The following is a 115,343-nucleotide window of genomic DNA, read 5'->3' as shown; positions in this document are numbered from 1 at the left end:
ATCCGGGTGCAGTGCTCGGGCCGCCTCGGCGGTGCGGAGATGTCGCGCTCGGAGTTCTACCGCGAGGGGCGGGTGCCGCTGCACACGCTGCGCGCCGACATCGACTACGGCCTGTACGAGGCGAAGACCACCTTCGGCCGCATCGGCGTGAAGGTGTGGATCTACAAGGGCGACATCGTCGGTGGCAAGCGTGAGGTCACCGCGACCGCCGCGCCGTCCGGCGAGCGTCGCGAGCGTCGTGAGCGGCCGAGCCGTCCCCGCCGTTCGGGCTCGCAGGGCACCACGGCGACCAGCACCGAGGCCGGGCGTTCGGGTGCCGCCACCGCGGTGGCCGACGCTCCGGCAGAGACCCAGGAGGGCTGACCCATGCTGATGCCTCGCAAGGTCAAGCACCGCAAGCAGCATCACCCCGGCCGTTCCGGTATGGCCAAGGGCGGCACCTCGGTGTCGTTCGGCGAGTTCGGCATTCAGGCGTTGGAGCCGGGCTACGTCACCAACCGGCAGATCGAGTCGGCGCGTATCGCGATGACCCGCCACATCCGCCGTGGCGGCAAGATCTGGATCAACATCTACCCGGATCGGCCGCTCACCAAGAAGCCCGCCGAGACCCGTATGGGTTCGGGTAAGGGTTCGCCGGAGTGGTGGATCGCGAACGTCAAGCCCGGTCGCGTGATGTTCGAAATGTCGTACCCGAACGAGGAGACCGCGCGCGAGGCCCTGCGCCGCGCGATGCACAAGCTCCCGATGAAGTGCAGGATCGTGACGAGGGAGGAGCAGTTCTGATGGCTACCGGAACTCCGGCCGCAGACCTGCGCGAGCTCACCGAGGAGGAGCTCGTCGCCCGCCTGCGTGAATCGAAGGAAGAGCTGTTCAACCTGCGCTTCCAGATGGCGACGGGCCAGTTGCAGAACAACCGTCGCCTGCGTGTGGTCCGTCACGAGATCGCCCGTATCTACACGGTCATGCGTGAGCGCGAGCTCGGCCTGGCCTCGGCCCCGGCGGACAAGGGAGACGCGGCATGAGTGATGCCAAGGGTCCGGCCAAGACGCCGGCCAAGGAAATCGAGCGCGGCAGCCGCAAGGTGCGGATCGGCTACGTGGTCTCGGACAAGATGAACAAGACCATCGTGGTCGAGCTCGAGGACCGGGTGAAGCACCCGCTCTACGGCAAGATCATCCGCACCACCTCCAAGGTGAAGGCCCACGACGAGAACGAGATCGCCGGCGTCGGCGACCGCGTCCAACTCATGGAGACCCGCCCCCTGTCCGCCACCAAGCGCTGGCGACTGGTGGAGGTCCTGGAGAAGGCCAAGTAGGCAGTTCTCCGAGGCTCGAAACACGAAGGCCCGCTTCCCTTTCGGGGGAGCGGGCCTTCGTCGTCGAGCTGCCGGTCGTCGCTCAGTTCAGAGCCTTGTCGATCAGGTCGTGGGTCAGTTCGCCATTCGCCAGCATGTCCATCGGCGTCCTTCCGCCCAAATCAGAGTTGGCGGACGCCCACCATTCACCCGTTTCCCAAGGGTGTCCCTTGGCATCCAATGCCTCATTGGCGTAGGCGGCCAGTTCGATTATCCTTCCCTCGGTCCTGTCCAGCTGGAAGGTGGGGAATCGATAAGTATTCCCAACTGGGAATCCTAAAAGTCGGCCCCGCGCGCGATGGTAGCGGACCGCGCTGCTGCGTCGTTTCGCCGTGGCGCTGGGATCGATGATCAGTCCGACCTCCGCAGTATTCAGATATTCGAACCGAGAAAGAATTTCTCGCTTTTCGGGTGATAAAGGGTTTTCGGAAGGAATATACGACGCCGACCACAGTGCCTGTTCCGACCATCCCGGTGGACATCCCATGCGACTGGGCGGCTGGCCGACGCGCTCCAGACCCTCGGTGATCAGGTCCACCGTGTCGGTTCGCCACGTCGACCGCGGGTCGAGTCGGGCTACCAGGTACGCAAGGACGGCCAGCGATGCGTATATGCGCGCGCGAGAACGAGCTCCGCTCGCGTGGGCGAGATCGCCGATTCCATCCAGGCGACCGAGCTGTTTCTCGATATTCCTGTTCCACAGACGTGCGTGGTGAGCGCACGTATTGCGTATCGAATTGAGGTGTGCGACCCACGATACCAATGCGGCGCCATCGCCTTCGAGCCTGTCGGTCCAGATACCGAAGTCGGAGGCAATCGAATTCCGTTGAGGCTGCTTCAATCCCGCCAATAGAACCGAGATATTACCGAAGGTGAGAATTTCCGTGAGTGCCCAGATCGGCAGCGGCAGACCGTACTTCGCCTTGAAGTGCCTCACGAAGTCTTCGTTCGAACGTTTCTCCTCGGCGAGCACAATGCGAGTCCATTCCGCGTGCTTGCTGTCCAACCATTGGGCTCGGCTCGAAACCGGGTTTCGCTCGTCCATGAGAGTGAAGCTGGGATCGAGTGCGGACGGATCGAGGTGAGCGAAGGCATGACTCGCTCCGAGGACGTGTCCGAGTCGCATCCGCAAGGCGACCTCGACCCGTTCGATTCCGTCGAGAACGTGCAGGCGTAGCCGTCGATCGAACTCGTAGAGTTCGACCACGCGGTCCAGGGTCGTACCTCGAACGAAATCCTCGCCGATCTCGGGCCTTTCCGGTCGTTCGGCGCCCGCCGGTTCGTCGACCCGGCGACGGTAGATGTACCAGTAGCCACTCAGGCGGTAGTAGCTGATTCGCCCCAGGGTCCGCATTGCCGCATCCTCGTCGGCGATCACCATGCCGCGCTCGCGGAGCAGCGTGACCTGCTCCGCTAGTGTCTTGAACGGCTTGTCGTACGTTGTCGTGCGAGGCGTATCGGTGAAACCGGTGCGCGCGCCGAGTGGAGAGTTGCTCATCGATACCCTTTGCTACGATGAGAAGACATGGCCGATCGTCCACTCCCGCTCCAGGGAGGGGCGATCGGTTCTCTTGTTGGTGAGGTTCAGGTTCGCGGGTTGGCCGACGAGGAACTCTCCCTCAGTTCACGAAGCGTCTTGCCCGATCGAACGTGAACCCAGTTGTGCCAGCCGTCGACTTCAGTTCCCACCAGCGTTTTGAGAGCGGGCGAGGGTGCGCTGTAGACGCCTTCGGACGTTTGCAGCATCCCTTCCGAGGTCACGATGGCAGTGAAGACCTGTCCCTTTCGTACGCGTTCGTGACGGAGTTCGTCGCCCGCCTCCAGCAGCCCTGCCGCCAGCAAAGGGGCAAGGCGTCCGGTTCTCGACTTCGACAGTTTGAAGGTTTCCGGGCGTGCTGGGGGGTCCCCGAGCAGTAACCGCCGCAGTACATCGTTGGGTTGCTCGAAGCCCTGTCGGTGCTGCACGAGGGCATCGAAGACCTCCTCGTCCACGCTGATCTGGTGCTCCACCTGCCCATCTCCTTCACTGGGGGAATCTTGCTCTTGAAGACTACAACGTTCTCGAAGTAAAAGCGAACACCGGCGAGTCGAGCGACGCCGACTGGCGGGTCGCCCCCTCGATTCGCTACCGTAGGCGGGCTATGAATGGGGCAGTGACGGCTTCTCCCGCGGCCTGGCGGGTGGATGATGGGGCGGCGGTTTCGTTTCGGGACGCGACGGTGGCGTGGGCGTTGGCCGCGCACGGGGTGCTCGTCGAAACCGCAAAGGGTTACGGGCATTTCGTGACCATCAACGATCTCGGCGCGCAGGTGCAGGAGATGTCGGGGGTGCGGACCGGGGCGCCTACGCGGACATGGGTGGACGCCGTGTTGCGGAAGGTCGCGCGGCGGTGCCATGCGGCGGGGGAGCCGCCGTTGACGGCATTGTGCGTGCGGCCCAATCACACCGTCACCGATAGTTATCGGTATGTGCTCGAGTTGGCGGGGCTGCCGGTGCCGGAGGACATCGAACTGCATGCCGCGTACGCGCGGTGGCAGTGCTATGCGGCACACGGGACCGATGTGCCCGTTGGGGTTCCGCCGCTGACGCCCAAGGTCGCGGCCAAGCGTGGGTTGAGCGTCGAGCGCGCGGAGCCGAAGGCCGAACCGGCTCGGGCGCGGATGTGCGGTGAGTGTTTCGTGCAGCTGCCCGCTAGCGGAATCTGCGGGTTCTGCAACCCATCTCGGTAGGCCCTTCGCTTCGCTCAGGGACAAGAGGTGGTTGCTCAGGGCCAAGAGGTGGTTCCCCTGGGCCAAGAAGTAGCTGCTCTGGGACAAAGGGATCGTCCGCTAGACTGCGCCGAGTTCTTTCCGAGTTGTGCGCTTTCTGAATACCTGTGACCCCGATACGAAACGGATGGCGATGGTATGGCGGATGAAACAGTGCTCGTGACCGGTGGGACCGGCTTTCTGGCCACCCGGTGTATCGCCCAGGCGCTCGGCGCGGGGTATCGCGTGCGGACGACCGCGCGGGACAATGCTGCGGCGCAACGGATTCGGGAACAGGTGGGGGCCGCGGGGGCCGCCGACCCGTACGCGGTCGAGGTCGTTCCGGCCGATCTGACCGGGGACGGGGGCTGGGCCGAGGCCGTCGACGGGTGCGACTACGTCCTGCACGTCGCCTCGCCGGTGCCCGCGGGCCAGGTGGCCGACGAGAACGAGGTGCTCGTCCCCGCGCGCGACGGCACCCTGCGTGTGCTGCGCGCGGCCCGCGCCGCCGGGGTCCGCCGCGTCGTGGTCACCTCCTCCTTCGGCGCCATCGCCTACGGCCATCCGGACACGAAACGCCCCTTCACCGAGGAGCAGTGGACGAATACCGACGAGCCGGCGCTCGCCCCGTTCGTCCGGTCCAAGACCCTCGCCGAGCGCGCCGCCTGGGATTTCGTCGCCCGCGAGGGCGGTCTCGAACTGTCGGTGATCAATCCGGTCGGCATCTTCGGACCCGTTCTGGGACCGCGCTTTTCGACGACCATCCCGCTCATCCTGAAACTGCTCGACGGCACCGCGCCCGCCCTGCTGCCGCTCACCTTCGCCGTGGTCGACGTGCGCGACGTCGCCGATCTGCACCTGCGTGCCATGACCCATCCGGCCGCCGCGGGCGAACGCTTCATCGCCGCCGCGGGGGACGTCATCGCCATGCCCGATATCGCCGCGCTGCTGCGCGACCGGCTCGGCCCCGACGCCGACCGCGTCCCCACCAAACAGCTGCCGCTGTGGATGGTCAAGGCCGCTGCCAAGATGGTCCCCGGCATGGCCGAACTCGGTCCGAACCTGGGCCGGGTCCGCCGCGCGAGCAATGTCAAGGCACGCGAAACCCTCGGCTGGACACCGCGTTCCACCGAGGACACCCTGCTCGACACCGCCCGCAGCCTGTTCGCCCACGACCTGGTGCACGCCGCCGCGGTCGCCCGATAATTCCGTGGCGCGCCGACGGCGCACCTGTCAGGCTCGATGGAATGCGGTCGTACCGAGAGGTTTTGAGCGCCGCGGCGGTGCGCAACGTGCTGCTGCTGGGCGTGCTCGTGCGCATCCCGTTCTTCGCCGCCACCGTCCTGCTGGCCCTGCACGTCGTGCAGACACTGCACGGCTCCTACGCGCAGGCGGGCGCGCTCGCCACGGTCGTGACCCTGTGCACGGCCGCGAGCGGTCCGTGGCGGGGACGGATGCTGGATCGCCTGGGCCTGCGCCGTACCCTCGCGCCCTCGCTCGTCGTCGGCGCGGTCTGCTGGTCGATCGCCCCGTTCGTCTCCTATGTCCCGTTGCTCGTATTGGCCGCCGCGGCAGGGCTTTTCGACATCCCCGTCTTCGGGGTGGTGCGGCAGGCCGTGATCGCGGCGACCACCGAACGCACCCGGCAGGCCGCGCTGGCCCTGGAGTCGGTGTCGGTGGAGGCGGCGTTCATGATCGGGCCCGTCATCAGCGTCGCGGCGACCACGGTCGGCTCGACCGGGACGGTGCTGTTCGGCGTGGAGTGGTCGATGATTCTCGCGGGCGCGCTGATGTGGTGGTGGAATCCGCCGCTGCGCGGCGAATCCGGCGACGGATCGTCGGTGGTGCTCCGGCGGCACTGGTTCCGCGTCGAATTCGTCGCCGTCTGCCTGGGCGCGACCGCGGCGGTGGCCGTGCTCGCCGCCGCCGAACTCACCTTCGTCTCCGCGATCCGGGAATTCGGGGCGCAGCGGTGGCTGGGCGTGGTGATGGCGGTGTGGGGATTCGGTTCGCTGGTGGGCGGTTTGGTGTACGGCGCGATGCGGCGGTCGATCTCGACGTTCCTGCTGCTGGCCGGGCTCGGCGCGGTGACGCTGCCGATGGCCCTCGCGAACGGTCCGTTCCCGCTGGCCGTCGCCGGGCTGGTGGCCGGACTGCTGTGCGCCCCAACGATTACCGCCTCCGTCGACCAGCTCAGCCGGATCGTGCCCGAGGGCGGGCGCGGCGAGGCGATCGGATGGCACGGGGCGGCGATGACGCTGGGCACCGGCATCGGCAGCAGCATGGCCGGGTTGGCGATCGACGCCGGGGGTTCGGCGGCGGGATTCGGGGCGGCGGGCGTGCTCGGCCTCGGCGCGGGCGCCGGATTGGCGATGGTGGCGGGTCTGGGCGCGCGGCCGTCGGCGCGGGAGTACGCTCCGGTGCGCTGAATTTCGCCAGGCGTTTTGTTTCGTGTGAGAATTTCGCCGGTCGGGAGTCCGAACTTTCGGCGCGTCGAATGCGCATACCGGTAGCACGATGCGACCCGGTGGAATACGCTTCGCGCGGAGAAACCGCCTATTGGAGGGATATTGACCACCACCCCGAGCACGCTGGAGCGCGGCGACGGGGGAACCGATGGCCGGCGACCGGTGCCCCTGACACAGCTCATCCACCTCATGTCCGAGTACGAGCGGCTGGGCGCACATCGGCAGACGTTCCAGCCCGCTCCCATCAGCAACGACACGGTCGTGCGCGGCTGTGCGCTGGTGGCGGGCGGGCTGCTCGTCGTAGGCGTCATCTGCGCGACGGCGGGCTCCCTCGTCGGCAGTGCGGCGGTCGCCGTGCTGGCCCTGGTGCCGCTGTCGGCCCTCGGCCTGCGCGGCCAGCACAACAGACGCCGCCGCGGCGCCCGGCTGGACCTGTTCGACCACGGCATGACCGTGTACTTCTCGGGCCAGGAGATCGTCGCGTTCCGTTGGGAGACCGTCCAGATCCGGCAGCTGGTGATCCCCTTCCGCCCCGCCGACGCCGCGGCCACCGATTATTCGTTCACCGTCACCGGACCGGGCGGGGCGCACGCCGAATTCGACGAACAGCTGTTCGCGAACGCGCGGGAATGGGGTCCGCACATCCAATCGGCCGTCACCGCAACGCAATTGCCGCGCGTGGTCGCCGTCATCGACGCGGGCCGCACAGTCGATTTCGGGGATATCACGGTGAGCCTGGACGACATCGCTTACCAGGGCGTCGCCTACGCGTGGGAACGGGTGCAGACCATCGACGCCCGCGACGGCATGGTCCGTCTCAAATGCGACGGCCACTGGATCTCGCTGGCCCCGGTCGGCACGATCCCCAACTTCTACATCTTCAACGAGGTCGCCGAACGTCTGCGGATGGCCGCCGCCACCGACCGGATCGCCCTCGAGCCCGCCCCGGCCGAGGCCGACCAGGACACCGACGAGGACGAGAACCTCAGCGCCTGAGGCGTTTTGGACAACCGCGGGAGGACCCGATGGCCGACGTCAGCGACGAGATGATGCGCACGCGGATCGCGCAGGCCGCGCCGTACACCCTCGTGCTGCTGCGGAAGGCGCCGGATTTCGATGCGCAACAGGCGTTTCCGATCATCTGGGAGCACGGCCGCCGCAATATGTCGCTGCAACTGGATGGCATCATGCCGATCATCTGCCCGATCCGCGACGATTCGTCCATGGCCGGGGCGGCGATCCTGACCGTCGGCCTCGACCGCGCCCGCGAACTCCTGGACGCCGACCCGGGCGTGCGGGCGGGCATCTTCACCTACGAACTGCACGCCTGCACCAGCTTTCCCGGCTCGGTCCTCCCGCCGCCCGCGACCCCGGAACCCGAGTTCCCGCGCTGACTCAGGGTGGGCCGCTAACTCACCCCCACGGGCGCTTCGAGGGTGGCGGCGATGGCGTCCGCGAGTTCGGTGCCCTTGATCTCGAAGTGGCGGGCGAAGTAGGTGAGGTGCTCGCCGTGTTCGTGGAAGTGGTGGGGGGTGAGCACGGCCGAGAACACCGGGACATCGGTGTCGAGTTGGACGCGCATGAGCGCGTCCACGACCGTCGAGGCGACGAAGTCGTGGCGGTAGATGCCGCCGTCGACCACCAGGGCGCAGCCGGCGAGGGCGGCGTACCGCCCGCTGGTCGCCAATCGCTTGATCCGCAACGGGATTTCGAAGGCGCCGGGCACCTCGATCACCTCGACCTCGGGGTAGCCGTGCTCGGCGAGCCGGGCCTGGGCGGCGGCGACGGCCTTGTCGACGATGTCGGCGTGCCAGCGCGCGGCGACGAGGGCGATGCGGTGGGACGTGGGTGACATAGTTCCTCCATGTTCGCGGTGTCACCCAGGGCAACGCGAACGCCGAGCGGCCGCGCACGACCGCCCCGGTCCCGCGTTCTCTTCCATCCGGACTGTGACCGTCGGCTCCGGATTCGCACCGGAATCTGCTCGACCCACGACCTCGCGGCCGTGGCGCTCGCGGGCTCGGACACCCGGACCTGCCCGAATGCCATCACCGCCGGTGGGGAATTCCACCCCGCCCTGAGAACGTGTACGCAGCGGACCTTAACAACGCCCGCGGCCGACAGGCAATGAATTCGCGCACCCGCGAGCGAAATCACCGTCACACGAAGGCGACGGTGATCACCTTCCCGGTGCCCGACAGCACGCCCGCGCCGAGGCAGCCGCCGATCATCTCCGGCGTCAGCACGTTGTAGTCCGCCACGATCCGCACCCGGCGTCCGGCCCCCAGCCCGTCGATGACGTCCAGTTCGCCGACGGTCGGCTGCACGATCCCCACCGGCCACTCCCCGCGCACGGTACTGGTCTCCCCGTCCGACCAGTAGATGGTGAACGTCAGCGGACCCTCCGCGGGCCGCAGGCAACTCGACACCGACTCGTGCACCCCCGCCACCGTGGCCCCGCCGATCCCGTCGAGCCCCACGCAGTCCCGCAGCACCCCCGCCGTGGTGAAGGTGACCTGTCGCGGAATCATATTGATCGGCTGGTCCACCGCCCAGGTGAGATCGCCGTTGCCGCACCCGCTGCCCCCGCTCGGCTCCGCCTGCGCCACACCGCCGAACGGCGCGACGGCGAGTACGCAAAACACCACTCCGGCACAGATTTTCGCCCGCGTGAACATGCGAATCCTCCCTCACGGCCCTCGGACGAAAGCCTAGCGGTCGAGCCGAGGATTATCGAAAACCGCTGCGGCGCAATGTCTTGCTAGCAATGGCAAGGTCGTGCCAGGACTGGCGGTGGCCCGTGTCACGCCCGCACAGGATTAGCGTCGTGCCCGCCGGTTATCCAGGGGACGAGTTCTAGGAGGTCGTCATGCCCATCAATTTCCGTCAACGTAAATCCTTCGGGCCGCTGAAGTTCAACTTCACGCGGTCGGGTCTGTCCTCGTGGGGCATCAAGATCGGGCCGTGGTCGTGGAATTCGCGCAGCCGGAAGAACAGCGTCGATCTGCCGGGGCCGTTGAGCTGGCGGCAGCGCTGAATCCGGCGGCCTTGACCTGAACTTCGGTTCAGGTAGCAGGCTGGCCGCATGACAACGTTCAGCACCGCCGTCGGTTCCTGGGTCGAGCGGGAAGCCCATCCGCTGCGCACGCTCGACCCGGCGGCGGCGCTCACCGATCTGGAACCGTTCGGCGAGATGGTGGGGGAGGCGAGCGTGGTGGCGCTCGGCGCCGCGACGCGGGATACGCGCGAGTTGTCCGCCGTGGCGCATCGGCTCGTCCGATATCTGGTGGAGCGCAAGGGTTTCCGTGCCGTCGTCTTCGAGGGCGACGACGCCGTCAGCGCCGCGGCCGACGCGTATGTGCGCGACGGGAGCGGCGACCCGCGCGCCTTGCTGGCGCACGCGCGGAGCTTCTGGCGCACGGAGGAGCTTCTCGAGGTCCTCGTCCGGCTGCGGGACCACAATCGGCGACATCCGGCGGATCCCGTGCGGATCGCCCACCCGGAGCCCGATCGGTACGTCGGGCCGGGGACGGGCGGGCTTGAGGAGATCGAACGGATGTTGGCGGACAACGTCATCCGGTGGCACGAGAACACCGGGGACAAGATCGTCTACTGGGGTGGGACGGCGCACACGGCCGCCGCGGCGGCGCGCACCGTACGTTTCGCGGGTCGGTGGGTGACGCACCGCAACGCGGGCGGGTATCTGCGGCGGCATTTCGGGCCGGGCTACCTCTCGGTGGGGCTCACCTTCGACCACGGGACCTCCATGGCCTACGAATTCCCCTCGCCGCCAGCGGATTTCGCCGAAGCCGCGCTCGGCGGGGCCGACGCCTTCCTGCTGGATCTGCGCGCGGCCGGCGACGACGTGCGGCCCTGGCTGGATCGACCGGCGAAGACCCGGCTCATCGGTCCCGAATACGATCCGGCCGACGACGCCGCGTACCACCTGTCCGGCGGCACGGTCGCCGAATGGTTCGACGTGGTCGTGCACAACCAACTGGTAACGCCCGCGCGACTTCTCGGTTCCTGAGGTCGTTCGATCCTTACCATTGGGGACGCTGAGCAAGACATCTGTGTGGTTCCACCCGATCCGGGTCCCGTCGACCCGGCCTGCCGCGGAGGTGTGTCATGTCGGTTCCCGATTTTCTCGCAGCGAAGATCAGCCACGGATTCGATCATCTGGATGTGGACGGCGACGGTCGGCTGACCGAGCACGACCACGTCCTCTACGGCCGGCGCGCCGCCGCCGGGCTGGGGCATCCGCCCGGCTCCGACGCCGAACGCAGCATCATCGATGCGTACGTGGCGATCTGGCGCGACCTGCACCTGCCCCACATTCCCGACGGCGGCACCGCGATCACCAAGGAGCAGTTCGTCACCTCCACCCGCGGCCTCGCCGACGACCCGGCCGCCGCCGACGCCACCGTGGGCGCCCTGGCCGACGCCTTCCTCGCCATCGCCGACACCGATGCCGACGGCACCGTGGACCCCGCCGAATTCCTGGCCTTCCAACGCGGCCACTTCCCCAACCTCAGCGAAGCCGAGATCCACGAGGCGTTCACCCACCTCGACACCGACGGGGACGGCCGCCTGTCCCCGGAGGAGTTCCGCCGAGCGGTGATCGACTACTGGTCCAACCCCGACCCCGACGCCCCGGGCAATTGGTGGATGGGGCGCCCGAATTTCGGGCTGGGCTGAACGGCCGCCGGGCGGCGAATCTCGCGGGCGCGCTGGAGGATTGGCGCGCCTGCGTCGAAAGATGCTATCCGGAAGAATCTTTGGTTGACTCGACCGGGTGAAGATCAAATATCTCGCCGGATCGGCGCTTTTCGCCGCGGCACTCACCATGGCGGGCGGCGCGGTCGCGGGCGCGGCTCCCGCGCAGGCCGTGGACGACGACACCGTGTACTTCAGCTACGCCGGTTCGAACTGTTCGATACACGCCAATGGCGATGTGGGGTGCGATATCCCCGGTGGCACCAATTTGTACGGGATCCAGGTGAACGACCTCGCGATCGATCTGCCGTTCCTGCCCGCGCACCCCACGTTCGGCCTCACCGGCCCTCACGGAATCGCTGGCAGCCCACAGATTTCGGGCACCCTCACCAATGGCGGGGCCAGTTGCACCGGCGGCGGTCGGGGCGCGTTGTACTGCACCTCGAAGGGGCACAGCTTCAGCTTCGGCTGGTCGGGAACCACCGTCAGCTGACGGCTCGCGCTCGCGGCATCACTGGCCGGTGCCGATCAGGCGGGTGGCCGCGTCGCGGATCACTGGCCGGTGCCGATCAAGCGAGCCGCCGCGTCACGGATTACCGGCCGGTGCCGATCAGACGGGCCGCCGCGTCGCGGATCACCGCCGCGGCCTGGGAGTGGGTGCTGATCTCGGGCACCTGCACCAGCCACCAGGTCGCTCCGGCGGCGCGGTACTCCTCCGGGTCGCGGTCGGCGGTGCCCGCGACCGCGACCTCGAAACCGTCGAGGCCGCTACGGAATTCGCCGATGATGTCGAGCATCGCGGCCAGATCGGCGGGTGACGCCTCCGGGCAGCACCCGTCGAATCGGGCCGCCCGCCGCAGCGGCGCGCGGTGCAGCGACTGCGTCGCCACCCAGATCGGAATGCGCGGAACCTGTACCGGGCGGGGCAGGAAACTCAACCCGTCCACCCGGAAGTGCGGACCGCGGTGCTCGACCACCCCGCCCTGCCACAGGGCGGTGATCACCTCGAGGCTCTCGTCGAGCAGCCGCGCCCGCGCCCGCGGGTCGGCCTCCTCGCCCAGCGCGGTGAGCTCACCGCCGTTGTTCGACCCCAACCCGACGCCGAGCACGAAGCGTCCCCCACCGAGTTGGTCCAGGGCCACGGATTGCCGTGCCACCTCGTGCGGCCGCCGCCGCGACAACGGCGTCACGCGCGGCCCGAACCGCACCGTGCGGGTCGCGGCCGCGATCGCCGCCGAGGCGATCCACGCATCGCACACCGGCAACCCCGGATGCTGCGGCCGGACCACGTGGTCCCAGACGAAGACCCCGTCGAAACCCGCCGACTCGGCCGTGGCCGCGAGATCGGCCAGCACCCGCGGATCGGCCAGTTCCCCGAACGGCGGCAGATACACCCCTAGGCGCATCGGCCCAGCGTAGAGCGCCGACCGGCGTCGAATCGGCCGACACTCCGGTACCTGGCGGCACGCTCGGCCGAACCCGTTGCGGGCGAGACGGATTCGTCCGGATTTCGACATCGTCGGCGCGGCGGCGGGGAGGATGGGGGCTGTGCCCGATATCTCCGCGGCGACCGACGAGGTCGAACCCTCCGAGCGGGAGGGCTATTGGCATCACGTCCTCGGTGACACCTTCGCGCCGGTGAACCTGGAGGGCTGGGATCTTTCCCCGGACCCGATGGCGCGGCTGACGGGGACGGTCCGCGGCCGGATGCTGTTCGCCGAGCTGACCGCGAGCCCGCACATCCATCGGCGGACGCGGCGGTGCATCCGGCGATCGGACGCGGCGTACTTCCAGATCGCCGTCCTGACCGAGGGTGCCGCGTCCCTGGAGCAGGACGGTCGGATCGCCGAGCTGACGCCGGGCGATTTCGTCGTCTACGAGAACTCGCGGCCGTTCACCTGGACGTTCTCCCGCCCGTGGTCGGTATCTGTGCTGTCGGTGCCCTCGGAGGTGGTACCGCTCGGCGAGGCCGAGCGCCGCGGCGTCAGCGGGCGGGTGCTGTCCGGGCGGCACGGATTGTCCGGAGTGGTCGGCAGATTCGTGCTCGACCTCGTCCGGCACGGTGCCGACGTGCCGGAGTCCCGGTCCGAGGAGATCCTGGCCCGCACCACCGATCTGGCGGTGTGCCTGCTCGCCGAACCCGGCGAGGTCCGGCACGCCGACGCCGCGCAGCGGAGTCTGACGACGCGCGTCAAAGCCCATATCGAGCAACATCTTTCGGACCCGGCGTTGTCGCCCAACGACATCGCCGCGGCGGCGCACATCTCGACGCGATACCTGCACAAGCTGTTCCAGGCGGAGAACGAGTCGGTCGCGCTGTACATTCGCCGTCGCCGTCTGACGCGGGTGCGCGCCGAACTGCTCGAACGCCGGTGGGCGCACCTGAGCATCGCGACGCTCGCGCATCGCAACGGCTTCGGCGATATCAGCGGATTCCATCGGGTCTTCCGCGCGACCTACGGAATCAGCCCCGGCGAACTGCGGCGCGGGCACGCCCGCCGCCCGGAAGGCGATGATGCGCTCTCGTCCCCATCGAGTGCGCGGACGTCCGCGCCGGAACCACCCCTGATCACCGACGATGTGACCGGCAGTTCCGGGTGCGCGAATCCCGCCGCCCTGCCGACGAGGAGGTTGCCATGAGCAAACCGACGATCGTGCTCGTCCACGGTGGCTTCGTGGACGGCGCCGGGTGGCGCGGCGTCTACGACGAACTCACCCGCGACGGCTTCAACGTGCGCGTGGTCCAGAACGCCACCACATCCCTCGCCGACGACGCCGCGACCACCCGTCGGATCCTCGACGGCGTCGACGGCGACGCGGTCCTCGTCGGACACTCCTACGGCGGCGCGGTCATCACCGAATCCGGCACCCACCCCAAGGTCGGTGCCCTGGTGTACATCACCGCCTTCGCCCCCGACAAGGACGAATCGGTGAACAGCCTCCTCGCCACCTTCCCGCAGGACGGCCCGCAGCCCCCGATCCTGCCGCCCGTCGACGGCTACCTGTTCCTGGACCGAACCAAGTTCCACGACTCCTTCGCGGGTGACCTCACCGCGCAGGACGCCGCGTTCCTGGCCGACGCCCAGGTCCCGTGGGGCCTCGACGCGCTCGGCGGAGCGATCACCGACCCCGCCTGGCGCGGCAAGCCCAGCTGGTACCTGCACGTCACCGAGGACAGGATGATCCCGCCCGCCGCCCAACTGTCGATGACCGAACGCATCGGCGCCACCATCACCGAAACCCCCGGCAGCCACGCCATCTACGTCTCCCGCCCGGACGTCGTCGCGAACCTTATCCGCACCGCCGCCGCCGCGGTCTGATCGCGGCCGCGCCCCGCCGGGTCGCTCGCTCAGCCCGAAATGGCGTACGGGCGGCGGATTTTGCGGGCCGCGTCGAGGATGCCGAGGATTCGCGAGCCGGGGAGGCCGATGTTGGCGCCGATGGCTACGGGGGTCCAGGATTCGTCGGCGAGGGTGAGGATTTCGGCGAGCTGTTCGACGGGGAGTTTGGACAGGCCGCGTTCGGAGATCTCGCGGGCCACGGCCCATACCTCCACGTCGTCGATTTCGGCGGCGTAGTCGGTGTCGTCCTCGGTCGGAGGTTCGGGGTCGATCTCGTCGTCGGGGTTCACGGCGACGGGGGCGGGGGCCGCGACGGGGTAGGCGCGGCGGGGCGAGGGCGGGTCGAGGGGGGCGTCGTCGAGGACGAGCTGGGTTGCACGGTCGATCGCCTCGTGGGTGCGGGACCTGCCCGTCTCGGGTTCCGGGGCGGGGAGGGGGCGCCGGGTGTAAGGATGTTCGGCCCCGGCTGTTCGCTTACTCGTGGGTCGATTCTCCTTGGGCGCCCGGTCTTTTCCCGTGCTGCCCGGAGGGGGTGTCGTATCGTTCTCGTCCGGCCGGTCCGAATCGTCGCGCTCGGAAATCTGTTCGGCCGCAGCGTGATTCGGTGCCACGTCCCCGCCCGGCTCGGTACCGAGGGGGTACAGCACCGGGTGCCCGTTGTGCGAGCCGTTTCTCGCGGGAGCCGGGTCTTGGCCGTTCGGAATTCGGTGGCCGTTGCGGACGACGGGCTCGCTCGGCTCCGACGGGTGCGTATGACCGTTACGGCCGTGCGACGCGGCCGAATTCGGCTCCGCCCCGGCGACCGCCGTCCGAATCTCGGTATGCGCGTGACCGTTCCGCCCCGTCGTCTCGGTGGCTTCCCGATGCTCCGGGTTGTACTCGACCACGGGCTCGGGCGCGCGATACCGCCCCGAGAAGACGTCCGCGTACCCCTCCCCGAGCTCGCGGCCGCCGGTGGCGTATCCCGACGTGAGGGCGAGCCCGGCCGAGCCGAATCCGTCCGCCACATCCGCCCGTTCACTGGTGACGACCGTCGACTCCGCGTCCCGATCCTCGAGGGGCACCGCGTCGATCAACTGCGCGTACCGTGCCGACACCCACGCGTGCAGCCAGATCACCACGCCCACCATCACGGGAGCGACGGCGGCCTCCGCGGCACGAGCGGGTGCATGCGAGACCAGATGCGGCCCCGCGTTCAACGCGATGGTGACGCCGAGCAGGGCCGCCTCCAAGAAAACCACCTTGCCCCGGGCGATTTCGCGTCCCCAGCGGGCGGCCGTCGTGGCCACGACCATGATGGTGATGATCGGGATCGAGATCATCGCCTCGAAGCCGTAGCTGAGCCAGTACAGCGGGTCGCGCATATCGCCGCTGGGCACGAGGTTGTGCTGCACGTTCACCCCGGCCCACAGCATCCCGAGCACGACCACGCCGATCAGGGCGCGCGAGGACCACTCGGCGCGGCGATACAGCTGGGCCAGACGCGCGTCCGGGCTCGACACGCGACGGCGGGCCGCCAGCGCGCGACGATGCCAGCGCAGGTCGGCGTCCTCGGCGCGGCGGACCGACAGCGCGACGCGCCGGTCCCGCTTCTCGGCGGTCAGCTCGGCCGCGACGGCCCGGCGGCGCTGGCGGCGGCGCTGGGCCCGAATCCATTCGGCCAGTTCGCGTTCCGCGGCGAGTTCCGCCTCGGACAGCTCGTCGAACAGCGCGGGGTCGCTCTGCAGCGGCAGTTTGCCGCGCGCGGTCGCCACGCGCTGCGCCAACGCCGCGATCTCGGAAGTGCCGGACTCGTCTTTCATGGCCTCGCTCCGCTCGGCGGGGTGGTGTGCGTTTCCGCGTGGTGCAATGCCTGAGGGCGATCACTCGAACGTATGTGTGATCGAGGTGAGAGTAATCCGTGACCTGTCCGTGGTCAATGCTCGATCCGAACACCAGTTCGGTGACGCGCCCGAAAACGCCCCGCTACCGGCGACTTTCGGGATCAGCGAAATGCGACATGCCACGCCAGCGCGGCGGCCACCGCGCCGGCGCCGTTGAGCGACCAGTGCAGCGCGATCGGCGCGAGCAGACTGCCGCTGCGACGCCGCAACCAGGTGAACACGGCCCCCGCCGCGGCCGTCGCGACCACGGCGAGGCCGATGCCCGCGACCTGCCCGGCCACCCCGCCGCCGAGAATGCCGCTCAATCCGCGATTGCCGCTGGTCAAACCGAGCGACGAGGCGATGTGCCAGAGCCCGAAAAGCAGTGAACCAGCGGCGAATACGCCCCGCACCCCCGACGCGCGGTCGAGCGCGCCGTGCAACACGCCGCGAAACGCCAATTCCTCCGGAATGGCGGTCTGCAACGGAATGACGATCATCGAGGCGACCAGCGCGCCCGACACCGTGGCATATCGATCGGCCAGAAAGAACGGCCGCGTGATCGGCAGCAGCGCGCCGATACCGACGGCCGCCAGCACGATGCCGACCGAGCCGAGCGCGTACACCGTCCCGCGCCGCCAGTGCCGTGGCGAGAGTCCGAGTTCGGCCCAGCCGAGTCCGCGTCGCCGCATCAGAGCCACCAGCGCGATCGCCGCGAGCGGAACGGTGACGACGTTCGCCCACGCCGAGGTGAAGTGCGCGATCAGATTCGTCCCGGCCAGCACGACGACAACGACGGCCACGTCGAGCCAGGCGTGCAGGCGTCGGGGCGGGTCGGCGTTATCGGTTCGAGACATCGCGGCAAGTCTACGTTCATCCGCTCGGGGCGCCGCGGGCATGTCCGGCCGAATTACCCCTTGCTCTATATGTATACGTCTACGTATAGTCGGCGCAGGGCGCGACGGCCGTCGAGCCCGACGCGCGGACCCGGGTGCGTCACAGGAGTCAATCCGCGAATGGAGAAGTCATGACCACCGAATCGGAACCCGCGAACGTGCTCGAGGACGCGTTGCGCGAGATCGTCGTCAAGGACGGCCCCAACGGCCTGCGCGGCAAACGCTTCACGGGCCGCTTCCTGGCCCGCACGCGCGACTGCACCAAGGTCGGGATCGAGAGTCACGAGGTCTACCGCAGCCGCACCGGCAAGTTCGTCGTGCAGCGCCACATGGCGGAATGGGCCGAGTTCCCGAACCGCAAAATTGTTGTGGCGGACCTGGGTTCGAGCTGGAAGAATTGGCGCAACTTGTTCGGCCTCGGGCCCGAGGAGCCGGACTGGGGGGACTACTCCGTCGAGATCGTCGACTCGATCGACGAACTGCGCGAGCACATCCCGGCGAAACTGCATCGCCGGGTCGTCGCCGCGGTGGAGACCCCGTACACCGAGGATCTGAACATCTGACACCCGGTCGACGGGAAAGGAACTTTCGACATGTTCGCACGGTTGGGCCGCTTGGTCGTCCGCCATCCGTGGAAGACCATCGGTCTGTGGGTGCTGATCGTCATCGCCGTGGTCGCCACGGCGCCGAAGCTCACCTCCACCACCGACCAATCCGACTTCCTGCCTTCGCATTACGAGTCGATCCAGGCGGCGCAGCTCCAGGAGAAGGCGTTCCCGCAGGTGTCCGCGCCCGCGGCGATCATCGTCTTCGAACGGTCCGACGGCGCGCCGCTCACCGACGCCGACGCCGCGACCGTCGCGGCCGTCACCACCCAGTTGAGCGATGCCCACCTGGCCGACGTCACCGCGATCCAGGCGACGCCGCCGTCGGAGAACCGCCTGATCCAGATCGCCGCGGTGCAGATGACGAAGGTCACCAGCGCCGGGGACACGCGCCAGGCCGACGCGGTCAAGGCGTTGCGAAAAGCCTTGCACCCCAAGGTCGACGGCACCGATCTGAAGGCGGGCATCACCGGTCAGGCCGCACAGGGTCTCGACGCGCAGGAGTCCTCGACCAAGGGTCTGGCCATCATCGGCATCGCCACGATCGTGCTGATCCTGGCCCTGCTCCTGGTGATCTTCCGCAGCCCGGTCATCGCGCTGTTGCCGATCGTCGTGATCGGCGCGGTCACGGGTGTGGTCAACGGCCTGATCGGTTGGGTCAGCAAGGGTTTCGATCTGAAGATCGACAGTTCGGTCAGCTCGATCCTCGTCGTCGTGCTCTACGGCGTCGGTACCGATTACATACTGTTCCTGATGTTCCGCTATCGAGAACGGTTGCGGGCGGGCGAGGATCCGAAGACGGCCATGGTGTCGGCGGTGAGCCGGGTCGGCGAGGCCATCACCTCGGCGGCGGGCGCGGTGATCATCGCCTTCATGGCGCTGATCCTGTCCACGCTCGGCATGTTCCGCTCGCTGGGTCCGGCGCTGGCGATCGCGGTCGCGGTGGCGTTGCTGGCGGGGCTGACGCTGGTTCCGGCGATCGTATCGCTGTTGGGCACCAAGGTGTTCTGGCCGTCGAAGGCGTGGAAGTCCGAGCCGAAGGGGGCGCGGTTCGGCGCCGTCGGCGGCGCGCTCGGACGGCGTCCGGCGGTCTTCGCGGGAGTGTCGGGCCTGCTGCTGATCGCCTTCGGCGCCATCGCGATCGGCTTCAATCCGACCTTCGATCTCACCTCCGGATCGACCTCCGACGCGTCGGAATCGGTGGTGTACAGCAAGGATCTGCTCAAGGGCCTGCCCGCGGGCGTCACCCAGCCCTCCGATGTGCTGCTGAAATCGCCCGGTCCGCTGACCGACGAACAGCTGACGGCCTATCGCAACGCCCTGCGCGTCGACGGCGTCGGGCAGGTCGCCGATCCCGTTGTGTCCGTGGACAAGACGGTCGCCGACTTCAAGGTCACCCTGGCGTCGGCGCCGGAATCCGACGCCGCCCTCGCCACCGTGCGGGGTCCGCTGCGGGACGCGGCGCACGCGGCGGCGCCACCGGGCAGCACGGCCGTCGTGGGTGGTCTGACGTCGGTGTTCGTCGACTTCCAGGCCGCCATGAATCACGACTACGCCGTCGTGTTCCCCGTGGCGGCGATCCTGATCATGATCGTGCTGGCGCTGTTGCTGCGCAGCCTGGTCGCACCGTGGTACCTCATGTTCTCGGTGTTCCTGGGCTTCGCCGCGACGCTGGGCGCGGCGGTGCTGGTGTTCCAGCATCTCCAGGGCCAGACCGGGCTGATCTTCACGCTTCCGTTGATCATGTACCTGTTCGTGGTCGCGCTCGGCACCGACTACAACATCCTCATGGTGGCGCGGTTGCGGGAGGAGGCCCGCGAGGGCAACGAACCCCGGCAGGCGGCGGCGCTGGCCGTCCGGCACACCGGTCCGACCATCGCGGCGGCCGGTGTCATCCTGGCGGGCACCTTCGCCTCCATGATGCTCGCGGGCAATACGGTGTTGTCGCAGATGGGATTCGCCATCTCGGTCGGCATCGCGATCGCCGCGTTCGTCATGGCGATGTTCTTCACCCCGGCGCTGACCGCGCTGATCGGACACATCGCCTGGTGGCCCGGCCACGGTGACGCGGTACGGGAACCCAAGGAGGACACCGACATTCGGCCCTCGGTCGAAGTCTGACGATCCCTCACCCGGACCGGCCCGCGGCCCAGCCCCGCGGGTCGGTCCACGCCTGCAAGGTGCGGGTGGTCCGGAAGCGACGGGGTTCGCGCGTGATCGGATCGGTGAATTCCATTGCGGTCGCGAGCAATTGGAGCGGCCGGGTGAAGTCGTCGACCGGGCGGTCGGTGATCTCGGGATAGAAGTCGTCCCCCAGAATCGGGATGCCGAGCCCGTTCATGTGCAGGCGCAGTTGATGGGTGCGCCCGGTCTCCGGCACCAGCCGATAACGCCCGAGGCCGTCGCGGTGCTCGAGCAGTTCGACCCGCGTCTCGGCGTTGGGTTCGCCGTCCACCTCGAACGCGCGAAGGATGTTGCGCTCCTTGACGATTCGGCTGCGGATCGTGCGCGGAAGGGTGAGTTCCGGGTCGTAGCGCGCGATCGCCTCGTACTCCTTGTGCACCCGCCGCTTGTGGAACAGGGTCTGGTACGCGCCCCGGCGGGCCGGATCGATGACGAACAGCACGAGTCCGGCCGTGGCCCGGTCGAGCCGGTGTGCGGGGATCAGATCGGGCAGATCCAGCTCGCGGCGCAACCGCACCAGCGCGGTTTGGAGAATGTGCTGTCCGCGCGGGATCGTCGACAGGAAGTGCGGCTTGTCGACCACCAGCAACGCGTCGTCTCGATGGACGATCGTGATCTCGAAGGGCACCTCGGTCTCGACGGGCAGATCCCGGTGGAACCAGACCGCCCCACCGGGCACATACGCCGCGTCGGGCGCGATCGGCCCGTCCAGATCGACGATCGCGCCCTCGGCCAGCAGCTGATCGATCCGTTCGGCGGGCACCCGCGGCAGCCGTTCCACCAGATGGTCGCGAATGGTCACCCACGCGCCGTCCTCGGGAAGCCGGAGCCGCGCGGGATCCAATCCGTGCCGCTTACCCAACGGCGGCCGCTGCCTGCGTCTCATCGCCTACGACAGTAGCTGGCGGGTAACACGATCCGGCTACCGGTCGTTTCAGAAGCCGCGCACCCGATCGGGGACGATCCGGATCAAGGTCGAGTAGTCACCGTAGAAGCCCTCGGGAGTATACTTCAGCCGGTCCATGTTCTCGCGGTATTTGCTTGTGTACGAATCGATTTCGTCGGCGGTGGCCCCGCTCGGATCGATCCGCGCCGCACCCGTCAGCACGACGATGTCACCGCCGTCGGGGCCGCTGTTCAAGTTCAGGGCGACCCGCGGGTTCGCCGCGATATTGCGCAGCTTCGCCTGGTCCGGACGGCTGAACACCAGCAGTTCGCCGCCGTGCCACAGGAACCACACCGGGTTGGGCTGCGGCGTCCCGCTCGGCCCCACGGTGGTCAGCCACCCCAGCGCCTCCTTCCCGAGGCGCTCCACGACACGCCCCCCGAACTCGGTTCCCTCGTCGATGACCGCCGAACCCGTCATATCGCCTCCTCGATAGCAGAACGCCGTCGCGTCCGACAACACCCTTGCCGCCCAGTCCATTCCGCCTCGTGCACGCGTCCCGACTCGAACGCCGGTTAGCCTGGGTCCGTGAACCGCACACAGTCGCCTTTCGGGTCGTGGCCGACCCCGGTCACCTCCGAACTCGTCGTCGCCGCGGCGGTGCGATTGGGGGAGGTGCGGGTCGACGGGGACGACGTCTACTGGTCGGAGGGGCGGCCCGACGAGGGCGGGCGCACCCAGATCGTGCGGCGGGAACCGGACGGAACGCTGACCGATCTGCTGCCGGAGGGCATGGACGCGCGGACGGCGGTACACGAGTACGGCGGCGCGGCGTGGTGGGTTCGCGACGGCGTGGTCTGGTTCGCGAACTGGGCCGATCAGCGACTGTATCGGCTGGCGCCCGGGGGCGCGCCGGAGGCGATGACCCCGGCGCCCGCCGCGCCGCGCGGCGATCGGTACGGCGACGGTGAGGTCGTCCCGGACGGCACCGGCGTCGTGGCCGTGCGGGAGCACCATCCCGTCGGCGGGCGCGGGGCGATCGATGTGCGCAACGAGATCGTCCGGCTGGCGGCGGACGGTGTGCCCGAGGTGCTGGTGAGCGGCCCGGACTTCGTCGTCGCGCCGCGGGTGAGCCCGGACGGGCGCGCGCTCGCGGTGGTGTCGTGGGATCACCCGGCCATGCCGTGGGACGACACCGTGCTGCGGGTGCGTGACCTCGCCAGCGGCGTCGACACGATCGTCGCGGGCGGGCCGGGGGAGTCGGTGCAGGAACCGCGCTGGCAGGACGACGGCTCGCTGCTGTTCCTGTCCGATCGGAACGGGTGGTGGAATCTCTACCGCTGGACGCCGGGCGGCGAGGTCACCCCGGTGATCGAGATGAACGCCGAGATCGGCACGCCCGCTTGGCAATTGGGTTCGGCGCGGTACGCCGTGCTCGGCGACGGGGGCATCGTGTTCGCGCGCTGGCGCGACGGCTACGACGGACTCGGACTGCGCGCTCCGGACGGCTCGGTGACGGATCTGGAGGTGCCGTTCTCCGCGATCGCCGCCGTCGCGCGGGTCGCGGCCGCCGCCGTCGTGGTGGTGGCCGCCACCCCGACCGCCGAACCCGGGGTGTATCGCGTCGAAATCGCCGACGGCACACCGCGTATCGAGGTGCTGCGCCCGCCGCGTGACCTCGGCCTCGACGCCGCGTCCATCTCGGTCCCCGAGCCGATCTCCTTCCCGTCGGTCGACGGCTCCGGCACGCCGCGGACCGCGCACGCCCTGTTCTATCCGCCCGCGAGCGGAGACTTCGACGGCCCGGACGGCGAACTCCCCCCGCTGCTGGTCATGATCCACGGCGGCCCGACCGCGCTCGCGATCCCCGCCCTGTCACCGCAGACCCAGTACTGGACCAGCCGGGGTTTCGCCGTCGTCGACGTCAACTACGGCGGTTCCACCGGCTACGGCCGCGCCTACCGCGAACTGCTCACGGGCACTTGGGGAATCGTGGACGTGGCCGACTGCCTCGCCGCCGCCCGCTGGCTCGGCGACCAGGGCCGCGTCGATCCGCGCCGCCTCGCCATCCGCGGCGGCTCCGCGGGCGGTTACACGACCCTGGCCGCCCTGGCCCGCCCCGACACCGTATTCGCCGCGGGCGCGGATCATTTCGGCGTCGCCGACCTCGAGGCCCTCGCCGCCGACACCCATAAATTCGAGAGCCGATACCTCGACGGCCTCATCGGCGAATACCCCGCCCGGCGGGACGTCTACCGCGAACGTTCCCCCATCCATCGCGTCGACCAACTCCGCAGGCCCCTGATCGTCCTCCAGGGCAGCGAGGACGCCGTGGTCCCGCCCAACCAGTCCGAGATGATCGTGGCAGCCCTGCGCGAACGCCGAATCCCGGTCGCGTACCTCGTCTTCGACGGCGAACAACACGGCTTCCGCCGCGCCGAGAACATCCGCCGCGCCCTCGACGCCGAATTGAGCTTCTACAGCCAGGTCTTCGGTTTCCCGCTGCCCCCGGAGGAAGGCATCGAGCCGATCACCGTCGAGAACCTGGGCTAGCCGGAACGCACCCGCCCCGCACCACCGGTACGTGGTGAGCACCACCCCGATCTCCCATACCCCTCGGCTGGCCCCGCCGAGCGATATAAGGTAAGCCTATGCAAACGTAGGTAACGCTTACTCGTAGGGATCGGAGCTCCCAGTGGACACACTTCTCGTGGTCGGGGCCGGGCCGAAGGCCATGGCGGTCGCGGCGAAGGCGCGGGTCCTTCGGGAGATGGGGCTTTCCGCGCCGCGGGTGATCGTGGTGGAAAGCCATGCCGTGGGCGGCAATTGGCTGCCCAGTGGGGGCTGGACCGATGGGCAGCATCGGCTGGGGACCAGCCCGGAGAAGGATGTGGGGTTCCCGTACCGGTCCACCTGGGCGCGCGGCCGCAATCGCGAGATCGATGCCGCGATGACGGCCTACAGCTGGACCTCGTTCCTCGTCGAGAACGGCACCTACGCCGAATGGGTGGACCGCGGCCGACCCAGCCCGCGCCATCACGTCTGGGCGCGCTACCTGCAATGGGTCGCGGCCGGATCCGGCGCGGAGATCGTCTCCGGCTCCGTGCGCCGCATCCGTCCCGCGACCGACGGCTGGCTGGTCACGGTCGACGAATCCGGCGGCGGCACCGCCGAAATCGACGCCGACGCCCTGATGATCACCGGTCCCGGCGACAGCCGCCGCGCCCTCGCCGACCACCCCAGGGTGCTCAGCATCGCCGACTTCTGGGACCTCGCGGGCAAGCGCGGCCTGCCCGCCTCCTCGCGCGCGGCGGTCATCGGCGGCGGCGAGACCGCCGGTTCGGCCCTGGACGAACTGGTCCGCCACGATGTGCTCACCGTCTCGGTCATCTCCCCGAACGCCACCATCTACACCCGCGGCGAAAGTTATTTCGAGAACGCCCTGTTCAGCGATCCGACCGCGTGGGCGGGCCTGAGCATCGACGAACGCCGCGAGGTCATCCGGCGCGCCGACCGCGGCGTGTTCTCGGTGCGCGTGCAGGAAAGCCTGATGAGCGACAATCGCGTCCACCACCTGCGCGGCCGCGTCATCCGCGTCGCCGGTCACGGCGACGGCGTCGCGCTCACCCTGCGAAACCTGCCGCGCCCGGACCACATTCACACCTTCGACCTGGTCGTCGACGCCACCGGCGGGCAGCCGCTGTGGTTCCTGGAGCTGTTCGACTCCGACGCCGCCGATCTGCTCGAACTCGCCGTGGGCGGTCCGCTCACCCAACAGCGCGTGGAGACGGCCATCGGCTACGACCTCGCCGTCACCGGTCTCGACGCCAAGCTCTACCTGCCCAACCTCGCCGCACTGTCCCAGGGTCCCGGCTTCCCGAACCTCAGCTGCCTGGGCGAACTCTCCGATCGCGTCCTCGCGCCCGCACCGGTCCGCGGCGCGCGTTCGCGGGGGAGGTCTGTTCTGGACGGGCGAAGATAGGTTAGGCTCAGCTTAGTTAACGGGAGGTTCAATGCGTATCGTGTCGTTCGGCTATCAGACCTGGGGTCGTGAAACCCTGCGGGCCCTCATCGATTCGGAACACGAGGTGGTGCTCGCCGTCACCCATCCGACCAGCGCCCAGTCCTACAAGGCGATCTGGAACGACTCGGTCGAGGAGCTGGCGCGCGAGCACGGAATCCCGGTCCACCTCACCGAGCGCGCCGACGCCGAGACCATCGATCTGGTCAAGCGGGCCGAGCCCGACCTCATCGTGGTCAACAGCTGGTACACGTGGATGCCCGCCGAGCTGTACAACCTGCCGCCGCACGGCACGCTGAACCTGCACGATTCGCTGCTGCCGAAGTTCACCGGCTTCTCCCCGGTGCTGTGGGCCCTGATCAGCGGTGAATCCGAGATCGGCCTCACCGTCCACCGCATGGACGACGGCCTGGACACCGGCGACATCCTGGTGCAGCGCAAGCTGCCGGTGCCGCCGGGCGCCACCGGCACCGAATTGGTCGAGGCCGCCATGGAACTCATCCCGGGCGCGCTCGGGGAGGCGTTGCACGCCCTGGACACCGGTACCGCCCGGTGGCGTCCGCAGAACAAGGCCGAGCGCACCTACTTCCACAAGCGCTCCGACCGCGACAGCCGCATCGACTGGTCCTGGCCCGCAACGGATCTGGAACGTTTCGTGCGCGCGCTGTCCGCGCCGTACCCGCGCGCGTTCACCTACTACCGCGGCGAACGCGTCGAGGTGCTCGAGGCCGCGGTGTCGGAGGCCCGCTACGGCGGCACGCCCGGTCGGGTGATCGTGCAGGAGGGCGGCGGCGCGGTCGTCTGCGGCCCGGACGCGTTCCGCGGCGGCAATCACGGACTGGTGATCCGGCGCGTGCGCATCGCGGCCGGAGACGAGCGTCCGGCTGCCGAATTCTTCGCTCGCGGTGGCTATCTCACCGACGCGCCCGAGTGATCCGTCCGTATCGCAGGAGTTCTTCGTCATGCCAGCACCACTCGGCTGGGTCCGGCAGTTCCACAAGCCGGCGTCCGCCGACCTTCCGCCCCTTCTGATCTGCCCACACGCCGGGACCGGCGCCTCGGCCTACCGCACGTTCTCCAAGGCGTTCAGCGCGCACTTCGACGTCGTGATCTTCCAGTATCCCGGACGCCAGGACCGCGCCCGCGAGGCCGCGTGCGCGACGATCCCCGAGATCGCCCGGGGCGCGTTCGCCGATTTCGTTGCCTCCGACCATCATTCGGGCCGTCCGCTGACCGTCTTCGGGCACAGCATGGGCGCGATGGTCGGTTTCGAACTGGTTCGCGCCGCCGAGGCCGCCGATGTGCCGGTACGGCTGCTGGCCGCCTCCGCCGCGGTCGCCCCGGGCCGCGCCGCCGAATTGCCGCCGCATCCGACCGAGGACGAGCAAATTCTCGACCATCTCGGTTCGCTGGAGGGCACCGGTGCGGAGGTGATGGCCAGCCGGGAGGTGATGCGGATGGCGCTGCCGGTGGTCAAGGCCGACTACCGCGCCTTCGACGCCTACAGCTGCCCGCCGGATGTCACGGTGCGTGCCGCGATCCACGTGCTCGGTGGCAGCGAGGACACCTTCGTCACCCCGCGCGATCTGTACGCCTGGGACCGGCACAGCGAGCAGGACGTGGAGGTGACCCTCTTCGACGGCGGCCACTTCTACCTCGACGACAATATCGCCGGAATCGTGGAACTGCTCGCCCCCCAAACGAATTCGGTCCGATGACCGACCACGACGATCCGATCGTGGTGTCGGGCATGGCGATCGAGGCGCCGGGCGGTATCGAAACGCCCGGCCAGTTCTGGGCGGCGCTGGCCGAGGGCCGCGAACTGATCGGCCCGTTCCCGCGCGACCGCGAGTGGCCGATCGAGCGGCTGCTGACGCTGCACAAGCTCGACGGATGGAGCCGGGTCCACGACGCGGGCGGATTCCTGTACGGCGCAACGGAATTCGATCCGCAGTTCTTCGGCGTCACCCCGCGCGAGGCGATCGCGATGGATCCGCAGCAGCGCGTAGCCATGCGGGTCGCCTGGCGGGCGGTCGAGCACGCCGGGCTCAACCCGGGCGCGCTCGACGGCGCGGAGGCGGGCTGCTTCATGGGCGTATCGATCACCGAATACGGGCCGAGCAGCGCCGCGGTCACCGAACACAGCGGCTACCGCGCCACGGGCACGGCGCTGGGCGCGGTGGCGGGCCGCATCTCGCACGGCCTCGGGCTGGTCGGGCCGTCGCTCAGCGTCGATACCGCCTGCGCCTCGGCGCTCTCGGCGATTCACCTGGCCGCCACCGCGATTCGCACCGGCGAATGCGAGTGGGCGCTCGCGGGCGGCGTGTGCGTCATGGGTTCGCCCGCCGCGTTCTTCGAATTCGCCAAGAACAACGCCCTCGCCACCGACGGCCACTGCCGCGCCTACGCCGCCGACGCCACCGGCACCCTGTGGGGTGAGGGCGCGGGCGTGGTCGTGCTGGAACGGGAATCGCGGGCGCGGGATCAGGGCCGCCGGATCTACGGCCGCCTCCTGGCGACCGGTGTCAACCACAATGGCAAGGGCGCCCCGCTGGCGGTGCCGAGCGCGGGCGCGCAACAACGGCTCATCGAGAGAACCCTTGCCGCCGCGGGCATTTCGGCCGATCGGGTGGGGGTCATCGAGGGCCACGGCACCGGCACCCCGGTCGGCGATCCGCTGGAACTGACCGCGCTGAGCCGGGTGTACGGCGCGCCGGAGCGTGAGCGCGGGCCGCTGCTGGGTTCGGTGAAATCCAACGCGGGCCACGCCCAGGCCGCGTCCGGGGCGTTGGGCCTGATCAAGGTGCTGCTGGCGGGCGCGCACGGTCAGGTGCCGCCGAGCCTGTTCGCCGACAACCCGACCGACGCGGTCGACTGGGACGGCACCAGCCTGCGGTTGGCGACCGAACTGACCGCGTGGGATCCGGCCGACGGCGTGCGCTACGGCGCGGTCTCCTCGTTCGGCGTCGCGGGCACCAACGCGCACGCCGTCGTCGCCATGCCCGTCCTGAAGGAGCGGTATGTCTGAGCGGTACGGCGGATATCGCCTCCCGGACAATACGATTCCGGTGCTGGTGTCCTCGGACACCGATGCCGGACTGCGCGCCGAGGCCGCGCGGATCTCGGGCTATCTCCGCGACCACGACCGGGTGACGCCGGAACGCGTGGCGGACATGCTGTTCCGCACCCGGCTCGCGCGCCGCCGCCGCGCCTTGGCGATGGTCGAGACGCGGGCGGAACTGCTGGCCGCGCTGGACGCGATCGCGGCGGGGGAGGAGCATCCGGCCGTCGTGGCGGGAACGGCCACCGCGCGCCGCGTCGGCTTCGTCTTCCCCGGTCAGGGCAGTCAACGGCCGGGCATGGGCGCGCTGTATCACCAACTGTCCCAGGCGTATCGGGACGAGGTGGACGCGTGCGCCGCCCTGCACGAGGAGCAGTTCGGGCACCGGCAGCCGCTGGCCTATCTGCTCGGCGAGGAGGGCGGCTACGCCGACACCGTGTGGGAGGTGCAGCCCGCGCTCATGTTCCACATGGCGGGGCTGGCCAGAATGTGGCAGGCCGCGGGCGTGCGCCCGGCGGCGACGATCGGACACAGTCAGGGCGAGCTGGCCGCCGGGCACATCGCGGGCATCATGTCCCGCGCCGACGCGGTGTACGTGGTGACCCAGCGCGCGCTCAATGTCGAAAAGCTCGCTCCGCGTGGCTATTCCATGGCCGTGCTCGGCATGGATCGCGAGGACTGCGAGGCCCTGCTGGCCCGCCATCGCGGCTGGGCCGAACTGTCGGTGATCAACTCGCCGCACATCCTGGCCATTGCCGGGGATCGGGAGACGATCACCGATATCGTCGCCACGAGCGCCGCGCGCGGGCTGTTCGCCAAGGAGATCAAGGTCGCCTATCCGGCGCACACCTCCCTGGTCTACGAGGTGATGGGCTCGCTGTCCGACCAGTTGGGTCTGCGGATGGCCGGGCGCACGTTCGACCCGGGTGACATCCCCTGCTACGGCGCGGCCCTGGGCGGGCGCATCACGCCCGACCTGGACCACGAGAGTTATTGGTATCTCAACCTGCGCAATCGGGTTCGCTTCGATCGCGCGGTCGTCGCCGCGGGCGTCGACGGGGTGGACACCTTCGTCGAGGTCGCCGAGCATCCCACGCTGCAACTGGCGGTGCAGGAGAATCTGACGCTGGTCCCGCCGGATCCGGCGGCGCCGCCGCGCGATTTCCGCGTGCTGGGCACCTCGCTGCGCACGGCGACGAGCCTGCGCGAATTCACCCGGAATCTCGCCGCGGTCGCGGTGGCGGACCTCGGCTACGACTGGCGGGCACTGCGTGTCGAGGGTCCGGTGCCGCTGCCGCTGCCCGACTTTCCGCACACGGTCATGGCCGCGCGGCGGCTCTGGGCCGCCGCCGAACCGCCTGCCGCACAACCTGTTCCGGCCGCGGACCGCCCCCTGCCGCTGCGGCTGGCGGAGACCTGGACGCGACTGGAACGCCGCTCGTTGGTGCCCCCGCGCGATCTGCTCGTCGTCGACCACACCGGCACCCGCGCCGACCTCGCCGCCGCGGTGTGCGCGGCCGCCCACGACCACGGCGGTTCCGCCCGGCTGTACACCGCGCGCGCTTCGGTCACCGGCGACGCCGCTGATTCGTCCCGGCCCCGCGCCGAGGGATCCGGTGCCCTTGGCGGCGATGCCGGTTCGTCCCGGTCGCACTCGGGAGGCGGCTACGACGCCGTGGTGGTATTGCTGCCGGAGTCGCCCGAGATGGACGGCCCGGCGGCGGTCGAGGAGCTCGCCGGATTCTTCGGCGATCCCACCTGGCTGCCCGATCTCACGGGTGTGCGTGAATGCTGGCTGGTGACCACGGGCGGGGAGGCGGCCACCGACGACGATCCCGCCCCGCATCCGTTCCAGGGCGCGGTGTCGGCCGGATTCCGTTGTCTGGCAACCGAACACCTCGGCGTCTCGTTCCGGCACATCGATCTGCCCGCGGGCGCCGACCCGGATATCGCCGCGGCCCTGGTGCGCGCGCTGCACATCAAGGCGGAACCGCAGCTGGCCCTGCGCGGCGGCGGCGTGTACGCCAAGCGCCTCGATGTCGACACGACCCCGCACCCGGCGCCCGCCGCGCGGAATCTCGACCACGTCGTGATCATCGGCGGCACCGGCACTCTGGGCACGACCTTCTGCGAGCACTACGCCCGCGCGGGGGCGCGACGGATCACGCTGCTCAGCCGCTCCGGTGAGACCGAACCGGTGACCTCGCGGCTGCGCGGCATCCGCGCCGACGCCCCGGCCGCCGAGATCGTCGTCACCGCCTGCGATGTCACCGACCCGGCCGCGGTCGCGGCGGTGACCGAGCTGCCCGCGAGCCTGATCGTGCACGCCGCGGTGAACTATGTGCGGGCCGAACTGGCCGACGTCACCGCCGAGAACACCCGGGAGATGGCCGGTTCCAAGATCTACGGCACCGACGTCGTGCTGCGCGCACTGCCGCGCACCGAGGACTGCCGGGTGATCCTGTGCTCCTCGGCCGCCGCGACCTTCGGCGGGCGCGGGCAGGTGCTGTACGCGAGCGTGAACCGCATGCTCGACGTGCTGGCCCGGCGGCTGCGCGCGCAGGGTGTCGACGCGGTGGCCGTGCAGTGGGGGCTGTGGGATCTGCCCGGCCCGCTGCACGCGGTCGGGGTGGGGCCGGTGGAGGCCGCCGGGGTGGTCGCCATGGCCGCGGCGGACGCGCTGACCGTCGGCCTGACCGAGCACGCGGACCGGCCGGGAGCGGCGAACCGCCTCGTCGCCGCCGCCGACTGGTCGGATGTGCGCGCCATGATGTCGGCGCTCGGCTTCCATCCGCTGCTGGAACGCGTCCGCGCCGCCAATGACACGGAAACCGTTGCGGCCGAACCAGTTCCGGAACAGGTCGCGTCGCCGCCCGCCGACGCGCCGTTGTCCGAGCGGGTGCGCCGGGAGCTGGGCAAGGTGATCGGCGCCGACGGCCTGGACGGGCTGGACGGCACCGTGCCGCTGGTGGCGCTGGGCCTGGATTCGTTGCAGGCGTTGGACTTCCGCAAGCGGGTGCGGGCCGAGCTGAACCGGGAGCTGCCCGTGGCGGCGATCCTGGGGGGCGCGTCGCTCGACGACGTCGTCCGGCTGATGGCGACCGAGCGGGCGTGAGCATGAGAGATTCAGGGAGCGAGACCACGATGACCGACAAGTCCGTCCTCGACCGACGCCGCGAGCTGTTACGGCGGCGCCTGGCCGAAAGCGGCGTCGCCGCAGCGGATTCCGCGCCCGCGCCGGCGCGCGGCCACGTCGGCGAGCGCCTGCCGCTGTCGGCGGGGCAGCGGCGGCTGTGGTTCCTCCAAGCCCGCGACCCGCAGGACACGGCGCTCAATATCTGCGTCGCCTACCGGCTGACGGGGGCCCTGGATCCGGAACGCCTGCGCCGCGCCGTGGGAACCGTGGTCGCCCGCCACGAGATCCTGCGCACCACCTACGGCCTGGGCGAGGACGGCGAGCCGTATCAACTCGCGCACGCCGACCTCGCCCCGGGCTGGCACACCCAGGACCTGCGCGACCTGCCCGACACCAGCCGGGCGCTGCGGTTGGAGGTGCTGGCGCGCCGCGAGTTCGGCCGCCCGTTCGATCTCGCGACGGAATCCCCGCTGCGAATCCTGTTGGCGCGCACCGGTTCCGACGAGTACGCGCTGGTGCTGGTCGTACACCACATCTGCTGGGACGACGACTCGTGGGGCGTGTTCTTCCGCGACCTGAACACCGCCTACGGCGACGGTGAACTGCCCACTGCGCGTGCGCAATTCGCCGACGTGGACGACATCACCGGCACCGAGGAGGATCTCGACTACTGGCGGCACACGCTGCGGCCGCTGCCGGAACCGCTGGAACTGCCCGGCCGCACGGCCGCGACGGCCGACAAGACCGCCGACCACCATCTGCGCCCGCTGCCCGCCGACCTGGTGGAACGGGTCGAGGAATTCGCGCGCGAGCGGTCGGCGACCCCGTTCATGGTGCTGCTCGCCGCCTGGGAGGCGGTGATCCACCGCTACACCGGCGCCACCGACTTCCTGGTGTCGGTGCCGATCACCGTGCGCCGCACCGCGATCGCGGCCGACGCCATCGGCTACTTCGGCAACACCCTGTTGGTGCGCGCCACCCCGCTGCCCGCCGACAGCTTCGCCGCGCTGGTAGACCGCGTGCGGGAGACCGCGCTGGGCGCGTTCGCCCACGACGGCGTCGGCGTCGATCGCGTGGTGCGGGCGGCGAATCCGGCCCGGCACGACGGCCGCGACGGCCTCGAACAGCTGGTCCGGCTCGGCTTCGGTGTTCGCAAATCCGCCGACGGGTTCGCGCTGCCCGGCGTCGAATCGACACCGCTGGCGCTGCGCAGCCCGGTCGCGCAGGTGCCGCTGGGACTGACCGTCGCCCTGGAAACCGCCGGGGCGCATCTGGATATCGAATACCGCACCGGCGCGCTCGACGCCGACCTGGTCGAACAGCTCGCCGACCACTATGTGCGACTGCTGGACAGCGCGCTGGCACGACCGGATCGCCGCCTCGGCGACATCGATATGCTCGGCGCGCAGGGCCGCGCCCGGGTACTCGCGCTGTCGCACGGGGAGCGGGTGCCGTCCACCCCGACGACCATGGTCGCGCTGTTCGAGGGGCGGGTCGCCGCGCATCCGGACGCCGTCGCGGTCGTGGCACCCGACACCGATCTGGAGCTGACCTACCGCGCGCTCGACGAACGCGCGAATCGGTTGGCGCACCGGCTGATCCGCGCGGGCGTCGGCGCCGAGGACATCGTCGGGCTGCGGCTGTCGAACTCCGTGGAGTTCGTGGTGGCGGTGCTGGCGGTGCTCAAGTCCGGCGGCGCGTATCTGCCGATCGACCCCGCCTACCCGGCCGACCGCATCGACCACCTGATCGCCGACGCGCAACCGCGGCTGGTGCTCGGGCGCGCCGAACTGGCCGCGGCCGAGGAGTCCGCCGCCGCGCTGCCCGCGCACGCCCCCACCGACGCGGACCGGTCGCGCCCGCTGCGGCCGGGGAATCTGGCCTATGTCATCTACACCTCCGGTTCCACGGGCACGCCCAAGGGTGTGCCGGTGGCGCACCACGCGATCGCCGAACATCTGGAGGGTTTCGCGGCGCAGTGGGGGATGACCGCGGCGGACCGGCTGCTGCAATCGTCGTCGGTGAGTTTCGACGCGTCGCTGCTGGACATCTTCGTCACCTTCACCGTGGGCGCGCGGCTGGTCGTGCCCAAACCCGATGCGTTCCGCGACATTCCGTACGTCGCCGACGTGATCACCCGGTGCGGGGTGACCGTGCTGCACATGGTGCCGTCCATGCTGAGCACGTTCCTGCTGCTGCCGGAGGTCGATCAGTGGCGCGCGCTGCGGCACGTGCCGGTCGGCGGCGAGGCGCTGCCCGGCGAGATCGCCGACAAGTTCGCGGGCGTGTTCGACGCCGAGTTGCGCAACCACTACGGACCCACCGAGGCCGTGGTGTGCGCGACCCACATGACCGTGACCGGACCGCAGGGCACCCGGATCGTGCCGATCGGCGTGCCCAACCGCAATGTGTCCGCCTACCTGCTGGATCGGGTGCTGCAACCGGTGCCCGACGGTGTGGTCGGCGAGATCTACCTGGGCGGCGCGCAACTCGCGCGCGGGTATCTCGGACGGCCGGGTCCGACCGCGGAACGGTTCGTCGCCGACCCCTTCGCGGGACCCGACGACATCGGTGCCCGCCTGTATCGGACCGGTGACCTCGCGCGGCGCAACGCGGCCGGGGAGATCGAATTCGTCGGGCGCGCCGACGAACAGGTCAAGGTGCGGGGCTACCGCATCGAACCGGGCGAGGTCGAGGCCGCGATAGCCGCGTACCCCGGTGTGGGGCACTGCGTGGTGGTCGCGGTGCGCGACGACGCGGTGGGCGCGATGCTGGCCGCGTACGTCGTGCCCGAGGCCGGGCGGGGCGTGGACCTCGAGCGGGTGCGCGCGCACGCCGCTGCGACACTGCCCGAGTACATGGTGCCGTCGGCGTTCGCCGTCATCGACGAGATCCCGCTCACCGTGCACGGCAAGCTCGACCGCCGGGCCCTGCCGGAACCGGAGCGCACGGTCGCCCACCGGTACCGGGAACCGGCCACCGCCACGGAGATCCGGCTCGCGCGGCTGTTCGGCGAACTCTTCGGCCGCGACCGGATCGGCGCGGACGACTCGTTCTTCGAACTGGGCGGTCACTCGCTGCTGGCGACCCGGCTCATCGTGCTCATCGCCGCCGAGTTCGGGGTACGGCTGGATGTGCGCGCGCCGTTCGACACCCCGACCGTCGCGGGACTGGCCGCGCTCATCGAGGCGGCCCCGGCCACCGCCGCCGCGACCCCGCCCGCGCTCACCAGACGCGAACGGCCGCAACGTATTCCGTTGACGCACGCGCAGCTGGCCCTGTGGTTCCTGCGCAAGATGGAGGGGCCCTCGCCGGTCGGCAACATCCCCTTCGCGGTGCGGATCGACGGAGCCCTGGACGTGCCCGCGCTGAGCGCCGCGCTCGGGGATGTGGTGGGCCGCCACGAGGCGTTGCGCACGGTGTTCCCCGAGCACGACGGGCTGCCGTATCAATCGATCCGACCCGCCGGGCCGTTCGAGGTGCCGGTCACCGCGATCGCGGCGGCGGACCTGCGCGACACGCTCGCCGCCGAGGCGCGGCACTGCTTCGCCGTGGAGTCCGAACTCCTCGTCCGGGCACGAATCCTGGTGCTGGACAACAGCTCCCACGTGCTGTCGCTGCTCGTGCACCATCTGGTGGCCGATCACTGGTCGTTCCGCACCCTCCTCGGCGATCTGGGCCGGGCGTACGCCGCGCGCCTTCGGGGGGAGCGGCCGGACTGGGAGCCGCTGCCCGTCGACTACGCGGATTACGCGCTCTGGCAACGCGATTCGCTCGACGCCGACGCGGCGTCGCTGGAGTACTGGCGGGCCCGCCTCGCCGGGGCGCCCGAGGAGATCACCGTGGCCCCGGACCGGCCGCGTCCGGCGGTGCTCGGCAAGAACGGGCATGTCGCGCCGTTCCGGGTGCCCGCCGCGCTGCGCGCCCGGTTGCGGGCGGTCGCCGAGGCGGCCGGGGCGTCGGAGTTCATGCTGTATCAGGCCGCCGTGGTCACGCTGCTGCACAAACTCGGTGCGGGCGTGGACATTCCGCTCGGCACACCGGTCGCCAACCGGACCGATCCGACCGCCGCGGAGCTGGTGGGTCTGCTCGCGAACATGGTCGTGCTGCGCACCGATCTGTCCGGCGATCCGACGGTGCGCACGGTGCTGGAACGGGTGCGCGCGGTCGCGCTGGACGCCTACAACCATCAGCACGTGCCCATCGAACGCGTGGTGGAGGCGCTGAACCCGCCGCGCACGAGGTCCCGGAACCCGGTGTTCCAGGCGATGACCCACTTCCGCGAGGAGGATTGGACCGCGAGCGATATCCGCTGGGGCGACGCGTCGGTGCGGGTGCTGCCGCTGGATTTCGACGTGTCGCTGCTGGACCTGTCGATCAACTTCTTCGCCGAGGGCGATGCGGGGCTGGCCGCCAGCGTCATCGTCAACGCCGACCTCTACGACGCCGCCTCCGCGGAGACGTTCGCGCGCCGCATGATTCGCGTGCTGGAGGCGTTCGCCAAGGACTCGGACGCGCCGCTGACCGAACTGGACGTGCTGAGCCCGGCGGAGCGGGCCCGGCTCACCGGCGAATGGGCCACCGGTGTCGAACCCGCCGATGTGCTGCCGATGGCGCGGCTGCTGCGGCGGGGCGCCGAGGTGCCGCCCGAACGGATCGCCATCCGGCACGGCGGCGACTCGCTCACCTACGGCGAGGTGTTCGACGGTGTGGACCCGGCCTCGACGGAGCCCGGCGCGGCGGGCCTGAAGGCGATCGTGCGGGGATTCGAGCGCGCCTGCTCGGCCGGTGAGAAGCTCTGCTGGACAGGTGAAGACGTGCGTTTCGACGAGGCGGCGCTGGTGGCGGCGGTCGCGGATCGCCGGGCAGTGGCGGGCGAACGGCGCACCACCCGCCCGGCCCCCGACGTCCGGCTCATCGCCGCCCCGTGGGGCGTCCCGGAGCTGACCGTCGAACTGCTTGCCGCCTTGGCCGACGGCGCGACCCTCGTCGTGGCCGCCGAGGCCGAGCGGGAGGATCCGACGGCCCTGGTCGAGCTGATCCGCGCCCACGCCGTCACCCATGTCGTGGCCGATCCGGCGACGCTGGCCCGCGTTGTGCAGACCGGGGTGTCCATGCTCCCGTCGGTGCTGCGCTGGGACGTTCCCGCGACGAGCTGGCCCGCGTCGCTGCCGGATCTGCTGCCCGCCCTGGCCCCGGACTCGCTGGCCACCTTCGCCTATCACACCCCCGGCTACGCGGGCCCGGTCGCGCGCGGTCCCCTCGATCTCACCGCCCGGGCCCGTCCGGTGCCCGGGGCGCGCATCCTGATCCTCGACGAGCACGGAAATCCGGTGCCGCCGGGCGTCTTCGGCGACATCCATATCGGCGGCGCCGGGCTGGCGACCGGGCGGGACCTCCATCGCACCGGCGACCGGGCCCGCTGGACCGCCGACGGGAGGCTGTCGTTCCCCGGTGACGAATCCGCTCCCGCGCCGCGTCGCGAATCCACGGCGGCGGGCGGCGATACCGAACAGCGGCTCATCGCCCTGCTCGAGGAGCTGCTCGAGATCGAGGGCGTCACCGCGGCGGACAACTTCTTCGCCCTGGGCGGGGACAGCGTCATCTCCATCCAATGGTCGGCGCGCGCGGCCGAACTGGGGCTGCCCTTGTCGCCGCAGCTGGTGTTCGAGCATCTGACTATCGCCGAACTCGCCGCGGCGGTCGACGCGGCCGCGACGGCGGGAGAACCGGAACCCGTTGCGGTGGAGAATCTTTCGGGTCTCGATGATGACGCGCTCGCGGCGCTGGGCGCGGCCTGGAAGGCGTCGCGATGACCGCGCCCGAGATCGAGGACGTGCTCGCCCTCAGTCCCCTCCAGGAGGGTCTGTTCTCGCTGGCCCGGTTGGCCGCCGACGGGGTGGACCTGTACTCCATGCAGTTCGTCATCGATATCGGCGGCCCGGTCGACACCGCGCGGCTGCGCCGCAGCGCCGAGGCGATCCTGCGTCGGCATCCGAATCTGCGGGCGTCGTTCTGGGATCGCGATCTGCCCAAACCGGTGCAGATCATTCCCACCGTCGCGGATCTGCCCTGGACCGAGATCGACACGCGCCCCGACGATTTCGACGCCCTCGCCGAGGCGGACCGGCGGCGCAACTTCGATCTGGGTCAGGGCCCCGCCCTGCGCGTCACCCTGGTCACGCTGCCCGACGGCCGCCGCCGCATGATCCTCACCGCGCATCACATCCTGATGGACGGCTGGGCGGTCGCGGTGTTCTTCCGGGAACTGATCGCCGTCTACGAGGCCGGGGGCAGCGCCGGTGCCCTTCCCGCACCCCGTCCGTACCGCGACTACATCGCCTGGCTCGCCGCCCGCGACACCGCCGCGGCCGAACGCGCCTGGCGGGACTACCTGCGACCGGTGTCGGGTCCGCTCCTGCTGGCCGACGCGAATGCCGAAGTGGGCGGGGCGATTCCGCGCCGCACCCGAACGAGTTTGTCCGCCGCCGACACCGATCGGCTCGTGCGCTGGGCACGCGGCCACGGCCTCACCATGAGCACCGTCGTCCAATTCGCTTGGGCTGTGGTGCTTTCGCGCCTGTCGGGCCGTCCGGACGTGGTCTTCGGGACGACGATCTCGGGTCGCCCGGATTCGCTGCCCGGCGTCGAATCCATGATCGGGCTGTTCATCAATACCGTGCCCGCCCGGCTGGTGCTCGACCCCGCCGAATCGGTGGTCGAGCAGTGCCGTCGCGCGCAGCGCGAGCAGGCCGCCATGCGCGACGCCGGATATCTGAGCCTGTCCACGATTCAGCGCGCGGTCGGGCGGGGCGCGCTGTTCGACGTGCTGTTCGTATTCGAGAACGCGCCGATCGGGGCGGCCACCGATCCGGTCGTGGCCGCCGACGGGACGCGGTTCCTGCCCGTCGCCATGGAAAGCCTGGTGCACTATCCGCTGTCGGTGGTGTCGCATCTGCACGACGGGGTGCTGGTGGTCATGCTGGAGGCCGTCGAACACGCGCTGCCGCACCTCGGCGTGCCCGAGATCGGCGAACGCGTGCTCGCGGTGCTGCGGCAGCTGCCCGACCACGGTGCACACTCCCCGGCCGCGCTCGAGGTGCTGCTGCCCGGCGAGCGAGAAGCGTTGCGCGCCAAGGACCATGCGCCGGTGCGCGCGGCCGGTGTGGCGGAGCTGTTCCTGCGGCAGGTCGCGGAGCGGCCCGACGCGGTCGCGCTGTCGACGGCCGCCGAGCGATACACCTACCGGGAGCTGGGCGCGGCGTCCGGCAGGCTCGCGGCCGAACTGATCGACCGCGGTGTGGGTCCGGAAACGACGGTGGCCCTTGCCCTTCCGCGATCGGCGCGGTCCATCGTGACCATTCTGGCGGTGCTGCGGGCGGGCGGCGCGTACGTGCCCGTCGACCTCGCCGCACCGGCCGCACGCATCGAATCGATTGTGCGGCAGGCGGATCCCTTGCTGGTCGTCACCGATCGGGAACACGCCGCGCTGTTTCCCGGTGCGCTGGTACTCGACGATCCGGAGACCGAACGCCGCATCGCGGAGCGGCCCGAGGCCCAGGCGCGGCCGGTGTCGCCGCTCGCTCGGGCGTACCTCATCTTCACCTCCGGGTCGACGGGCGAACCCAAGGGTGTCATCGGCACCCACGCCGCGCTGCTCAGCTATTTCACCGATCACCGCGACCGCGTCTACCGGCCCGCCGAGCGGCGGCTCGGGCGCAAACTGCGCATCGCGCACGCCTGGTCGCTGAGCTTCGACGCGTCCTGGCAGCCGCTGGTCGGACTGCTCGACGGCCATGCGCTGCATCTGTTCGACGAGTCCGAGATGCGCGACGCGCAGGGCATCGTGGACGGGATCGGGCGGCACCGCGTCGACATGATCGACACCTCGCCGTCGATGTTCACCCAGCTCTCGGCCGCCGGACTCGTCGACGGCGACCATCTGACCGTGCTCGCCCTGGGCGGCGAGGCGATCGGCCCGGCCGTGTGGGAGCGGCTGCGGTCGCTGCCGGACACCGCGGTGTTCAACTGCTACGGACCCACCGAGACCACCGTCGAGGCCGTGGTCGCGACCGTGAACACCGGTGCGGGACAGAGTGATTCGTCGCCGACGCCGGTGATCGGGCGGCCCACCGACCGGATGTCGGGGTATGTGCTCGACGGTCTGCTGCGGCCGGTGCCGCACGGGGTGGTGGGTGAGCTGTACCTGTCCGGGGAGCAGGTCACCCGCGGGTATGTGGGTAAACCCGCGCTGACCGCGGACCGGTTCGTCGCCGATCCGTTCCGGCCGGGGGAGCGCATGTATCGCACCGGGGATCTGGTGCGGCGGGTGCGGACCGGGGAGCTGGCGTATCTCGGGCGCGCGGACGATCAGGTCAAGATCCGCGGCTACCGGATCGAGCTGGGGGATATCGAATCCGCGCTGCTGCGGCTGCCCGGAGTGCGTGAGGCCGCGGTGGTGGTCGTACCGCGCGAGAGCGGGCCCGCGCTGGTGGGATTCGTGGTCGCCGAGTCCGGTGCCGACGGGTGGGCGCTGCGCGGTGCGCTGGCCGAGCGGTTGCCGGGGTATATGGTGCCCGCGCGGCTGGTGCTGATGTCGGCGCTGCCGTTGACGCCGAACGGGAAACTGGACGTCCGGGAGCTGGTCGGTATCGGGACGCGGCAGTTGAGTGCGGGCGGCGGGGGCACCGCGCCGCGCACCGCCACCGAACGCGCGCTGTGCGAGGCGTTCTCGGCGGCGCTGGGGCGGACGCTCGGCATCGATGACGACTTCCTCGATCTGGGTATCGACAGCATCGTGGCCATCGCGCTGGTCAACAAGGCGCGCCACGCCGGATTGTCGATCAGCCCCGCCATGGTGCTGGCGACGCCGACCGTGCGGGATCTTGTCGCCGCGGTGGACGCCCGTGCGGCGCAGACTGTTTCGTCCCGGCCCGCCGACTACGGCGAGGTGCCGGTCACCCCGATCATGTCGTGGCTCTACGAATTCGGCGGCTTCCGGCGGCTGGCGCTGTCCACCCTCGTCGCGCTACCCGCCGGAATCGACCGGGGCGCATTGGAATCGGTGCTGCAAGCGGTCGTCGACGGGCACGACATGCTGCGGGCGGAGCTGCGCGATACGGCGAACGGGTCGCGGCTCGTCACGCGTGCGCCGGGCTGTGTGCACGCCGGGGACATCCTCGCCGAGGTACGGGTCGAGGGCGAGTTGGGTCCGGTGCTGGCGGCGGCGTCGCGTGCCGCCATCGACGCGCTGGATCCCCACGCGGGCAGCATGATTCGGGCGGTGCGGTTCGTGCGCGAGTCCGGGGATGTGCTGTTGTTGTCGGTGCATCACCTGGCGGTGGATCCGGTGTCGTGGCAGATCATCATCGGCGATCTCGCACAGGCGTGGAACCGGTCGACCTCCGGCGGGCCGCCCCTCGCCGTGCCACCCGAGCCCACCACCTACCGGCACTGGGCCGAACGGCTCACCGCGCGCGCACGACAGCCCGAAGTCATTGCGCAGCAAGCGTTCTGGGCGGAACAGGTCGCGCGGCCGGATCCGCCGATCGGGCACCGCGCGCCCGACCCCCGCCGCGACACCTGGGCCTCCTATCGCATCACCCCGGTGATCGTGCCCGGCGAGCTCACGCGTGACCTGCTGGCCCACACCGGCCTGCCCGAACTGCTGCTGGCCGCCCTCTGCGCGACGCTGTCGACCTGGCAGTCCGGTCACGGTCGCGACACCACGGCGGGCACGCTCGTCGCGCTCGAGGGCCACGGCCGCGAGGATCACCTCCTCGGCACCGACACCGCCCGCACCGTCGGCTGGTTCACCACCGTTTACCCGCTGCGGCTCGCCGCCGGGCTGGAACCGGACGTCGCCACCCTGGAGACCGATCCGGACGCCGCCCGGCAACTGCTGAAAACCGTTGCGGCGCAGACGGAGGCGGTGCCGAACAAGGGCTTCGACTACGGTCTGCTGCGCTACGGGGGCGTAGTCGAACCGGTGGCCGAACCGCAGGTCATGTTCGACTACCTCGGCCGCCTCGACCTGGGCGCCGACCCCGACGGCCCCTGGTCGCCGATCTCGGATCTCGCACTGCACCAGCACCTTCCGATCGCCCCCGAACCGGATCTCCCGCTGCGCTACGCGCTCGACGTCATCGCGGGCGTGCAGCCGGGACCGGACGGGCCGCGGGTGGTCACGCTGTGGCGGTGGAGCGCCGAGCTGTTCGACCCCGCCGATATCGAGCGGCTCATCGAAATCTGGCAGCGCGCCGTCGCCGCGCTGACCGACGCGCGGTACGCACAGTGAGGACGGAGGATCAGGTGTCGCAAGCCACGGATTCGGCGATCGTCGTCGAATCGGTCGAGAAATCGTTCGGACAGGTCCAGGCGTTGCGCGGGATCAGCTTCACCGTCCCGGCGGGCAGCGTGCTCGGCGTGCTCGGGCCCAACGGCGCCGGGAAGACCACGACCGTGTCGGTGCTGTCCACGCTCATCCGGCCCGACGCCGGACGCGCCACCGTCGCGGGTTACGACGTTGTCGCCCAAGCGGATCGGGTGCGGGCGTCGATCATGCTCACCGGCCAGTACGCCGCGCTCGACGAGGTGCTGACCGGGCGGGAGAACCTCGTCCTGTTCGGGCGGCTCATGGGTTTGCGGCCGAAACAGGCCAAGCGGCGCGCGGCCGAACTGCTCGACCAGTTCGAACTCACCGACGCCGCCGACCGCCGGGTCGGCCAGTACTCCGGCGGTATGCGCCGCCGCATCGATATCGCCTGCGGGCTGGTGCGCCTGCCGAAGGTGGTGTTCCTCGACGAACCGACGACCGGCCTCGACCCGGTCAGCCGCCAGCGGTTGTGGGCGCTGATCCGCGACCTCAAACGGCAGGGGGTGACGATCCTGCTCACCACCCAGTACCTCGAGGAGGCCGACGCGCTCAGCGACAACATCATCGTGGTCGACCGGGGCACCGTCATCGCCGAGGGCACCGCCGACCAGCTCAAGGCGCGGTCGGGGGCGAGCTACTGCGAGGTGGTTCCGGTCGACGCGGGCGATGTCGCCAAGATCGTGTCCGTGCTCGCGGAGCTCGGCGAGCCGACCGTGGCCGCATCCGCCGACCGCGTGTCGCTGCCCGCGCCCGACGGCGCGGCCACCCTGGCCGAGGTGCTGCGCCGGGTCACCGAGGCCGAGGTGGAGCTGATCGATATCGCGCTGCGCCGCCCCTCGCTCGACGAGGTGTTCATCGAGTTGACCCGTCCGGCGGTGGGGGCATGAGCACGGAAACCCTTGCCGAGCACCGGGTTCCGGCCGGGCTGCAATGGCGGGCGTTGAGCGGGCGCACGATTCGCGCGGCGGTGCGGGAGGGGGATCTGCCGTTCGGGTTCGTCGCGCCGATGATCTTCTTCGTGTGTTTCTTCGTGCCGCTGCGACATTCGATGGAACTGGGTGGCGGCCGGTACGCGCAATATCTGCTCCCGGTGATCGTGGTGCAGGGCATGTTCTTCACCGCCATGTCGGCGGGGGACCGGGCCGCGCGCGACACGTTCAGCGGAATGGGAACCCGGCTGCGGTCCATGCCGGTGCGGGCGTGGCTGCCGCTGGCGGCGCGGATGTCGGCGAATCTGGTGCGGGCCGTCGCGGCGGTCGCCGGGGCGCTGGCGATCGGCGGCGCGTTCGGGTTCCGTTTCCACGACGTGGCCGGGGCGTTCGCGTTCGTCGGATTGGCGCTGGCCTTCGGGGTGGCGCTGGTGATCGGGGCCGACGCGCTCGGGGTGGCGACCGGTAAGCCGGAGGTCGGGGCGTCGGCGCTGCTGGCCCCGCAGCTGTTGCTGATCATGATGTCGACGGGATTCGTTCCGGCGCAGGCGTTTCCGGGGTGGATTCAGCCGTTCGTGCGCAATCAGCCCGTCTCCCGGACCGCGGCGGCGCTGCGGGAGCTGGCGGACGGGAAATTCACCGCGGCGCTGGGCATTTCGCTGGCCTGGATCGCCGGGATGATCGTGGCGTTCACCGCGGTGTCGGTACTGGTGGAAAGGCGGCGCTCGTGAGGACCCTGGTGGATCAGAGCCTGGTCGAGGCCGGGCGGTTGATGCGGCGCTGGCCGCGCGAACAGGAGGTCATCACCTCCACGCTGGTGCTGCCGGTGCTGCTGCTGTTGATGTATCAGCTGGTGTTGAACCGGGCGCTGACCGCGTCGTCGGGGACCGACGCCATCTACGGTTTCGTCCCCATGATCGCGGTCACGGGCGCGATGTACGGCGCGATGGGCACCGGCCTGTCGCTGCACGCGGAGGTGGAAAGCGGTCTGCTGCGGCGCTTCTGGGTGCTGCCGGTGCACCGCGGCGCGGGCCTCATCGGCCGCCTGATCGCCGAATGCGGCCGCACCCTCGTCGCCACCGCCCTGGTCGTCGTCCTCGGCGTCGCCCTGGGCCTGCGCTTCCACGCGGGCTGGCTCGGCCTGCTCGGCGCCCTGCTCGTCCCCGTCGTCCTGATTCCCGGCTTCGCCACCATGGTCATCACCGTCGGCGTCGGCAAGGCCGGCGCCAAGGTAGTCCAACTCTTCGCCGCCGTAACCCTGCTCGGCATGTTCTTCAACTCCGGCTTCGTCCCCGTCGACAACTACCCCGGCTGGCTCCAGCCGATAGTCCGCGCCCAACCCATGAGCTGCGCCATCGAAACCATGCGCAACTTCACCCTCGGCGGCCCGGTATTACTGCCGTTCCTGCAAACCCTGGCCTGGTCGGCGGCCTTGGCCGTGGCGTTCGGCACCCTGGCGATCCGCGGCTACCGCAGGGCGGCTCAGGGCTGATGCCTCAGGACTCGTGGCGCCCCAAGGCGTAGAGCGTGCTGGGCGTGACGCTGATCTCGAACGGATCGCCCACCACCAGCAGCTCGTCGCCGGTGATCATCCGCGTCGAAACGTATTCTCCGCGTTGGAGTTCGAGCACCTCGATGCGCGGTGCCGGACGGAAGTCGACGATCCAGTAGTGCGGTATCCCGGCCTGCGCGTACTCGATCCGCTTGATCCGGCGGTCGTGGATCTCACTGCCGCTGCGGCGGGAGACGACCTCTGCGACGAGAAGCAGGTCGGCGGGGTCCAGATAGACCTCGTCGTCGGCGAGCCCGGCCTCCTCGGCCCCGGCATGCAGCACGAAGACGTCCGGTTTCCGAATCCCTGTGGGGAAGGCGAACTCGTATTCCCCGCCGTCGACCAGAACGTCGGCGTTCGCGCGTTTCGCGGCGTCGATGAAGAGGCGGCGCAGGCCCCGGCCGATCCGGTTGTGCCGCAGCGAGGGTGACATCTTCTCGATCAGCCATCCGTTCCACAACTCGAAGCCCTTCCCCTCCTCGGGGCCGTTGTGGAGGTCTTCCGGCGTGTACGGGCCGATGCCGAACAGAGAATCATTGTCGAGTGCGGTGCTCACGACCTCTCCCCGTTCCTTCGATCGGCGCGACTGATCCATTGCGGCAAGCATAGGCTCCCCGCGGCCGCGACGGCCATCGTCCCAGGGTTGCCCCCCACACGTGTTGTTCGACGTCGGAGGCCCTTCGGATGGGTCGGCTCGCCGGAATCGACCACCGAAAGGCCGGTTCGGGGTGGGGAACGGCCCTTCAAACCGCAAACAACGCGCTACGCTTTGTTGCCGGGCCGGTTCACCTTTGCGAGCGTGGATCACGACGAACCGTACCGATGGGGCGAAATTCTGTTGTGCGAAGCCGAAAACCGTTGTCCCCCTAGGAGAGGAGACACTGCGTGAACGGAGCGCCCGCCGCGTTCAACGCCGCTGAGCCGTCGACCGTGGGCGGTCCCGGTGGCGCGGTCACTCTGGTGGAGGGGAGCACCTTCTGCCTGTCGAACCGCATGGGAGACGTCGAACCGCAAACAGCGCACGGGCTGTTCTATCGCGACGCCCGCGTGGTCTCGCGCTGGGAACTACGGGTGGACGGGCAGCGGCCCGAGCCGTTGTCGGTGCTGAGCCCCGAGGCCTTCACCGCGCGTTTCATCCTGCGGCGGCCGCCGCGCGCGGGCGCGGCCGACAGCACGCTGCTGGTGGTGCGCGAACGCCTGGTCGCCGACGGACTGCGGGAGAAGATCACGCTGGAGAACCTCGGCCGCGAACCCACGGCCGTCTCGCTGGAACTGCTCGCCGACGCGGACTTCGTCGACCTGTTCGCGGTCAAGGAGGGCCGGGCGGGCAACGGCCGCGCCGAGGTGCTGGTCACCGACAGCGAACTGCTGCTCAACGACCGTTCCGACCGGGCCCGCGGCCTGGCCGTCTCGTCGTCGGAGGCGCCCCTGATCATGCCGGGTTCGCTGGCGTGGCGGGTGGTGGTGCCGGCCGGGGGCAGCTGGCAGACCGAGGTCCTCGCGCAGCCGACGATGGCCAATCAACGCGTGCAGCCCACGCTGCCGCCCGGCGAACACTTCGAGGTGAGCGAACCGAGCCGCAAGATCGAGGCGTGGCGCGACACCGCCACCAAGCTCACCAGCGGCGATCCGCTGCTGACCGCCGTCCTGCAACGCACCGAGAGCGATCTGGGCGCGTTGCGGATCCACGACTCCGAACGCGAGGGCCGCACCTTCGTCGCCGCCGGAGCCCCCTGGTTCATGACGCTGTTCGGCCGCGACAGCCTGCTCACCGCCTGGATGGCCCTGCCGCTGGACGTGAGCCTGGCACTGGGAACGATGCAGCAACTCGCGGAAACCCAAGGGCAGCGGGTGGATCCGCTGACCGAGGAGGAGCCCGGCCGCATCATGCACGAGATCCGGCGCGGACCGGCCAGCGGTCTCGCGCTCGGCGGGGAGACGTACTACGGAACCGTCGACGCCTCACCGCTTTTCGTCATGCTGCTGGCCGAAACCAGGCGCTGGGGCGCGCCCTCGGACGCGGTCGCGGCCCTGCTCCCGGCCGCCGACGCGGCGCTGGACTGGATGTCGCACTTCGGCGACCGCGACGGCGACGGCTTCATCGAATACCAGCGCGCCACCGACCGCGGCCTGATCAACCAGGGCTGGAAGGACAGCTTCGACGGCATCAACGATATCGCCGGGCACATCGCGGAGTCGCCGATCGCGCTGTGCGAGGTGCAGGGCTACCAGTACGCCGCCCTGCTGGCGCGCGCGGAACTGGCCGACGAGTTCGGTGAGGTCATCGTCGCCGCCCGCCTGCGCGACCGCGCCTCGGCGTTGCGCACCAAATTCGTCGAGGCGTTCTGGATGCCCGAAAAGGGTTGGTACGCCGTAGCTCTCGATCGCGGGAAACGCCGCGTGGACGCGCTCACCAGCAATGTGGGGCACTGCCTGTGGTCGGGCATCGTGCCCGACGAACACGCCGCGCAGCTGGTCGAGCGCATGTCCACCGCCGAGATGGACTCCGGATTCGGTTTGCGCACACTGGCTTCCGGCATGGGCGCGTTCAATCCCATGAGCTACCACAATGGTTCGGTGTGGCCGCACGACACCGCCATCGCGGTCGCGGGCCTGCTGCGCTACCGCCACATCCCCGGCGCGGTCGACCTGGCCACCCGCTTGGCCGACGGCCTCCTCGACGCCGCCGCGGCCTTCGGCGGCCGCCTGCCCGAATTGTTCTGCGGTTTCCCGAGATCCAGGTTCTCCGCACCCGTCCCGTACCCCACCTCCTGCTCCCCCCAGGCCTGGGCCAGCGCCGCCCCCCTACTCCTGGTCCGCTCGTTCCTCGGCCTGGACCCCGACGTCCCCCGCCGCTCCCTGACCGTGCTCCCCCACCTGCCGTCGCGGTGGGGCCGAGTGGAACTCACGGATCTGCGGCTGGGGGGATCGATGATCGATCTGGCGGTGGACGGTCAGCGGGTGGTCGCGTCGAACCTGCCGGAGGATTGGCGGTTGATCACGCATTGAGCGGGTCCGGACCTGCGGCTGGGTAAGCTTTCCGACATGACCATCCAGGCGGTGGATTCGCTCCCGCACCAGATGACCGAGGAGCAGTACCGTCGGCTGCCCGAGGACATCGCCCGCGAGATCGAGATCGTCCACGGTCATGTCATCGTGTGCGAATCGCCGAGCCCCGAGCACAATCGGATCGCTCGGCGACTCGCCAACGAGCTCGAGCGGCTCCCCAGCACCGAACCGTGCGTCCGGGCCGAGACCGATATCGACGTGGTCCTCTGGCGGGTCCCGAAATTCACCTTCCGCCGCCCGGACGTGGTGGTCTACCGCTGCCTGGACGAGCCCGGCGCCAAGCCCGAAGCGGGCGACACCCTGATCGTCGTCGAGGTGTCGTCCCCGTCCACCGCCGCCGAGGACCTCCTCGACAAGAAGGCCCAGTACGCCCGCGTGGGAATCCCGCTCTATCTCGTTATCGTCCTGAACGACAAGTACGAGATCGAGGACGTTCTGGAATTCCGCCTCGACGCGCACGCGGGTGAATACCGGCTCCACCAGTTCCACCGCGGCGGGGTGCTGCGGCTGGAGCATGTGGTGGTCGGGGAGGTCGTGTTGTCGGAATTGGCGCGCTGAACCGTCGGGTCACAAACTGACGCGCTGGTCCTGGGGCAGGAAGAGTTTGTCGGTCTCCTTGACGTCGAAGGTGGCGTAGAACTCCGGGAGGTTGCGGACGACCTGGTTGCAGCGGAACTCGCTGGGGGAGTGGACGTCGTTGGTGACCAGCCACTCGGTGTACTCGGCGGTGGACTTGGTGCGCCAGTTGCGGGCCCAGGAGTGGAACATGTCGGTGTAGTCGGGGGTGTCGCGGCCCTCGCGCTTCTCGGCGAGGCGGTAGGCGGCGAGGGAGATCATCAGGCCGCGCAGGTCGGCGAGGTTCTCGCCGACGGTGAGTTCACCGTTGACGTGCTGGTCGATGCCCTCGGGGACCAGCGCGTCGTACTGGTCGATGAGCTGTTTGGTACGGGTGTCGAAGGCCGCGCGGTCCGCCGGGGTCCACCAGTCGCGCCGATTGCCGTCGCCGTCGTACTTCGAGCCCTGATCGTCGAAGCCGTGGCCGATCTCGTGGCCGATGGTGGCGCCGATCGCGCCGTAGTTCACCGCGGGTTCGGCGTCCTTGTCGAAGAAGGGGGCCTGCAGGATCGCGGCGGGGAAGTTGATCGAATTGGAGGCGGCGGAGTAGTAGGCGTTGACCTCCTGCGGGGCCATGCCCCACTCCAGCTTGTCGACCGGCGTGCCGAGGTGATCCATGCTGCGCTTGGATTCGAAAGTGTTGATGGCGCGCAGGGATTCGATCAATTTCCCGCGGGTCACCTTCAGCGTCGAATAGTCCACCCACTTGTCGGGATAGCCGATCTTGACGGTGATCTTGTCCAGTTTGGCGATGGCCGCGTCCCGGGTCTGCGGGGACATCCAGCTCGAATTGCGGAAGTTGTCGCGGTAGGCGGCGATGATGTCGTTGACCATCTCCTTCGCGCGATCCTTCGCGTCGGGTGGGAAATGCTTTGCGACATAAGCCTTTCCGAGCTGCTCCCCGGCGTACTGGTTGACCGTGCCGATCGCCGACTTCCACAGTTCGGGGCGCTGCTGCGTCCCGTTCATCACCTTGCCGAAGAAGTCGAAATTGGCGTCGGAGATGTCCTTCTTCAGGAAGCGGGCGAACTCGCGCACGAGATAGAGCTTCAGATACTCACGCAGCACGGCGATATCGGTCTCGGTCCACAGCTTGCCCGCCGCGGTGACGAACGACGGCTCGCCGACGACGATCTTGTCGAACAGGTTCTTGGGCCGGTCGGTCGTGCCCGCCAGCCAGGCGTCCCATTCGAAAGTCGGTGCGAGAGCGACCAATTCGTTCCAGGACTTGAGGTTGTAGGTGGCGTCGCTGTCGCGGGTGCGCACGTTGTCCCAGAAGCCCGCGGCGATCCGCTTCTCCAGATCGAACACCCGTTGCGCCATCCCCGCCGGATCGGGGAAGCCCGCGCCGGTGGCGATGCGTTCGAGATAGGTGCGGTAGGCGGCGAGCTTGTCGGCCTGCTCGGGCTTGCGGTAGTACTGCTCGCCGAGGCCGATGCCGGACTGGCTCACGTACGGGATGTAGGCGTTGGAGTCCTTCTGATCGACCGAGACGTTCAGCCCGATCAGCCCGGCGATCGGCAGCTCGCCCATCACCTTCGCGAGGTCCGCCTTCGTCGGGGCCTTGTCCACCTTGTCGAACAGGTCCTGCAACGGCGACATGCCGAGCTTCTCGATCGTGTCCAGATCCATCCGCGCGTCGTACAGGTCGCGGATCTGCTGCTCGGGCGTGCCGTTCTTCGGGTCCTTGATGGCCTCGACGATCTCGCGCAGCTGCCCCTCGACCCGATCGGACACCTCGTCGAACGTGCCGAAGCTGTTCTTGTCCGGCGGCAGCTGATACTCCCGCAGCCACTTCCCGTTGACGTGCCGGTACAGATCGTCCTGCGGCCGCACCGCCGGATCCACCCCCGACAGATCGGCCCCGTGCAACTGCACCGGCGCCGACTGCTTCGAACACGCCACCAGCGCGGTCGCCACCGGCACCGCCCCCAGCGCGATCAGAAACGAACGACGATCCAGGCGGGCCCGGCCTCGAGATGTCACAGGCAACCTCTTCCCGACGGTATGGCGATCTGGCTGTGCGATCGAGGCTAATGTCTCCGGCGTTCCCGCGTCATCCCGCCGGGCCGTGGGGGGCGATCGCCCGCGCCCCCAGGCCTGCGATTTGGGGACCACCTGCGCCTTCGCTACACTGGCCAGGTTGCCTGCGGGGGAGTTGTGCCCGCACTTCGGCCGTGAACCCCCAGTGGTGATCGCTTCGATCGCGAGAATCCGCTGGCAGGCGCGCGTTCGAGGGGCAGCTGACCATGCCCGTCGGGTCGGTAATCCGGCGTGCATATCGTCCAGGTCCAGGAGGAGAGCTGAAGTGATTCAGCAAGAGTCGCGGCTGCGCGTCGCCGACAACACGGGTGCCAAGGAGATTCTCTGCATCCGCGTGCTCGGCGGTTCGTCGCGTCGCTATGCCGGTATCGGCGACGTGATCGTCGCCACCGTGAAGGACGCCATCCCCGGCGGCAACGTCAAGAAGGGCGATGTCGTCAAGGCCGTCGTCGTGCGCACCACCAAGGAGCGCCGGCGTCCGGATGGCAGCTACATCCGCTTCGACGAGAACGCCGCGGTGCTGATCAAGGCGGACAACGATCCGCGCGGCACCCGCATCTTCGGCCCGGTCGGCCGCGAGCTGCGCGACAAGCGTTTCATGAAGATCGTTTCGCTGGCCCCGGAGGTGCTCTGACATGAAGGTGCACAAGGGCGACACCGTGATCGTCATCTCGGGTAAGGACAAGGGCGCCAAGGGCAAGGTCATCCAGGCCTACCCGAAGGAGCAGCGGGTCCTGGTCGAGGGCGTGAACCGCATCAAGAAGCACGTCGCGAACTCCGCGAACCAGCGCGGCGCCAGCTCGGGCGGCATCGTGACCCAGGAGGCGCCCATCCACGTGTCGAACGTGATGGTCGTCGACTCCGACGGCAAGCCGTCCCGCGTGGGCTACCGCACCGACGAGAACGGCAAGCGGGTGCGTATCTCCCGTCGCAACGGGAAGGACATCTGATGACCACCACCGAGAAGATCCAGCCCCGGCTGAAGCTGCGCTACCGCGAGGAAATCAAGGACGCGCTGAACAAGGAATTCAACTACGCCAACGTGATGCAGATCCCGGGCGTGGTGAAGGTCGTGGTGAACATGGGCGTCGGCGACGCCGCCCGCGACGCCAAGCTGATCAACGGCGCCGTCGCCGACTTGGCCCTGATCACCGGTCAGAAGCCGGAGATCCGCAAGGCCCGCAAGTCCATCGCGCAGTTCAAGCTGCGTGAGGGCATGCCGATCGGCGCCCGCGTCACCCTGCGCGGCGACCGCATGTGGGAGTTCCTGGACCGCCTCGTGTCCATCGCCCTCCCCCGAATCCGCGACTTCCGCGGCCTGTCGCCGAAGCAGTTCGACGGCAACGGCAACTACACCTTCGGTCTCTCGGAGCAGTCGATGTTCCACGAGATCGACGTCGACAAGATCGACCGCCCCCGCGGCATGGACATCACGGTCGTCACCACGGCCACCAACGACGAAGAGGGCCGCGCCCTCCTGCGTCACCTCGGCTTCCCGTTCAAGGAGAACTGAGCATGGCTAAGAAAGCTCTGATCAACAAGGCCAACCGGAAGCCGAAGTTCGGCGTGCGCGCCTACACCCGCTGCCAGCGCTGCGGCCGGCCCCACGCGGTGTTCCGCAAGTTCGGGTTGTGCCGTGTGTGCTTGCGGGATATGGCGCACAAGGGTGAGCTGCCCGGGGTGCACAAGGCTTCCTGGTAGGACTTGCTTCGCGAGTGACCCGGTACGGCTTCGGCCGTGCCGGGTTGTCGTGTTGGTGGGGGTGTTAGGTTTTGGGGGTGAGTGAGAGTGGGGGAAGTCCGCGGTTCGCGATCGAATCGGAGGAAGTCAGGGCCCTCGGGCGGGCGGCCTTCGAGGTCGCGCGACAGTGCCGAGAGGGGTTGTCCGCCTTGCAGACCGATGTGCGGGACCTGCTCGACGAGTGGAGGGGGAACAATGCCGACGCCTTCGGAGGGGCGTGGGACGAGTTGCATACCGGGGCCGTGGAGGTGTGGGACGCGTTGGCGGAGTTGGCCGCGAGGCTGGGGGTGACTGTGGATATGGTCGACAGGACGGACCAGGCGAACGCCGCCGGTACGCGCATGCTGGACCTCTGAACGGATCGTTCCGATGACCGAAGACGCACGGGCATTCACGGTTGACCTCGACAAGCTGGAGAATCTCGCCGCGCGAATCCGAGGATTCGCGGATTTCATTGCGGGACAACTCGATTCGATCGATCAGAAGGCCAAGCAAGCCGACGGCCATTGGACCGGGAGCGCTGCGGACGCCTACCGGGAAACCCATGCCGAATGGCTCGCGGGTGCGATCGATATCAAAGAGGGCCTGCGAAATCTGGAAAAGGTCGTGAAGCAAGTCCACGAGGGCTACACCGGTGCTGTCGCGGACAACCTGCGAATCCTCGGCATATGACGAAACTCGACGTCGATCCGAAGACGTACTACCAGGCGGCGATCAACTGCTTCGACGCGGCCGCGGCATTGCGTGACAGCTTCGTGTACATCTTCGCGGAGCTGGCCGAATGCGGGTCGATGGCCGGGGTCGACGACGACGGCAAGAAATGGGCGACGTCGTACAACACCGCCGCGTATCATGTGGTGGGTATGTTCCAGGAGGTCCACTCCACCCTGATGACATACGGAAGCGCGCTCAACGACATCGGATTCAATCACGCGCAAGCCGACGCATCGATCGAGGGAACGCCCCAACCGGGTCGCCCGACGGACGCGCAGGCACCCGTCTTCGGGCCCTTCTCGGTTCCCGCTTCGGCCGGTGGCCCCGGTCAGGGCATCGTCGACAAAGGCATCAACATAGTCAGCGAGATCGGTATCCCGGTTCCCGACGGGCACACCGGACGCCTCGCCAAGGCGGCCGACGCGTGGGACCGACTCGGCACGATCTATCAGAATACGAACGCACGCGACAAGATCACGATCTCGGCCACCTTGTTCGACGACGTTACCTCTCCCGAAGCGGTGCACGTCCGAGACGATCTGAGAACGCTTTCGGATTCCATCGACAAGATGCTGACCGCCTGCAAGGACATCAGCGCATCGTGCATCGGCTACAAGGAAGCCCTGGACGAACTCCGCAAGGAGATCAAAGGTCTGCTGGAGAGCCTGCTCGAGGAACTCGCCATGGACGCCGCGATCTCGATCGGCCTGGCGTTGGTGAGTTTCGGCGCCGGTGCGGTCACGGCCGTGAAGGCCCTCGATTCCGTGCGTCGATGGGCGGCGAAGATCAAAGACGGTATTCTCGCCTGGCGCGCCCGCAAAGCGCTGCAAATCGCGGGCATGAAGCAAGAGGCCAAGGACGCCCTGTTCAAGGCGCGAAAAGCCGTGCAGGACTTGTTCGAGCGGTTGGGCAAGAAGGGGGAGAATGTCAAGCGGGTGCCGAAGCCGTCGTTGAAGAGTGAGTTGGACAATGCTCAGACGTGGACCAATGGAAACCTTCCGGCGAAAAACGGGCCACCGAACGGTTATCTGGTCAAGCGAGATCCGCAGGGGAACATCTCGAACTATACCCAATACGACTCCGAAGGAAATGCTGTCAAACGAGTGGATCTCACCGGAGCCACCCATGCGGGCGTACCGACTCCCCATGTGGTGGAATACGAGGTGAACGTCAATCCGAATACCGGGGAGAAGTTCCCGCGACCGAACAATCGGAACGTCAGACCCGCGACACCGGAGGAGATTCCATGACCAGTCGAGAAGACTCCGGCATCACATTGCCAGAAGCCCTGGAAATGTCCGCAGATCCAGCCTGGTCCACGCGGGTGACCGCCGCCGAACAACTCGGGCGATTCATCGACGACCCTGCGGCAAGGCATCGGCTCGAGGAGCTGCTGCGCGACCCCGGCGATGTCGCGGTCCAGGTAGCCGCAGCCGAGGTGCTGACGCGAGGCGGAGGGACCAAGGGCGTGCTGGCGGTGCTCGAGGAAGTGGGCCGTCGCGCCGACGATCCCGATGCCGATTACATCGCCTACAAACTGTACGAGTTGGAGGGCATGGGAGAGTATCCGGTACTTGCTACCGCTTCGGCAATTGATCCTGCCGATATAACTCCGAATAGCCGGGTGGGGATCGCGAACGTAAAACGTCTGCTCGGTGTTGACTGAATTATGTATCATTCGACCCTGTCGGTGTCGAAGATGAACAAGTCGCCGGGCATTACGGCGTCAGTCCCAAGGCGGTGAAAGACGCCATTCACAAAATCGAGGCGCAGGGCGCGTGGCGCGGCAACATCCTCGATGAGCTCGGGGAATGAGCGAAAGCGGGAGCATGCATCCGCAGATCATCGAGCACGAGGACCGTTGGATCCTCCTACCGCTGCGGGGCAGTCGCGTGGTGGGGGTGGATTGGCGTCCGGAGGAGGTCGGCCTTCTTCTGGACACGGATTTCCTGATTGTGATCGGTTACGACGCTGAGCTGTCGCCGCAACCGGTTGCCAAGGATGCGATCGGGCGTCACCAGATCGGGCATTGGCGTCGGGACGAAGTCGAGAATGCACTGAAATCCGAGATTCTTTCGCCGGTATTCTTCAAATCCGGCGGGGCGAGAGTTGCTTTTCGAAACGGTTGGAAGCTGTTCCTCCCGGAGTGTCCGGCAACCTCACCTGCGGCTGTAGTAGCAGGTTCTCTAGTACTGTGGACTCGTGCCGGGTTGGCGCAACTCGCGGACTATCCTGTGCGCCGTATAGATCCATGGACCGGGCAGCTGGTTACCACGCCTGAATGGCCGCCGCGACCCGAGAGCCTGGACATCGACAGCGAGTCGGATGACATCAATGGGTGAATTTCAGCGCCACTGGGTTTCGTGGACGACTACGTCGGAGACCGCATCTTCATGAGCGCACTGGTGGTTTGGATTAAGAAGAGCTGAGGGTCCGGGCTCGAGAGGGTTATGAGGGATTGTACGGTTGATTCTTTCCGAGATGGAGCCGTGAAATGAGCGAAGCGCTGATCCGGTTCGAGTTACCGGCATCGTTCATCGAGTCGAGGGCCAAGTTGACCCCGCGCGAACTCGGCTACGGCTACCGCAATAGGTGGATCACGGACGCGGACGTGGTTCGCTTGGCGACGACGGACGTTGTGCCGGAGACCGAGCCCATGGAGGTGGTCGAGTCACTTTCGTTGCTTCTGTCCGATGAGCTCGGCAAAGTCGATGATCTGGTTGATCGACTGGTCGTCGATGGGGGCGCGGTCTGGGTCTATCTGACCGTGGCCTGGGTTTATGAGCACCCCTCCGATTTCGAGGGAAAGCCCCTTCAAGCAATCGAAAAGCTGTATGCCGAGTTCGATTATCCGCCGGAGATGGAGCCGTTCATTACATTCTCGCCTCCGCCCACGGACGGGACGCCCGGATTCGAAGGGCTCGAGGAGCGTCTGCGCGATTACCTGTCAGAGGGCTGGCAGCGGTATCACGAGGCGCGATAGAACCGGCCTTTCGGTCTGCCATCCATGCCGCGACCGTGCGCGCTAATCAAGGACCATTGGACCACGTCGATTTCAGCCACTATTGCGATCCGCTCCCGAACCCGTCACTCTGGAACCGTCTTCGTCAACCAGCGTCGACGAATGTGGGGGTTCGTACGTGAGCGGTGGAACGAGCTTCAATCAGGAGCGGCGGCGACTCGCCGTCGAGCGGGCGATCAGCGAGTTGGGGCCGATGCCGACACGTCGGCGCAACCTCATATCCGGTCTGTTGGCCGATCGGCGCGGCTGGCATGTTTTGGTACGGGATCGGTTGGAGTCGACGAGAGATCGAGTGGACCTGTTGCTGATCGGCACGGGCGGCGTCTTTGCTTTCGTATTCGGCGATCAGCCGCTCGACGGGACCGAGATCGCACGATTGCGCGCCCACCTCCAGCAACTGCTGGATGGTGTGAGGGTGAGTGGGTCGCCACACGAATTCGTCACGGACACAGTGCGATTGGTTCTGGTGACCGCACCGCACCAGCGGGTTCGAAGTGATGGCCGGTTCCTGGTGGTCAGTGAGATCGACTATCCGCGGGCGATCGCCGGGCCCAAACGCCTGTCTCGCGGAGCCGCCGACGGATTGGCTCGGGCAGCGGCGCAACGCGACCGCCAACTGGTCTCGCTGTCTGTCGAAGACCGACCCGAGACCACCGGCGCCGACGCGCTGATCGGGGTCGATGAACTTGTCGACCAGGAGCGGGAACGGGCGCTGCGCGAACCGCTTCCGTCCTGGATGACATTCCTCGATCCCGCACAGCGCGCCTTGGTGACGAAGAATTACAGCGGTCCCGCTCGCATCGCCGGGCCTGCCGGTACCGGAAAGACGGTCGTCGCGCTGCATCGGATGGCGAGCCGCGCACACCGCACGACCGGAAAACTGCTGTTCACCACCTTCGTTCGCAATCTGCCACGCTGCCAGGAACGAGCCTTCGCGCGGTTGGCGCCCTTCGCCGTCGACCGTGCCCAGTTCATGACCCTGCATGCCTGGGCCGGACAGCTGCTGGACAGTCGAAACCACCACGTCACGATGAACCTGACCAAGGCCGACAACGCCTTCAATCTCGCTTGGTCGAGAGTGGGCAGCCGGGGACCGCTCGGTGCGATCGAACCGGACAACCGCTATTGGCGCGCCGAGATCGACCGGCTGATCAAGGGCCGTGGTATGGGTACCGACGATTTCGAGGAGTACGCGTCCGTCGTGCGGCGGGGCCGAACCGGTGTGTTGCGCCGTGACGCCCGCGCGGCCGTTTGGGAGCTCTTCCGCGAATACGAGAAGATTCGCGAAGAAATGAATTTCCTCGACGCCAATGACCTGATCACCGCGGCCCTGCGTGAACTTCAGCGTGAACCGCTCGACGATCGGTACGACATGGTCGTCGTCGACGAGGTGCAGGATATGACGGTGCAGGGATTGCGGCTCGTGCACGCCATCGCCGGTGACGCGCCCAATGCTCTCCTGCTGGTCGGCGATGGGCAGCAGAAGATCTACGCGGGCGGTTGGCGGATCGCGGACGCGGGGATCCGAATCGTCGGCCGCGGCGAATTGCTGAAGGTCAACTATCGCAATTGCGCTGAGGTCATGCGGCTGGCCGCGTCCTTCGAAGGCCGCAATCTCGTGGATGATCTCGACGGTATTCCCGCCGTCACGCTCGGCCGCGCCCAGACCGCGCTCTCCGGCGGCGAAGCCGTCACCTGGTCCGGTACGGATGCCGAGGTCGAGGAGGCGATCCACGAGCAACTCCAGCGGATTCAGGAGAAGGGCATCCCGCTCTCGGCGACGGCCCTCATCACTCGGACCAATCACGAGACCACCCGATTCCGGAACGCCTTGCGGCGCTGGGGCATTCCCTTCCAGGACCTTCAGGACTACTGCGGCGACGACGCGGAAGAGTCGGTGAAGATCGGAACCGTGTTCCGGGTCGCCGCGCAGATTCCACGGCCGTTTCCACTCACCGATCACGACGTCGTCGACCAGGGTGCCGTCATCCTTGGGTGAACTCCACGGCCAGCAGTAACCCGCGGCGATGCGGGCGGTGAGGCCTTCCGCGTTCTTGGCGCGGAGGAAATCCTCCATCTCCCGGGGTGAGTTCGCGACGTGGACCTCGAACGTGGGATCGCCGGTCCAGGGCGTGGGGCCGCCTTCCCGCAGGCCGAGCAGGCGTCGCACCCATTCGTCGTAGGCCCCGCTGCCGCCGCAGCGGAACTGGACGTCCAATTCGATCTCGTGCACGATATGCCCGGAACGGGCCGCATGGCGTTTGATCTCCTGCACCCGTCCGACTTCATCGGGGCGCACGACCTGATGTTCGTCCAGGAGGAATACCGGCACCCGCGCGACCGACATCAGTTCGTCGAGTTGCGGGCGGCCCGTGCGCGCGGACTTGGGGGTGAAGCGGTTCGTCGATACCTCGCGGATGCGGTGGGCCTCGTCGCAGATGAGGACGTCGAGTTCGTTCTCGTCCAGGGTGGCGAAGTTCCGAAAGTATTTGAACAGGCCCTGCAATTCGGTCGAGCCCTTCGCCGGGAACTTGCGAAGCGACTCGGTGAAAGCCAGCGATCCGGTGGCGTGCCGAACGCGATATCCGTCCCGATGCAGTTCGGCGAGCAGGGAAACGGCGATGAGGCTCTTACCGCTGCCCGGTCCGCCGGTGACGATGACGACGCTCTTGTGATTGGACCGATGCGCCGCACGCACCTGGTTCATCACCGTCTCGTAGGCCAGCTTCTGCTGGTCGAGCAGGGTGTACTCGGTGGCGGCCCGGAGTTCGGCTCCGGTGAAGGAGAACAGATTCGGCTTGGGTCTGAGGGGACTGGTGAGCAGGCGTTCGGCGGCGTCGCCCGCGGGTTGCGGGGCGAGCTGGCTTCGCAGGAATTCCAGGAACTCGTCGTGTTGATCACCGGTGAACAGGCGGCCCAATCGGTCCGGCTGTCGGGCGCGCAGCGCGGTCACAGAATTCTCGGTGGCGTTGTGCAGATACGCCACTCCGCTCACCGCATGGGGACGAGCGTGCAGGATCTCGACGAACTGGGTGAGATATCGGCAGTAGCCGCGCACCTGATCGATCGGATGCAACTGTTCGTTCGGAATCCCCGAGGCCCGGACGATGCGGTCCGAATTCCACACGGTCTCCGCCCGGCTCCACTGCTTCAGTTCGACGACCACATAGTTGTCCTCGCCGGTCTGCGGATGTGCGCCCGCGAGAATCACATCGGCCCGGCGGCTGGATTCGGGCAGCCGGTACTCGATGAGCATCTGCGTCTTTTCCAGGCCGATCTCGGCGAGATCCCGCGCGATCCACGGCAGACTCACATCCCAGGACCGTTGTTCGGCGGTGGGCCGTTCCCGCCGAGTACGACCCAAATGCTCGGTCACCATCGCGGACAGCTAATTCTGCGCGGACAGCGCCAGCACCTCTTCGGCGGTCGAACGGTACACCTGGTTCGGCAAGGCAGGAACCCCCGGATAGCACGAATGATCGTGCGGTGGGGGCGTATCCGCGTCAGCGGAAGCCCGTCGAGCCGCATGTGACGACGAGAGGTCAACTTACCAAAGGACTTTCGCCGCCGCCCAATCAGTCGCGGATCATGTCGTGCTCACGGGCTCGGTTGCCGAAGGTCGCGCACCCTCCGCGGCCGTCGGTGAAAGCCCCTTCCAGCACGGTTCGATATGCCGGACTACCACTCGTAAAGGGACAAGTCGGACTTGGTATGGCGGTGGACAGTACGTGTCCGGAATGCTGTAGCGCATGCCGTTCGAAGTGAATCCCGATAGTCTCCGGCAAGCTGCTGCGGCTCTGGCCCTACTGCCGGAAGAGATCGATCATGCGCCGCAGGTGAAATCGCAGCCGGTGGCGGATGCGCTGAAGGGATCGGCCATGGGGGACGTGCTGGCGGGTTTGGATGCGGTCAGTTCGTTGGCCAAGGCCGTGTTGCAGGCCCGGTTCAACGAGTTCTCCGGGGTGCTGGCGCTGTCCGCCGACAAATTCCACGGCAGCGATGTGGACGCGGCTCAACGGATCGCGGCGGTCGCCGATTTCAATTCCGGGAATCCCGCCGAACCCGCACTGCCGACCTCCTTTCCGGGGCGGTGACCATGGCGACTCCGAGCCAGGTGAGCAGGTGGGATGTCGACGGGTTGGCCGGTCTGGCCGCGGACGCCACCGCGCTGGCGGACGCGATCGCCAAGGCGGCGGACACCATGCACACCACCATTCACGACGGCCTGGTCTGGAAAGGTGCGGCCAAGGATGCCGCCGAAGGCAAGGCCGACAGGGAGCAGAAACAGATGCGGGCCGTCGCGACGGCCTACGACGATATCGCCGCGGCCTGCTCGGGTGCCCACGACGAAATGGCCCATCCGCTCTCGGAGATCAAGACCATCCTCCAACTCTATGCCGTCGCTCCGGTCGCCGTGGCCGACGATTGGACCATCACCGGAGTCGAGGATTGGAATTCCGATGCGGGACAGCAACTTTCCCGCTTGTCCGGCCTCGTCACGACGCTGGTGTCCGCGGACGTGAAATGGAGCGCCAAACTCTCCCACGCGCGTCATGAGCTCACGATGCTGGCAACGGATTCGGCGCTGAGAACGGAGTCCGCGGAGATTCAGAAGATCAAAAAGGAGGATCCGAAGGCGATCGCGGACAGTATCGCCACCAATCCCACCTCGTTCTGGGCGCCGGATGTGCCGGGAATGACCGCGTCCACGATCGCGGGAGCCATGACGGAGGGGACCCGGCTGGGGTTGGAGAACGCGGCGAAGGACGCGGGTGACGCGGGGGTGCTCAAATGGGTCGAGAACTGGGGAAACGTCGGAAAGGACGGCACCTGGGCTCGCGATGTCTCGTCCGGGTTCAGCAGATTGGGAGTCGTGGGTAGCGCGATCGGGACGGTCCCTTCCATCGTGGACGATATTCATGGCGGGATGGACCCGACCGAGGCGGTCGTGAGTGAGGGCGGCGGAACTGCCGCGGGGTTGCTGGCTGGTGGTGTGCTCGGGGGTATGGCCAGCGGAGCGGTCGCTGGGACAGAACTCGGGAGTGTGGTTCCAGGCGTCGGAAACGTGGTGGGTCTCGTCGTCGGATCCGCGGTGGGCGCCGGTGCGTCCTACTTGGGGTCGAAAGGGATTCAATGGTTATGGGAATGACCGAACCGAACGGCTCGGCGTCGCGGTCGGAGGTGCCTTTTCCGCAGTGGCAATGGGTTCCGGCTTGGCCGATTTCGGGCCGTTCGCTCGGTACCCGGGTTCTGGCGGTGGTCACAGGTGGGGCGCTCGTGATCGTCGCCGTTGTTTGGATCGCCATCGTGATTGTCGACGGGCTGCGCGCGCGGCACATCGTCACGGTGATCGGTGGCCTTGGCGGCGCTTCGATGGTCGCAGGTATCGGATTCGTGCTCATCGATAACGCGGATTTGGTGCGTCGCAAACCCCGCGCCGAGGCGTATCGCCGTCTGGACGGTGAGCACGGTCCCGGCGTTGTGCTTCGACCCCGCCGGACCAATCCGATACTGTACCTCGCGCTCGGTGGCGTCGCGGTTTATGGAATCGCCGCGTGGCTCGCCTGGCGGAACGGATTCTATGACGACGGTCTGCTGCCGTTGTCGAAGAACAATCAGGGTGGCGCGACATTCGCGCTGATATTCGGTGTGGTCAGCGCGCTGTGCGCGTTGGTGTTGGCCGTCCTGCTCCGTTGGAAACTGTCGGTCGAGCTGTATCCCCTCGGCGTGAAGAGGCCCAGCGCATTTCCGGGTGGTGACCGGAAGGATCGGTTCGTGAAATGGGAGGACGTGGCGTCGGCCGCGAAAGGAGAGTTTCGCTCGTCGGCCCAAGCGGGGCCGTTACCGACCATCGATCTGTACCTCAGAACACCCTGCCCCCCGGTTACCCGATTGGAGCTGCGGCTGGACCGGCCGGACCGAGTGGCGCTGCCGGTGTATGCCCTTGCGGGAGAGGTGAATACGGTTCTGGCTGTCGTGCGGATCCTGGTTTCGCGGCCCGAGTCCCGAGCTTGTCTGGCCCATCCGGATGCCCCGGCGTGGTTCACCCCACCCCCGCTGGCAGAGCAGCAGAGGTTGTCCAAGCTGTACGGCAAAGGAAATGCGGCGCGATGACTTCCGGATCGCCGGGCGGCATGCCCCTCTCTGTGGCCGAGTACCTGAACCGCGTCGGGGTTGGTCTCGTGGTCGCCCATCGAGACACCGTGGGTGTGCCGATCGCCGAGGTTCTGGTGCCGGTCGGCTGGCGGCGAGTGGCAGCGGCCGCCTTCCCGCACGCCTACGGGGTGTGGGCGCTACCGCCCGCGGAAGGAGAGGGCTGGGCGGACAACGCGGTGCTACTGATCGGCAGGTTGACCAGCAAGGTGGACGCTGCGGCCTTGTTGAGCTGTGCATTCACGAGTTCCCGCGCGTTGCCTGGTTGGCACGAGGAGCTAAGCGGCAGTGGGACTTTCGGCGGACAACCGTCCGCTGTGATCAGCGGCCGGTATTCAGCGGGCGCGCTGAGGCTCTGGTCGTCCAACCGCTACCTGCTCTTTCGTCTCACCCACCAGCAGTACCTCGTGCAGCTCACGGTCACGACCCGAGTCGAATCGAGCAGGGACGGCGATGCCGTTGCGGGCTCCTTGCGGGTGAGACCTTCGCTGTCGCCGTCGGAACCGGAACAGGCGAAAGACAAGTCACCCCGCCCGGAGCAACCCCGCCACTGGCCCCCAGGCCCCGTCTTCGACCACACCGAAGACTGGACCGAAGACGACGAATACTTCGCCCGAAAACGCCGCACCGGCTGGCTGGAATGACCCCCTACGCGCAGTGGATCAAAAACTTCACCGTAGCCGGTTCATCCACCTTGATATCCGCCGTCTCACTCGCCACCGCGTCCGGCTGGCACCCCGACGGCACCGTCGTCACCGTCGCCCGGTAACACCCGGCCGAAACCTGTTGCGACGCATTGCCATCCTTGCCCGTGGTGATCGTCGCGAGCTCGGAATCGTTCTCGCACGACGTCACCCGCACCGCCACCCCCGGCACCGGGAACCGCTCGGTGCCCGTCCCCGCCTGCACCGTCAGCTGGCCGCCGGGGCCGGACGGCTCCGACTTCTGTGCCGCGTCGGCGTGGCTGGGGGTCGCGGTGACCGTCGGTTTGTCGTCGGCGCAGCCGGTTATCGTCACCACCGCGGCGAACACCGAGAACGCGAAGATCGCGGAACGCACAAGCTCTCCTCTCGAGGGCGGATATATCGAGCTGTCGTGCTGCGTGACACCTTAGGCGCACCAGACCCCGACTGTGTCCCAACCCACCCCACCCGAATTTTGCCCAGCTCACGCCCCCCTTTACACTGAACCGGTTGCCTGGGGAGCTCTGTGTCCGCACACGACCCCCGCCAACACGCACTCAACCGACCGGCCAAAGCCGGCCGGACCAGCCGAATTGCTGTAGGCCCACGATCGGCGTGCCCGTAGGGACATGCCGGTGCTGCATGGGAACCGCGGCGAGAAAGGTGAGTGGTCTACCCATGACCATGACTGATCCGATTGCAGACTTCTTGACCCGTCTGCGCAACGCCAACTCGGCGTACCACGATCAGGTGAAGGCGCCGCACTCCAAGCTGAAGGCGAACATCGCCGACATCTTGAAGCGTGAGGGCTACATCGCCGACTACCGCGTCGAGGACGCGCCCGTCGGCAAGACCCTGATCGTCGACCTGAAGTACGGACAGAGCCGCGAGCGCTCGCTCGCCGGTGTGCGCCGGGTGTCCAAGCCCGGTCTTCGGGTGTACGCGAAGTCCACCAACCTGCCCAAGGTGCTGGGCGGCCTCGGCGTGGCCATCATCTCCACGTCGCAGGGCCTGCTCACCGACCGTCAGGCCAAGCAGCAGGGTGTAGGCGGGGAAGTCCTCGCCTACGTCTGGTAAGGGAGGTAGGAGCAATGTCGCGTATCGGCAAGAAGCCGATCCCGGTTCCCACCGGCGTCGAGGTGACCATCGACGGCCAGAGCGTGACGGTGAAGGGTTCCAAGGGCACCCTGTCGCACGTCGTGGCCGAGCCGATCACCGTCGCCAAGGGTGAGGACGGCCAGATCGAGGTCGTTCGCCCCAACGACGAGCGCCAGAACCGGTCGCTGCACGGGCTGACCCGGACCCTGATCGCCAACATGATCCAGGGCGTGACCCAGGGTTACGAGAAGAAGATGGAAATCTTCGGCGTCGGTTACCGCGTGCAGGCCAAGGGCTCGAACCTCGAGTTCGCCCTGGGCTACAGCCATCCGGTTCCGGTCGAGGCCCCCGAGGGCATCACCTTCAAGGTCGAGACCCCCACCAAGTTCTCGGTGTCGGGCATCGACAAGCAGAAGGTCGGCCAGATCGCCGCGGTCATCCACGGCCTGCGCAAGCCCGACCCGTACAAGGGCAAGGGCATCCGGTACGAAGGCGAAGTCGTTCGCCGCAAGGTCGGAAAGACGGGTAAGTAAGCCATGGCACAAACCGAAACCCAGAAGGCCGCGCGCAAGCCGCTCGGCAAGGATGTGTCGACTCGGCGTCGTGTTGCCAAGACCCGCCGGCACTTCCGTCTGCGCAAGAAGGTCCTCGGCACCGCCGAGCGTCCGCGTCTGGTCGTGTTCCGCTCCTCGCGGCACCTGCACGTCCAGCTCGTCGACGACTCGATCGGCCAGACCGTCGCCGCCGCCTCCACGATCGAGCCCGATGTCCGGGCCGTCGAGGGCGACAAGAGCGCCAAGGGCGCGAAGGTCGGCGAGCTGATCGCCGCCCGCGCCAAGGCCGCCGGTGTGGAGACCGTGGTGTTCGACCGCGGTGGCCACGACTACCACGGCCGGATCGCCGCGCTCGCGGACGCCGCTCGGGAAGGCGGGTTGAAGTTCTGATGACCAAGCTCACCAACGGAAGGAATGTCTGATGCCGGGACGTCAGCGGCGTGACGGCGGCAACGGACCCGCCGGACAGAACGGAAGCAACGAGGGCGGTCGCGGCGAGCGTCGCGGTCGCCGCGACGATCGTCGCGAGCAGACCCAGGCCGAGAAGAACCAGCTCGAGCGGGTCGTCGCCATCAACCGCGTCTCCAAGGTCGTCAAGGGTGGTCGGCGCTTCAGCTTCACCGCCCTGGTGATCGTGGGCGACGGCAACGGTCTGGTCGGCGTCGGCTACGGCAAGGCCAAGGAAGTTCCCGCGGCCATTCAGAAGGGTGTCGAGGAGGCGCGCAAGAACTTCTTCCGCGTGCCGATGATCGGCTCGACCGTCACCCACCCGGTGCAGGGTGAGGCGGCGGCCGGTGTGGTCATGCTGCGTCCGGCCTCGCCCGGTACCGGTGTGATCGCCGGTGGCGCGGCCCGTGCCGTGCTGGAGTGCGCCGGTATCCACGACATCCTGGCCAAGTCGCTGGGCAGCGACAACGCCATCAACGTCGTGCACGCGACCGTGGCGGCCCTCAAGCAGCTGCAGCGTCCCGAGGAGGTGGCGGCCCGTCGCGGTCTGCCGATCGAGGACGTCGCTCCTGCGGGCATGCTGCGTGCGCGCGCGGGAGTGGGAGTCTGACATGGCACAGCTGAAGGTGACCCAGATCAAGTCCACGATCGGCGCCAAGAAGAATCAGCGCGAGTCGCTGCGCACCCTCGGCCTGCGCGGAATCCGCCAGACCGTTGTGCGCGAGGACAATTCGCAGAACCGCGGGCTGATCAACGTCGTGCGCCACCTCGTTACCGTTGAGGAGGTCAACGCATGACCATCAAACTGCATCATCTGCGTCCGGCCCCCGGCGCCAAGACCGAGAAGATCCGCGTCGGTCGCGGTGAGGGCTCCAAGGGCAAGACCGCGGGCCGCGGTACCAAGGGTACGAAGGCTCGCAAGAACGTGCCCGCCCGCTTCGAGGGCGGCCAGATGCCGATCCACATGCGGCTGCCGAAGCTGAAGGGCTTCACCAACCCCTTCCGCGTCGAGTACCAGGTCGTGAACGTGGGCGACATCGCCCGGCTGTTCCCCGAGGGCGGGACCATCGGCAAGGACGAACTCGTCGCGGCGGGCGCGGTCCGCAAGAACGAGTTGGTCAAGGTGCTCGGCAACGGGGAAATCGGTGTGGCCGTTCAGGTCAGCGCCGACAAGTTCTCCGGCTCCGCGAAGGAGAAGATCACCGCCGCCGGTGGCACCGCCACCGAGCTGGGCTGACAGTAAGGGTCAATAGACAGTGGGCGCCGGACGGGTGAGAGCCCGTCCGGCGCCGCTGTTAGAGTTCAATTGTTGTCTGCCATCGCCCCATGTCGTTAGCCAGGAGGATCTGTGCTTTCCGCCTTCGTATCGGCTTTCCGGACCCCGGACTTACGGCGGAAGATTCTCTTCACGCTGGGCCTGATCGTGCTGTACCGCATCGGTGCGACACTGCCGTCGCCCGGTGTGGATTACAAGGCGGTCCGGCACTGCGTCGACATCGTCTCCGGCGGTGACAACGCGGGCATCTACCAACTGATCAACCTGTTCTCCGGTGGCGCGCTGCTGCAGCTGTCGATTTTCGCGATCGGCATCATGCCCTACATCACCGCGAGCATCATCATCCAGCTGCTCACCGTGGTGATTCCGCGTTTCGAGGAACTGCGCAAGGAAGGCCAGTCCGGCCAGACCAAGATGACGCAGTACACGCGGTATCTCGCGATCGCGCTGGCGGTGCTGCAGGCGACCGGTCTGGTGGCGCTCGCCGCGCGCAAGCAGCTGATGCCGAGCTGCCCGCAGGACATCCTCGCGGACACAAGCGTTTTCGGCATGATCATCATCGTGCTGGTGATGACCGCCGGTGCCTCGCTGGTCATGTGGTTCGGCGAGCAGATCACCGAGCGCGGCGTCGGAAACGGCATGTCGCTGTTGATCTTCGCGGGTATCGCGGCGCGAATTCCCAGTGAGGGCAAGCAGATTCTCGACAGCAAGGGCGGGTTGATCTTCGGCCTGGTCTGCTTCGCGGCGCTGCTGGTCATCGTGGCGGTGATCTTCGTCGAACAGGGTCAGCGCCGGATCCCGGTGCAATACGCCAAACGTGTGGTGGGCCGCAAGATGTACGGCGGCTCGTCGACCTATCTGCCGTTGAAGGTCAACCAGGCGGGCGTGATTCCCGTGATCTTCGCGTCCTCGCTGCTGTATCTGCCGAACCTGGTCGCCCAGTTGACGCAGAACACCTCCGGCGGCAAGGGCAGCTGGTGGCAGGAGATCATCCAGAAATACTTGGTCAACCCTGGTAACCCGGTCTATGTGGCGATCTACTTCGCGTTGATCGTGTTCTTCACCTACTTCTATGTGGCGATCACGTTCAATCCGGAGGAACGCGCGGACGAGATGAAGAAGTTCGGCGGGTTCATCCCCGGGTACCGCCCGGGCAAGCCCACCGCGGACTATCTGCAATACGTCCTGAGCCGCATCACCCTGCCGGGTTCGCTCTACCTGGGTCTGGTGGCCGTGCTGCCGAATGTGTTCCTGCACATCGGCGCGGCCGGAGGGTCCAACTTCCTGCCCTTCGGCGGCACCTCGGTGCTGATCGTGGTGAGCGTGGGCCTCGATACGGTCAAACAGATCGAGAGCCAATTGATGAACAGAAATTACGAAGGGTTCCTCAAGTGAGACTCGTACTGCTCGGACCGCCGGGTGCCGGCAAGGGCACGCAGGCTGAACTGCTGTCGGACAAGCTGGGTGTTCCGCACATCTCCACCGGGAACCTCTTCCGCGCGAACATCTCTCAGCAGACCCCGCTGGGTCGTGAGGCGCAGAAGTACCTGGACGCGGGCAATCTGGTGCCCAGCGACGTGACCAACCGCATGGTGGAGTCGCGCATCGGGGAGCCGGACGCCGCCAACGGCTTCGTCCTCGACGGCTACCCGCGCACGGTCGACCAGGCCGAGGCGCTGGAGAAGATGCTCAAGGAGTCCGGCGGCGAGCTCGCCGGCGTGGTCAGCATCGTCGTGCCCGAGGACGTCGTGGTGCAGCGCATGCTGGGCCGCGGCCGCGACGACGACAACGAGGGCGTCATCCGCAACCGGCTGCGCGTCTACCGCGAGGAGACCGAGCCGCTGCTCGATCACTACGACGGTTCGGTCGTCTCCGTCGACGGCGTGGGCTCGGTCGAGGAAGTGAACGAGCGCATCCTGCGGGCCCTGGGTCGCTGACGGAATGGTCTTCGGCCGCAAGAACAAGAAGGTGGTGCCGTTCCGCACCGCCGGGGAACTCGACGCCATGGCCGCGGCCGGCGCGATCGTCGGCCAGGCCCTGGTCGCGGTGCGCACCGCGGCCAAGCCGGGCGTCTCGACGCTCGAGTTGGACGAGATCGCCGAACAGGTCATCCGCGACGCCGGTGCGGTTCCGTCGTTCAAGGGCTACCACGGATTCCCCGGGTCGATCTGCTCGTCGGTGAACGACCGTGTGGTGCACGGGATTCCGTCCGCCGACGAGGTGCTCGCCGACGGCGATCTGGTATCGATCGACTGCGGCGCGATCCTCGACGGCTGGCACGGCGATTCGGCGTGGACGTTCGGCATCGGGACCCTCATCGAGGCGGACCGCCTGCTCAGCGAGGCCACGCGACTGTCGATGGAGGCCGGTATCGAGGCGATGCTGCCCGGTAACCGGCTCACCGACGTCTCCCACGCCATCGAGCTGGGGACCCGCGCCGCCGAACGCGACCACGGCCGTGCCTACGGCATCGTCGACGGCTACGGCGGCCACGGCATCGGCCGCCAGATGCACATGGACCCCTTCCTCGCCAACGAGGGCGACCCGGGCCGCGGCCCGAAGCTGGTCGTCGGCTCGGTCCTGGCGATCGAACCCATGCTGACGCTCGGCACCACCCAAACCCGCATCCTGGCCGACGACTGGACGGTCGTCACGGAAGACGGCAGCCGAGCCGCCCACTGGGAACACACGGTAGCGGTAACCGAACAAGGCCCCCGAATCCTCACCCCCCGCCCCGAATAGCACTCCCACCCAGCCGCACCCTCTATTCGGATCCGCACCCCCTTCAGTGCCCTGGAAGGTGTGCGTGTGTGAACAAGGGGTGCGGCTGGGTCAGGCCGTGCGGGTGCGTCCGTTGCGGCCGGTCATGGTGGTGAGGGGGACGGTGCCGGTCCAGCCGCAGGGGCGGTCGCACGAGGCGTGGACCATGGTGGTGTCCTGGGCGGACATGGATGCCCGTGCGGGATAACCGCATTCGGGGCACTTGCCGAAATAGTCCAATATTTCATGGATTTCGGGAGCCGCAGGGCCGCGGCGCTTGGTCATGATGGTCTCCTTTTCCTCCCCGTCCCGGCGTGCTGCGAGGCGGGCGGACCGAACGGTAGCCGGGTGTGGAGTACGGTACGGCGGCTTTGCCGCTCGCGCTGGAGATTTCACAATGAATTGATCTGTTCGCCGAGACCGTTCGCGCAGAGCTGAACTCCTCACGCCTCGAGCAGGAGGGTCACCGGCCCGTCATTGACCAGTTCGATGCGCATATGCGCGCCGAATCTTCCCGTCGCGACGGTGGCGCCGAGTTCGCGCAGGGTCTGCGCGAAGCGATCCACCAGCGGCTCGGCGACCGGACCCGGCGCGGCCGCCGACCAGGAGGGCCGCCGGCCCTTGGCGGTGTCGGCGTAGAGGGTGAACTGACTGACCACCAGGATCGGCGCCCCCAGATCGGCCGCGGACCGCTCCCCGTCGAGAACGCGCAACCGGAATGTCTTGTCCGCCAAGGCTTTCGCGGTCGCCTCGGTATCGGAATGGGTGACGCCCACCAACGCGAGCAGGCCGTGCGGCGCGCCGCTCTGGCTCGGATCGATACTGCCGACGATCTCGTCGCCGACGCGCACCCGCGCCGACGTCACTCGCTGCACCAGTACCCGCACGGTGGTCCATCCTTTCAGCTCGGGTGTAGATCATCCACTGTTCATGTTCGATGAACCGATTGTTCGCTTCTGTTCTCGACCAGCGGCGCAAGCTGAAAAACCTTGTCGCCGACTATGTCCGGTGGTTTGCGCGCAACTGTCACGGCAGCGGGCATTCACATTCCCTTAACAATAGATTCGAACTCGGCTGCCATGGTCGTCGGACAGGCAAGGGAACGGAAGTGACCGTCGCATGACCAATGAACGAGCGAGCAGGGCCGATCTGGCCGGAATCATCGATGACGTACAGGAACAGCTGCGCACCATCGCGCGCCTGCAAATGGAACGCGCCGAACTCGTCGCCAGCGCGACGGTCCGCAAGCGCGTGACCGTCACCGTGAACGCCGACAACACCATCATCGACACCACCTTCGGCCCCGACATCGAGGACCTCACCTACCCCGAAATAGCCAAGGCCATCACCGAAGCCGCCCAACAGGCGTCCGCCGAAGTGGCCCGCAAAACCCGAGACCTCTTCGCCCCCTTGCAAGACCAACGCGCCCGCCTACCCAAACTGACCGAACTGGTAGAGGGCATGCCCGACCTCTCCCTCCCGGAACCCCCGCGCGCGTCGATCGACCCACCCCGCCGCCGCCCCACCTCCGACGGCAGTATGCGCTTCACGGACGTCGAGGCGTTCGACCACGACCGCGACCGTAATCATCGGGCGACCGATTCGGGTTGGTGAGGTCGGGAGGTTCGGTGTAGGGGGCGTTGGTCCTGTTTGTGAGTTGTGCTGGTGGTGCATTGGTCGCGGGCCAGGGGTCGGGCGATCGCGGGCGACGCGTGCTGGCTTTCGTGATGTGCTGCGAGTAGCAGTCCCCGAGTGCTGCATTAGTGAGCGACCGGTGCGGGTTGGGTACGACGCGCCCGTACGGAACCTCGACGGACGGTCCCGATCCCCGTGCGACTTGTGGGCTCGGGTGTCAATGACGTGGTGCGTCGGTTCGTTTGAACTCGTGCTGATTCGGTTGGGCGCGAACGCTTTACGGCCAGCGCGCCTCGATCCCCAGGGCGGCTACCACCAGGAGCGGGGGCGTAGGGAATTGGCCAAATCCACCAGGGCATAGCGTTGGAGGCGGTGGGGGCTGGTGCGGGCGATGGCGCGAAGGACGGATTCCAGGCCCTCGCGTAGCCCCGGTTCGGTGTAGGGGGCGGTGAGGATGGTGGCCGTGGGGGAGGTCGGGTGGCCTCCGGCGCGGAGCCAGCTCAGGGCCGCGCCGAGGACTATGGCCTCCAGTTGGAGGAGGCGGGGTTCGTCGGGGAGGGTTTGCAGGCGGGCGGCGGCCTGGTCGAGGTCGGCCTGGGTGGTGTCGGCGGGGGAGCGGGAGACCAGGAGGAGGCAGGCGGTCAGGACGGCCATGTTGTGGTGGCGCGAGGTCGGGGGGACCTGTTCGAGCGTCGCGACCGCGGTGGCGGTGTCGCCGTCGGCGGCGAGCCGTCGGGCGAGGCCGAAGGCGGCGCTGGTGATGCCGCGGTTGGTGCGCCAGACCGCGCGGTAGTACTGGGTGGCCGATTCGCACCACAGCTCGAGGTCCTCGGGTTCGTCGAGGGTTTGGATCAGCAACTCGGAGGTGGCGGCGAGCGCCAGCTGCGGGGCGATCTCGCCGGGAACCCGGCCGTGCACGAGATCGAAACGGTTGTAGGCCTTTTCGTAGTTGCCACTGGCGAGCTCGGCGATCGCGACATACCAGTCGACGCGCCAATCGGTGCGATAGCCGTCGGCGAGCGCGGCCAACCTCGCGCGGGCGGCGTCGGTTTCGCGCAGGTCGAGATGGGCGCGGGCGGCGGTGAGGGCGCTCTCGAGCGCGAAGGTGGCGGGTTCGTCGATCGTGCCCGCCCGCATACTCTCACCGCTCTGCCGCAGGGTGTCCAGGGCCAGGCGCGGATCGCCGTGCAACAGCGGCGACAGCAACTCCGCGCTCGGATCCTCGGGATCGATGAGCGGAACCGGTAGCGCCGCAACCACACTCGGCGCGTCCAGCACCAGCTCGCGATGGCGGCCGTCGACCAGGCCATCGGTCCGGCGCACCAGCGTGTCGATCCCGAACTCACCGCGCGGCGCGCCGAACACCGAGGACACCTGTGGATATTCGCGCCCGGACTCCTCGGCCAGCACCGCCCGCAATACCCCGGACAACTGGCGATACATCGCGTAAGCGGACGGAAACCGGTGTGTCGGATCGGAATCCGTGGCGCGCACCAGCAGCCGCCGGAACGTCGGATGCTTGGTCAGGACCGGATCGTCGTCCGGGATGCCGGGCAGCTTGTGCCCGTGCGCGTCGGTGGGCAGATCCAAGGTCAGCGCCGCCAGGGTGCGGCCCACGGTGTAGATGTCGGACGCGATGGTCGGCCCGGTCCGGGTGAACTCCGGGGCCTGGTAGCCGGGTGTGCCGTACAAATTGCCGCCGGACTCGCGCGCCGCGACCGCACCGAGATCGATGAGCTTGACCTCGTCTTCCCCGATCATGATGTTGTCGGGCTTGAGGTCGTTGTAGGCCAGCCCGAACGAGTGCAGATAATCCAGCGCGGGCAGCACCTCCATCACATAGGTGATCGCCTCGGATACCGAAAGCCGTTCCGGCGCACGGCGATCCAGCATCGTCTTGAGCGAGCTCCCGCTCAGGTACTCCATGACGATGTACCCGGCCTGGACACCGTCGGGGGTGCGGTGCTTGACGAAGTTGAAGATCTTGACGATGCCGGGATGCGTCATCTCCGAAAGGAATTGGCGTTCGGCGAGCGCGACGACATGGGCCTCGAAATCCATCGGATTCTGCAGGCCCTTCAACACCACCCAGCGGTCGCTGACATTGCGATCGCGGGCCAGGTAGATCCAGCCCATCCCGCCGTAGGCCAGACACCCCTGCACCTCGTACTGTCCCGCCACCAGTTCGCCGTGATCGAGCAGGGGCCGAAAGTTGAACGGCGAGCCGCAGTTTCCGCAGCGGCCCGAGGTGGGGCCGGGCTCGCCGTCGGCCGAGCGGCCGACCGGCTTGCCGCACTTCCAGCAGAACCGCTTCGCCTCGGGAACCAGCGGATCGGCGAGCATCGCGGCGGCGGGGTCGACGGGCGCGATCCGCGGCAACGTGACCAGGCCCGCGCCCAATCGGCGCACGCTGGGCCGGGAACGAACGCTGGCGCCCGATCCCGGATCGCCGTCGGCCGCGGTCGGTTCGCTGACCTCCACCACCCACGATCGAGTGTCGGAGGCCGCGCGGCGCCCCGCCCAGGTCGGCGAGTTGCCGTTCGGCTCGGGCTCCCGCATCCGCCGCGTCGCCCAGGTCTGTGGGCGTGGCTGCTCGGACGCACTGGAGTGTTCCGACATAGCCCCTCTCAGACCCACGAATCCGTTGCCCTTCCGAAACGCTCCGCGACACGGGTGGGTGTCCGTGTCGCGGAGCGATCGGCCGCGTTTCATCGCGATTGTGCCCCATCGTCGGTGGCGCCGTCGGTGGGATCGGTGTGGTGCAGTTCGCGATGTTCCATCGGCCGCTCGGCCAGCACCGGGAACTGACCGGTGTAGCCCTCGCGCTCGGCCGCGATCCGCAGCACCCGCCGCCGCGCCAGGAACCAGCCGCCGACCAGGGCCGGCAGCATGATCACCAGCATGGCGATGACGGCGCCGCGCTGAACATCGCTGTTGCTGAACAACATCAGCACCACCACAGCCACGAGGAACACCAGCGTCGCGATGCCCGTGTACGGCGCGCCGATCAGGCGGAACGACGGCCGCTCCAGCCGGCCCTCGCGCGCCCACTGCCACAACTTGAGCTGGCAGAGCACGATCGCCGCCCACGCCGTGATGGTGCCCAGGGCCGACATGTTCAGCACGATCTCGAACGCCTTCTCCGGGACCACGGCGTTGAGCCCGACGCCGACCAGGGCGATGGTGCCGGTGGCGAGAATGCCGACGTAAGGCACACCGCGACTGGACATCCGCGACGCGATGGCCGGGGCGCTGCCGTTCATCGACATGGAGCGCAGGATGCGGCCTGTGGAGTACAGACCGGCGTTGAGGCTCGAGAACGCGGCGGTCAGCACCACCAGGTTCATGATCGTGCCCGCGCCCTCGACGCCCAGCTTGGAGAAGAACGTCACGAACGGGCTCTCGCCGGACTTGAAGGCGGTGTAGGGCAGCAGCAGCGCGAGCAGCACCAGCGAACCGACGTAGAACAACGCGATGCGGGCGATGACGGAGTTGATCGCGCGCGGCATGATCTTGGCCGGGTTCTCCGCCTCACCGGCGGCGGTGCCGATCAATTCGACTGCGGCATAGGCGAAGATGACGCCCGTGGTGCACAGCACCAGCGGAATCATGCCGTTGGGCAACAGCCCGCCGTGCTGGGAGATAACACTGAAGCCGGTGCTCTGCCCCTGGATCGTGAAGCGGCCCGCGAGGAAGATCGTGCCGACGACCAGGAAGCTGACCAGCGCGACGACCTTGATCAGGGCGGCCCAGAACTCCATCTCGCCGAACCACCGCACCGACACCATGTTGATGGAGACCACCAGCACCAGCGCGATGAGCGCGATCGCCCATTGCGGAATGACCTGCAGCGAACCCCAGTAGTGCACATAGGTGGCGATCGCGGTGATGTCGACGATGCCGGTCATACACCAGTGGAAGAAGTACATCCAGCCGACGCCGAAAGCCAGCTTCTCGCCGTAGAACTCGCGAGCGTAGGACACGAACGAACCCGAGGACGGGCGGTGCAGAACCAGCTCGCCGAGGGCACGCAGGATGAAGAACACGAAGATGCCGCAGACCGCGTACGCCAGGAACAGGCCGGCTCCGGCGTCTTTGAGACGACCGCCCGCGCCCAGGAACAACCCGGTGCCGATCGCGCCGCCGATCGCGATCATCTGCAACTGACGCGGCCGCAGGGCCTTGTGGTAGCCGGCGTCCTCCGCATGCAAGCCGGGGGCCGCGGAGTGCTCCTCCGCCGCGGGCGGTCGAACTGTGGTCATGACGATGGCCTTTCATGTGATGGCGATCATATCGGTGAATAACGTACCGCTACTTAACGGCACGTTCAATACCTGTGCACGGTTGTCATCTCATGTTTCGACCGTCGTCACGCGCTCGCGGACCGGAGCCGGGCATGTTGCGGTGTGGTTTCCTTGAGGTATGTCAGCGGGTGCGGAGTTCACGATCGACGAGCTGGCACGCGAGGCCGGAACCACCGTGCGCAGCGTGCGGGTCTACCACGAGCGCGGCGTGCTGCCGCCGCCACAGGTCAAGGGGCGCACCGGGTTCTACGGGCCCGAGCACCTCAACCGGGTCCGGACCATCAGTCGGCTGCTCGATCGCGGCATCAAGCTGAACGGCATCCGGGAGTTGCTGGAAGCCTGGGATCGTGGCGACGATCTCGGCGACATCCTGGGCGTCGGCGAGCACGAAGGCGCCGCGGCGCCCGCCGACGAGCCGCGCACCGATTTCGTGTTCACGGCCGAGAAGGGTCGCGGTGTCGGTGAGATCACCGTCGCCGCAACGGAACTCGCGCAGCGCTATCGCGACGTGCCGAACGGGCTGGCCCGCGTGATCACCGCGGGCATGTACGAACCGGTCGACGCGTCCACCTACCGCGTGGTGGATCGCCAGATCGTAGGGGTGGCCGATCAATTGGCCGCCGCGGGTTTGCCGCAGGCTCAGGTGCTGGACGAGCTGGAGCGGCTGGCGGCCGACTGCGACCGCATCGCGCGACGGTTCGTGGACCTGTTCGAGCGCACGGCGTGGCAGTCGTTCCAGCAGTCCGAGCGCACCACCGCCGATGTGGCCGAACTGACCTCGCGGCTCACCGAGGCCCGGGTCGCGCCCGGCCGGGTGGCCGCCGAACTGGTCGACCGGTATGTGGCGCGCTATCTCGAACGCGACACCGCCGAGCTCGCCGAGTTGCTGCCCGAGGCCGAACACCCCACGCACTGACCGTTCCATCGTGCCGTTGTCCGGCGGCACGTTCTGTGCTTCACTGGAGTAGGAACCCACGAAGGCTTGCTCGCCTCGTACCTGGGGCGAATACTTAACATTTCCTTTGGCTTTCACAACTGGTAACCAATTCTGCTCCGTCCGTTGGGATGACAGAATCGGCCCAGTCGGGTTCGCCCGGTTGTCGACTCGGGGTGCGCGCTTCCCGGGCCGGAGTGCAGGAGAGGGGTGCGTGATGGGGACCCAGAAATGGGAGATCGACCCGGAGTCCTTCAAGAAGGCTGCCGGAAAGACACAGCACGTGGCCGATCGGATCAGCGAGGTCTGGCAGAAGCTCGACACCGGGCTCACCGCATTGGGCACGCCGTGGGGAACCGACCGAACCGGAAGGCAATTCGCCGAGGGCGACGGCGGCAACGGTTACGTGACGACCAAGGCGAACGTCGGCAAGGGCATCGTCGGCGGCGAGGGCATGACCAAGAGCATCGAGAACCTCGCCGACGGCCAGAGCAAGACCGGCGACAAGGTGCGCAGCGAACTCGAGGCCCAGAACCGCCAGAGCTTCGAGACGCGGAAGTAGGCGGCGATGACCGGAGCGCTCGGTCCGGGTAGTCGTCCGGACCTCAGGGAGGACATCGAGTCGACCCTGCAGAACATCTCGCGGTTGCAGCGCGAGCGCCTCCGGCTCGTGGGGCGAGCATCGGTGCGGCGCAACAGGGTTACCGCGACCGTCAACGCCGACGGCGTCCTGGTCGATCTGAAATTCGGCCGCGACGTGGAGGATCTGGACTACGCGGACCTCGCTCGCGCGGTCGTCGAGGCCGCGCAGGAGGCGACGGCCGACGTCGGGCGCAAGGCCCGAGAGTTGATGGCCCCGCTGGAGGAACAGCGCGCCCGACTGCCGAAACTGTCCGACCTCGTGCCCGGGATGCCGGATCTGCGCGACCGGATGCCCGGCCAGGAACGTGCCCCCGTCACCAAGCCGGTGCAGGAGATCTTCGGCGACCGGACCGACGGCAAACCGGGTGTCACCGATTCCGGTTGGTAATCGGGGACTGACGGCCCATGGACTTGATGGACGGCCTCGGCTGGGTAGCCGGGGCGGAGTGGCCCAACGGCGACCCGGACCAGATGCGCGAGCTCGCGCGGTTGTGGCGCGAGGCGGCGGCCGAATTCCGCGAGATCGAGAAGGATATCGAGGCCGCCAAGAAGGCGGCGCTGGACGCCTATCCGGCCGGTGAGGCGCGCGACGAGATCGCCGCCGCCTTCGACTCCCTGCGCGACGCACCGGGACTCGCGCTCGACGATCCGAAGAACGGATCCGTCGCGCGGCTGGCGCACGACTTCGACAGCATCGCCGAGGGCGCGGACAGCACCGCCGACGAGATCGAATCCGGGCAGTGGATGGTCGAGTCGTCGCTGGGTCTGCTGGCCATCGAAATCGCCGCGGCGTGGGCGTTTCCGCCGACCGCGCCCGCGGAGGAGGCCGCCGCGATCGCGGCCACCCGCTTCGCGATCCGGCTGTTCATGATGCAGGTCCGCGAGCGAATCCTGGGCTGGGTGCGCAACCGGATCGCCAAGATCATCCTGAATTTCGTTCTGCGCCATGTCTTCATCAACACCCTCATCGGCGCCGGGCAGGACGCGACCATCCAGGCCATCCAGATCCTGCAGGGGCATCGCAAGGGCGGCTTCGACTGGAATCGGTTCCTGGTCACGACGGTCTCGTCCGCCGTCGGCGGCGCGGCGGGCGGCAAGTTCGGCGAGTTGGTCGGGGAGAAGCTCGCCGACGTCGCCATGCGTCCGCTGCTGAAGGACATCATCACCGCCAAGGCGGGCGGCCTGGTCGGCGGCGGCGTCGGATGGGCCGCCGGGCTGGGCACGCAATTCGGCCTCGACGTCGCCGAACACGGCATGGACTACGCGGTCGAGAACCTGAAACGCGGTGTGACCGAATTCGATCCGCGCATGCTGACCGGCGGTGTGCTCAGCGGCTCGATCACCGGCATGTTCAAGGGGTCCATCACCCGGCACTACGAAACCTCACCGAACTGGGGGCGCGGAGCGGGTGTCGGCGCAGACCCCGCCGCCGCGCGAGTGGGGACGACGAGTTTCGCGGAGCCACGGGTCGACGCGGAGAGCGCTCCGGGCGGCACCGACGGTGGCGTGCGAGGGGGCGGTGTGCCATCCCGAACCGATTCCGGCACAACGCTTTCCCCGGATGGCGAGCGTACCGGTTCGTCTCCTCGGGCAAGCATCGCGGACTCGCACGACGGCACCGCGGTGCGTCCGGCCGGAACCGATACCTCGTCCCGTCCGGTCGCGGGGGACGGCTCCACGCCCAAGGTCCAGACCGAGGGCGGCCTCACTCGGACCGAAAGCCCTTCGGGCACAACGGAAACCATGCGGCCGCAGGCCGGTGTCCCGCATGAGCAAACAACATCGACCGACACCCGTCCCGCAGGGGCAGCCGCCGCCACCGACGGCAGCGCTTCTTCGGCCAGCACACCCACTCGCTCGGATTCCGCTGCGGCACAGTCGCATACCACCGCTCCGGCACGCGCCGACTCGCCCGCGGCACAGTCCAATTCCGCCGCTCCCGCACGTTCGGACTCCGGCGCGTCGCAGATGCGCTCGGACGCCGCATCCCCGGCCCGCTCGGACGCCGTCGCCTCGTCCACGCGTTCGGATTCCAGCGCGTCAACGAGTGACACCTCCCGCTCCGCCGGGAGCGAATCCCGCTCCTCCGACGCGCGCCCGGGCGCGGAGCGCTCCACCACCCCCACCCGCGCGGGCGTCGCGGATCCGAATACCTCTCGCGCACTCCAGGATTCGGCCTCCCGGCTACGCGCCGACTCCACCGGTTCGGAATCCCCCCGCGCCGCGACCCGCGCAACGACCGACCCGGGCGAACGCCTCCAGGCCCGCGCTGCCGACACGGCTACGACGTCTCGCCAAGACGGTGCGGGAGTACCCGAAAAGCCCGCCGCACGCACGGATCCCACCCCTACAGCGGAGAAACCCCGCGCGACAGCACCCGACCGCGCCGCCCCACCCAGCGACCGCGCCGGACTCCCGAACGAGAAACCCACCCCCGACCGCGCCAAGCCCGCCCCGGACGGCCCCAAAGCCCGCACCGACGTCACCACGCCCCGAGCGGACGAGGACACACGCTCGGCCCCCGACCGAAGTCGCGCGGGCACCAGGGAGGAGCCGCGCGCCTTCGAGGCCCGCTCGAAAGACGCCGACCAGGGCCGCGCGAGCGATAGAACCCGAGAAGCCGAGGATCGGCCGATCCGCGACGAAGACGATGCGAATCCATCACGCCCTCGTCGCGACGACGACGTGGACGCGTCGCACCCGACTCGCGATGGGGACGATGCGGACCGGGCGCGCCCCGCTCGCGATGCCGACGACGCGAATGCGGCGCGTTCGTCGCGTGATGGTGACGATGCGGACGGCACACGCCTCGCTCGTGATGGCGATGATTCAGACCGTGTACGCCCAGCTCGAGATAAGGACGATGCGGACGGCGGACGCCTCGCTCGTGATGGCGACGATCCGGACCGTGTACGCCCAGCTCGTGATGGTGACGATGCGGACGGCACACGCCCCGCCCGTCATGGTGACGATGCTGACGGAACACGCCCGGCTCGCGACAAGGACGACGCGGATGCGACCCGCCCGGCACGCGATGAGGACGAGGCCGCGCACCGTGATCGAGCCAATCCCGATGAGCCGCAGGGCCGGAGCGAGCATGGGGCGGAGGGGAGCCCTCGGCATGTGGGAGACGCGGACACGCTGGGGGATCGGGGCGTCGGTCATGAGCCGTATCAGCGTGGGGAGCGGGACGGTGACGCGGACGGCCGTCCCATACGCGACGGTGAAACGTCGGAACGGGCGGGGAACGAGCGAGCGGATCTCAGGCCCGATCGAGATCGCGTCGAAGACTCTGCCGCGCAACATGATCGAAGCGAGGATGGGCACGAACCCCTCCGTCCCTACGAGGAGGGCCACCGCCGCGCGGACGCGGACGCGCCGGACCGCGACGCCGAGCGTCCGCGAGCCCACGAGGACGACGACCCGACACCGAACCGCCATGCGGGAGAAGACGACCCGGCCCTGGTAGGCGTCGCCCCCCTCCACGCGCACGACGAGGCACAGCCGCACAGCCGCCCGTCCCGAAACGAGGCGGGCGACGGTTCCACACGGCCAAATCCCACCCGTCGCGCTGACGGCGAGGATTCCTCCACACGGCCGAATCCCACCCGTCGCGCCGACGGCGAGGATTCCTCGACCCGCAAGGCCGACGACAGCGCCCAATGCGGCGTGCTATCGATCGAGGAACTGCGGAACCGCTTCCCGGATCGCGACTTCCGGCTCCCCGATCGCGAGGTCGGCGCCGAGGGTATGAGCACCGGCGAACTGGTCGCCGCGACCGGCGGTCGGCTGCGCGACTTCGGCGGGGGACACGCCGAGATCGCGGATGTGCTGCGGTCGATGAAGGACGGCGCCTCCGCTCTCGTGGTGGACACCTATCGCGGCCCGCGGGATCGGTACGGTGTGGGTGCGCACGCCTACCTCCTGGTGCGCGAGGGCGACCGGATCGTGGTCCACGACCTGGCCCACGGCGCGGAACACGGCTTCCCCCCGCGCGTGCCGCACGAACTCGGCCGGACCCAGGCGATCGTGCTCGACCACCGGGGCCGCCCGGTCGACCGCATCGGCAACCGAGCGCGCGAATACCTGATGCGGCAGGGCGCCGAATCCGCGACCAAGGCTCACGAACTCGGCGACCAGCTCACCCGCCGGGCCGATCAGGTCCGCGCCATCCTGCGCGAGACGGAATTCGGCCGCGAGGTACTGCACGCCCTGGGCCCCGACGGCGACCCCACCCGGCTCCGTGAGATCCGGGAACTGCTGTCGGAGAGCGAATCCGGCCGCATGATCCTCGAAATCCTCGGCGACCGAGGCGGTTTCGGTGTCACCCCGCATCCGGGTGGTCGATGCGCGGCCCTCGCCTTGGCCGAACTCCTGCGTATGCACGGCGACGACACCGACATTCGCATGCCCAACCGCGTCGTCGACGAGCGTGGCGTCAGCGAGGACGAACTCATCGCGGCCGCGGGCGGTGCGCTGCGGTCGTTTCCAGACCACCAATCGATGGCCGATGAACTGCTCGCCCGCGGTGACGGTTCCGCGGCCCTCGTCGTCGACACCTACCGCGGCCACGCCGATGAGCACGGCGTCGGCTCCCACGCCTATCTGCTGGTCAACGAGGGCGGCGAGATCGTCGTCCGCGATCCGTCCACCGGCGAACAGCACGGCTTCCCGCCCCGCGTACCGCACGAACTGGAGGGCCGCCCGCACGCCGTCGTCTTCGACCACGAGGGCCACGCCGTCGAACCCCTCGCCGAACCCGAGCGTGCCCTGCTGGCGCAGGACCGTTTCGATCCCGAGGCCGCGGGCCGGATCGGGAACGCCTTGGATGCCCCGTCGGATCAGGTCCGAGAGATCCTGCGGCAGACCGAGATCGGACGCCGCACGCTCGAGGCGCTGGATCGGCTGCCCGTGCGCGACCATTTCGACAGCGAGGGCGGCGACGGCGTCCGGGCCGGATACTTCGACAGCCACAACCGCGAGATGGTCGTGCTCTCCCGGGGCAACAACCACCTGCAACAGGCCCTGACCCTGGCCCACGAACTCGTGCACGCGGAGCACTTCGTCGACGGCCGCACCGCGCACGGCCGCGCCCACACGATGACGCGCGAGGAGTACCTGCGCGAAACGCTCATCGAGGAGACCGAATGTTTCGTGCGGGAGGGCCAACTCGCCAAACAGCTGCGCGCGCTCGGTTACGAGATCGGACCGCAGTCGGGCGAACTGGCCTACGACAACGCCTATCGCGATACCGCCGACCGGCTGCGCGGCCAGTCGCCCGGCTTGACCGAAGCGCAGATCCACGAACAGGCGCACGACGCCGGTTTCCGCGCCGCGCAGGCCGAGATCGCCACCTTCAAGGGCAATGACGGCCGGAGCTACACCGATCGCTACGAGGCCGATTGGCATGCGCTGCAAGGCCATACGTCGACCGTGCACTACCAGACGATGTCGCCCGAGGTGTCCCAGCGGTTGCGCACCGAGGCGCTGGCGCACTTCCACGTCGACTCGCGGTTCCTCGAGGCCTTCGCCCGGCTGGGCGGGTTGTGCGCGGACAACGGCATCCAGATCGGCGCGACACACGAGATTCACGACCAGGTGCGGCAGCGTCTGGCCGACCTCGACACCCGGCTCGCCGACCCCGCCACCGCGCCCGAGCAGGTGCCGGAACTACGGCGCGAACAACACCGGCTGCGCGAACTGTCGGATCTGGCCGACCACACGAACAATCTGGAGGCCCGCGCCCGCACCATGTCCGACCGGATGCACGAGCTGGCCGCATCCGATCAGGTCGACACGATCGCCCGCCTGCAGGGCGGCACCCGCGTCTCCGATCACGCGGTACTGGTCCCGGGCCCACCGGAGCGGCTGGTGGTGATCGCCCGGCGCGGCGGACACGAGGAGGCCATGGCGCATCCGCGCGTGGCCGAGGAGATCGCCCGAATCGGCACGGACCGAGTGGAATACCTCCAGACGACGATCGACGATTCGGGCCGGGTCGAGATCATGCGCGTCACGACGCCGTCCGACCCGATCGAACATCCCCTGCCGGTGGTCCCGATGGACGCGGCGGGTAAGGCGACGACCGAGCGCCTCGCCGGAATCCGCGCGGATCTCGCCGCGACTCCCGTTGGCAAGTGGGCCGTCGACATGTTGCGCGATGTCGAGATCACCCACACCGCCGACCCGGCGGAACAGGGCTACCAGCCCTACCGCAATCGATTGGTGCTGGACGCGGGCCTGTCCGACGCCGAACACATGGCGGCGCTGGTCCATCACGCCATTCACGCCGCGGCCACCGCCGGGCACGAGACACCGCTCGGCGCGCACGACCGGGTCACGCCGCAGGAACGGTCGGCGTTGCGGCGCTCGGACTACGTCAACCGGATGCTCGACGAGGAGACCCGGGCGCACGCCATGGAAATCGTTGCGGCGCTGCAACTTCGGGCCGCCGGTCATCCGGTGCCCGAGCCGGTCGGCACGCACGCCTACACCGAGGCGTTCTATCGCGCTCGCGCCGAGACGGTCGAGCGGCTCGGCGAACCGATTCCCGAGCGCTTGCGGCCGGTGCTGGACCGGCTCGCCAACGAGGCGGGGCTGGCGGCCCTACGGCCCGAGGTGGAAGCCCATGCGCCGCACGGCGAAACCTATCGCGACCGCTACGGCCGGGCCTGGGACGAGGCCCACGGCGTGCGCGGCATGGAGGACACCTTCCGGCCCGCGATCGACTCCGGGGTGCGCACGGTCGAACCGCTGGGCGAGAACACGCCCGTCCAAGGTGTGCGCCGGGCCGAACTGGTCACCTTTCACAACGGTGAGCAGTTCATCCGCAAGACGATGCTCAACTCGCGCTACGCCGACTCCGAGGTGCTGTCCGCCCATCTGGGTCGCGCGTTCGGCCTCGACATGCCGCACGCGTACGCCGATGGCAACACCGTGTATCTGCAACTCGTTTCGGCCAAACTCGCCGGGGAACTGGCACGCTCCGGATTCGGCGGCGTCGGAACCGGCCTGCACGACGCCCTGATCGGCCTGCGCGGCGACGAACGCCTGGTGACCGAACCCGACGGCAAACTGACCTGGAGCAACCACCACCTCGCCTTCGAAACCAACGCGCTGACCCCGGCCATGGTGAGCCGCTTCGCGGAACGCTTCCTGCGCGCGCGAGGCAACTCGGTGGAATTCATCGACCACGACCTCACCCGCTCCCAGGTCGAGTGGGTGCGCACCCGCGTCGAATCCCTCCGCCCCGAATTCGCCGCCCGCGGCCGCGACCGCTGGCACGACCTCATCCTCGACCGCCTCTCCCGGATCGAGACCCACGCCCGCCCCGACACCCCACCCGCACCCAGACACCGAACGAATGCGGCCCCCGACGGCTCCACGCCCCGCCCGCACGACGATTCGCGCCTGGCCGGTTCGGAGCCCCGCCCGCACGACAATTCGCGCTCGGCGGGTTCGGAGCCCCGTGCGCCCGGCGATCGGCCCTCGGCGAGCAGGGCGCAGGATTCCGGGAGTTCGGATCCCCGCCCTCACGACAATCCACCCCCGGCAGGTTCGAAGCCCCCCGCGCAGGGCGAGTTCCACGACCGCCGGATCGGGTCGGCCCCGGAGCGGCCCACGCGCCTGGCGCAGGCCGAGGTGACGCGGCCGCCGTGGGAGGACGGGCCCGGTCGGTCGACCGGCGAGCCGGTGCGGGAGAAGACGTTCGGTGGGTTCGCCGAACGGGATTCGCCGGTTTCTCTGCGGGCGTCGCGTGCCGATGACGGCGCGGGGGCGACGCCGCGCGCCGCGGAGACGCCGGTGCGAGACGGGTCGAATCCGGTGCCGCGCACGGAACACCCTGGGGGCGAGGCGGATTCGGTGCGCGGTGGTGAGCACATCGCCGCGCGCGAGGTGGATGCCCGGGTGCGTGAGGTCGTGGAGCAGGGGCGGTGTGGCGAGCTGTCGCTGCGCGAACTGCGACGCATGTTCGGGGACGACAGCGGAATCCGATTGCCGGAGCGCGTGGTCGGTGTCGAGGGGATGGCGCGGGAGGAGCTGGTGGCCGCCGCGGGTGGGCGGTTGCGGGAGTACGCCGATCACGGGGTTGTCGCGGAACGACTACGGGAGCTGGGGGACGGGGCCGCGGCGCTGGTCGTCGACACGTATCGCGGGCCGCGCGACGAACACGGCGTCGGCGGGCACGCCTATCTGCTCGTCAACGAGGACGGCCGGATCGTGGTGCGGGATCCGGGGAATCTCCGGCCACACGAGGATCTGTCGGTTCTCGGACGGGATGTGCGCGGCACCGAGGCGATCCTGTTCGACCGGGACGGCAATCCGATCGATCGGGTCGACGACGCCACGCGCGATCGGCTGGCGCGGGAGGCGGCCGAGCGGCTGGGACAGCCGGAGTGGGAGGGCGTCGGACGGTCGCTGGACGCGGCGCCGGACCAGGTCCGAGAGTTGTTGCGGCAGACCGAATCCGGGCGGCGCGCGCTGGCGGCGCTGGAACGGATGCCGGTCCGGGAGCGGTTCGTGTTGATGGCCCGGGACGGGCGCAGCGGTGAATTCGTCCAGGAAGAACTCCGCGCGAGCGTGTTCACCTCGGGCAACGGCCATGTGTGGCAGGCGAGAACGCTCGTTCACGAATTGGTGCACGCGGAGTACCACGTCGAAGGGCGCGCCAAGGAGCATCCGCTCGACTACCCGTCGCGCGAGGACTACGTCCGCGCTCGCGTCGACGAGGAGACCGAGTGCTTCATCCGGGAAATGGAATTCGGCCGGGAACTGCGTGACCTGGGGTATCGGGTGTGGGAGGCGCCCGTCGAAACCGTGCACGCGGCGGCGTATCGCAAAGCCGTCGAGCGAGCGAGCGCCGACCCGACGCTCACACCGGAGCAGATCGAGGCGCGGGCCCGGGAGTCCGCGCGTCGAGCGGTGCATCACGAGCTGCGGAAGATGGTGTGGCCCAACGGCAAGAACTACACCAAGTACTACCAGGAGGCGTGGGACCACGCGCACAGCTCGCAGCAGGCGGCGCATCCGACGCCGCCACCCGCTCGCTCCTCCCGCAGCTACGATCCGACGCCCGAGAGCGCGCGCCGGCTGCGCGAGGCGGAGATGTACCGCCTCGACGATATGAACCAGGCCAACGAGGTGATCCGGCGCATCGGGCGGCAGGCGACCGAACTCGGTGTCACGCCCGGCGACACCGATCGGATGCGAACCCAGATCGCGGTCCGGCTCGCCCGTCTCGACCTCGCGCTGGTCGACGCCGCGCCGAGCGATGTGCCCGGCATGCTGCGTGAACAGCACCGATTGCGGGAATTGTGGGATCTCGTCGACGAGCGCGACGGACTGCACAAGCGGATCCAATGGGATCGTACGGCCGCGAAACACGACATCGTGATTCGCGATGTGATCGGCCGTGCCCTCGCGGACAATCCCGGCGCGCAACGGATTTCGGACAACGCCGTGCTGGTGCCCGGCGAGCCGAGGCGATTGCTGCTGGTGGGCGCGCCCGGCGAGCACCACGCCGTGCTCGCGGATCCGCGCGTCGCGGCGGTACGCGACGGGGCCGATGTCGAATACCACGTGGTCAGGTTGCAGGACGACGGTGATATCCACGTCTGGCGGGCGCCCGGCCTCGCCGAGCCCGCGCACCCGCCGCAACTGCACCGGCTGGACCTCGTCGACACGGCGACCCGGGAACGGCTCGAGACCATCCGCGCGGAGTTGGGCCGCACCGATGTGGGCCGCTGGGCGCTGGACACGCTGCGGGACGTCGAGATCAGGCATACCGCAGACCCGGCCGAGGCCGGTTTCAGACCGGCGCTGAACCGCCTGGTGCTAGACGTCGGAGCCTCCGACGCCCAGCACATGGCCGATCTGGTGCACAACGCGATCCACGTCGAGCTCGAACGAGCCCGTCGCGACGGCGGCGAACTCCGCGAGATCGTCACCTTGCAGCGCGAGCCCTACATCGAACGCCGGATCGGCGAGGAGACCCGCGCGCACGCGATGGAAATCCTTGCCGCGCGCCAGCTTCGGGACGCGGGTCACGATGTCGCGGAGGTGCTGGGGGAGCGGGCCTACACCGAGGCGTACGAACGGGCGCGGCACGAGCGGCTGCGGGAACTCGGACTGACCGAACCCGTGCCCACGCGGATCGCGGCGGAGTTGGACCGGATCGCCAACGACGCGGGTCTGGCGGCGTTGCGGCCCGAGGTGGAAAACCATGCGCCGGAAGGGCGTTCGTATCGGGAGGAGTACGGCGCGGCCTGGGATCGGGCGAACGGGGTCCGTTCGGTGGCGGAGCGGCTCCAAGCGGCCATGCTGCTCGGCGAACGCTCGGTGCGGCTCCTGGGCAACGAGGTGCGGGTGCCCGGGGTGCGCAAGGCCGAACTGGTCACGTTCGGCAATGGTGAGCAGTACGTTCGCAAGACCATGCTCAACGCTCGGTACGCCGAGGCCGAGGCGCTGTCCTCGGCGTTGGCCCGCGCGGTCGGGTTCCCGGCTCCCCATGCGGTCGTCGACGGCAATGTCGTCTACCTGCAACACGAAACCCATGCTCTGCGAAGGGAACTGGGTCGTCCGGACTTCGATTCGGTGGGCGCGGCCCTGCACGACGCGCTCGTCGGCCTGCCGCGCGACACCGTCCGCATGGTCGTCGAACCCGACGGCACGACCAGCTGGCACAACCACCACCGAGCCTTCGAATCCCGCATCCTCACCCGCGAAACCGTCACCCCCTACGCCGAACGTTTCCTCCGCGTCCGCCCCGACGGCGGCGTCGACTTCATCCCCCACACCCTCACCCCCGACCAACTCGCCCGGTACCGCCCCGCCCTGGAACGCCTCCGCCCCGAATTCGCCGCCCACGGCCGCGAGTCCTGGCACGACCTGGTCATGGACCGCTTCACCCACCTCGAAGCCCACACCCGCCGCCCCCCGACCGACGAGCCCACATCCCGCAAAGACCTGGGCGACTCGGAAGACCCGCCAACCCGCCCGACCCCCCGCCGCCCCACCCAGCCACAGCCCGAACAGCGCCCGCCCCAGCGAGATTCGGCGAACCTGGAGGACCCACCCACGGCCCCGACCCGCCGCCGTTCCGCGCAGCCGGACTCCGAACAGCCCTCGGCCAGGCGAGATTCGGAGGAGCTGGAGGACACGCCCACGACGCCGACGCGCCGCCGTTCTGCGCAGCCGGAGTCCGAGCATCCCTCGGCCAGGCGGGATTCGGAGGGGCCGGAGGATCCGTCCACGACCCCGGTCCGTCGCCGCTCCACGCAGTCGGAGGTTGATCAGCCTTCGGTGCGGCGGGATTCGGACGAATTGGCGGACCCACCCACGCGGCCGACTCGGCGTACCGCGCAGCCGGGGACCGAGGAACCCTCGTCGCGTAGAGATTTGGGTGAGCCGGAGGATCCGCCGACGACTCCGACGCGCCGCCGTTTCGCGCAGCCGGAGTCCGAGGACTCGCCCACCGGGCAGGCGGGGCGGGATCTCTCCGAGGGGCCAGCGGTTCGGCCGAGTGGACGGGATGTGCCGCGCGGGGACGGGTCTGTGCCGCTTGGGGATTCGAGTGCGGGTGAGGGGTTGCCGCGGCGGGGTGGAGATGATGCTCGGCCGTTGTTCGCGCCGCCTCGGGAGCATGGGGTCGGGGTGCGGGCTCTGGGGGAGTCGGTGGGGGCCGTCGGGGAGGCGCCGCACAGCCGGGTGTGGGATGCGGCGCGGGGTGTTTCGGACGGGGGCGGGCGTGCGGCGCGGGAGGGCGTCGTCGATGGGTCACGCCCCGTCGAGGCGAGGTCCGCGGACGCGGAGTCGGTGTCCCGACCGGCACGCCGTCTCGTCTCGCCCACACCGACGGCGGAGGTCACCGGGCCGCGGGCGGATGATGGGCGCCCCGATACGTTCGTCGATACCCGCGGGCGCTGCGGTGAACTCTCCCTGCACGAGCTGCGGCGAATGTTCGGACGCGACAGCGGGATTCGGCTGCCCGAGCGGCTGATCGGCGTCGAGGGGATGGCGCGGGAGGAGTTGATGGCGGCCGCGGGTGGGCGGCTGCGAGAGTTCGCCGATCACGCGGCGGTGGCGGACCGGCTGTCGGAGTTGGGCGATGGCGCGGCGGCGCTGGTGGTGGACGCCTATCGGGGGCCGGCCGATCGGTATGGGGTCGGTGCGCACGCCTATCTGCTGGTGAACGAGAACGGGCACATCGTGGTTCGCGATCCTTCGACGCGGGCCGCGCACGAGGATCTGGCGCGGCTGGCTCGCGATGTGCGGGGTACGGAGGCGATCGTCTTCGACCGCGACGGCAACCCGGTGGACCGCATCGACGAGGACACGCGCGACGCGTTGGCCGAGTCGGGCGCCGCGCGGTTGGGGCAAGCGGACTGGGTGGGTGTGGGGCGGTCGCTCGACGCCTATCCCGATCAGGTGCGGGAACTGGTGCGGCGCACCGAGACCGGGCGCGCCATGCTCGAACTGCGCGAACGGATGCCCATCGAGGAGCGGTTCGAACTCGTGCACCCGACCCTCCACGTGGCCGGCACGTTCAGCGGTGAGAACCACACGGCCACCGTGTACACGGCGGGCAACGACCATGTGCAGCAGGCCATGACGATGGTGCACGAACTGGTCCACGCCTCCCGATTCGTGGCGGGACGCGCGGGTGACGCCAGGACGCTCGGTCGCGACGAGTTCATCCGGGACCGGGTGGACGAGGAGGCCGCCTGCTTCCACACCGAAATGCTGTTCACCCGGGAACTGCGCGCGCTCGACGAGGGCCACGTGGTCCCGTCGACCGCCTACGAGAACGCGTACACGCGGCGCTACCGCGCCGAATCCGACCGGCTTCGCACCGATCCGGCGTTGTCCCCCGACGAGATCCACGATCGAGCCGACGCCGCGGCCCGCGCGGAGGCGCGCGAGGTCATCGAATTCGTGGACTGGGGCCACGGCGAGACCAACTACCACGACTACTACGGCAAGGCCTGGGACCAGGCCAATCCCTTTGCGGGACAGCACCAGACGCGTCCGCCGCACGAGGCGACGACCCCCGAGGCCGCCGAGCGCCTGCGCACCCACGGCCTGCGTTGGGGTTTGGACGTGCGCCGATCCCAGGACGCTTATGCCGAGGTCGCCCGCCTGTCCGAACTCCTCGGCGCCGAACCGTATCTGCCCGAGGCCGAGGCGCGCCGCACCGTCACCGATCGGCTCGCCGAGGTGGGCGAACGGCTGTCGGAACCCGGCATCGACGCGGAGACCGCCGCCCACCTCCGCCGCGAGGAACACACCCTGCGCGAATTGTCCGACGCGCTGGATCGGCGCGCGGACTACGAGTATCGCCTCGATCAGCACATGCGCGCGGCCCACGAACTGGCCGTCGCCGATGTGCTCGCGGCGGTGCGTCGAGATCATCCGGGCTCTATCCCGTTGGGCGACAGAGCGATTCTGCTTCCCGGCCACCCCGAACGCTTGATCGTCGCCGCCGAACCCGGCGGCCACGAGATCGCGCTGGCGCATCCGGACATCGCCGCGGCGCTGGCCCGAGTGGGCGCGGACGATGTCGACTACCGGACCGTCACGGTCGACGCCGAGGGCAATGTCTACGTCCGCGAGGTCGACGCCCCCGAACCACCCATACCGTTCCCCGCGCCGAGCGAGGTGTCCCCGCGATATCTGGCCGACACCGCCAGCCGCGAACGCCTCACCCGCGTCCGGGAACAGCTCGACGCCACCCCCGTGGGCGAATGGGTCTCCCGCGTCCTGTCCGACGAGGGCGTGGAGGTGCGGCACACCGCCGATCCGGACGAGCAGGGCTACCGCCCGTCCCAGCGTCGCGTGCTGCTCGACATCGGCCTCACCGACGGCGAGCAGGCCGCCGCGCTCATCCATCACGCCATCCACATCGAGGTCGCGCGGGCCCGGGAGACGCCGGGCGCGGCGCTGGAACGCTCGACCTGGCGGCGCTGGGAGTACGTCGACCTCATGGTCTCGGAGGAGACCAAGGCGCACGCGATGGAGATCATCTCCGTGGCGCAGCTGCGCCGCGCGGGTCTCGAGGTTCCGGAAGTGTTGGGGGAGCACGCGTTCCGGGACGCCTACGACGCCGCGGTCGAGGCGGCCCGCGAGCGTGGCGTGCCCGCCGCGGACCTGCCGCGCATCGGCGTCGAGGCCGGGATCGCGGCGCTGCGCCCGGAGGTCGAGAACTACGCCCCGCACGGGGAGACCTACGCCGAGAGCTACGGCGCCGCCTGGGACAGGGCGCACGCCGTGCAGACCTTCCGCGAAGAGGTGCTGGTGGCCCGGCTCGCCGCCGTCCGGGACGTCACCGACCTGGCGGTGCCCGGTCGGGAGCTGCCGCCGGGTGTGGCGAAGATGGCGATCGTCGGTCACGTCAACGGCGCCAGCCTGATCGAGGTCACCGTGCGCGACGCGCGGACCGCGGACGCCATCGCGCTGTCCGCTCTGGTCGGCCGCGTCTTCGGGCGCGACATCTCCGAGGCGTACGTCCACGGCGACGTGGTCTACCTGCGACGGCTCCCGCCCGGGACCGTCGCGGACATGCACGAGGACGAGTGGACGGCACGCAGTCTCGGCCTGCACGACGCGCTGGTGGGCGCGCCCGCGCGGGGCTCGGACCGGTGGGTGATCGACCCGGACGGGGGGCGCATCATCGGCGCGCTGACGACCCGTGCCTTCGATCCGGTCCTCACCCGCGACACGGTCAGCGAGTTCGCCGAACGATTCCTCCGGGTCGGCGCCGACGGCGGTGTCGAATTCCGCGACCACGACCTGGATCCGACGCAGCTGATCGACACCCGCCGTCAGCTCGAGGCGCTGCGCCCCGAGTTCGCCGCCCGCGGTCGCGAGGACTGGCACGACGTGCTGATGCGCCGGTTCGACGACATCGCCGCCCACGCCCGGCCCGCTGACACCGCGAACGCCTACGATCCGGGCGGCGGCCCCCGGATCGGCCGGGCATTGGACCCGGTGCCCGACCAGCTGCGAGACCTGTTGTCGCGCACCGAAACCGGGCGCGACATCCTGCGCGTGTTCGACGACGGGCTGATCCGGCAGCGGCTGGACGCCTCGGCGAACGACGAGGTGTACGGTGAATTCGAGTCCGCCGACTTGACCGCCACCGTCTACACGCGCGGGCGGAACCATCTCGAACAGGCGCTGGCACTCGCGCACGAGGCCATCCACGGCCGCTGGTTCCTCGACGGCCGCACCGCGATGCTCGAGGACCGGATCCTGGAACTGGACCGCCGATCGTTCGTGCGCGCGGTGCTCGACGAGGAGACGGCCGCCTTCGCGCAGGAGGCGAAGCTCGTGCGCGAGCTGCGGGAACTCGGCTTCGATATCGAATCCTCGCCGGTCGAGGTGGAGCGCGTGTTCAGCGAACGCTACGAGCGGGCGCTGGAGTTCTTCCGCGACGATCCGGCCTTGACCCCCGACCAGGCGCGCGAACAAGCGGAGACCGCCGCCACGCGCGCGGTGCGCGACATCGTCAAGAGTTATCGCGACCCGGCGGGCAAGACCTATGTCGACATCGCGCGGGAGATGTGGGACCACACGCACATCGAGGGTTCGGACGCGGGATATCGGCCGGAGGATCCGACCGTCGCCGAACGGCTGCGCCTCGAGGCGATGCATCGGCATTCCGAAGGTCTGCGGTCGCGGTCGCTGGCCACCGAGATCGACGCGATGGCCCAGCGACACGACATCGATTCCGGCCGTGACCAATTCGCGATGCGGCACGAGGTGGCCGAGCGGATCGCGGAACTGGACGCCGAACTGCGCGATCCCCGTACCGCCCCGGAACGCGCCGTCGAGATCCGTCGTGCCCAGCACGAACTCCGGGAGCTGGTGGACCGGCGGATGGAGTTCGAGAACCGCCGTGCCGGACTGTATTTCATCAATGACGCGGTGCACAGCATCGCGGTCCGGGATGTGCTCGACACGCTGTTGCGCGACAATCCGCGCGCCGAACTCGTGGACGGCCGCGCGGTGCTGGTACCGGGGCCGGGTGGTCAGGAGCGGCTGATCGTTCCGGCGCTGCGCGGTGATCATCACGAATTGCTGCGTCGGCCCGAAATCGCCGCGGAGGTCGAGGATCTCGGGCGCGATCATGTGGAGTTCGTCAATGTCGACGTGGACGGGATCGGCCGGATCCGGACCGAAACCGTAGCGGAACCGGACGATCCGATCGGTCGGGCGCAGAGCATGTTCGCGGTGGATCTGGCCTCGTCGGCATCGAACGCGCGGCTGCGCGAGATCACCGAGGCGCTGGCCGCGACCCCGGTCGGCGAATGGGCGACCGGCATTCTGCGCGGCACCGAGATCGCGCACACCGCCGATCCGGCCGAGCACGGGTATCGGCCGTATCGGGATCGGCTGGTGCTCGACATCGGATTGTCCGATGCCGAGCAGATGTCGGCGCTGGTGCATCACGCCATTCACGTGGAGGCGGCGCGGGCGCGGGAGGCGCGCGGCAGTGCCGGGGAGCTGATGCGGCTGGACCGCGAGTCCTATGTGGATCGGATGCTGGACGAGGAGACGCGGGCGCACGCGATGGAAATCGTTGCGGCGCGGCAACTTCGGGCGGCGGGGCACGAGGTTCCGGAGCCGGTGGGCGCCCGGGAGTACACCGTGGCGTTCGAGGAGGCGCGGGCGCGGGCGCGGCGCGACGCCGGGTACGGGGATCGTCCGGTTCCGCCGGAACTCACGCCGGTGATCGAGCGCACCGCGAACGACGCGGCGATGGACGCGTTGCGGCCGATCGTGAGAGATCATGTGGTTCAAGGCGTTTCGCATGCCGAGTTCTACCGGCGGGCCTGGGACGAAGCGCACGCGCGGTCCGAAGGGGACACGGATGGCGCGCGTGGTTCCGAGAGCGGCCGGGGCCCCAAGTTCCGCGCTCCCGACCCGCAATGGTCGGCGCACGACGACGCGACGCTGCGGGATTCGGCGGACGCGCTGCTCGAGCGGTTGCTGACACCGGAGGCGACGGCCCTGCTCGACGAGCTGAACCGCGGCCGCTGCGGGGAGCTGTCCCTGCGTGAGCTGGTCCGGATGTTCGGGCCGGATTCGGGAATTCGGTTGCCGGAGCGCACGGTCGGTGTCGAGGGCATGACCCGGGGTGAACTCGTCGCCGCGGCGGGTGGGCGGTTGCGCGAATTCGCCGACCATCGGGCGCTCGCGGATCATCTGCGCGGGTTGGAGCCCGGGGCGGCGGCCCTGGTCGTGGACATGTACCGCGGGCCGTCGGATCGGCACGGCGTCGGCGGCCACGCGTATGTGCTCGTTCACGAGGGCGGCGGCCGCATCGTGGTCCGCGACGCCGCCACCGGTGAGGTGCACGAGGATCTGTCCCGCCTGCCGAGCGATGTACAGAGCACCGAGGCGATCCTCTTCGACCACGAGGGCCGCCCGCTCTCCCGAGTCGACGACGCCACCCGCGCCCGCCTCGCCGCCGAGGCCGCCGCCGACCTCGCGCGCCCCGACCGCGACCGCACCATCGGCCAGTCCCGCGACGAACATCCCGCCGACCGCACCGCCCGCGAGGCCCGCGAACGCGCCGACCGGCTCCGCCGCGAATCCGACGCCGATCCCGGCAACTGGTTCAAACGCGAACTCGCCGTCCAGGCCGAATGGACCGCCCGCCAACACACCGACCTCGCCGACTGGCTGCACGACCTGACCGCCCACCCCGACACCGACCCGACCCGCCGTCGCTACGACCGCATCCTCCGCGAGGCCCACCTGGCCCACGAACGCGCCGAAGCCCTCCGCCGCCGCGCCGCGACCGAAATCGACGACTGGTTCACCCGCCAACTCGCCGACCACGAGGAATGGGTCGCCCGCCAACACGCCGAAATGGCCGCGTGGCTTCGGGATTCGATGGAGTCGCGGTCCGATTCCGAAGACGCACCGGATGTGCGGACCCCGGACGACGAAGCGCCCTCCGAGACTTCCGACGGCGAGAGGCCCGCTGAGGGGGAAGGAACCTCCGAGCCCGATACACGCGAGAGCGGAAATGTTGCCGCCGAGGACCGGCAGCCTACCGCGCCCGGGACGCGCGAAGACGTGACCGATGGCGAGTTGCCCTCTAAGGCAGGAGATTCCGAAGAGGCTCGGGCTGCCGAGGAAGGAGAGGACGCCTCCGCAGCGAGGACGCGCGAGGCCGAGGGTCCCTCGGAAACAAGAGTTCCCGAGGGAACTCGAGGCGGCAGCGAAGGAGAGGACGCCTCGGAACCGAGGACGCTTGAGGGCGAGGGGCTTTCGGAAACAGGAGATTCCGAGGGAACGCGGGGCGGCGACGGAGAGGTCGTCACCGAAACGGGGACGCGCGAGGCCGAGGGGTCGCCGGAGGAGGACGGGCGGCCTTCGGGTGCGCGTGCGACCGGGCGGTCCGAGTCGGCGGTGGAGACGCGGAGAGGCGATGGCGAAGCGGAGCGCTCCGGCGGAGATGCGGAAAGCGCTGGGCGGCAGGCGGCTCGGGAGCAGTTGGAGCGGGTCGAGGGGATTGCCCGGGAGGCGCGGGAGCGGGCCGAGCGGGCGCGGAGCGTGGCCGATGCCGATCCGGGGGATTGGCTGAAGCAGCGGTTGGCGGAGCAGGCGGAGTGGACCGCGCGGCAGCACGGTGAGATGGCGGACTGGTTGCGGGAGCAGGCGGGTGTCCCGGAGGAGGGAGCGGAGACCGGCTCTGTGACTGTGCCGCAACAGGTTTCGGGGGAGGCGCCCGGCGGGGACGCGGAGGCCCATGTGCGTCGGCCGCTGGACCAGGTCCGCAAGTTCCTGGCCGACCACGCGACCGCCCATCGCGACGACCCCGCCCCCCGGCATCCGGAGGAACTCGACGCCTACGCCCGCGAACTGATCGAGGTCCTCCGCCTCGACGAGGCCCTCACCGGCCACCCCGACCCCCTCTCGGCCCTCCAGGAACTCGCCGAAGCAGCCCGCGCCCGAGGCTTCGTCGACGACACCCCCGGCGAACAACCACGCCCCATGCGCTACCCGGAGGACCTGACCCCCCTCACCCTCGACGAGGCATACGGCGACGAGGAGTACTGGCTCCTCGAACCCAACCCCGACACCACCCCCGAACTCACCCCACCCCGCCCCCCAGCCGCCCTTCCCGAAGCGCCGCCGCACCCCGAGCCCACCTCCCCGAACTCGCAAACCCCAGAACTGAACAGGCAGTCCGGTCCCGACGCGAGAACCGACCCCACGAGCACCCGTCCCGATTCCGCAACCCTCCCGGACTCGGGAGCCGGAGAAACGAACAGGCATTCCGGTCCCGACTCGACGACCGACCCCACGGGAACTCGGCCCGATTCCACAACTCCCCCGGAATCGAGAGCCGGTGAACCGAACAGGCAGTCTGGCCCGGAGGCGGCGACTCGATCCGATGCCGGGACGGACCCCGCCGCGACCTCTCCGGACTCGTCACGTGAGCGAGCCGGGCGAACGAATAGGGAGTCCGGCCCGGAGACACCTCCCGAGCCGGGCGAAGGATCGAGCGACCGGACGGGTCCCGCTCCGCGACCGGACGCCGCCGGGAGCGACGAAAGCTCTGCCGCTCAGCGGAATTCGGCCCAGCCGGAAAACCGGGCGCCACAACGAATCTCCGATGATGAACTGCGCGAGCGGTTGCTGCGGCGGTTCGGTGTGCGGGAGGAGCAGCTCACCGGGGGCGATCGCGATCGGGTGTTGCAGGAGCAGAGGTTGCGGAATGCGGTGCGGGCGGGGGCCGTCGAGGCGCTGGCGGAGCATATCGGGCGGGTTGCGGAGGTTACCGAGCCTCGGCATCGGGGGCAGGTCGAGGCGACGCGCGATGGTTGGGCGCGGATGCTCGGTGTGGATCCCGCGGAGCTGCGCACGCCGGAGGGGGCCGCTCGGGAGCTGGCGCGGCTGCGGGCCGAGGTGCTGCGGGAGGCGCACGATATCGCCGATCTGGCCGCGCTGACCGCCGCGGATCGGGAGGCGCCCGCGGCCGGTGGGCACGATCTGGTGTTGCAGATCGGTGCGGATCGGGTGCATCTGCGGGCGGAGGCCGATGGCGAGGGCGGCTGGCGGGTCGTCGGTGACGAGCGGGTGCGGCGGCCGGACGAGTCCCCGGAGGAGGCCCCGGAGGCCGAGCCGAAGAAGTCGCTGTGGCGGCGGATCCTGGATCGGCTGCGGGAACCGCAGCTGCGCGAAACACCGCCCGCGCCTTCGGGTTCCGGGTCGGCGCTGGCGCAGCCGAGCAGCGAGTCGAACGCTCCGGCGACACCGGCGCATCCGCCCGCGCACGGGGCCGGGTACGACGTCGCCGACTTCATCCAGGGCCTGTCGGGCGCCTCGGAGGTGCTCAAGAAGCTGCCCATCGGCCTGGCCGTCGAGCTGATCACCTTCTATCAGAACCGGGAAAAGCTGGGCGACTTCCTGTTTCACCGCCACCACGAGAGCGAACTGCCCGCGGCCTACCGCACCGACAGCGCCGAATACGAGTACTGGCGCGAACAGGCCGATCCGAAACTGCTGCGGCAGGTCGAACTCTCCCCGGAACAGGCCGCCCGCTGGGGCGGACCCCGCGAAGACGGCAACGCCGCACCACACCGCCCACCCGAGAACCCCACGCCCCCCGAACCTTTCGAACGACCCGCCGCGGGCGACGAATACCGCCCCGACGATTCCGAGAGTCGGGCCCTGCGGAACTGGCTCGACGAGGTCGACGCCCTGCATCAGCAGCGGGCCGACGTCGCCGCGACGATCGTGGCGCTGGCCCGCAACTACGGTCTGGATCTGCCCGACCTCGGCCACGAATCGGTCCGCCGCGCGATCGAACACCTGGAGTACCAGATCGCGCGGCGGGGCGCGGCGATCGAGGGCCTGCTCGGCGCGACCCGGTGGTACAACGCCGAGGACGCGCTGATCCCGTACAGCCACGAGATCGATTCCCTCACCAACGATCCGCTGAACCGTTTCCTCCAGGAACTGGTCATCGCGAACGAGGGCGACGCCAACTTCCTCAACTGGGGCGGCATCAAGAACAAGACCGCCACCCCGCCGCCGGTCTGGACCGAACTCTTCGACGATCAGGGCCGTCCCCGCGAGGGCGGGCTGCGGCTGTACTTCGAGGAGGCGTTGCGCCGCGAGCAGATTCGCGAACAGCGCGCCACCTGGGAAGATCTGCTACCCGACGATATCTCCCGCGATCCGGCACGGCTGGCGGAGACGATCGAGGGGCTGCGCAGCGGCACCGAGGACCGGATGAACGCCCTGCGGCGGCTGCGCGAGCTGGCCGCCGACTACCGCGATCTGGACGAGCGGTATCGCGAAACCGGGGAAACCCTGGTCGATCTCGCCGCCACCGAATGGCTGCGACACGGCGAGGGCGGCCAGCGTGTCGAACCGGGCGTCTGGCACGTCGACGGGCAACCCGCGCGCCTGGTGATCGTGGACACCGGCCTAGGGCACGACGAGATGCTGGCCCGAACCCTGGCCGCGCACCCCGAACACGCCGACGCCGTGAATCGCGGCGACCTGGTGCCGGACTACCGCATCGGCTGGGTGGACCCCGACGGCAATGTCCGCATCGCCCGGCTGGAAGCGCCGCAGGCGCGGTTCTTCGAGGACGAGATCGACGGCCGACCGGTGCGGGTGACCCTGCTCCGCGAGGGCGAGGGTCCGTGGCGACCGGTCCAGCCGACCACCGAACCTGACGCGCCGTCCGTGCCGGAACACGCCGCGCCCGAGCCGGTTTCGTCGCCCCGGCCCCGCACCGATGTCGAAAACGACATTCGCGCCCTGGCCGACCGGCTCGGCCTGGACGCCGACCGGCTGCTCGACCGTCCCGGTACCGGCCTGCTCGCCGAGGAGCGCCTGCGAAACGCGGTGCGGGCGGCGCAGATCGAGGCCCTCGTCGACTATGTCCGCAGTGCCGGAGCGATCGAGGAGTTCAACAATGTCGGCCTGGCGCGCGGGACGCTGGCCCGGCGACTCGAGATCCCCGCGCGCGACCTCACCGGGGAACGGCTGGCCGAGACCTTGGCCGACCCGCACCTGGGCGCCACCCGCCGCAACCGAATCGTCAAGGCGCTCACCGACTACGCCGCGCAGATCCGCGGCATCGACGCCGACGCCGTCGACGCCGCCCGCGACCGGCTCGCCCGCCGCCTGGGCGTCGAGCCGGGCGAGTTGCATCCCCGCAAGTTCGACGACGACCTGCGCAAACTCGAACCCGACCCGGACGGCCTCGATCCGAAGAAGCTGTCCCGCGCGATCGCGAACGTCGCACACCGCACGGGCGGCGACGCCGAGACCCGATTGCGCACGGCCCTGGACGAATTCGCGCGCACCCTGATCGACCGCGACCCCACCCAGCGGGTCTGGGAGGGCGATCGCACCGCGGATCCGCGACTGGTCGGCGCGGGTTCGCCGACCCGCAGCGAGACCGCCTTCACCGAACTGCGCGCGATCCTGTCCGAGGTGACCGGAACGCACGAGCTGGCCGCAGAACGGTTGACGACCGTGCTGCTCGACCGCACGCTCACCCGGGCGCGGCGCAACCGGCTGATCGACGCGCTGACCGACTGCTTCCACGAGATGCGCTACGCCGATCGCGGGGCGGCGCTCATCGCGCGGGACCGGTTGGCGCGAGAGCTGGGACTGAAGGCGCGCGACCTGTACGGCAGCCGCCTGGACAACGACTTCCGCCGCACCGACGATCCGCGCGGCATCGGCACCCGAAAACTGAAGCGCGCCATCGACAAACTGGTCCGGCGCGCCGACGGCCCGGCCGACGTCGCTCATCTCACCGAGCCCCTGGCCGCGTTCGTCCGCGCGATCGTGGCCGCGGAACCGGCCCCGGCCCGGCACCCCGACGCCGGTCGGCTCGCCGCCCGCGCCGAACATCCCATTCGCGACGACGCGGCGGTGGCGCATCTGCGCGAGGTCGTGGGCGATCTGGTGGGCTTCGCGGATCTGCTCGACGGCCGTGTGGGCCTGCCCGCGGAGAACGGCGTGAACCGCGACTGGGCGCGCATCATCGGCGTGGACGCGGCGGGCGAGGAACTCGCCGAGCACATGGGCCGATACGAGGAGTTCCGCGCGGGCACGAGCGAGGAACACCGCGACCTGACCGCCGAGGAGCGGGAGGCGCTCGACGCCGAGCTGCGCGCCGATCTGCGGGAGCGGATGGAGAAGTACATCAAGGCCTACGACGCCTTCCGCGACGGCGTCATCGAGGACCACGAGCGGCTCTCCGCCGAGGAACTCGCCGAGGTGCATTCCGAACTGCGCGGCGAGGTGCGCGACCGCGCCGCCGCGCTGAACGAACTCGGCGCGCTGCTCGACGAGCATCGCCGCGCCAGCGCCGACGACCGCCGCGACGAACTGCTCGCGGCCGCCCGCGCACGGACCGAGGCCGAGGAGCGGTTGCGGGCCGCCATCGACGAGGTGGATCGCGCGGAGGGCGACGCCCAGCGCCGCGGCGACCGCGTCTCCCGCGAGACCCTCGACTGGGACGTGGTCACCGATCCCGATCGGCTGGCGGAACTGCTCGAGCGCCTGCGTAATCAGACCATGGCCCACGGGGACGAGGCGCGCCGCCGCCTGGCCGCGTTCGACGAGTTGGAAGACGCGGCCGCCGACCACCGCGACGCCGTCGACGATCTGGCCCGCGCCGACGCCGCGATGGCGCGCACTATCGAGCACGACGCCCTGACCGAGGCGGGCGCGCACGTCCTGTTGGGCGAGCACCGCGCCGGGATCATCGAGGGCCATCCGCGCCGCGTCGCGGTCGTGGTGTGGGGCGAGGAAGAGGGTCCGCACGGCATTCTCGACAACGCCGCCGCGCTGCACCCGGAGATCGGCGAGATCGCGGGACCGAATCGCGACAATGTGGTGATCCTGCGGCTGTCCGTCGACGAGGACGGCACCATCGTCGTCCGCCGCGAGGACCCGCCAGACCCCGAACCCCCCGCCGGTTCCGCACCGCGCCCCGAACCCGACGAGCCGAGCTCCGGTGGCGGCGCGCAGCGACCGCCGGGCGAAACCGCTTCCGGCGAAGGCGAATTCGTTCCGGAGGGCACCGCCGGTGCGGGTGATCGTGGCGGTTCCGGGGCCAACGGTGGGCGGCCGCCCGCTCCGCCGACGGGCGGTGAGCCGCCGTCGGACCGTTGGACCACCCAGGGCGAGCCGCGACCGTTCGAGCCCACCGGCCAGGCCGGGCGGTTCGCCGAACTCACGGCACGGATCGCCGAGCGGGTCGCCGAGCGCGATCGGCTGCTCGGGCGGGCGCGGGAGTTGGCCGAGGCGTTGGGGATTCGCGGTGAGCTCGGGGGCGAGGATCTGGATCGCCGAGTCCAGGAGATTCGCGATGCCCATCGGACGCGGATCGAGGAGTTGAACGGGCGTTCGGTGACGGGTCCGGAGCTGGTCACCCACTTCGACGAACTGCGCGCGGCCCAAGAGCGTTTCGAGGAGGTCAGCGGGCACGCGCGGCAGGTGACGCGGGTGCTCGGCGAATACCACGCGGCCGCGGCCGAAGTGGCGGCGCTGCGCGGTGAGGCGGCCACCGCCGCCGCCTTGGACGTGATCGCGGCCGAGCACGCCACCCCGGTGCGCGGCAACGATCTGGTCGCCTACCTGCCCGGCGAACCGACCCGCATCCTGGTCGTCTCGCCCGCGAGCGAGCCCGATCACCTGCTCGGCCGCGATCTCCGAGAGTCGTTGGCGCAACAGGGGATCGAGGTCGTCTACCGGCAGACCCGCGTCGACGAGGCGGGTCACGCGAGCGTCGTCGATCTGCGCCCACCGGATCACCCCGCGCCCGCCGCCCGGCCCGACGAGCCCGCGGCGACACCGGACCGGGAAGGCGAACCGCGCCAGAGTGATTCACCCGATGCCTCGGCCGCCCGCGCCGCGCACGAGGAGCTCCAGCAGCGGCTCGAGGAACTCAACGAACAACGCCAGGATCTGATCCGCGACCGCGAGACGATGGTGCGCCGCCGCAACGCCCTGGCCGTCGGCCTCGGCATTCCCGACGCGGACAACTGGGCCGCGCTACGACCGGAACGCCTCGGCGACACCTTGCAGGAGGTGCGCGAACGGCACGGCGTGCAGGACACCGACGAACTCGAGCACGTCGTGGAACTCATTCGCGTGGTCGAACGGATCAGCGGCACCGACGAGGATCTGGGCTGGCTGGAGAGCGAGATCCGCGCGGTGCGCCGCGACGAATCCCCGCGGGCCGAATACGAGCGGCTGGTCGAGCGCTGGCACGAACTCACCCGCGAACGCGAATTCCTGCGCGTCAAGCGCGACGAGCGCGCCGAACTGCGCGACGCGGCCGGGCTCGCCGGAGAAGCGCTGGAGCGCAGGGTCCTCGAGCTCTTCGAGAAGACCCAGGCCCGGTCCATCCGCATCCCGGCCACCCTCGACACGCCCGAACGGATCGTGCACCAGCAGATGGCGCCGTCCGAAGTGGCGTTGCGGCGCAGGGGGATTCGCAAGCTCGTCGAGACCGTGGAGGCGTTCAACCGCATCGATCAGGCGGTCGCGGACGTCGAGGCGCGACTGACCGAACTACGCGACGCCGGTGTCGGCGAGGGCCGTCCGCTCTCGCCCGAGGTGACCCGGGAGATCCTGCGGCTGGGCGCCGAACGCGCCGAACTGTTCCGCGAGCAGTTCAACAAGGCCCGCCGCTCCATGCTGGAGGACCTGGCGGAACGACTGACCGAGCACGGCGTCCCCGTGCGCGCGGAGGATCTCGGCCCGGACCCCGCCACGGTGGATCGCGTCCTGGCCGAAGCCCGCACGCGCGCAGCCGAATTCGACGATCCTGAGATCCGCGACCGGCTGCTGCGCTGGCTGGACAATCTCGGGGACGCCGCCCACGACGTGATCCGGGTCGACAACGCCATGGGCCGCCTCGACGACGAGGCCGGGCGGGTCGCCGGACGGTGGCACGATCTGCTCACCGAGGAGGGCGCGCGCATGGTGACCGATCTGGTCGCCGTCGTGGACGGGGAGCCGCCGCGGCTCATCGTGCTCGGGCCGCGCGCGGATCTGGATCATCCCACCGCCGACCACGATCGGGCGCTGGCCGAGGCGATCCTCACCCACGCGGAGATCGCGCACCTCATGACGCTGCGGCCGGAGATCGAATACCGGCAGATGATGGGCGGACTGTGGGACGTGCGATCCGAGCCGCTGCCCCCGCCGCGCGTGGAGGTCATGGAAACCGGCTGGTTCCGCGGCGAACCCGGTATGCGCGTCACGCGCTGGCGCGACGGCGAGGGCGAATGGCGTTACGTGGATCCGACGCGTCCGCAGTGGCGCACGAACCGCGATCAGACCGTCCCCGACCCCTACGATCCGGGCAATCCGGACTGGTGGGGCGGGCTGGTCCACTACATCAACACGCTCGCGCTGCCGTTCACCGATATCCCGCCGGGCAAGATTCCGCTGGACCTGCTGCCGTTCAACGCGCTCGGCGTGGAGGGCAAGTTCTTCCGCGGCGACATACCCGACGAGGACATCCTCAGCCTGCACATCGGCGGCGAGATCAATGCCGTGCAGCGCAATCTGCGCAATCTCATGATGGCGCTGCAACATCCGCGCGTGGAGGCGTGGATCCAGCGGCATCCGGGGATCGGCGACTTCCTCGACGCCCACCCGGGACTGAAGAAGGTGCCGCCGTTCTCGACCATGTGGTCCGGCGTGGAGTGGCATCAGCGCTCGCAGTACGACGTGCAGCAGATGTTCCCGCGCCGCGATCCGGCCGACCACACGCTGGCCCCCGATCGCGCGGAACTGCCCGATCACATGCAACGGCTGATCGATCGCACCCGCGAGAACCCGGACGGGTTCCGCGACGAGCAGCGGCGGCGCGCCGCCGAGGACGTGGTGGCGCGGATCCGCCGCGAACTGGTCGACGGCGGGTCGCGGATCGATCCGACCCGCGGGGACGTGCCCGAGCAGGTGCGGCGCGTCGACGCCCGCATCGACGATCTGGCGGGTCGCCTGGCCGACGCCTTCCACGCGAATGACCCACGGGCCGTGCGTGATACGGTCGCCGACATCCAGCACCGGCTGCTGGAACTCCAGGACCGGGGCCGCATCGCCGACGCCGATATCGACGCGATCGTGACCGAACTCGCGCCGCATATGCGCAGCGATCACGCGAGCGGTGATCCGGTGCTGGATCAGTGGCGGCTGCTGTCGTGGACCGATCGGGAGTACGAGCGGTTCCGCGCCGATCCGCAGCTCGCGGACAAGATCTTCGAGGGGCTCGAACGGCATCGTCGTAATCAGCGGGTGTTCGCGGCCCGCGAGATCCTGGGCCGGATCCGGGCCGAACTGATCGAGGGTGTGCCCCACGAGCTGACCCGCGCCGACGCGGGGGAACGGCTGGAGCGCTACCTCGAGAACTACATCGACAAGTACTCCGACACCGAACAGCGCAAGCTCGGCGACGCGTTCGACACCGAGGATCGGAACCTGGTGCGCGACACCGTCTTCGAGCTGCGCGAGCGGCTGCTGCGGATGCAGGAGAACGGGCGGATCAGCGACCGGGACATCCATCGGATCGCCGAGGAACTGGCCGACGGGCATCCGCCGCTGCGGGCGGACTACATGACCGGCGCGGACGAATTCGCGCCGCCGACGTTCACCCGCGAGCAGATCCGGCAGATCCTCGATCACCTCATGGTCGACGAGCATCTGGTGCGTGACCCCTACGATCCGGCCGGGCGTTTCGTGCGGCGGCGGATGGATCAGGTGGCCGACGTCGCCGAGGCGATCAACCGGCTGCTGACCGTGGAGCCGTTGCCGGAGAGGGTGATTCCGCGACTGCGGCGGCCGTTGCAGCAGGACATCGTGTTGTTGCACGACGCGCTGGCCGAATCGGAGTACGAGCGGAATCCGGCCCATCAGCGCGCGGGCAAGACCTGGTACGACGCCAACGCCCACGCGGTCGGCGAGGGCTACCACTGGGACGCGGACCGGCCGCCGTTCACGGGCTGGCGCCGGGATCTGGAGTACAACTCCTATCTCGCCGAGTTGCTCGAACTGCCGCGGGCGCAGGAACGGGCCGAGCGGGCGGCCGAGGCCGTGGCGGCCGCCGCGCGGGCGGTGGGCGTCGACCCGGACGCCGCGGTGGCCGCGTACCGGTCGGCGGATCGGAAGCGATGGTTCGCGGATCTGCGTGCGGCGCATCCGGATTCGGTCGAGCGGGTCGACGCGCTGGAACGTGCGGCCCGCGAGCGGGTGGAGGCGGACGCGCACCTGGGTCGGGTGCGGGCCGGGCTGGAGGGGTCGGCGCTGTACCAGGGGCGGCACGAGCTGTCGTCGTTCCTGCCGCGAGACCGGTATCGCAACGAGTTGCCCGCCGCGCGGGAGCGGTGGCGGTCGGCGTCGGCGGAACTGGAGAGCGCGGCCGAGGCGCTGGGACTCGATCCGGTGGCCGCGCTCATCGGGCGGGAGTTCGGTGGGGACGAGTGGTTCGCGAATCTGCGTGCGGCGCAGACGGATTCGGGGGAGCGGGTGGACGCGCTCGAGCGGGCGGTGCGCGACTACGTCGACGCCGACGATCATCTGGATCGGCTGGAGGAGGCATTGCGGCGCACCGAGCCGGGTGCGGAGCGATCCGATCACGAGCTGGAAAGCGCCGAGCCGCAGCGGAATTCGCTGCCGTCGCCGCAGGAGGAGACCGCGCTGGTGCGCGAGCGGCTCGAGGCCGAACGCGCGCGGCTGGAGCGCGCCGAACACGCCGTGGACGACGCCGCGCGGTACTTCCCCGTCGACCCCCGCGCGGAGCTGCGCGACGAGGACCAGCTCCCCGGCTGGATGGACGAGGTGCGCGCCCGCACCCGCGAACTGCCCACCCTCGACCTGTGGGAGGAGCGCGCCCGCGCCCTCGAGGACGCCGCCCGCGAATACCTGCGCGCCCGCGACGCCGTCGCCGACCTCGAACAGCACCTGCACCGGCTCGAGGCCCGCTTCGGCCCGGAGATCGTCGAGAGCGAACTCGGCGTCTTCTACGAACACCGTTACGGCGGCGGCAACGAACACGGCATCCACGCCTGGGTCAGCCGCTCCGGCATCGCCCAGATCGAAATCCGCGTCGGCCCGCACACTCCCGACGGCGGCACCATGTTCCGAGACATGATGCACGCCATCGCCCCCCACATCATCCACATCGACGACACCTGGAACGCGGGCCCCCGCCTCTCCGACAACCTCGACTCCTTCAACGCGGGCATCCAGGAACTCCTCCTCACCCCGGAAGAGGCCGCCCGCAACACCTTCACCGGGCGGCTGGCGGCGGAGTTCGGGTTCACGGAGGTCACGGTCCAGCAGCTGGAGGGGCCGCTGGGGGAGAACACGGGAGCTTCGGTTCGCTTCAGCCGGCCGGGGACGCATGTGGTTCCGGAGTCCGGGCCGACTCGTCCGGGTGAGCCCGCGGAGGAGACGCGCGATGGCGACACCGAGGCAAAGCCCCAGGGGGCCAGCGCTTCCGGTGACAAGGCCGAGCCGGGCGGTTCCGGGGAGGGGAGTGCCGAGTCGGGGCTGCGCGAGGTTGCGGTGTCCCGCGACGACGGGGACGGCGATCATGCGGCCGAGGAGGTCGGTGCCGCCGATGCCGAGGAGGAGGGGCGCGACCGGAGCGGCGTGGCGCGGGAGTCCGGAAAGACCGAGGTGTTGCCGGGTGGTGACGAGCGGGATGACGGGGTGACGGCAGGCCGGACCGAGGGGACTGGTGAGGGCGATACCGATGGGGGTACGAGACGGCCCGTGGACCAGGACGGGGGCTCGTGGGAGATGGGTGTGCGCTGGGCCGGGGACGGCGAGGCCGGATCCTCGGACGTCGGGGACGGTTCGGATCGGAAAGCCGAAGGCGGAGAAGAGGATAGCGAGCCGGTTCAGCCGCCCGGTGCCGGTGACCACGAGCGTTCGCGCTCCGGGGACGACTCGGGACGAGACGGAGATTCGCGTGTTCGAGCACGCGGGACGCGCTCCGCTGACGACGATGCCTCCCGTCAACCCGGCGAGACGGACCCCGGCGACGGCCGTCACCGCCGCCGCCCGGCCGCACCCGGCCAGGACGGGCAACCCGAGCTGTACGTGATGTCCCGAATCCCGCACCCCCCGCACTTCTTCGACGTCGAAATGCCCGACGACGAATGGGACGTGCCGACCCTCGTAGCCCCCGACATCGATGTCCCCCAACAACCTTCGCGGCCCGAGCCCCCCGCTCCCCACGACTCGCCCACCCCATCCCCTAACACACCCACGCACGCATCCGCCCGAACCCCCGAGCCCCCCGCCACCCCGGCACGCCCGGACCCTTCGCAGGCACCCAACCCAACTCAGCCTCCACATACCCCCACACCCCCACCCCTCCCGCAGCCTCCCCAGGAGCCCACCCCACCCCACCTCCCGAATCCTCCCCACCTCCCGGAAGCCCCGAATCCGCCCGAGCCACCCCAGATTCCAGGCATCCCCGGATGGCCTCATGCCCCGCACCTCCCGGAAGTGCCGAATCTGCCTGAACCACCTCAGGTTCCGGGCACTCCCGGTTGGCCTCACGCGCCTCATCTTCCGGAAGTGCCGAATCCGCCTGGACCACCTCAGGTTCCGGGCGCTCCCGGGTGGCCCTCTGCGCCGCACCTTCCGGAAGTGCCGAATCTGCCTGAGCCACCTCAAGTTCCGGACGCTCCCGGATGGCCTCATGCGCCGCACCTCCCGGAAGTCCCGAACCTGCCCGAGCCGCCCCAGGTTCCAGGCACTGGATGGCCCCACCCGCACAACCTTCCGGAAGACCCGGGTCTGCCCAAGCCCCCGGGTGCGCCTGGTCGGCCCCAGCCGCCGCAGCTTCCGGAACCGCCGAGTCTCCCGGAGCCGCCGCGGCTTCCGGGCACCTCTGGTCACCCGAGCCAACCGCACCTGCCCCAGATGCCCGGCCTCCCAGGCTCTCCGGAGTCGCCCGTCATTCCCGGCGCACCACGGGTGCCCGGCGCGTCCGGTTGGCCGAGTCCATCGCATCTTCCAGACCTGCCGGAACTCTCGGGTACGCCGGGTACTCCCGATGTGCCACAGGGGCCTGGCCCGACTGGTTGGCCGGACCCACACCAAACGCCCGAAGCACCGGGATCTTCAGGGGTTCCGGGTACTTCCGACGCACCACGGGCCCATGGTGATCCGGGTTGGCCGGACCGGCTGCGGCTACCCGAGGTGCCAGGCTGGCCGGGACCTTCGGACCCGCCGAGCGCTCCCGACGTGCCGCGGCTTCCCCGCGTCCCCGGTCACCCTGGTTGGTCGGAGTCGTCGCAGCTTCCAGAGGGTTCGGGCCTCCCTGGGCCTTCGGACGTGCCGAGCGCTCCCGATGTGCCGCGGCTTCCGCGCGTGCCGGGTGGCGGTGGTTGGTCGGAGCCGTCGCAGCTTCCTGAGGGTTTGGATCTCCCTGGAGCTTCTGACACCCCAAGCGCTCTCGACGTGTCGCGGCTTCCGCGCGTCCCCGATATGGCTGGTTGGTCGGGGCACTCGCAGCTTCCTGACGGTTTGGGCCTCCCTGGGTCTTCGGACGTGCCGGGTGCTTTCGAATCGCCGCGGGATTCCGGGGTGAAGGGTGCGGCTGGTTGGCCTGGGGGATCGCAAGGGGTGGGGAGTCCGGCGAATGGTTGGGCCGGTGGGGCTGGGGCGCAACCACAATCGGCAGGGTGGAGTCCGAATGGTGGGGCGGCCGGGCCGTCTGTGATGCCGAATCCCGCTGGGCCGTATGGTGATTCGCAGCCGGTGCCGCGGGGGCCCATGCCTGCCGCGCCGCCTTGGTTGGAGCATGGTGGGGACGGGGCCGGGGGGTCCGGGTATCAGGCGTGGCAGCAGGACGGGGGCGGGTTGCAGCCGTGGCGGCAGGAGGGGATTTCGTATGGGCCGGGGCAGTGGCAGGGGGATGGTGGGCAGGGGCAGGCGCCGCCGGTTGCGCCGCCGCCGGTGCTGCCGCCGCCGGGGATGATGCCGCCGCCGGTGCCGTCGGCGGCGGGGGCCTCGGGTGGGGGATCGGGGCGGTGGAAGCCCGAAAGACGTTCCGCTGCTGAGCAATTGGTGGTGCAGTCCGCTGACGGGAGTGGCGGGCCGGCCGCGTTCGATACCGCCACGGGGCGGCTGCACGGGCTTGCCGCCACCGTGGGACCGGTGACGGGGATCTATGGCCGGTTCGGGGAGACGACGGGTGTGCTCTATCGGTGGGGCGGGCGGTTGCAGTTGTGGGTCGACGGGCGGGGCATCGATCTGGAGGACGAGGCCGTGCGGGTGTATTGGGGGCGGTCGGACGCCACGCACGCGTGGTTCCAGGTGGGCGTGTCGGGGGTGTGTGTTTTCGATGCGCGGTACCCGTTCCCGGGGGCGGAGTTGGACTTCGGGCGGGTGGTCGAGCAGATCGTGGTGGATCCCGAGCGGCGGGCGGGGATCTTCCGATGACGGGTGGTGGGGACCCGGATACAGTCGTCTGGCGTCGGATGGGCGGCCACGGCACTATTGCGGATATCCGTGTGTCGCGCGCCGTAGCGATGAGGAAGGGCCGAACCGTATGAACGATCCGCAGCAGGACAAGCCCGAGGGGACCGACGAGGCGCCGGATGTGACCTTCCGGATGCAGCCGGGCGGCTCGGACGGTCCCTCGGATGCGGCGTCGCCGGACACTCCCGCACCGGACGGGGCGTCCACCGAGCCCGAAGCGGCCCCGGAGCAGTCGGTCGAGGAGCGGGCCACCGAACTCACCCACCAGGTCGCGCGGGAACTCGCGGTCGCCGGACCCGAGGGCTGGGCGCGGCTCGAGGCGGTGTTCTCGATGACGGTCGCGGGCGGCGTCACCTACGTGCTGTATTTCGACGACGACGACCGGGTGGTGCGGGCCGATCCGTCCGACGAGGTGATCGAGCACGTGCGGCAGCTGCGCGACGTCTCCGCCGGGCTCGGTGACGGGCCGTGGTGGCGACTCGTGTTGCGGCTCACCGTCACCGGGCAACTCGAGGCCGACTACGACTACGGCGACGACCCCTTCCCGGACGAGCAGATGCTCATCCCCGAGGCGTATCGCGCCGACCTCGAGGCGTACCCGCGCCGCCACCTGCCGGTCTGGCTGGCCGCCTACATCGGGCACGGGAACCGGCAGTGGCGCTCCCCGCAGGACGCCGCGAAACAGGCTCGCGCGGACCGGGATTCGAACCGCGCGCCGGTGCGCTCCGAGAACGACTTCCCGGTGCTGCCGGTGCTGTGGGCGCGGTGGGCGACGATCGCGGCGGCCTTCGTCGCCGTCGGCTCGGAGTGGGGTCCGCGAATCCTCCCGGCGCTGGGCGTCTTCGAGGGTTCCTCGCGCAGCGGCTCGACCCTGTACGTGCTGCCCGGCGGCCGCGCGGTGCTCTCGGGCGGCGTCTGGAACGCCCCCGAACTCGACGCCGCCTACAACCAGGGCGCCGCGCTGCCCGACCTGTACGCGGGCGCGCCGGACTGGGTCGCCAACCAGGTGCTCAATCCGCGCGCGGCGCGCGGCGTGCTGTCGTTCTGCTATTGGTGGGAGCGCGGCGCCTGGTATCGCGGCGACTCCCCGAGCTCGGAACACATCAGCGCCGCCGTGCCCGGCGTGTGGACCGCCGACACCGTCGCCGACGTGGTGTGCGGACTGCTCAGCAACGATCCGAGCGACGAATTGCGCAGCGCGGCAAGCAATCTCGTGGCCGCCGCCGAGGCGGGCGTGGTCACCCGCGACACCCTGACCGCACTGTTCACCGATCCCTCCGACGATATCGACGGCGCGCTCTACCAGCTGTCGCTGGCCGGTCTGGTCACCTCGGTGCCCGAACCGATCTCCGAGGAGCGCGCGATCAGCCGGGTCCGCGAGCACATCCGCGGCCTCGACATCGACACCTCCCGTTACCCGGTGGACGAACTGGTCGCCGAACGCCTCAGCGTCGGCTGGATGGTGTTCGTGCCGACCGCGCCGGGCGAGATCGCCATCGGCCGCGCGATCTTCTACATCGCCGACGACGGCGTGATCGAGCAGTCGTCCTCGTCGGTCGCGCCGTCGATCTACGCCGAGGGGTTCGAACAGCGGTTCCACCAGCGGCAGACGAGTGCCGCCGCGGATTCGCCGGTGCGGTGAGAAGCGTTACGCGCGTTCGTCTTTGATGGCGCGCACGACGTCGGCGATCCGGCCGTTGATCATCGAGATCAACTGCCGGGCGTCGACCGGCATCGCGACCGGCGGATGCTCGTCGGTGATGACGTAGCGTCCGTCGTCCTCGACGTCGCGCCAGCGCAACTGATGTTCGATGCGGCCGCGCGGCCCGAACTTCGACCGGCCCTGCACCACCCGGATGCGGCCCGCGTGCTCCGCCTTCAGATCGAGGAAGTTCTTCGCCCGCACCTGGACGGTGTCCTCGAAGGAGTCCCGGACGCCGGAACTGCCGAAGGCGTAATCCAATTCGTCGGTCTCGTCGGCGGGCAGCACCACCTCGCCCTGCTTACCGGCGGGCATCTCCGGCAGGGCCGCGACCGCCTCGTCCGCGAGCCGCAGCGGATCGCATTCGGTGATCCGGTAACCGCCGCCGTGCCAGAACGATTCGCCCGGGGCCTGGCTGATCAGGTAGCCGCCGGGACCCCGCCGGGTCGCCATGATCCGGATCTCGGATTCGTGCCGCAGCGGGGATTTCTCGTCCCAGCCGGTCACGACGACGTACAGGTCCGGTTGGACGATCGCCGCCATGGCGTCGTGCAGCCCCGCGTCCACGCGCCGCTGCAACCGATCTCGCGCCGCGATCTGCTCGGCGTCGAACTCCTCGTAGGTCGTCGCCTTGGACGTGTACGAGAACGGCCGCGGCAGGATGTCGTCGGTGTGGGTGTTCCACAGGATGTAGAACTCGGCGTCGTCCAGAGTCCAGCTGCGCTTCATCGCTCCACGACCGGCTTGGCCACGACGGGTGCCTCGCCCAACGCCTCGTCGAGATGTTCGGCGCTGTCGAGGTAATCGGCGCGCTTGCGATCCTTGGCGCCCTGCTGACCGGCGCCGTGACCCATCGGCCCCATGCCGCCCGGCGCGCCCATACCGCCCGAACTCGCCGCCAGACCCGAGCGCGCGGCGGTCAGGCCCTGCCCGTCGGTGGCCGCCGCCGCCCGCGGGAACAGCCGCGACGCCTGCAACACCTCCTGCGGCTTGCTCGGGCCGATGCCCCCGCCGCCGCCGACACCGCCGCCGCCACCGCCCTTGCCGAGGCCGCCGCCGCCCGCGCCGCCGCCCTTGGTCGGATCGAGTTCGTCGGGCAGCCCGGCGAGTCCGGACAGTCCGGCGGTGGCGGCGCGGCGCGCCTCGTCCTGCTGGGACTGCGCGAACGCCTGCTGCGCGGCCTGCATCCCCTGTTGCAGGGCCTGCTGCGCGGCCGACATGCCCTGCGAGAGTGCCTGCTGCACTTGGGACATGGCCTGCTGGGCCTGCTGCTGCGCCTGTTGCTGTTCGGCTTGTTTCTGGTAGGCGGCCTGCTGCTTGGCCTGCTCCTTGGCGGCCGCCTCCTGCTGCTTCTGGTATTCCTTCTGCTGTTGTTCGGCGGCCTTCTGCTGCGCTTCCTGCTGCTTCTTGTACTCGGCCTGCTGCTTCGCGTACTGCTCCTGCGCGGCCTTCTGCTGGGCCTCCTGCTGCTTCTGGTACGCGGCGGCGGAGGGTGAGTTCTGCGGGGACGAGCCGGTGGGGCCGCCGGTGGGCGAACCCGTGGGGCTGCCCGTCGGACTTCCGGTGGGACTGCCCGTGGGGTGTCCCTTCGGGTCGCCGGTCGGTTTCCCGGTGGGATCGTTTGTCGGCTTGGGCATCTCGGCGAGCGGTTTCGCCGGATCGGGCATCAGGGCCACCTGGTCCCGCGAGGCGGTGTAACCGGGCGGGTAGAAGTCGTCCCACTTCGAGGCGCAGATCTCGCGGATCTGGCGAATGGTGTCGGGCTCGTAGTTCCACGACTGGAGATCGGCCTCGTCGTACTGGGGCAAATAGGGCTGAAGGCCGTGTAACCATCCGGAAGTGAATCGCAGATTGTCGAAGACGGCCTGCATGGAGGTCTTCAAACGATTCAGTTCGGTACAGTACCGTTCGACAGCACTTTTCGCCTCCTGCGCCGACTTCCCCTCCCACGCGGTGCCAACGCCCTTGCCATTGATCGCGGCGCCGGTGTTGGCCAGGAAGTCCGATGCCTCCTTGCCCAGCAACGTGATCGCGCCGTTCCATGTCATCGCGAGGTCGTCGAGCTTGGGGAGATTGCCCTTCAGCAGGTCGTGATGTTGTTTCATCATGGCCAGGGTGAGCATCGCACCGGACTCGGGAGCGTAGGTGTTGCTCTTGTCGACCTGGTCACCGACCTCCTTCTTCAGCGCGTCGAGCTCCTTGGGATTGCCCAGCTTGCCGTCGAAGTCCTTGTTGCGCGAGACGTACAGGCCGCCCACCCCGTTGTAATTGACGTCCGTCGTGGCGCCGTAGCTGTTGCTGTCGTCGGTGGACAGTTTCGCTTTCGCGCGATCGGCGGGTAGCCCGGAGTAATCGAGCGCTGAGAAAGTGGTGGGCGAGAATTGATGATCGTCGTGGTAATCCTTTTTCGCGGCACGCAGATCGGTCAGTTTGGCGATCACGCCGCTCGTCGTGTGATCGTCGTCGACAATGACCTTGCCCGCCTTGATGAAAAGGTCCGCGAGATTGGTCACCATATCGCGATGTCCCTTCATCGAGACATCGTGAAAATCGTTGGCGGCCTTCTTGAATTGGTCGGAGAGTTTCGGGCCCGACGGCAGCGTGCTCAGGGCGGGCACGGTGGCCGCGTTCTTCATCCCGTTCTCGATCTGGGTGAACGTGTACAGCAGCGAACTGCACAGATCGGCCAGGTTCCAGGCGATCTGGTGGTCGAAGCTGAACTTGCCGTCCGACGCCTGCTGTTGCAGACCCTTGATGTCGTCGTTCAGGCCCACGTCGCACACCCCGTCCCGTACTCGTCCGAACTCACGGTCGTCGCCGTCCCTCGTGGTCATCTTGGCACAACCCGGGTGCGGCGTCAGCCGCGAAAGCCACGGTCATCGACCGCGCGATGCTTGTACCCTGAGGTGTCCGACAGGTATCGGGGAGCGGAAGGACACGGGTGATCCGATGAGTGACGAACCGGCCGCGCCGGTCGAGTGGAGTGCCAGTTCGCGCAGTGGGTCGATCACCGTGCGGACCACCGAACAGGGCCTGCCGCTGGGGGTTTCGGTGGAGCCGGGTGAGCTGCGGCGCAATCCCCGGGAGTTGGCGGCCGACATCGTGCGGCTGTGCCGCCAGGCGGCCAATCGGGCGGCGCTCGCGCGGCGGCGGGAGTTCGAGCAGGCCGGGGTGGATCCGGCCATGTTGCGGCTGATGGGACTGCCCACCCCCGAGGAGGTGGCGCTGGCCGAACAGGCCGAGCAGGAGGAGTACGAGACCGAGCCGGAGAGCTGGCTGCGGTCGGTGTGAAAGGTGTTGCGCCCGTGTACGAAACGATGGACGAGCTGGAAGACAGCGTGCGTCGCCGGTTGTACCGGATGCGCGATCTCGGCGATCGGATGGCCGCCGTGCGCGCCCGGGAGACCTCGCCCGACGAGATGATCTCCGCTGAAGTGGACGGAAACGGGGCGTTACTGAATCTCGAACTGTCGGAGTCGATTTCCCGGCTGTCCCCGGCCGAATTCGAATCGGCGCTGGTGGAGGTCGTCATGGCGGCGGCCCGTCGGGCGTTCACGGAACGGGCGGATCTCATCAACGAGTTCAACGAAGAGATGAGCGGGACGTAAATTTACATTGCCTTAAGCCTTGCCCACGGTTCTCGGGGGGCGCTACGCGTAGCGGGATGTCGGTGGGTCTGCCTACGATAAGGCAGGATCAATTGCCTGAATGGATCGGGGATTTCGATGGACGTGCTAGCAGCGTCGCCTGACGCGATTCGTCGATACGGCGATACCTCGGCGGCGATGGCCACCACCGTGGCGACCCTGGCGGGAGTCGATCAGGCCGCGTCGGTCGCGGCGGCGGTTCCGGTGTTCGGTCTGATCGGGCAGGACTTCCTGCTCGCCTTCGCGGGTGCGCAGGCCACCCACCTGAGCTCGGTCGCCGAACTGGCCGCCGTGCACGCGGGCACGGCGTTGACCGCCTACGAGGGCGCCGCCACCTACCAATCCACCGACGACGCCTCGGCGTCGAATCTGGGCGCGGCGACGAACGACCAGCCATGACCGGTCCGCTCGATCCGTCGATCATGGATCTGCTGCGCGGCAGCGCCATGGCGCCCATGCTGGACAAGCCGATCGGCCAGATCCTCAGCGACATGGGCGTTCCCGCGCTCCCGCAGATCCCGCCCGCGCCGTCGCTGCCCGGTATGCCACCCATGCCGGTCATCGACATCGCGGCGCTGGCGAAACCGCTGACCGATCTGGCCGCGGCCTTCGGCACGGGCCAATTCCCCGGTGCCGCAGCGCCCGCCGCGCCCCCGGCCCCGCAGAACGCGCCGGGCGGCCAGCAGAACGCCGCCGCCCCGGCCCCGCCGCCGGTGGACCCGACCCAGGTCATGCAGGCCGTGTCCACGGGGATGCAGACCGTGATGCAGCTCGGCATGTCCGCGGTGCAACTGGCGATGACGCTGTGGCAGGGCATGGGCGCGGACTCCGCCGCCGCGAAACAGACTGCGGCGCAAGGGGATGCGGGCAAACTGGCCGAGCAGAGCGGGCAGCAGAAGCTGATCCTCGGTCAGGGCGCCACCTCGGTCGCCATCGGCGGCGCGCTGATGACGGGGATCATCGGCAAGTTCACCACCACCGCCGCGCTCACCGCGCCGTTCCTGGGCACCCCGCCCGGGGCGGCCTTCCTGACCGAGGCGGCCATCGAGAGCATCACCGAGGCGCTGGCCGTGACGGCCAAGACGCGCGGCGAGATGACGGTCCACTCGGTCAATATGACGCGCGCCGGGGCCAAGGTTCCGGTGACCAACGCCCCCACGGGCGTCAAGTCCACCGAGGGCCTCCAGCAGTTGATGCAGCTGATCCAGCCGCTGGCCCAGGCCGCCAGCGCGGGCGCGCAGGCCGCGAGCAAGCTGGGTCCGGCGGCCAGCGCCCTGAGCGCCCCGACCGCGGCCACGCCGATCACCGACAAGGCCGCGCTGGAACATCTTTCGGCCGCGCACGGCGGTGGCGGCGGCGCCGGGGGTGGCGGTGGCATCGGCGGGGGAGTCGGTGGAATCGGCGGCGGCGCGACGCCGTTGAGCCCCTTCACCGGAACCCGCGTCGCCAGCGGCGTCGGGCCGCTGTCCGGCACCGTCGGCGGCTTCGGAACCGCCTCGGGCACCGGCGCTCCCGTGTCGATCACCCCCACCTCGGCGGCGTCCACCGCCGCGGGCGGTCCGGGGATGATGCCGATGGGCGCGGGCGCGGCCGGTGCGGCCGGAATGGGCTCGCGCGCAACGAGTTCGGATGTGGAACACCAAGCGAACCTGGTCACCGGCGCGCAC

82 protein-coding genes, 1 pseudogene and 1 riboswitch (2 of these 84 cut by a window edge) are annotated in these 115,343 nt (G+C 69.1%); of the genes and pseudogenes, 64 read left to right on the top strand and 19 right to left on the bottom strand.

The features are described from left to right. The 4 genes in view from rpsC to rpsQ are tightly spaced (at most 3 nt apart) and all read left to right on the top strand, a layout consistent with a single transcriptional unit that may run on beyond the window. Nucleotides 1-363 carry the 3' portion of a 30S ribosomal protein S3 gene (rpsC, locus tag ACFYTQ_RS20515; protein ID WP_387362964.1) on the top strand. It extends 444 nt beyond the left edge of the window, so 363 of the gene's 807 nt are visible here — the last part of the coding sequence; its start codon lies beyond the left edge, outside the window; its stop codon occupies nt 361-363. Between the two features lie 3 nt (nt 364-366). Further along, the gene (gene rplP, locus ACFYTQ_RS20510; protein WP_387362961.1) at nt 367-783 is read left to right on the top strand and encodes a 50S ribosomal protein L16; all 417 of its coding nucleotides are present in this window, start codon (nt 367-369) and stop codon (nt 781-783) included. Continuing rightward, nucleotides 783-1,022, top strand: coding sequence for a 50S ribosomal protein L29 (gene rpmC, locus ACFYTQ_RS20505; protein WP_062507077.1), 240 nt, complete (start codon nt 783-785; stop codon nt 1,020-1,022). Before rplP ends, rpmC begins: the two co-directional genes overlap by 1 nt. Continuing rightward, nucleotides 1,019-1,315, top strand: coding sequence for a 30S ribosomal protein S17 (gene rpsQ, locus ACFYTQ_RS20500; RefSeq protein ID WP_387362957.1), 297 nt, complete (start codon nt 1,019-1,021; stop codon nt 1,313-1,315). Before rpmC ends, rpsQ begins: the two co-directional genes overlap by 4 nt. 82 nt (nt 1,316-1,397) lie before the next feature. Here rpsQ and ACFYTQ_RS20495 read toward each other — a convergent pair whose 3' ends face one another. Both ACFYTQ_RS20495 and ACFYTQ_RS20490 read right to left on the bottom strand, forming a co-directional pair. Then, nucleotides 1,398-2,852 (bottom strand): Abi family protein, encoded by a 1,455-nt coding sequence (locus ACFYTQ_RS20495; protein WP_387362954.1) that lies wholly within the window; start codon nt 2,850-2,852, stop codon nt 1,398-1,400. Nucleotides 2,853-2,938: 86 nt separating this feature from the next. After that, nucleotides 2,939-3,364, bottom strand: a complete 426-nt coding sequence (locus ACFYTQ_RS20490; RefSeq protein WP_387362951.1) for a hypothetical protein — start codon at nt 3,362-3,364, stop codon at nt 2,939-2,941. Nucleotides 3,365-3,507: 143 nt separating this feature from the next. Between ACFYTQ_RS20490 and ACFYTQ_RS20485 the strand changes: the two genes are divergently transcribed. The 5 genes from ACFYTQ_RS20485 to ACFYTQ_RS20465 all read left to right on the top strand — a co-directional run bounded on the left by ACFYTQ_RS20485 (nt 3,508) and on the right by ACFYTQ_RS20465 (nt 7,963). Continuing rightward, nucleotides 3,508-4,083 carry a hypothetical protein gene (locus ACFYTQ_RS20485; RefSeq protein WP_387362948.1) on the top strand — a complete coding sequence of 192 codons (576 nt, stop codon included), beginning with the start codon at nt 3,508-3,510 and terminating at the stop codon, nt 4,081-4,083. 177 nt (nt 4,084-4,260) lie between these two features. Then, entirely contained in the window at nt 4,261-5,307 is a 1,047-nt protein-coding gene (locus ACFYTQ_RS20480) for an NAD-dependent epimerase/dehydratase family protein (protein WP_387362945.1), read from the top strand. Nucleotides 5,308-5,348: 41 nt separating this feature from the next. Beyond that, on the top strand, nt 5,349-6,530 hold the full coding sequence (locus ACFYTQ_RS20475) for an MFS transporter (RefSeq protein ID WP_387362942.1): 1,182 nt from the start codon (nt 5,349-5,351) through the stop codon (nt 6,528-6,530). Nucleotides 6,531-6,758: 228 nt separating this feature from the next. Beyond that, nucleotides 6,759-7,565, top strand: a complete 807-nt coding sequence (locus ACFYTQ_RS20470; protein WP_387362939.1) for a DUF6585 family protein — start codon at nt 6,759-6,761, stop codon at nt 7,563-7,565. Nucleotides 7,566-7,594: 29 nt separating this feature from the next. Further along, nucleotides 7,595-7,963, top strand: coding sequence for a hypothetical protein (locus ACFYTQ_RS20465; protein ID WP_387362936.1), 369 nt, complete (start codon nt 7,595-7,597; stop codon nt 7,961-7,963). A gap of 14 nt (nt 7,964-7,977) precedes the next feature. Here the strand turns inward: ACFYTQ_RS20465 and ACFYTQ_RS20460 are convergent, their stop codons facing one another. Both ACFYTQ_RS20460 and ACFYTQ_RS20455 read right to left on the bottom strand, forming a co-directional pair. Continuing rightward, nucleotides 7,978-8,424 (bottom strand): 6,7-dimethyl-8-ribityllumazine synthase, encoded by a 447-nt coding sequence (locus ACFYTQ_RS20460; RefSeq protein ID WP_387362933.1) that lies wholly within the window; start codon nt 8,422-8,424, stop codon nt 7,978-7,980. Between the two features lie 71 nt (nt 8,425-8,495). Next, nucleotides 8,496-8,658: riboswitch (FMN riboswitch) on the bottom strand. A 70-nt stretch (nt 8,659-8,728) separates the two neighbouring features. Then, complete coding sequence (locus ACFYTQ_RS20455) at nt 8,729-9,247, bottom strand: hypothetical protein (RefSeq protein WP_387362931.1); 519 nt, start codon at nt 9,245-9,247, stop codon at nt 8,729-8,731. Between the two features lie 191 nt (nt 9,248-9,438). Here ACFYTQ_RS20455 and ACFYTQ_RS20450 point away from each other — a divergent pair, with 191 nt between their 5' ends. From ACFYTQ_RS20450 to ACFYTQ_RS20435, 4 genes are all read left to right on the top strand, one after another. Beyond that, complete coding sequence (locus ACFYTQ_RS20450) at nt 9,439-9,606, top strand: DUF4236 domain-containing protein (protein WP_387362930.1); 168 nt, start codon at nt 9,439-9,441, stop codon at nt 9,604-9,606. A gap of 48 nt (nt 9,607-9,654) precedes the next feature. Then, a complete protein-coding gene (locus tag ACFYTQ_RS20445) occupies nt 9,655-10,599 on the top strand; it encodes an erythromycin esterase family protein (RefSeq protein WP_387362928.1) in 945 nt (314 codons plus the stop codon). Between the two features lie 98 nt (nt 10,600-10,697). Then, nucleotides 10,698-11,267 carry an EF-hand domain-containing protein gene (locus ACFYTQ_RS20440; RefSeq protein WP_387362926.1) on the top strand — a complete coding sequence of 190 codons (570 nt, stop codon included), beginning with the start codon at nt 10,698-10,700 and terminating at the stop codon, nt 11,265-11,267. 97 nt (nt 11,268-11,364) lie between these two features. Next, complete coding sequence (locus ACFYTQ_RS20435; protein ID WP_387362924.1) at nt 11,365-11,778, top strand: hypothetical protein; 414 nt, start codon at nt 11,365-11,367, stop codon at nt 11,776-11,778. Nucleotides 11,779-11,878: 100 nt separating this feature from the next. Here the strand turns inward: ACFYTQ_RS20435 and ACFYTQ_RS20430 are convergent, their stop codons facing one another. After that, nucleotides 11,879-12,691 (bottom strand): LLM class flavin-dependent oxidoreductase, encoded by an 813-nt coding sequence (locus ACFYTQ_RS20430; RefSeq protein ID WP_387362922.1) that lies wholly within the window; start codon nt 12,689-12,691, stop codon nt 11,879-11,881. 142 nt (nt 12,692-12,833) lie between these two features. Between ACFYTQ_RS20430 and ACFYTQ_RS20425 the strand changes: the two genes are divergently transcribed. After that, nucleotides 12,834-13,925 (top strand): helix-turn-helix domain-containing protein, encoded by a 1,092-nt coding sequence (locus tag ACFYTQ_RS20425; RefSeq protein ID WP_387362920.1) that lies wholly within the window; start codon nt 12,834-12,836, stop codon nt 13,923-13,925. Then, entirely contained in the window at nt 13,922-14,605 is a 684-nt protein-coding gene (locus tag ACFYTQ_RS20420; RefSeq protein ID WP_387362918.1) for an alpha/beta fold hydrolase, read from the top strand. The genes ACFYTQ_RS20425 and ACFYTQ_RS20420 overlap by 4 nt, the downstream gene beginning before the upstream one ends. A gap of 29 nt (nt 14,606-14,634) precedes the next feature. Here the strand turns inward: ACFYTQ_RS20420 and ACFYTQ_RS20415 are convergent, their stop codons facing one another. After that, nucleotides 14,635-16,428 carry a hypothetical protein gene (locus ACFYTQ_RS20415; RefSeq protein ID WP_387362916.1) on the bottom strand — a complete coding sequence of 598 codons (1,794 nt, stop codon included), beginning with the start codon at nt 16,426-16,428 and terminating at the stop codon, nt 14,635-14,637. A gap of 182 nt (nt 16,429-16,610) precedes the next feature. Next, nucleotides 16,611-17,345: a CPBP family intramembrane glutamic endopeptidase gene (locus ACFYTQ_RS20410; protein WP_387362914.1), complete on the bottom strand. Its 735-nt coding sequence runs from the start codon at nt 17,343-17,345 to the stop codon at nt 16,611-16,613. Nucleotides 17,346-17,515: 170 nt separating this feature from the next. On the opposite strand from ACFYTQ_RS20410, the gene ACFYTQ_RS20405 reads away from it, so the two are divergent. Then, nucleotides 17,516-17,947 (top strand): EXLDI protein, encoded by a 432-nt coding sequence (locus tag ACFYTQ_RS20405; RefSeq protein WP_387362912.1) that lies wholly within the window; start codon nt 17,516-17,518, stop codon nt 17,945-17,947. A 30-nt stretch (nt 17,948-17,977) separates the two neighbouring features. Continuing rightward, the gene (locus ACFYTQ_RS20400) at nt 17,978-20,110 is read left to right on the top strand and encodes an MMPL family transporter (RefSeq protein ID WP_387362910.1); all 2,133 of its coding nucleotides are present in this window, start codon (nt 17,978-17,980) and stop codon (nt 20,108-20,110) included. A gap of 7 nt (nt 20,111-20,117) precedes the next feature. On the opposite strand, the gene ACFYTQ_RS20395 is transcribed toward ACFYTQ_RS20400, so the two are convergent. Both ACFYTQ_RS20395 and ACFYTQ_RS20390 read right to left on the bottom strand, forming a co-directional pair. Then, nucleotides 20,118-21,059, bottom strand: a complete 942-nt coding sequence (locus ACFYTQ_RS20395; RefSeq protein ID WP_387362908.1) for an RluA family pseudouridine synthase — start codon at nt 21,057-21,059, stop codon at nt 20,118-20,120. Nucleotides 21,060-21,107: 48 nt separating this feature from the next. Continuing rightward, nucleotides 21,108-21,539 (bottom strand): TIGR03667 family PPOX class F420-dependent oxidoreductase, encoded by a 432-nt coding sequence (locus tag ACFYTQ_RS20390; RefSeq protein WP_387362906.1) that lies wholly within the window; start codon nt 21,537-21,539, stop codon nt 21,108-21,110. A 108-nt stretch (nt 21,540-21,647) separates the two neighbouring features. On the opposite strand from ACFYTQ_RS20390, the gene ACFYTQ_RS20385 reads away from it, so the two are divergent. The 11 genes from ACFYTQ_RS20385 to ACFYTQ_RS20335 all read left to right on the top strand — a co-directional run bounded on the left by ACFYTQ_RS20385 (nt 21,648) and on the right by ACFYTQ_RS20335 (nt 44,073). Continuing rightward, a complete protein-coding gene (locus tag ACFYTQ_RS20385) occupies nt 21,648-23,612 on the top strand; it encodes a S9 family peptidase (RefSeq protein ID WP_387362904.1) in 1,965 nt (654 codons plus the stop codon). A gap of 142 nt (nt 23,613-23,754) precedes the next feature. After that, entirely contained in the window at nt 23,755-25,041 is a 1,287-nt protein-coding gene (locus ACFYTQ_RS20380; RefSeq protein ID WP_387362902.1) for a SidA/IucD/PvdA family monooxygenase, read from the top strand. A 31-nt stretch (nt 25,042-25,072) separates the two neighbouring features. After that, nucleotides 25,073-26,014, top strand: a complete 942-nt coding sequence (locus ACFYTQ_RS20375) for a methionyl-tRNA formyltransferase (protein WP_387362900.1) — start codon at nt 25,073-25,075, stop codon at nt 26,012-26,014. Between the two features lie 28 nt (nt 26,015-26,042). Next, a complete protein-coding gene (locus ACFYTQ_RS20370) occupies nt 26,043-26,798 on the top strand; it encodes a thioesterase II family protein (RefSeq protein ID WP_387362898.1) in 756 nt (251 codons plus the stop codon). Then, nucleotides 26,795-28,108 carry a polyketide synthase gene (locus ACFYTQ_RS20365; RefSeq protein WP_387362896.1) on the top strand — a complete coding sequence of 438 codons (1,314 nt, stop codon included), beginning with the start codon at nt 26,795-26,797 and terminating at the stop codon, nt 28,106-28,108. Before ACFYTQ_RS20370 ends, ACFYTQ_RS20365 begins: the two co-directional genes overlap by 4 nt. Further along, a complete protein-coding gene (gene nbtC, locus ACFYTQ_RS20360; RefSeq protein ID WP_387362894.1) occupies nt 28,101-31,256 on the top strand; it encodes a nocobactin polyketide synthase NbtC in 3,156 nt (1,051 codons plus the stop codon). Before ACFYTQ_RS20365 ends, nbtC begins: the two co-directional genes overlap by 8 nt. Nucleotides 31,257-31,285: 29 nt before the next feature. After that, complete coding sequence (locus tag ACFYTQ_RS20355) at nt 31,286-37,093, top strand: amino acid adenylation domain-containing protein (RefSeq protein WP_387362892.1); 5,808 nt, start codon at nt 31,286-31,288, stop codon at nt 37,091-37,093. Next, nucleotides 37,090-41,574 (top strand): amino acid adenylation domain-containing protein, encoded by a 4,485-nt coding sequence (locus tag ACFYTQ_RS20350; protein WP_387362890.1) that lies wholly within the window; start codon nt 37,090-37,092, stop codon nt 41,572-41,574. Before ACFYTQ_RS20355 ends, ACFYTQ_RS20350 begins: the two co-directional genes overlap by 4 nt. A gap of 14 nt (nt 41,575-41,588) precedes the next feature. Next, nucleotides 41,589-42,539: an ATP-binding cassette domain-containing protein gene (locus tag ACFYTQ_RS20345; protein WP_387362888.1), complete on the top strand. Its 951-nt coding sequence runs from the start codon at nt 41,589-41,591 to the stop codon at nt 42,537-42,539. Beyond that, the gene (locus tag ACFYTQ_RS20340; RefSeq protein WP_387362886.1) at nt 42,536-43,312 is read left to right on the top strand and encodes an ABC transporter permease; all 777 of its coding nucleotides are present in this window, start codon (nt 42,536-42,538) and stop codon (nt 43,310-43,312) included. The genes ACFYTQ_RS20345 and ACFYTQ_RS20340 overlap by 4 nt, the downstream gene beginning before the upstream one ends. Further along, complete coding sequence (locus ACFYTQ_RS20335) at nt 43,309-44,073, top strand: ABC transporter permease (RefSeq protein WP_387362884.1); 765 nt, start codon at nt 43,309-43,311, stop codon at nt 44,071-44,073. The genes ACFYTQ_RS20340 and ACFYTQ_RS20335 overlap by 4 nt, the downstream gene beginning before the upstream one ends. A gap of 4 nt (nt 44,074-44,077) precedes the next feature. On the opposite strand, the gene ACFYTQ_RS20330 is transcribed toward ACFYTQ_RS20335, so the two are convergent. Continuing rightward, the gene (locus tag ACFYTQ_RS20330) at nt 44,078-44,689 is read right to left on the bottom strand and encodes a Uma2 family endonuclease (RefSeq protein WP_387362882.1); all 612 of its coding nucleotides are present in this window, start codon (nt 44,687-44,689) and stop codon (nt 44,078-44,080) included. Nucleotides 44,690-45,018: 329 nt separating this feature from the next. Here ACFYTQ_RS20330 and ACFYTQ_RS20325 point away from each other — a divergent pair, with 329 nt between their 5' ends. Continuing rightward, the gene (locus ACFYTQ_RS20325; protein WP_387362880.1) at nt 45,019-47,142 is read left to right on the top strand and encodes a glycogen debranching N-terminal domain-containing protein; all 2,124 of its coding nucleotides are present in this window, start codon (nt 45,019-45,021) and stop codon (nt 47,140-47,142) included. A gap of 36 nt (nt 47,143-47,178) precedes the next feature. After that, nucleotides 47,179-47,760: a Uma2 family endonuclease gene (locus tag ACFYTQ_RS20320; RefSeq protein WP_387362878.1), complete on the top strand. Its 582-nt coding sequence runs from the start codon at nt 47,179-47,181 to the stop codon at nt 47,758-47,760. Between the two features lie 9 nt (nt 47,761-47,769). Here the strand turns inward: ACFYTQ_RS20320 and ACFYTQ_RS20315 are convergent, their stop codons facing one another. Beyond that, complete coding sequence (locus tag ACFYTQ_RS20315) at nt 47,770-49,803, bottom strand: M13 family metallopeptidase (protein WP_387362876.1); 2,034 nt, start codon at nt 49,801-49,803, stop codon at nt 47,770-47,772. Nucleotides 49,804-50,125: 322 nt separating this feature from the next. Between ACFYTQ_RS20315 and rplN the strand changes: the two genes are divergently transcribed. The 11 genes from rplN to ACFYTQ_RS20260 all read left to right on the top strand — a co-directional run bounded on the left by rplN (nt 50,126) and on the right by ACFYTQ_RS20260 (nt 57,335). Beyond that, a complete protein-coding gene (gene rplN, locus ACFYTQ_RS20310; RefSeq protein ID WP_040745724.1) occupies nt 50,126-50,494 on the top strand; it encodes a 50S ribosomal protein L14 in 369 nt (122 codons plus the stop codon). A gap of 1 nt (nt 50,495) precedes the next feature. Beyond that, nucleotides 50,496-50,810, top strand: a complete 315-nt coding sequence (gene rplX / locus ACFYTQ_RS20305) for a 50S ribosomal protein L24 (RefSeq protein ID WP_387362873.1) — start codon at nt 50,496-50,498, stop codon at nt 50,808-50,810. Continuing rightward, nucleotides 50,810-51,373 (top strand): 50S ribosomal protein L5, encoded by a 564-nt coding sequence (gene rplE, locus ACFYTQ_RS20300; RefSeq protein WP_387362871.1) that lies wholly within the window; start codon nt 50,810-50,812, stop codon nt 51,371-51,373. The genes rplX and rplE overlap by 1 nt, the downstream gene beginning before the upstream one ends. Nucleotides 51,374-51,375: 2 nt before the next feature. Continuing rightward, nucleotides 51,376-51,561: a type Z 30S ribosomal protein S14 gene (locus tag ACFYTQ_RS20295; RefSeq protein ID WP_387362869.1), complete on the top strand. Its 186-nt coding sequence runs from the start codon at nt 51,376-51,378 to the stop codon at nt 51,559-51,561. A gap of 77 nt (nt 51,562-51,638) precedes the next feature. Next, the gene (locus ACFYTQ_RS20290) at nt 51,639-51,956 is read left to right on the top strand and encodes a WXG100 family type VII secretion target (RefSeq protein ID WP_387362868.1); all 318 of its coding nucleotides are present in this window, start codon (nt 51,639-51,641) and stop codon (nt 51,954-51,956) included. A 13-nt stretch (nt 51,957-51,969) separates the two neighbouring features. After that, complete coding sequence (locus ACFYTQ_RS20285) at nt 51,970-52,272, top strand: WXG100 family type VII secretion target (protein WP_387362866.1); 303 nt, start codon at nt 51,970-51,972, stop codon at nt 52,270-52,272. Next, entirely contained in the window at nt 52,269-53,564 is a 1,296-nt protein-coding gene (locus tag ACFYTQ_RS20280) for a polymorphic toxin type 24 domain-containing protein (protein WP_387362864.1), read from the top strand. Before ACFYTQ_RS20285 ends, ACFYTQ_RS20280 begins: the two co-directional genes overlap by 4 nt. After that, complete coding sequence (locus ACFYTQ_RS20275; RefSeq protein ID WP_387362859.1) at nt 53,561-53,980, top strand: HEAT repeat domain-containing protein; 420 nt, start codon at nt 53,561-53,563, stop codon at nt 53,978-53,980. The genes ACFYTQ_RS20280 and ACFYTQ_RS20275 overlap by 4 nt, the downstream gene beginning before the upstream one ends. A gap of 145 nt (nt 53,981-54,125) precedes the next feature. After that, nucleotides 54,126-54,656 carry a hypothetical protein gene (locus tag ACFYTQ_RS20270; protein WP_387362858.1) on the top strand — a complete coding sequence of 177 codons (531 nt, stop codon included), beginning with the start codon at nt 54,126-54,128 and terminating at the stop codon, nt 54,654-54,656. Nucleotides 54,657-54,808: 152 nt separating this feature from the next. Continuing rightward, nucleotides 54,809-55,297 carry a DUF2247 family protein gene (locus ACFYTQ_RS20265; protein WP_387362856.1) on the top strand — a complete coding sequence of 163 codons (489 nt, stop codon included), beginning with the start codon at nt 54,809-54,811 and terminating at the stop codon, nt 55,295-55,297. 232 nt (nt 55,298-55,529) lie between these two features. Continuing rightward, the gene (locus tag ACFYTQ_RS20260; RefSeq protein WP_387363097.1) at nt 55,530-57,335 is read left to right on the top strand and encodes a UvrD-helicase domain-containing protein; all 1,806 of its coding nucleotides are present in this window, start codon (nt 55,530-55,532) and stop codon (nt 57,333-57,335) included. Here ACFYTQ_RS20260 and ACFYTQ_RS20255 read toward each other — a convergent pair. Then, nucleotides 57,258-58,043: pseudogene (locus tag ACFYTQ_RS20255) on the bottom strand (DNA/RNA helicase domain-containing protein); the annotation flags it as partial. The gene ACFYTQ_RS20260 and the pseudogene ACFYTQ_RS20255 sit on opposite strands and share 78 nt — an antisense overlap. 1,042 nt (nt 58,044-59,085) lie before the next feature. On the opposite strand from ACFYTQ_RS20255, the gene ACFYTQ_RS20250 reads away from it, so the two are divergent. Genes ACFYTQ_RS20250 through ACFYTQ_RS20235 form a run of 4 tightly spaced genes read left to right on the top strand, consistent with a single transcriptional unit; the run spans nt 59,086 to nt 62,133 of the window. Beyond that, nucleotides 59,086-59,430 (top strand): hypothetical protein, encoded by a 345-nt coding sequence (locus ACFYTQ_RS20250; protein WP_387362854.1) that lies wholly within the window; start codon nt 59,086-59,088, stop codon nt 59,428-59,430. A gap of 44 nt (nt 59,431-59,474) precedes the next feature. Then, nucleotides 59,475-60,485 carry a hypothetical protein gene (locus ACFYTQ_RS20245; protein WP_387362852.1) on the top strand — a complete coding sequence of 337 codons (1,011 nt, stop codon included), beginning with the start codon at nt 59,475-59,477 and terminating at the stop codon, nt 60,483-60,485. Beyond that, a complete protein-coding gene (locus tag ACFYTQ_RS20240; RefSeq protein WP_387362851.1) occupies nt 60,482-61,450 on the top strand; it encodes a hypothetical protein in 969 nt (322 codons plus the stop codon). Before ACFYTQ_RS20245 ends, ACFYTQ_RS20240 begins: the two co-directional genes overlap by 4 nt. Next, a complete protein-coding gene (locus ACFYTQ_RS20235) occupies nt 61,447-62,133 on the top strand; it encodes an LpqN/LpqT family lipoprotein (protein ID WP_387362849.1) in 687 nt (228 codons plus the stop codon). Before ACFYTQ_RS20240 ends, ACFYTQ_RS20235 begins: the two co-directional genes overlap by 4 nt. Before the next feature lie 4 nt (nt 62,134-62,137). On the opposite strand, the gene ACFYTQ_RS20230 is transcribed toward ACFYTQ_RS20235, so the two are convergent. Further along, nucleotides 62,138-62,548: a hypothetical protein gene (locus ACFYTQ_RS20230; protein WP_387362847.1), complete on the bottom strand. Its 411-nt coding sequence runs from the start codon at nt 62,546-62,548 to the stop codon at nt 62,138-62,140. 302 nt (nt 62,549-62,850) lie between these two features. Here ACFYTQ_RS20230 and rpsH point away from each other — a divergent pair, with 302 nt between their 5' ends. From rpsH to map, 9 genes are all read left to right on the top strand, one after another. Next, a complete protein-coding gene (gene rpsH / locus ACFYTQ_RS20225; RefSeq protein ID WP_387362845.1) occupies nt 62,851-63,249 on the top strand; it encodes a 30S ribosomal protein S8 in 399 nt (132 codons plus the stop codon). A 14-nt stretch (nt 63,250-63,263) separates the two neighbouring features. Then, nucleotides 63,264-63,803, top strand: coding sequence for a 50S ribosomal protein L6 (gene rplF / locus ACFYTQ_RS20220; RefSeq protein ID WP_387362843.1), 540 nt, complete (start codon nt 63,264-63,266; stop codon nt 63,801-63,803). 3 nt (nt 63,804-63,806) lie between these two features. Beyond that, on the top strand, nt 63,807-64,214 hold the full coding sequence (rplR, locus tag ACFYTQ_RS20215) for a 50S ribosomal protein L18 (protein ID WP_387362841.1): 408 nt from the start codon (nt 63,807-63,809) through the stop codon (nt 64,212-64,214). A gap of 31 nt (nt 64,215-64,245) precedes the next feature. Further along, nucleotides 64,246-64,881, top strand: coding sequence for a 30S ribosomal protein S5 (gene rpsE / locus ACFYTQ_RS20210; RefSeq protein WP_387362839.1), 636 nt, complete (start codon nt 64,246-64,248; stop codon nt 64,879-64,881). Between the two features lies 1 nt (nt 64,882). Continuing rightward, a complete protein-coding gene (gene rpmD, locus ACFYTQ_RS20205) occupies nt 64,883-65,068 on the top strand; it encodes a 50S ribosomal protein L30 (protein ID WP_387362837.1) in 186 nt (61 codons plus the stop codon). Beyond that, complete coding sequence (rplO, locus tag ACFYTQ_RS20200; RefSeq protein WP_387362835.1) at nt 65,065-65,508, top strand: 50S ribosomal protein L15; 444 nt, start codon at nt 65,065-65,067, stop codon at nt 65,506-65,508. Before rpmD ends, rplO begins: the two co-directional genes overlap by 4 nt. Nucleotides 65,509-65,619: 111 nt before the next feature. Further along, the gene (gene secY, locus ACFYTQ_RS20195; RefSeq protein WP_387362833.1) at nt 65,620-66,942 is read left to right on the top strand and encodes a preprotein translocase subunit SecY; all 1,323 of its coding nucleotides are present in this window, start codon (nt 65,620-65,622) and stop codon (nt 66,940-66,942) included. Then, nucleotides 66,939-67,484: an adenylate kinase gene (locus ACFYTQ_RS20190; protein ID WP_387362831.1), complete on the top strand. Its 546-nt coding sequence runs from the start codon at nt 66,939-66,941 to the stop codon at nt 67,482-67,484. The genes secY and ACFYTQ_RS20190 overlap by 4 nt, the downstream gene beginning before the upstream one ends. 4 nt (nt 67,485-67,488) lie before the next feature. Further along, complete coding sequence (gene map / locus ACFYTQ_RS20185; RefSeq protein WP_387362829.1) at nt 67,489-68,289, top strand: type I methionyl aminopeptidase; 801 nt, start codon at nt 67,489-67,491, stop codon at nt 68,287-68,289. Nucleotides 68,290-68,379: 90 nt separating this feature from the next. On the opposite strand, the gene ACFYTQ_RS20180 is transcribed toward map, so the two are convergent. Both ACFYTQ_RS20180 and dtd read right to left on the bottom strand, forming a co-directional pair. Continuing rightward, nucleotides 68,380-68,592: a hypothetical protein gene (locus ACFYTQ_RS20180; protein WP_387362828.1), complete on the bottom strand. Its 213-nt coding sequence runs from the start codon at nt 68,590-68,592 to the stop codon at nt 68,380-68,382. A gap of 158 nt (nt 68,593-68,750) precedes the next feature. Then, nucleotides 68,751-69,194 carry a D-aminoacyl-tRNA deacylase gene (dtd, locus tag ACFYTQ_RS20175; protein WP_387362827.1) on the bottom strand — a complete coding sequence of 148 codons (444 nt, stop codon included), beginning with the start codon at nt 69,192-69,194 and terminating at the stop codon, nt 68,751-68,753. A 232-nt stretch (nt 69,195-69,426) separates the two neighbouring features. On the opposite strand from dtd, the gene ACFYTQ_RS20170 reads away from it, so the two are divergent. After that, the gene (locus ACFYTQ_RS20170) at nt 69,427-69,921 is read left to right on the top strand and encodes a YbaB/EbfC family nucleoid-associated protein (protein WP_387362826.1); all 495 of its coding nucleotides are present in this window, start codon (nt 69,427-69,429) and stop codon (nt 69,919-69,921) included. A 330-nt stretch (nt 69,922-70,251) separates the two neighbouring features. Here ACFYTQ_RS20170 and ACFYTQ_RS20165 read toward each other — a convergent pair whose 3' ends face one another. Beyond that, nucleotides 70,252-72,501 carry a tetratricopeptide repeat protein gene (locus ACFYTQ_RS20165; protein ID WP_387362824.1) on the bottom strand — a complete coding sequence of 750 codons (2,250 nt, stop codon included), beginning with the start codon at nt 72,499-72,501 and terminating at the stop codon, nt 70,252-70,254. Between the two features lie 149 nt (nt 72,502-72,650). Continuing rightward, complete coding sequence (locus ACFYTQ_RS20160) at nt 72,651-74,204, bottom strand: amino acid permease (RefSeq protein ID WP_387362822.1); 1,554 nt, start codon at nt 74,202-74,204, stop codon at nt 72,651-72,653. Nucleotides 74,205-74,364: 160 nt separating this feature from the next. On the opposite strand from ACFYTQ_RS20160, the gene ACFYTQ_RS20155 reads away from it, so the two are divergent. The 5 genes from ACFYTQ_RS20155 to ACFYTQ_RS20135 all read left to right on the top strand — a co-directional run bounded on the left by ACFYTQ_RS20155 (nt 74,365) and on the right by ACFYTQ_RS20135 (nt 109,969). Further along, nucleotides 74,365-75,162, top strand: coding sequence for a MerR family transcriptional regulator (locus tag ACFYTQ_RS20155; RefSeq protein ID WP_387362820.1), 798 nt, complete (start codon nt 74,365-74,367; stop codon nt 75,160-75,162). A 232-nt stretch (nt 75,163-75,394) separates the two neighbouring features. Next, on the top strand, nt 75,395-75,742 hold the full coding sequence (locus ACFYTQ_RS20150) for a hypothetical protein (RefSeq protein WP_387362819.1): 348 nt from the start codon (nt 75,395-75,397) through the stop codon (nt 75,740-75,742). Between the two features lie 6 nt (nt 75,743-75,748). Then, the gene (locus tag ACFYTQ_RS20145; RefSeq protein WP_387362817.1) at nt 75,749-76,210 is read left to right on the top strand and encodes a YbaB/EbfC family nucleoid-associated protein; all 462 of its coding nucleotides are present in this window, start codon (nt 75,749-75,751) and stop codon (nt 76,208-76,210) included. 17 nt (nt 76,211-76,227) lie between these two features. After that, nucleotides 76,228-108,288 carry a hypothetical protein gene (locus ACFYTQ_RS20140; RefSeq protein WP_387362815.1) on the top strand — a complete coding sequence of 10,687 codons (32,061 nt, stop codon included), beginning with the start codon at nt 76,228-76,230 and terminating at the stop codon, nt 108,286-108,288. 109 nt (nt 108,289-108,397) lie between these two features. Next, complete coding sequence (locus tag ACFYTQ_RS20135) at nt 108,398-109,969, top strand: hypothetical protein (RefSeq protein WP_387362813.1); 1,572 nt, start codon at nt 108,398-108,400, stop codon at nt 109,967-109,969. Nucleotides 109,970-109,975: 6 nt separating this feature from the next. On the opposite strand, the gene ACFYTQ_RS20130 is transcribed toward ACFYTQ_RS20135, so the two are convergent. Both ACFYTQ_RS20130 and ACFYTQ_RS20125 read right to left on the bottom strand, forming a co-directional pair. Next, nucleotides 109,976-110,758, bottom strand: a complete 783-nt coding sequence (locus tag ACFYTQ_RS20130) for an ESX secretion-associated protein EspG (RefSeq protein WP_387362812.1) — start codon at nt 110,756-110,758, stop codon at nt 109,976-109,978. After that, on the bottom strand, nt 110,755-112,863 hold the full coding sequence (locus ACFYTQ_RS20125; RefSeq protein WP_387362810.1) for a PT domain-containing protein: 2,109 nt from the start codon (nt 112,861-112,863) through the stop codon (nt 110,755-110,757). The genes ACFYTQ_RS20130 and ACFYTQ_RS20125 overlap by 4 nt, the downstream gene beginning before the upstream one ends. 115 nt (nt 112,864-112,978) lie before the next feature. On the opposite strand from ACFYTQ_RS20125, the gene ACFYTQ_RS20120 reads away from it, so the two are divergent. The 4 genes from ACFYTQ_RS20120 to ACFYTQ_RS20105 form a co-directional block, all read left to right on the top strand. Continuing rightward, nucleotides 112,979-113,320 carry a hypothetical protein gene (locus tag ACFYTQ_RS20120; protein WP_387362808.1) on the top strand — a complete coding sequence of 114 codons (342 nt, stop codon included), beginning with the start codon at nt 112,979-112,981 and terminating at the stop codon, nt 113,318-113,320. Nucleotides 113,321-113,334: 14 nt separating this feature from the next. Next, nucleotides 113,335-113,637 carry a YbaB/EbfC family nucleoid-associated protein gene (locus ACFYTQ_RS20115; RefSeq protein ID WP_387362806.1) on the top strand — a complete coding sequence of 101 codons (303 nt, stop codon included), beginning with the start codon at nt 113,335-113,337 and terminating at the stop codon, nt 113,635-113,637. Between the two features lie 117 nt (nt 113,638-113,754). Further along, nucleotides 113,755-114,075 (top strand): type VII secretion target, encoded by a 321-nt coding sequence (locus tag ACFYTQ_RS20110; RefSeq protein ID WP_387362804.1) that lies wholly within the window; start codon nt 113,755-113,757, stop codon nt 114,073-114,075. Next, nucleotides 114,072-115,343, top strand: the 5' portion of a protein-coding gene (locus ACFYTQ_RS20105) for a hypothetical protein (protein ID WP_387362802.1). The gene runs 102 nt beyond the window's last position; the window shows 1,272 of its 1,374 coding nt (coding positions 1-1,272); its start codon is at nt 114,072-114,074; the stop codon falls past the right edge of the window. Before ACFYTQ_RS20110 ends, ACFYTQ_RS20105 begins: the two co-directional genes overlap by 4 nt.

This window comes from Nocardia sp. NPDC004068, assembly GCF_042874315.1.
GTDB lineage: Bacteria > Actinomycetota > Actinomycetes > Mycobacteriales > Mycobacteriaceae > Nocardia.
The sequence above is the reverse complement of the archived record's forward strand: the minus strand, read 5'-3'. Positions and strand labels throughout refer to the sequence as shown.

Bases quoted from the DNA above. Each gene is read 5' to 3' on its own strand.
- ACFYTQ_RS20370 (WP_387362898.1), top strand. From the start codon at position 26,043: ATGCCAGCACCACTCGGCTGGGTCCGGCAGTTCCACAAGCCGGCGTCC.
- rpsE (WP_387362839.1), top strand. From the start codon at position 64,246: ATGCCGGGACGTCAGCGGCGTGACGGCGGCAACGGACCCGCCGGACAG.
- ACFYTQ_RS20285 (WP_387362866.1), top strand. From the start codon at position 51,970: ATGACCGAAGACGCACGGGCATTCACGGTTGACCTCGACAAGCTGGAG.
- rplO (WP_387362835.1), top strand. From the start codon at position 65,065: ATGACCATCAAACTGCATCATCTGCGTCCGGCCCCCGGCGCCAAGACC.
- ACFYTQ_RS20475 (WP_387362942.1), top strand. From the start codon at position 5,349: ATGCGGTCGTACCGAGAGGTTTTGAGCGCCGCGGCGGTGCGCAACGTG.
- ACFYTQ_RS20125 (WP_387362810.1), bottom strand. From the start codon at position 112,863: ATGACCACGAGGGACGGCGACGACCGTGAGTTCGGACGAGTACGGGAC.
- nbtC (WP_387362894.1), top strand. From the start codon at position 28,101: ATGTCTGAGCGGTACGGCGGATATCGCCTCCCGGACAATACGATTCCG.
- rplP (WP_387362961.1), top strand. From the start codon at position 367: ATGCTGATGCCTCGCAAGGTCAAGCACCGCAAGCAGCATCACCCCGGC.
- ACFYTQ_RS20275 (WP_387362859.1), top strand. From the start codon at position 53,561: ATGACCAGTCGAGAAGACTCCGGCATCACATTGCCAGAAGCCCTGGAA.
- map (WP_387362829.1), top strand. From the start codon at position 67,489: ATGGTCTTCGGCCGCAAGAACAAGAAGGTGGTGCCGTTCCGCACCGCC.
- rplE (WP_387362871.1), top strand. From the start codon at position 50,810: ATGACCACCACCGAGAAGATCCAGCCCCGGCTGAAGCTGCGCTACCGC.
- ACFYTQ_RS20250 (WP_387362854.1), top strand. From the start codon at position 59,086: ATGCCGTTCGAAGTGAATCCCGATAGTCTCCGGCAAGCTGCTGCGGCT.
- rplR (WP_387362841.1), top strand. From the start codon at position 63,807: ATGGCACAAACCGAAACCCAGAAGGCCGCGCGCAAGCCGCTCGGCAAG.
- ACFYTQ_RS20400 (WP_387362910.1), top strand. From the start codon at position 17,978: ATGTTCGCACGGTTGGGCCGCTTGGTCGTCCGCCATCCGTGGAAGACC.
- ACFYTQ_RS20265 (WP_387362856.1), top strand. From the start codon at position 54,809: ATGAGCGAAGCGCTGATCCGGTTCGAGTTACCGGCATCGTTCATCGAG.
- ACFYTQ_RS20415 (WP_387362916.1), bottom strand. From the start codon at position 16,428: ATGAAAGACGAGTCCGGCACTTCCGAGATCGCGGCGTTGGCGCAGCGC.
- ACFYTQ_RS20465 (WP_387362936.1), top strand. From the start codon at position 7,595: ATGGCCGACGTCAGCGACGAGATGATGCGCACGCGGATCGCGCAGGCC.
- ACFYTQ_RS20390 (WP_387362906.1), bottom strand. From the start codon at position 21,539: ATGACGGGTTCGGCGGTCATCGACGAGGGAACCGAGTTCGGGGGGCGT.
- ACFYTQ_RS20165 (WP_387362824.1), bottom strand. From the start codon at position 72,501: ATGCGGGAGCCCGAGCCGAACGGCAACTCGCCGACCTGGGCGGGGCGC.
- ACFYTQ_RS20160 (WP_387362822.1), bottom strand. From the start codon at position 74,204: ATGACCACAGTTCGACCGCCCGCGGCGGAGGAGCACTCCGCGGCCCCC.
- ACFYTQ_RS20170 (WP_387362826.1), top strand. From the start codon at position 69,427: ATGACCAATGAACGAGCGAGCAGGGCCGATCTGGCCGGAATCATCGAT.
- ACFYTQ_RS20180 (WP_387362828.1), bottom strand. From the start codon at position 68,592: ATGACCAAGCGCCGCGGCCCTGCGGCTCCCGAAATCCATGAAATATTG.
- rpsQ (WP_387362957.1), top strand. From the start codon at position 1,019: ATGAGTGATGCCAAGGGTCCGGCCAAGACGCCGGCCAAGGAAATCGAG.
- ACFYTQ_RS20470 (WP_387362939.1), top strand. From the start codon at position 6,759: ATGTCCGAGTACGAGCGGCTGGGCGCACATCGGCAGACGTTCCAGCCC.
- rpmD (WP_387362837.1), top strand. From the start codon at position 64,883: ATGGCACAGCTGAAGGTGACCCAGATCAAGTCCACGATCGGCGCCAAG.
- ACFYTQ_RS20145 (WP_387362817.1), top strand. From the start codon at position 75,749: ATGACCGGAGCGCTCGGTCCGGGTAGTCGTCCGGACCTCAGGGAGGAC.
- ACFYTQ_RS20375 (WP_387362900.1), top strand. From the start codon at position 25,073: ATGCGTATCGTGTCGTTCGGCTATCAGACCTGGGGTCGTGAAACCCTG.
- rpmC (WP_062507077.1), top strand. From the start codon at position 783: ATGGCTACCGGAACTCCGGCCGCAGACCTGCGCGAGCTCACCGAGGAG.
- ACFYTQ_RS20395 (WP_387362908.1), bottom strand. From the start codon at position 21,059: ATGAGACGCAGGCAGCGGCCGCCGTTGGGTAAGCGGCACGGATTGGAT.
- ACFYTQ_RS20155 (WP_387362820.1), top strand. From the start codon at position 74,365: ATGTCAGCGGGTGCGGAGTTCACGATCGACGAGCTGGCACGCGAGGCC.
- ACFYTQ_RS20460 (WP_387362933.1), bottom strand. From the start codon at position 8,424: ATGTCACCCACGTCCCACCGCATCGCCCTCGTCGCCGCGCGCTGGCAC.
- ACFYTQ_RS20270 (WP_387362858.1), top strand. From the start codon at position 54,126: ATGAGCGAAAGCGGGAGCATGCATCCGCAGATCATCGAGCACGAGGAC.
- ACFYTQ_RS20140 (WP_387362815.1), top strand. From the start codon at position 76,228: ATGGACTTGATGGACGGCCTCGGCTGGGTAGCCGGGGCGGAGTGGCCC.
- ACFYTQ_RS20235 (WP_387362849.1), top strand. From the start codon at position 61,447: ATGACTTCCGGATCGCCGGGCGGCATGCCCCTCTCTGTGGCCGAGTAC.
- ACFYTQ_RS20365 (WP_387362896.1), top strand. From the start codon at position 26,795: ATGACCGACCACGACGATCCGATCGTGGTGTCGGGCATGGCGATCGAG.
- ACFYTQ_RS20240 (WP_387362851.1), top strand. From the start codon at position 60,482: ATGACCGAACCGAACGGCTCGGCGTCGCGGTCGGAGGTGCCTTTTCCG.
- ACFYTQ_RS20430 (WP_387362922.1), bottom strand. From the start codon at position 12,691: ATGCGCCTAGGGGTGTATCTGCCGCCGTTCGGGGAACTGGCCGATCCG.
- ACFYTQ_RS20355 (WP_387362892.1), top strand. From the start codon at position 31,286: ATGACCGACAAGTCCGTCCTCGACCGACGCCGCGAGCTGTTACGGCGG.
- ACFYTQ_RS20320 (WP_387362878.1), top strand. From the start codon at position 47,179: ATGACCATCCAGGCGGTGGATTCGCTCCCGCACCAGATGACCGAGGAG.
- rpsH (WP_387362845.1), top strand. From the start codon at position 62,851: ATGACCATGACTGATCCGATTGCAGACTTCTTGACCCGTCTGCGCAAC.
- ACFYTQ_RS20405 (WP_387362912.1), top strand. From the start codon at position 17,516: ATGACCACCGAATCGGAACCCGCGAACGTGCTCGAGGACGCGTTGCGC.
- ACFYTQ_RS20340 (WP_387362886.1), top strand. From the start codon at position 42,536: ATGAGCACGGAAACCCTTGCCGAGCACCGGGTTCCGGCCGGGCTGCAA.
- ACFYTQ_RS20135 (WP_387362813.1), top strand. From the start codon at position 108,398: ATGAACGATCCGCAGCAGGACAAGCCCGAGGGGACCGACGAGGCGCCG.
- rplF (WP_387362843.1), top strand. From the start codon at position 63,264: ATGTCGCGTATCGGCAAGAAGCCGATCCCGGTTCCCACCGGCGTCGAG.
- ACFYTQ_RS20110 (WP_387362804.1), top strand. From the start codon at position 113,755: ATGGACGTGCTAGCAGCGTCGCCTGACGCGATTCGTCGATACGGCGAT.
- ACFYTQ_RS20445 (WP_387362928.1), top strand. From the start codon at position 9,655: ATGACAACGTTCAGCACCGCCGTCGGTTCCTGGGTCGAGCGGGAAGCC.
- ACFYTQ_RS20495 (WP_387362954.1), bottom strand. From the start codon at position 2,852: ATGAGCAACTCTCCACTCGGCGCGCGCACCGGTTTCACCGATACGCCT.
- ACFYTQ_RS20410 (WP_387362914.1), bottom strand. From the start codon at position 17,345: ATGTCTCGAACCGATAACGCCGACCCGCCCCGACGCCTGCACGCCTGG.
- ACFYTQ_RS20440 (WP_387362926.1), top strand. From the start codon at position 10,698: ATGTCGGTTCCCGATTTTCTCGCAGCGAAGATCAGCCACGGATTCGAT.
- rplX (WP_387362873.1), top strand. From the start codon at position 50,496: ATGAAGGTGCACAAGGGCGACACCGTGATCGTCATCTCGGGTAAGGAC.
- ACFYTQ_RS20450 (WP_387362930.1), top strand. From the start codon at position 9,439: ATGCCCATCAATTTCCGTCAACGTAAATCCTTCGGGCCGCTGAAGTTC.
- ACFYTQ_RS20295 (WP_387362869.1), top strand. From the start codon at position 51,376: ATGGCTAAGAAAGCTCTGATCAACAAGGCCAACCGGAAGCCGAAGTTC.
- ACFYTQ_RS20280 (WP_387362864.1), top strand. From the start codon at position 52,269: ATGACGAAACTCGACGTCGATCCGAAGACGTACTACCAGGCGGCGATC.
- ACFYTQ_RS20420 (WP_387362918.1), top strand. From the start codon at position 13,922: ATGAGCAAACCGACGATCGTGCTCGTCCACGGTGGCTTCGTGGACGGC.
- ACFYTQ_RS20260 (WP_387363097.1), top strand. From the start codon at position 55,530: ATGCCGACACGTCGGCGCAACCTCATATCCGGTCTGTTGGCCGATCGG.
- ACFYTQ_RS20350 (WP_387362890.1), top strand. From the start codon at position 37,090: ATGACCGCGCCCGAGATCGAGGACGTGCTCGCCCTCAGTCCCCTCCAG.
- ACFYTQ_RS20120 (WP_387362808.1), top strand. From the start codon at position 112,979: ATGAGTGACGAACCGGCCGCGCCGGTCGAGTGGAGTGCCAGTTCGCGC.
- ACFYTQ_RS20455 (WP_387362931.1), bottom strand. From the start codon at position 9,247: ATGTTCACGCGGGCGAAAATCTGTGCCGGAGTGGTGTTTTGCGTACTC.
- ACFYTQ_RS20480 (WP_387362945.1), top strand. From the start codon at position 4,261: ATGGCGGATGAAACAGTGCTCGTGACCGGTGGGACCGGCTTTCTGGCC.
- ACFYTQ_RS20130 (WP_387362812.1), bottom strand. From the start codon at position 110,758: ATGAAGCGCAGCTGGACTCTGGACGACGCCGAGTTCTACATCCTGTGG.